A 93704-nucleotide genomic window follows, 5' to 3' on the forward strand; every position below is an offset into this window, starting at 1 on the left:
GATGCTCTCCCGGAACGCACGCCGCTCGGCTGTCAGTCCACCGCCTTGCGGATACCTCATTGGCCAGGCATACCGCTAGGACCGTCACCTGTCAGCCCTGGACGACATCACGCCTTCAAGCTCGTTAGTTATGCGTGAATCACCGCCAGGACGGAGCAGCAGGGGATGGCGGCCGGCGCTTCAGAGTGCCGGCCGCGTCCGGCGCGGCTGTCACGTTCTTAGGTCGGGGCTGAAGCGGCGCAGCAGGTGCATGTCCTCTCTGCGCAGCCCTAACGCCTCACCGATCCTCATGCCGGTCTCGGCCAGCAGCTGGATCAGGAAGGCGTCGCGGGCGTGCCGGGCCAGGCGAGCAGCACCTCGATCTCCTCATTCGACAGCCACTCATAACCCTGGACGGCGACCCGGAACTTGATTGTGCGGGCCATCGCCGTCCGGTTCTGACCGTCCTCGCCCGCGTCGAACCCGACGGCTGAGCGCGTTGACCAGCGTCGGCGGCCACCGCCCGCCGGCAGAGTTCGGACGGTCAGGCGTCGAGGCTCCGCGGCCCGGGACCGACCTCGCGGACGACGGTGTAGGTGGGCACTCCGGTCATACGTGGTTCGGCCTTGCCGGACAGGCCCTCCAGCGCCTTGCCGATGGCGGCCATTCGGCCGTCGGTGTCGGAGTTCTCCACGAAGTGGCGGTAGTCCGCCTCGCTCGCCCAGTGCACGATGTTGTACACCCGGGTCCCGTCAGTGCTCACATGGAAACGGGCCGAGCGGTAGCCGGGATAGAAACGCACCCACTGCTCCTGGATCTCCGCGAACGCCTCCACAAGCTCGCGCTGCGTGTCAAAGCCGTCAACGGTGTAGTCGATGATCGAGTAGGAACACCGCGCCGCCCGCACGTCATCACCAGCCTCGGTGAGGCGTGCGGCATCAATGACGATCCCAGCGAACCCTTCGGTCCGCACGTATTGCGCCACACCTTCGCCAACCCAGCTCATCCGCGATGGCAAAGACCCCATCCTGGTCGCCGAACTCCTCGGCCACGGCTTCCTCGACACCACCCGCCGCTACGCCCCTGCCCACCGAAGCCGACAAGGCCGCCGCCCTGGACGCCCTCATCACGGACCACCAACAGGCGAAGAAGTTGCAGGTCGCTACCGCTATTTTCTGCACTCAGCCTCCTCGAAGGCCTACATGAGCCTCGTTCGAACTTACGGGCGTACCAGGACCTTCAAACGGCTGCGCTCGTCCGGGAGGGCCGCGGCGGTCCGGTACGCCGCCTCGGTGGCTTCCCCACGGGCAGCGCACGGTGCGCGTCGGACATGATCTCCACTCCCCAGGGGCCGGACCAGCCGGCCGTACGGAGCACCGAGATGATCCCCGGCAGATCGAAGGAGCCCTCTCCGCACAGGCGGCGGTGCCGCATTCGGGTGCGGGCGGCCAGGGCCGAAGCGTCCCGCTTCGGCCCTGGCCGCCCGCCATCATGGCTGTGGACTCACCGCAGGGAGCGGAAGAATTCCCTGATGTCGCGGGCCAGGAGGTCGGGGGCTTCCAGGGCCGCGAAGTGGCCGCCGCGGTCGAACTCGCTCCAGCGGACAATGGTGTTGGCTTCCTCGGCCCAGTGCCGGATCGCCATGTCGCCGGCGAAGTTCGCCACCGCGGTGGGCACCTCGGAACGCGTGAGGGGAAACCACCCACTCTGGGCGTACATGCGCCCCTCGTAGTACACCCGCGCCGCCGATCCGGCCGTCGCGGTCAGCCAGTACAGCATCACGTTGGTGAGCAGGGTGTCCCGGTCGACCGCGTCGTCGGGCAGCTCGGCGGAGGGGGTGGACCACTCCTTGAACTTCTCGATGATCCAGGCGAGCTGGCCGACGGGGGAATCGGTCAGGCCGTAGGCGAGGGTCTGCGGGCGGGTCGACTGGATCGCCATGTAGCCGGAGCCCTCGGCGGCGAACATGCCGATGGCCGCGAGGTACTGCCGCTCCTGGTCCGTGAGCTCGGCCAGCACGTCCTCGGTCACGGGGCCGAGCGGCTGGAAGCCGAGGGTGGCGGCGTTCACATGGAGGCCGATGACCGCCTCTGGCGCGACCCGGCCGAGCTCCGGCGTGATCAACGCGCCCATGTCGCCGCCCTGGGCGGCGTAGCGCTGGTAGCCGAGGCGGCGCATCAGCTCGGCCCACGCCCGGGCCACCGGTTGACATGCCAGCCCTTCTCGCGGGTGGGCCCGGAGAAGCCGAAGCCCGGGACGGACGGGATGACCAGGTGGAATGCGTCGGCAGGGTCGCCGCCGTGGGCGCGCGGGTCGCTCAGCGGGCCGATCAGGCCGAGGAATTCCACGATCGAGCCGGGCCAGCCGTGGGTGAGGATCAGCGGCACCGCGTCCGGCTCGGGTGAGCGGATGTGCAGGAAGTGCACTCGCGCGCCGTCGATCTCCGTCACGAACTGCGGGAGCTCATTCAGGGCGGCCTCCTGCTCGCGCCAGTCGTAGACGTTGCGCCAGTAGCCGGTCAGGTCGCGCAGGTACGGCAGTGAGGTGCCGTACGCCCAGCCCGCGCCCGGCAGTTCGTCAGGCCAGCGGGTCAGGTCCAGCCGGGTGTGCAGGTCGTCCAGCTGCGCCTGCGGGATGTCGATATGGAAAGGGCGAATCTGTTCATTGCTCACATCCAGCACGCTACGACCAGTGGAGGACAGATCATGTCCGCCATATCCGCTCTTTGAGGCATTATTGAACTCGTGCTGAGTGAAGCCGCTCGCCTGCTCCGCCTGCTGACCCTGCTCCAGGCCCGCCCCGAGTGGTCGGGCGCCGAGCTCGCCGACCGGCTCGGCGTCAGTACGCGGACGGTCCGCCGTGACATCGACAAGCTACGACAGCTGGAATACCCGGTGCACGCGGGCAGCGGCCCGGGAGCGGGGTATCGGCTCAAGGCGGGTACGGCGTTGCCACCGATGCAGCTCGACGACGACGAGGCGGTCGCCGTCGCGGTGGCGCTGCGGACCGCGGCCGGCGGCGGGGTGAGCGGGATCGACGAGGCGGCGCTGCGCGCGCTGGTGAAGCTTGAACAGGTGATGCCATCGAGGCTCCGGCACCGCGTCGCCGCCCTGCAGATCGCCACCGTCCCGGTCGCCGGCGCTCCGAGCGTCGACGCCGACGTGCTGACCATCGTCGCCACCGCCTGCCGCGACCATCGACAGCTGCATTTCGACTACCGCCGACACGACGGCGGCGAATCCTCGCGCCGCACCGAGCCGCACCGCCTGGTGTCCTGGGGGCGGCGCTGGTATCTGGTCGCCTGGGATCTCGACAGGGCCGACTGGCGCAGCTTCCGGGTCGACCGGATATCCCCTCGCACTCCCACCGGCCCGCGGTTCACCCCGCGCGAGTTGCCCGGCGGTGACGCCGCGCAGTTCGTCGCGCGGGCAGTGTCCGACGTCTGGCCGGTGCAGGCCACCATCCGCCTCCACGCCTCGGCAGAGTCGGCACGGCAGCGGATGTGGCCCTTGAACGGGCGGCTGGAAGCCGTGGACGAGCACAGCTGTCTCCTGCACCTCGGCGCGGAGACCCCGCGGATGCTCGCCTCCCTGCTGACCATGCTCGACGTGGACTTCACCATCGAGTCGCCCGCCGGGTTCGCCGAACACCTCCACACCATCGCGGCACGATACGAACGCGCGGCGATCACCTCTGCGCAGGCAGAGCGATCGGTGTGATGTGCCAGCTGGGTGTCCGCCAGGGATGTGTGGCGCTAGCAGGACCTGCCGGGGCCACGCATGCGCGGGATCCTCGTTCAGCCGCTGGCAGCATCGCGGCGTCGGCGTAGTTGCAGAGTGTCCGGTTCGTGATGACTGCGAGCTCGTGCCACCTGCCGTGGGTGGCCGTCACCGGTCATCTGGTCAGGGAAATGGCGGTATCCTCGCGCACCGTGCCGCCGCGGCGCGGACCTGTTCGGGCCGACCAGGTTCATCGCCTCCAACTGGTCGTCCGGCCCTCACAGCCCCGTTGGCCCGCCCTCTGTATCCTCTCGATCAGGTCAATCTGGAGTCGCCCTCACCTGCCGCATCAATGGGGGAACCGGACTCGGTGCTTGGAGAGGGAAGCCGCCAGCCGCGAGCGCGGGCTGCCGGTCGCTGAGCCCATGCAGCGCTCGCTGGTCGCGGTGTTGGCCGCGCGGTGCGTCCGGCGCTGGACGGTCCACACGACCGCCGACCAGGTGTTCGACCACATTCACGAGGTTCGCGCAGTTCCTGGCGTCGCTGGAGGAGCCGCCTGGCGACTTCAACGAGCTGACCGTCGCGATCGTGAAGTGATGGCGGCTCAGCCGCACCGGCCGTCCCGGCGGCTACCAAGACCTGGCGACGATCGGGAGCCTGCTGCGGGACACGAGCGTCTGGCGGCCGGCCCGGTCGCCGACGAATTGGCGCGACGGCAGCGCCCACCTGCCAGCCGCCGGGCTCAATCCTATGGAGGGGAGACTATCGTCGCGGCCGCCCGGCGGATGTTTCGCGCCGCGCTGCTGCGCATCGAGGCCAACGCCGAGCACCTGGAGCGGTGGCGCCGCTGCCGCGTTGGCGTCGTGTTCGCGCAGCATCCGCAGCAGTGGCCGGGAACGGGTGCCGGCCCTTCTTCTTGCCCTTGGTGATGACGAGCCGGGCGGCGATGCCGCGCAGGCACGACCGCATCCGCCCCCCGGCGTCGTCACCTTGCGCGTGGGCGGCCGGCCGCACCACATCGGCGACGGACGGACCCACGCCCGAACCCACGTCATCCTGCTGGTCGACGACCTGCACGTCCGTGTCGTCGATGCCGTCACCGGAGAGCTCCTGCGCGAGCTGATCGTCGATCCCACCCGCGACTACCAGCCCCGGAACAAGAGAAAACCCCCGAACCTGTAGGTTCGAGGGTTTCCGATGTCCTGAGACATCACACTGTGGGGTGTTCACGAATAGGTGTCTGGCCTGGGACACCAGAGGGTTGAGAAGATCACTTCCCGCCGACACAATGATCGTTTCCCGCTGTTCCTGTTAGTTAGATGAGTGGCGAGGTCACCCTCAGGGACCACTCAGGTTCACGCAGGCTCGGTCTCGCGTCGATCCAGGCGATCACCGGCCGGCCGGTCTGGTCGAGGGACATGGCCAGCCGCCCAGGGGAATACCTGGCCTTGGCGATCCTCGCGGCTCGGCAGGCAGTGCCCTGGCAGGAATAGACGACCAGGTGCTTGCCGACGAACGTCGCCACCAACGCCTGGTCGGCGGAGAGCCCCAGGCCTGGGGGGACGTTGTAATGATCCGAGCCGGCGAGCGTGGTGCTCTGCGCCCCGGAACAGGCACGGTCCTGGCAGTCGAGCAGCTTGATGGCGCCGGCTCTCGGGTCCCCGTAGGCGATCACCGGTCGCCCGTCCCGCCGTACGGCGAGGGATAGGCCGCGCATCCCGGCTTCGGCCACCTCGTCTGCCGGGACCGGTGGCCCCGGCCTGGTCACTGTCGCTGATGCGCAGTCCGCTGTCTCGCAGGTCACCAGGGAGACCGCGCCGGTGTCACCGTCGCGGACGGCGGCGACAGGTCGGCCGTCCGGGCCGAAGGCGAGTTTCAGCGAGTGCTTGTCGCTGTCCCCCTTGATATCGCGCTTCAGCCGTACCGGGGTATGCCGCACCGGATCGGCGCACCCGAGGTCCCGGCAGGAGGTGAAGGTCAGCGTCTTGTCGTCGTCGCGTTCGTCGGCCTGAACCAGGACCACGCCGCCCGGGCGAGCTGCCACTGCCAGCTTCGTCGATAGGATTTGCCCGTCGTCCCGAGACCACCAGGCGATCGGCTTTCCGGGAGCAGAGCAGCGGGCCTGGTCGCAGGCCACCAAGCGGAGCCGGTGGTTTCGCTCTGCCCGGTCCCAGTCCCAGGAGGCGACCACCGTCCTCCCGTCGGGTAGAGCCGCGGCGGCGGCGATCCGGTCGAATATGTCGTCGCCCGCGTAGAAGATGTCCAGGTCGGCGCAGGTGAGATCCGGGCAGGTCAGCATCTTGGGCGGGTCGTCGAAAGCCTGCATGTACATCGCGAGCTTCGGCCCAGGAGAGACGTACAGCGCCGTGAGGTCCTGCGACCTCACGGAAGGGCCGTGGTCGTGGCTGTCGTCGCCCGCCTCATCCACCGGGGACAACCCGGCCACGTGGTCGGAGACCTCCACCCAACCCAGCGGGTTCACCGCGGCGAAGGCGCCGGTCAGCAGGCCGGGGAGCACGAGCACGGCGAGCACCGCTGCCATCCGGGTACGGGGTCCGTCCTGCTCCGGTAACCGGTCGACGATGGCGCGCAGTTCGGGACGGCTCACCCCGTGCCACTGCTCCGCGATGCGGTTCAGGAAGATCACAGCGAGGACGGCGGCCTGGAGGGCGGCCAGCAGGACCGCGGTGACCGAGTTCATCGAGATGTCCACCGGATAAGGCAGTCGGTCGGCGACCCAGCCGAGGCCGCGGCTGGCCAGGCCGGGCAGGATGATCATGCTGATCGCCAGCAGGATCGGCGAGGTGAACCTCATCGTCGCGACGAGGCGGTACCCCCGGCTCAGCGCCCCGAATGGCCCGAGCCCCTCCAGGACGAAGGCGGGCATTGCCAGCAGGGTGGGCATCAGGACCAGCCCGATGACCACCGTCGCCGCGATTCCCACCCACGGGTTGAGGAACACGATCAGCGCCGCCCCGACAGCCAGTGTCAATGCCAGCAACGCCAACTGGATGAAGGCGAGCGCGGTGAGCCCTCGCACCCGCCGTACTGCCGCCTGGAGCGCGGACCGCCAGTGCACCGGTCGGCCCAGCGCCCGGCCCGCGGCTATGACCATGGTCGCGGCCCCGGCGACCGCGGCGGCGGGCACGCTGACCAACAACAGCCCACCGAGCCAGGCGAACAGCGGCATACTCGCATCCCCGACCAACTCGATCCGCCCGTTGACCACCAGGAGGTGATCGGCGGCCACGATCGGCAACATCGCCGCCGCCAGCAGGCCGATCGGGGTCAACATCACCGTCGCGGGCACCATCAGCGTGAACAGGTGGCGTAGGGCGAGCGTGCATACGATTCTCAACGCTGACGTTCCGACCAGCGCGGTCTTCATCCGTTCCGCCCAGGCGTCCTCCCCAGAGTCGCCGTCCGCCACCGCGCCCCCGTCATCGGCCAACTCGGAACCCTCCGCTGCAAGGCAATTTTCTGTCATGCGGGAAATCCAACATGTCCGCTTTTAGTCACTGAAAAAGGAAATGAGGTCGCATCCCCCCGCGTACGCCGGTCCAGGCCCCTGTGCGAGACCAGACGTTGGCGCACCACCCACCAGCCCCCAGACGAGCCCGACACATCCGCCGACATCCCCGAGATCCCAGCAGAGCACATCGACCGCACGCCACTCACGGGACGGAGCACGCCACCACCCGCCCTACGGGCCCCGGAACCAGGACGAGCCCGATTCGGAAACCCCTGAAACGACGAAATCTCGCCCGATCGCGATGATCAGACGGGATCCTGTCAACTTCAGCCCAGCCGTCTCATGAACGGTCCTGGGTGGAGATGAAGGGATCCGAGCTGGAAGGGCATCGCGGCCGGCGAGCACACCGAGCGCTCCCTCATCCTGGACGTGGCCCTGGCCCTGTCGGGGGACCGGCGCCGCGACATCGTGCGCAAGACCAAGGACGGCTTGGAGGCGGCACGCCGCCGCGGCCGGGTTGGCGGCCGCCGACCGGTGATCGACGACGACAAGCGTCCGCCATCCTTGTCGCGGCGGTAGCGCGGCGAGTCAATCCGCACCATCGCTGCCGAGGTGAAGGTGTCAGTCGGCGTGGTGCGAAGACCCTGACCCAGGCCGGCCAGGTGGTCCCTGATCAACAGTCCAGGGCATGACCGCTTGAGGCGCAGAGAGTGGCTCCCCCGGCCACCGCCGAGGGCGTGAATGAGGGGCATGCTGATGCCGTGCCCTGCAAACGTCCTAACGAGATCGGGATCAGCAAGTGATCTTCCTGCTGCTGTTGGTGAAGCCACCAGCTTTTTCTGCGTAGACCCAGACACGCCAGTCGTAGGTGCCGTCACCACATCTCGCTAGAACCCCGACCTTCTTGTCGGGGTCCTTGGTCCACGTGTCCGAATTCACGGTCTGCCAGCCGTACCATCGCTTGCGCTGCACCTTCAGAGTCATCTGCCCGCAGTCGCCGACCCACGTGACCGTACCTCTGACGTGAGCGCCATCCTTGTAAGGAATGCCTGGGTGCACGCTGCACGCTGCTGCTTGCGTCGTGGCGGCGCCCGCTGGCTGGACTCCCGCGAGCAGTCCGGCGCAGACTGTTAGGGCGGTAATTCCGACCGATATCCGCATGATCCTCATGTCCCTTTCGTTCCTTGGGCCGACGTGGAGGAACGATACGGACGAGCGGTATGTCCGCGGTATGTCAGACGTGCTCGATTCAACGACCTCCGGCGCCGACACTGTCGCGCGCTCATTGAAGATCACTACCTTCAAAGGCGTCAGTGTCGGAGCCCCCACGTTCCGGCGGCGATGACCGGCCCCGCCCGGTGGATGTGCGAGGCGATCAGCCACCAGGCCGACCGCGATGGGTCGCCGTTCGTCGGGCACCGCACCGAGGCGGACGTGGCCCTGATGGAGCGGAACGGCCCTGAGGAGATCGTGGTGCACAAAGTCTGGGCCGAGGTTGGTTGATGGCGAGCGGCAGTGGTGCTGGCGTGTGGTGGGTGAGGGTTTCGTCAGGGCGGACCGGGCCGCTGCCCCTTTCTCTCGTGCTTGGGTTCTGGCCCCTTCAGTGCTTTTGATCGTTCTCAGAGCCAACGGCTGTCCGCCGGTTCCTCACCCCCGGATCAGCTACGTGGCGGCTGGGGACACTTTCAGGAGCGGAGGGCTGACTCGAGCTCGGGGTTCACCCGGCGGCGTACAGCTTGGCGATGCGCGCACCGAGGTCGGCGCCGTAGTTCTCGTGGTAGACCTGGGCGGAGCAGTAGACCGCGCCGCCCTGGCGGGCCAGAGCGGGCGTCCAGACGCGGCGTTCTCCACGCCGGGGTCGCTCATCTCCAGACCTGTGAGCGCGATGTCGTCCACGCTGACGTCGATGAAGTAGTCGCTCACGCCCTTGCGCTCGTACAGGCGCCATTGCAGCGTCGCGCTCGTCGCCCCGCTCAGCTTGGCCGTGAGGTCGATCGTCGCCTTCACCCAGGTGCCCGCAGCGTCGGCGGCGACGTCCCGCTCCCATACCACCTTGCCGTTGAGCAGGAGCTGCTTGATGTGATGACCAGCCGGATGCCCCGGTCCGCGGGCGTCGTGGTGCCAGAAGGTCACCACCCGCTTGGCCGCCCCCGACGTCAGGACGGTCTTCCGTGTCGCGCCGCACGACATGCCGGCCTTGGTGGCTGTCTGCTTCTGGACGACGAAGCTCAATCGCCCGTCGCCCGTGCGGGCCAGGTTGTCAGCCACAGGGCGCGTCCATGCCTGGTCGCGGGAGACGAACGGGAGCTTGTACTGCAGGACCCCGGCGAGTTCACCGCTACGGACGTGCTCGACTCCCTTCTTGGTGACCGCTTCGACGTAGGACACCGTCGGCTTCTGGGCGGCGTGGCTCAGCGGGTGGGCGTACGGCATCAGGTAGACCTCGGTGCCGGGCAGCCGCTTGGCGAGCTGCTGCACCTGGTACGACAGGCTCCACGACCAGGAGGTGTCCCGGTACGGTTCGTCACGGAAAGGGAAGATCACGCCGTCCATCAGCGGGATCTGCTCGGCGATGAATGCGTCAGTGAACTGGCCGTAGTAGACGGTCGGGACGAACTTGAGCGCGGGGCTGATCGCCTTGGCCACCGACCGCATCTGCCCGACGTAGGCGGGGGTGAACGTCTTGAGGTCGTAGGCGTAGTCGTCCACCGTCCAGCCGACAAGGTTCGGGTGGCTCTTGGCGAGGGTGGCGATCTCGCGAGACCATGCACCGTAGTCGTGCTTGAACGGCCGGGACACGCAGCAGGTTTCCTGGCTCGGCGAGTACACCAGCACCCAGACGTCGATCCCGGCGGCGGCCGCCGCGGGCAGGAACTCATCCCGCAGGTCGGTCCAGTGCACGTTGTCACCGGCCATCGGATAGACGTAGGTGTTCGCGTTGAGTGCTTTCAGCCCTGCGATGATCGCCTTGGTGTCCACGTGCCTGATCCCGTCGGCGCGCGGCTGCTCTTCACGCATGAGGTTGCCCGCCGTGCCCAGCGCGCCCGGAACCCTGGCGTGAGACACGCCGGGGATCATCGACAGCAGCACGGCGAAGACGGTCACGAGCGCGAGACGGATCACGAGAGTTCCTTCGGGCATGATCAAGTACGGGGCCGTCAGCGTAGCGAGCACCGGTATGTCGCCGGTGAGGCCGATCAGGTCGGGGTAGCCGTCGTTGTACAGGTCCTCCAGCCCCGTCGGGCAGCAGCGCCTGGTCGGGCTGCAGCCGTCCATGATCTCCGAGTCGTGCGTGGACGTCCACGATCACCGACGGATACGGCTTCCGCTCCCGCAGCGGCATCCACGACCTCATCGACATCGAGACCGCCCGCGCCGTCGCCGACACGGTCATCGGCCTCAACGACCACCTGGCCGACGGCGGCGGGGTGTCCGGACCCGCCGCCCGCCGCGCCATCAAGGCCGCAGCGAAGGCACCCCGCTTCGCAGGCACCGTCATCACCGCGGCCACGGCCAAACGCCTGATCGCCAATGAAACGCCATGATCTACAACAACCCGCGGGCGTTCGTGCTGTGTCACTGCAAGCGCGCTCTGGCCCTATGCCATCGCGACGGCGTCCGGGACACCCCCACCCTCGACCGCTGTGTCCCCGGCTGCGGCAACATCATCCGCACCGATGAGCACGTCGCCCAACTCCGCGAACGCGCCGAGTTCCTCGACAGGCGTGCTGCCTCCGCCGCACGACCGATCGGCGATCGGCTCCGTGCCAACGCCGGCCGCCTCCTCAACGACCAGGCCGAACACTCCGACGGCGCCCTGACCATCGTCGCGCTCGCCCAGGTAGCGCAGGTCCCGCGCAACGCTCTCACCCAGCGCCACACCGACCTGAAGAACGAATTTTACGAACGCGTCAAGGCACGCGGGGCGCCCCTGGACGTCGAGGTCCGACTCCGCGCCGAGATCACGAGGCTGAAGAAGACGATCGCGAGCAAGAACGAGGAGTTGGCCGGCTGAGTGCGGACGTTCCCGCGCTGCTCCGTGCCGTCGGCCTGCTCACCACCGAGCACGCCGGGCTGCGTGAATTCCTGGAGATGCCTGCGGCCAACGTCGTTCCCCTGCGGCCTGATGAGCACTAGCGACAGTGTCGTAACGGGTGGCGAAGCTCCTGGCGTCCGATGGTTTCGGGCGACACAAACGCTTCACCGTGTGCGATCGTCCGCCAGAATGGCGGGATGCCCCGACCAGTCCCCGCCGACCTCCTGGAAATCGCTGAAGCCCTTGTCCCCGACGCTCCTCTTGGCTCCGCACGTCTTGCCTAGCAGGGGAATATGCACCACGTCGTGCTGTTCCCCGGCGTCGCCGCCGTGCGTATCAGCAAGCGCCCCAGTGCCGCCGCCGAGTTGCCGCGCCGGGTCGAGATTCTCCGAGTCGTTGCGGCGGCCGGCCTGCCTTTCGCCGTGCCGGAGCCGCTGACTGCGGTGGCCACGTTCGGGGAACGCGCGGCCGTTGCGATTTCGTGGATCGACGGCGAGGGGTTACCGGAGGGCATCGGGGACCCGGCGGCGTTCGGCCTGCTCTTGGAGGCACTGCGCGAGGTTGAAATCTCGCCGGAGCTCGAGGCCGTTCTCCACGAGCCGCGCCGGTATGCCGATGGCTTGGGATGGGGCGACATCCTGAACGACGAGATCATTCCGCGCCTGCCGACGAAGTGGCGTGACGGAGTTCGGCAGCGGCTGAACACGCTGCTGGCGCTCGAGGAGGTCCCGGCCAGGCTCGTCCACGGCGACCTCGGCGGCAGCAACGTCCACTTCGGCGAGGACGGCAAGCTGACCGGCGTCTTCGACTGGGACATGGCGGTCCTGTCCGACCCGGCGATCGACGCGGCACTCGTCGCGACCTGGCACGGCTGGGACGTCCTCCGCGCCACCGACGAGGAGACCTACCGACGTGCCTGGGCCTGGAACGACGCGGTCGGGGTCGGGCACCTCCATGCGGTGTTCGCCGGCAAACCCTTGTCGCACGTCGACGGTTTCGTCCGTTCCGTCGTCGCTTGGTTGGAGGAGCGCGGCTAAGTTAATGCCCCCCGTGCTCGGCCCAGAAGACGGCTTCTCGCACTCCCCGCAGTGGCCGACTAAGGAAGCAACGCCGTGGACCACCATGCGGGCCGCCCAACAAGGCCTAGACGCGGCGGGCGAGGACAGTATCGCCGGCCGGCGCCTGCACGAGATGAAAGGCTTCTACGCGTACATGACCGAGCAGTTGATTCCTCTCATCGACAACTGGCGTGAACGATATGCCGCAAGGCATGCTGACACGCCCCGGTAGCCACACCAGACTGCAGGCCCATGAAGGTCCCGCTTTCGCGCTATCCCGCCTGAGAAACGGCAGGTTCAGAGGCTTGGCGCAGCAAACGGACCCCCACGGCGATGATCCAGCAGAAGGCGGTCAGCAGGGAGAGGTGTTCGAGCAGGCCGGCGGGCGCCGGTCGCCAGACGCCCAGGGTGTCGAGGCGGTAGGCGATCCCGGCGGCGAACGCGAAGACGATGACCAGTGCGCCGGACAGGCGGGAGTACAGGGCCCAGCCCCGGCTCGCTTCTCCCAGACGTCGGGCCAGGACGAATGCGGCGGCGCTGAGCCCGGCGAACAGCGCGAAGCCGGCCACCTGGTGGATGAGTCCGCTCGTGGTGACGCCGGTCGGCTGCCCGGGCGGATAGCCCAGCGCGGGATCGGTCGGCACGAGCCCGGCCACGACCAGTCCCGCCGCGGCGGTCGTGAGCAGGATCGGCCCCCAGGTGGCGCCGCGGCCGCCGCGCAACGCCCGGCGCAGCCCGGCCGCGAAGGCCAGTAAGAGCAATCCGCCGAGCACGAAGTTCACCGTCTGCAGCCAGGCGCGCTCGCCGGTGCCGAGTTGGCTGGCGCCGTGGTGCCACAGACTGTAGCCGGGCCGGGTGGCCCCGTCGGCCCACAACAGCACCGGCACCAGAACACCGGCGGCGACGCCGCTGGCGAGCAGCGCCTTGAGAGTACGGGTGGCCACGGGAAGTCCTCCTGTTTCTCCGTGACCGCGAGGGGGCTCACGGGCCGACCAGACTTCCCGGCTCTCCAACAGCACGCCCTCGACAGGGCGCATCCTTGATCGATACATGGATTTTAGCTCATACTGAAATGACTGCAAGAGGAGGGGAGTCGGTCGTGGCCGAACAGGAGCAACTGCTGGAATGGGTGGAGCGCGTCGCCATGTACCTGGCTCGTGACGGCGTGCCGCCCATCGCCGGGCGGGTGCTGGGCTGGCTGATGATCTGTGATCCGCCTGAGCAGTCTGCCGGACAGATCAGCACGGCGATCGGCGCCAGCCGCGCCTCGCTGACCTCGAACCTGCGGCTGCTGACCAGCATGGGGTTCCTCACCTGGCGGACCCGGCGGGGCGAGCGGACCGTCTACTACCGGATGGCCGAGGACGCCTGGGCGGTCGTGGTGCGCCGGCAGATCGCCTCCATCGCCTCGTTCATGGACATCACCCGCGACGGCGTGGAGCTGGTCGGCCCGGACGACGAGCGGGCCTCGCGCGTGCGCCAGGCGCACACCACCTTCGAGTGGATGGCCAAGGTCTTCGACAACGCGCCACCCCTGCAGGCTGACGACCCGGAGAACCACGAGGGTGAGGAGACATCATGAGCGGACACGCCATCGTGGTCGGCGGCGGCATCGGCGGGCTTGCCGCAGCCCTGGCCTTACACCGGGTCGGCTGGCAGGCCACCGTGCTGGAGCGGGCGGCCGAGCTGCGCGAGATCGGCGCCGGCATGTCTCAAGCGCCGAATGCGATGCGGGCGCTGGCCGAGCTCGGCGTCGCCGAGCAGGCCCGCGCGGTGGGAGTGCCCACCCACGCTTCCGGCAACCTGCGCACCCCGGATGGCCGCTACCTGCAACAAGCCCGGCCCGGGGATTCGACCGCGCTGCTCGCCTTTCACCGTGCCGACCTGCACCGGGTGCTGCTGGACGCGGTGCCCACCGGCTGGATACGCACCGACGCGGAAGTCACCGCGATCCGGCAGAACGCCGGCAGCGTGGGCATCGGATTCGTCGGCGGCGAGCTGAGTGCCGACCTGGTCATCGCCGCCGACGGCATCCGCAGCACAATCCGCCGCCTGCTGTGGCCGGATGCACCGCCGCCGCGCTTCCTGGGCCGCACCGCCTGGCTGGGCATCGCCCAGGTACCCGATCTCCCTGGCAGTATCACGCTCGGCCCGGGCGGATACTTCCTCATCCACCCCGTCGCGCGCGGCCGCGCGTACTGGGCCTACGTCACCACCGCCGACGCGCCCGGCATCCGCTACGACCAGGAGAAAGCGGAGGTCGTCCGCCGCATCGGGAGCTGGCACGACCCGATCCCCTCCCTCGTCGAGGCCACGGGGGAGCAGGAGGTCATCCGCATCGACATCTGTGACCTGGACCCGCTGCCGACCTACGTCCGCGAGGGTGGCGCTGCTCGGAGACGCCGCGCACGCGATGAGTCCCGACCGCGGCCAAGGCGCCGGGCAATCCTTTGAGGACGCCGTCGTCCTTGCCGCCGCCCTGGCCGGCGAGCCGGCGGTCGAGGCCGCGCTGCGCCGCTACGACGCCGAGCGTCGTCCGCGCACCCAGGCCACCGCCAAGGGCGCCCGCGCCGATGGGGCGCGCACCACCTCCAGGGCCGCATACCGGGCGATGCTGGCCATGATCCGCCTGATGCCCGGAGCCTTGTGGCGCAAGGGCATCGCCGCCGACGGCAACGCCACCTGGCGCTGGCGGCCGCCCCGCCAGCCGTCGCCGACCGCAGGCCCGTGAGGCGCATGGACTCATGATGCCGCCAGGACGGGAGCACGTGGTGCCGTGCTTGGCGCCAGCCCGGTGATGCCGGAGACCACCTCGAGCAGCACGCAGGCCCCCAAGGACAGGTCAGGGGCTCTGGTAGAGGTCGGGGATTCCGTCCCGGTCGGAGTCGGCGGTCTCGGCCTCGTGGATGCGCCGGTAGATGCGCCCGCGCAGCCGAAGGATCACCGTGGCCAGCACAGCGGCGGCCAGCGAGCCGGCCAGAACGGCGACCTTGACCTGCTCACCACCGGCCGCGCCGAACGCCAGCTCCCCGATCAGCAACGACACGGTGAACCCGATGCCGGCCAGGATCCCCAGCCCGACCATGTCGATCCAGGCCAGCCCCTCGTCCAGGCTGGCGCGGGTGAAGCGGGCCACCAGCCAGGTCGCGGCCAGGACGCCGATCGGCTTGCCGACCAGCAACCCGGCCACGATACCCGCGGCGACCGGCTCGCTGAGCGTGTCGAACAGGCCGCCCAGCCCGCCGAGGGTGACCCCGGAGGAGAAGAAGGCGAAGACGGGAACGGCGACGCCTGCGGAGATCGGCCGGAACCTGTGCTCGAAGTGCTCAGCCAGCCCCGCTCCGTCCGCGGCTCCGTCCGGCGACCCGTCCGGCGACCCGTCCGCCCGTGTCCCCCGCAGGACGGGGACGGTCAGAGCCAGCAGCACCCCCGCCACGGTGGCGTGCACCCCCGAGGCGTGCACCAACGCCCAGGTGCCAAAGGCCAGCGGCAGCAGCAGCCACCACGACCGCACCTGCCGCCGCACCAGCACAGCGAAGACCGCCAATGGCACCAAGGCCCCCAGCAGCGGCAACACCGCCAGGTGCGAGGTGTAGAAGACGGCGATGATGACGATGGCGATCAGATCGTCCACCACCGCCAAGGTCAGCAGGAAGGTCCGCAGCGCATCCGGCAGGAATCGGCCGATCACCGCCAGCACCGCCAGGGCGAAGGCGATGTCGGTGGCGGTGGGGATCGCCCACCCCCTGGCAGCCCCCGCCCCGCCGGCGATCGCCAGGTACACCAGGGCAGGCACCACGACCCCGCCGACCGCGGCGGCCACCGGCACCGCCGCCCGCCGCAGATCACGCAGGTCACCGGCGACGAACTCCCGCTTGAGCTCCAGCCCCGCCACGAAGAAGAAGACGGCCAGCAGTCCGTCCGCGGCCCAGGTGGCCAGGTCGAGGTTCAGATGCAGCGAGGCGGGCCCAACCTCCATGGCGCGCAGGTCCTGATAGATCTGTGCCCACGGGGAGTTGGCCCAGATCAGCGCGGCGACGGCGGCGGCCAGCAGCAACGCCCCGCCGATGGTCTCCTTGCGCAGGATGTCGGCGATACGGCGAGCCTCGGGCCAGGTGCTCCTGTCGAGCAGGCGCGGCGGACGTCGGAGGATGGGGCCGGGCATGAAACTCCACTCGTTGCAGGGGTCGGGTCGATCATCTGCCGACCAGACTTCCCGGCGCACCTGCCCATAACGTATCAAGACTCGCAATGAGCCACATATCAGACGGCCCTGCCGTCCCTGTGTCCCGCGTCAGAGGGAGCGCACATGCCGCGAGCAGGCCTCGATCTCACGACGCTCGCGAGACCCAGGCGAGCCGGACCTCCGCACACTTCCGCGTGCGGCAGGCGGGCTCGGCGGGCGATGCGCATGACAGCGACTCCAGGATCTCCACCGCGCGGCCCCCGTCCTCGGCACGGATACGCCGCCCGAGGTCGGCGGCGGTGCGTGACCGCCGGCATGGCATCGGTGGCAGCCAAGTGGATGGCCGCGGCCGGCCCGTCGGGGGTTAGGCGCCGCTGGGACTGGGGCGGCACGGCGACGCCGGCGGCGTGCGCGAGATGCCCAAAACGGCTGGTCGGCGACAAACGGCAGATGACCTGTGGCCGTCCGGCGGCCAGTGCGGCGCCGGTGGTGCCGATGCCGACGTGGTCGCACGATCGCGGCCATGCCGGGGGAACAGCCATCGTGCGGGGCCTGGTCGAGCTGGTGGCTGGTGTCTGGCAGGTCGGCGGCCTGGATGCCGCCCCAGGCCGGAGGCCGGCACGGCGCGTACCCCGGCCAGCCGGACCGCCTGGGCCACGATGCGGCCGAGGCGCTGCGGATCGCTGCCGGCCGTGTTGCCGAACCCGATGTACACCGGCGCGTCACCGGCCTCCAGAAACGCGGCCAGCTCCGGGGATGGCGCCCAATCAGGCGCGGCGGGCGCGGCACCCACTGTCCGGCACGGCCCGATAGGGATAGGGTGGCCATCAGGTGAGCCGGGAAGTCTGGTCGGCACGTCCACTCCCGCATCGAGTGAAGGATCTGCGCGTGCGTCCCCGAGACTTGCGTGCCCAAGACCTGCTTGCCGTTTCTGCCCGCCCGCGTTTGCGGTGACGGCCACAATGCCGGTCAGAAGGGATCGTCCCGGTTTCATCGCTCCGGCCACGTCGCATCTGAGTGTGCGCCACCTGCCACGACCGCGCATCCCCTCCGTAGCCCGGTGCCGGTCATCGCCACCGCTCACCTAAGCGAGCGCTATCGCGATGTGCCAGCCGTCGATGGCGGGACAGATCCATGCCGTGCTGGGCCTCGCTGAAGCACCACACCGCGCGCTCCTCGTAACACAGATGATCGGCACACCCCACGAGTCGACGACATGGACCATCACACGGCCATGATCATGGGTCGTGCCGCCCTCCGACCGCAAGGGACCTGTCTGTGGCCTTTCGACCCATTTACACCTCGCCTGCCGGTGAGCGGCATGTACGCCGATGGTGCCAAGACCGCCTCAGCGCGTGGGCCACCCCGCACGAGGTGAGCACGCTGGAGACGTCTCTGGGGATGAGCACGGCGGTCACCGCTGGCCAGGGCCCCGCGGTCGTGCTGCTGGCGGGCACCAACTTCTGCCCGGCGACCTTGCTCCAGGTGGCCGACGCTCTGACGCCGACCCGGCAGGTGATCATGGTCGACCTGCCCGGGCAGCCGGGGCTGAGCAGTTCACAGCGGCTTCGCCGGGAGCGCGTGATGGCGTACGGGCGGTGGGTCGGGGAAGTAATGGAGCAGCTCGTTTCCGGGCCGGCCGTGTTGGTGGGACATTCCCTGGGCGCGGCCGTGGCGCTGTCGACCACACCCGGGCCGCATCTGGCCGGTCTGCTGCTGGTGTCCCCGGCAGGACTGAGCAGAGCTCGTCTGACCCCGGCACTGCTCCGAGCGACCCTGCCCTGGCTCGCGGCTCCCTCCCGGCGCGCAGCCGGGCCCTGCTCGACCTGATGAGCGGCCCGGCCTCCCATGCCGCGGGCACGGAGCAGGACCTAGTGGAGTGGATGACCCTTGTCGCCCGGCATACGCGTACCAGCCTGGCCCCGCCGCCGCTGCCCGGACCGTTGCTGCGTCGCTGGGCCGACACACCGGTGCTCGTGGCCACCGGCACCCACGATCGCTTCTACCCGCCTGCCGGCATCGCCGGGCCCGCCCGCGCCTTGCTGGGAACCGAGATCATCGCCCTGCCAGGAGTGGGACATCTGGGACCTCACGAAGATCCCGCGCTGCTGCCCGCCCTCCTCGATCAACTCGACACCCACCGGCGATGACGACCCGATCCTTCACTGTGCGTTCGGCGGCGAAGAGGCTGGTCGGTCCCGGCCGTAGAAGCCATATCGACCTCCGGTCGGTTGAACGGGTAGAGCCCGTGGAATCCTGGGGCCCAGCGCGCCGACCTGGTCCTCCATGCCGCGTTCATGGCCGCGTACCGGCCGGCCGGAGGTTGCCGAAGAACACCCGGCGGGCCAGGGTGTGGCGCGATTCGCCGACGTTCAGCTGCGCGCCCGGTCAGGCGGCCGTCGGCGGTCATCATCTTGATCAGGTCGTAGGCGCGGACTTGGTTGGTGGACGGCGACCCCGCCACGAGCACCATGTAGTCCCAGTGCTGCACGATGGCGGGTATCGAGACGCGGCGCAGGCCCACCGCCGCGCCGTAGGCATCCTCGACCGTCGGTCAGCTGGGCAGCGTGAGAGGGTTGACGAGGTCGGCGTAGACGAGCAGACCGGCCATGACGATCATGACGATGGCGATCGCGTACGTCAGCGGCAGCACCTTGGCGATGTCCACGTACTGCGGCTCCGGCCGACGCATGATCTTGGCGTAGGCCCGCTTGATGCCCTCCCACAGGCCGCCGGCGATGTGGCCGCCGTCGAGCGGGAGCAGCGGGATCAGGTTGAACATGCCGATCGCCAGGTTGAAGCCCGCCAGCAGACTGACGAAGGTGGCGATCTTCTTCTCGTTGGACAGGTCGGAGGCGAGGATCTCGCCGCCCATGCGGCCCGCGCCCACCACGCCGACCGGGCCCTCGGGGTCGCGTTCCTCGCCGGAGAAGGCCGCGTGCCAGACGCCGACCATCTTCTCCGGCAGGTTGAGCAGGGAGCCCGCCACGCGGGCCGTGAGCGCGCCCATATAGCCGACGACCTCGCCCATGCTCTGCCGCTCCATGACCTCCGTCGGCCGCACGCCCAAGACGCCGACGTTCTTGTCGATCTTTTGGGGGTCCTCGAGACTGGGGCGGTCCTCGGCGATCAGCGTGACGTCGAGCGTCATCGGCCTGCCGTCGCGGACGATGCCGATCTGGACCGCGCCGGCGCCGTGGCCGCGGACCAGGCGGATGGCGTCTGCCCAGGAGTTGATCTTCTGGCCGTCGAAGGACACGATGCGGTCGCCGGGCTTCATGCCCGCCTGGACGGCGGGGGTCGGCTTGTCGGTGGCCTTGCAGGTGTCGCGCTGCTCGGAGATCGGGATCACGCACGTGTCGGTCTCGGGCGAGACGATCGGGGCCCAGGTGGGCAGGCCGATGCCGACCAGCAGGATGCTGAAGAACACGAACGCGAGCACGAAGTTCATCAGCGGGCCGCCGGACATGATGATGACCTTCTGCCACCACTTCTTGCGGTAGAAGACACGGTCCTCGTCGCCGGGCCGCACCTCCTCCTGCGCGGCCTCGCGGGCCGACTCGATGAGCCCCTGGAACGGCCCCGTGGCGGTGCTGCGCACCTTGCCCGGGTCGTCGCCGGGACGCGGCGGCAGCATGCCGATCATGCGGATGTAGCCGCCGAACGGGATCCACTTGATGCCGTATTCGGTCTCACCCTTGCGCCGCGACCACGCGGTCGGGCCGAAGCCCACCATGTATTGGGTCACCCTGACGCCGAAGATCTTGGCGGGCACGAGGTGGCCGAGCTCGTGCAGGGCGAGGGAGATCATCAACCCGAGCAGGAAGAGGATGATCCCTATCAGGTAGAGCCAGTCCATGTGCGGCGCTCCGGAAATAGGGGGACGGACGGTCCGACACACCCCAGGGCAGTCGACGATCACCTTGGGAGACGACGGAGGGGGCGTCTTGATCAGGATACTGATCGCGGAGCACCTGCTTTGGTATGCCGAGGGCTGATCGCCGTCCTCGGTGCCGAGCCGGCCGGCAGGTGGGCCGGCGGAAGCCCGCTGCGATGGTCTGGCCCGCCTTCGTACGGCAGAACCAGCGCCGGACCGTCCAGGACGGCGGCGTGCAGGGGACAACCGTCGCCGCCGACCCCTCTGCCCGGCCCCCGCGCGGATTGGTGAGCGACTCAGTTCCGACGCGTGGGCAGTCCTGGGCGTTCGTCGGTCCCGCCCTGCCCTGGGCGGGCGCGCCGGGATCGGCGGCGTCAGCCGCACCGGCGACGTCATCTCCACCGACCTGCTCATGTACGGCGACGCCAGAGGTTCGCTCGGCTACTCCTCCCGGGCGACGCAGCGGACCGCCCTCTATCGTGACGGCACCCTCGTGGGCGAGCAGCCGGAGATCGCGAGGAGACGAACCCGTCCACGTCGATCCCTCCATCGCTCTCGTGCCGCGAGGCCCCGGGGAGGAACCGCGCTTCATGGCCCCGTGCCGGCGTGGCGGAATCCCGGTGGAGCGCTGGAGGCGGCGTGGAAGCAGATGGCCGCTCGACTGGAGGAGGCCGGCGAGGATGCCCGCGTCCGCGTAGGCGGGTCGACTGGCGTACCAACATGGGCACCACCACGCTCGATGAGGAGGACTGTCACGGAGAGAGCACCGCGGCCGACGACGACTGCTGTCGCAAGGTCGTCACGAACGTGGCCACCCGCCCGCTGGAGATCGTCGCCCGCGGCTGGATCGGCGACCGCACCTCCGGCGACGAGAGCGGGACAGGCGCGAACGTCACCGTCGACTGTCCGAGAGCGGCCTGTCTGTCCCGTTCGTGCCGGGCACGCCGCTGGCCGACGTACCCAAGGACACGGCCAGGGTCCGTGGACCGGAGCGGGTCGACCTGCCGCTGCCGGAGCAGGGGTTCGAGTTGCTGTGAACCGGTAGGCCGATGGGGCCCGGGTTCTCCGCCAGAGCTCGGGCGCCAACCGCGATCTCGTGCTGTCCGACACCCACGACAGGGATCGGATCGGCTGGGTGTACCTCTCCTACGCTGGGATCTCGTCGGTGTTGTTGCAAATGCGCGACAGGAGCTCCTCGCAGAGGGTCAGGTGTCTGAGTACCGCGGGGCCAGCCCGTGCTCGTAGGCATAGATGACGGCGCGCACCCTGGTGGTCAGCCCGAGCTTACGCAGGAGGCTGGCGACGTGGGTCTTGACCGTCCCTTCCTCAATGGTCAGGGCTTGGGCTATCTCGGCATTGCTCAGCCCTCGGGCCAGGTGGCGGAGCACCTCGAGCTCACGAGTGGTGAGCCGCTGGTGCGCGCCTGTGGCGGGCACGGGCGACAGTCTCGCGAAGCGGTGGATCAGCCGGGTGGTGACCTGCGGGTCCACCAGCCCGTGCCCGCGATGTAGCGCCCGCACCGCCGCCAGCAGCAGCTCAGGGTCGCTGTCCTTGAGCAGGAACCCTGCAGCGCCCGACTGGAGCGCGCCGAACAGGTACTCGTCGGTGTCGAACGTCGTCAGCGCGAGCACCCTCGATGGTGTCTCCACGTCGGTGAGTTGCCGGATCGCGGCGATCCCGTCGACGTACGGCATGCGCAGGTCCATCACCACCACGTCGGGGCGCCGCCACAGCGCTTGGTGCACGGCCTCGGCACCGTCGGCCGCCTCACCGACCACCTCGATGTCGGGCTCGCCGTCCTGGCCGGCCAGCCGGCGGCCGTCGGCGGCAGGGCTGTTGTCGTCGTAGTCGCCGTTGGCGATGAGTACGGGCCGCAGGCCCGGCGCCTTGATGGGGTGCGGCGGATACGTCCTGGTCGGCGGCAGGCCCGCGCAGTGGTTGGCCATCGGCCACACCATCCGCCAGCCGATGCGGGGCGTTTCGCGGCGCAGCGCGGTCTCCAGCTTCTTGAGCTTGTCGTATCCGGGGTAGGGCATGTCCGCGCAGAGGATGACGCGCGACAGGTTGGGGTCAGGCGCCCCTTCCACCTTGGCGAAGAACGAGGCGTCACCGGCCTGCGCCCGCGCGAGCCCGGCGGCCAGGCGTTCCCAGGTGGCTTCCCAGGTGAAGTTGACGCGGGAGGCGATCTGGGTGTCGCTGATGCGCACGTCGGGACCGGCCTCGGGTGCGGGGATGGGCTCGCGGCGGGCCGTGGCCATCACCGCGTCCCAGACGGCCAGGGGATCCTTGCCGTGTAGTGCGCACGTCGTGGTGCTCTGGCACCAGGCGGCGTAGCGTTCGGCGTTGGCCTCCAGGACATGGGCGCGCCGCCGGAGCCACTCGCGCAGGTCGGGTGTGGTGTGGTTCCACACGCTGTCGAGGTACATCCGGCCGACCTTGCGGGGGAACAACTCGGCGTAGGCCTGCCCGAGCGTGGTGCCGTGCGAGTTGCCTACGAAGGTCAGCCTGGCCTGGCCGAGGGCCTTTCTGATCGCCTCCATGTCGTGTGCGATCTGCCAGGAGTTGAGGTTTCCCGACAGCGTGCCGGCCTCTTTGGCGCAGGCTTGTCCGAACGTGCGGTTCTTCGCAGCGTAGGCGTCGTAGGCTGGCTTGCTCGGAAACACCCACTCGGTGGCGAACGGTGCGGGGATAGGGCAGTTGATGGCAGTGGACTTGCCGAACCCCCGCGGGTCGAAAATCACCACGTCAAACCATTTGGTCAGATCTGCGAAGTATTTCTTCCCCTGGCGGAGAATCGTGATCTGCTCGCCAGGCCCACCGGTGTTGACCAGCACCACGCCCTTCTTGCCTGCCTGATCCTGGGCGGGCAGCTTGGCGAGAGCGATCGTGACCTTCGGCCCTGATCCACGGGCCCAGTCGACCGGCACCTGGATCTGCGCGCACTGCAGACCGTCTCCGCAGTCCTGCCATGACACCGGCGCGGTCGTTACCGGGGCGACGGCGGTGACCGCGCCGATGAGGAGCGATGCAACGATGTTCATGTCGGAAGGATCGCCGGGACCGCATCGCCCGCGCGTCCCTCTTTCTGCATATCTTTTGCCTGGGAGCGACGGGGGATGTACGCGAGCTCCCCTTCCCGAAGCAGACGACTGATCTGCAGGAGGTGCCGGCCGCGTTCGCCGCGGTGCACGACGACTACACCGCGGCGCTCGAGCGCGCGCCGCTGGACGACGACGCCTGCCGCGCCTACGCCTCCCGCATCCGCGCCTTCCTGGCCTGGCTCGATGCTGCCGACCTCGACAACGCCGACCCACTGAGCGACGCGCACGGCCGTGACTTCACCGTCGCCTACAAGATCCTCTACTCCCGCCCGGGGGGCGGTCAATTCTCGCGAGCCGTGCGTGACCCGCTGCGCCACTTGACGGCATACGGGAGCACGAACAGGTACAGACCGGTGAACAGCTGCAAGACCAGCGGGAACAGCGGCAGGTAGAACACCCAGGCGGCAGGCTCCTCCTGCAGCAAGGCGGCCACACAGATGAGCACGGTCACCGTGAAAGCGATGGACAGCCAGCGGTGGGTCTGCCGAACCCACTTGTTCCCGTTCAATGAAACCTCCTCTGAACACGGCCAGCCCCCGGGCCGCCGTGAGTCGATGATCGATGTCGCGCCGACGCTGAGCACGCGAAAGCAAGGGCAGGTCAGCGTCGTTCCTCGATGCGGATCAGGTTGCCCGCGGGATCGCGGACGGCGCAGTCGCGGACTCCGTACGGCTGTTCGGCCGGCTCCTGGACGATCTCGGCGCCGCTGTCCTGCAGCCGCTTGAAGACGCCGTCGAGGTCGGGGGTGGCCAGGACGATGCCGGCGAAGGTGCCCTTGGCCATCATCTCGGCGATGGTGCGGCGCTCGTCCTCGGTGATGCCGGGGTCGGCGGCCGGTGGCTGCAGGACGATGGAGGTGCCCGGCTGGCCGGCGGGGCCGACCCTGATCCAGCGCATGCCCTCGTATCCGACGTCGTCGCGGACCTCGAAGCCGAGCGCGTCGCGGTAGAAGGCCAGGCAGGCGTCCGGGTCGTCGTGCGGGAGGAAGCTGGCGTGGATGGTGATGTCCATGACGGTCACGCTAGCTGCGGCTCGCTGACCGGCGCTTCTTGATTCCTGACCGGTCCAGAGCCCCATGCGCTTTCGCCCGTCCGCGCGGCTGACGGCGCGCGGACGGGCTCAGTGCTTGGCCGGCGGGCCCCCTCGGCACCATCGCTTGGTGCGCGGCGGGGCTTCGCCGTCAGGCGACGTCACACCGTACGGCTCGCACACGGTTCGTCCAGCCCCCGAGGGTCCGCGACGAACGCCACCGTCCTGCCCTGCTGGACGTTCCGGAACTACTTCGACCTGCCGAGCGGCCCCCGCCGATGACGATCGTGCCGGTGCCGGCGTCGACGAAGAAGTCGGTCGGGTTGTTCTGCACCTGCCCGTCGGGCGAGACCGTGGCCAGCCGCCCGACGGGCTGCGTGGCCAAGTAGTCGAGCTCTGCCTGGGTGAGACCTTGGTCCTTCGGTTCGTTTCGCGGCGGGCCCTCGGCTCAGTCGAGGTAGTCCCGCAGCGACATGGCGCGGCCGGGGTGACGCAGCTTGCTCATCGTCTTGGCCTCGATCTGCCGGATGCGCTCCCTGGTGACGCCGTAGACCTTGCCGATCTCGTCAAGGGTCTTCGGCTCGCCGTCCGCCAGGCCGTACCGCAGTGCGATCACGCCCGCCTCCCGCTCGGTGAGGCCGCCCAGGATCTCCCTGAGCTGGTCACGCAGCAGATCGTGGCCGATGACGTCGGTGGGGTCGCCGGCCTCGACGTCCTCGATGAGGTCGCCGAGCTCGAGGTCGCCCTCATCGCCGATCTGGATGCTCAGCGAGATCGGTTCACGCGCGTAGCCACGGATCTCCTTGACCTTCTCCGGGGCCAGCTCCACGCGCTCGGCGATCTCCTCGTCGGAGGGCTCCCGCCCGAGCGACTGGAACAGCTCGCGCTGCGCCCGGGACACCTTGTTGATCAGCTCGGTCATGTGAACCGGAATGCGGATCGTGCGTGACTGGTCGGCCAGCGCCCGGCCGATGGCCTGCTTGATCCACCAGGTGGCGTAGGTGGAGAACTTCAGCCCGAGCTTGTGGTCGAACTTCTCCACGGCCCGCATCAGCCCCATGTTGCCCTCTTGGATCAGATCCAGGAGGGGCAGGCCGCGTCCGGTCTGGCGCTTGGCGATGGAGACGACCAGACGCAGGTTGGCCTCGATCATCTGGTCCTTGGCCAGGCGGCCGTCCGCGGCGATCCACTCCAGGTCGGCGCGGACCTGCGGGGACAGGGCGTCGCGCTCACGGTCGAGGCGTTCCTGGGCGAACAGCCCGGCCTCGATGCGCTCGCCGAGCGCCACCTCCTGCTGGGCATCGAGCAGCCGGATCTTGCCGATCTGCTTCAGGTAGTCCTTGACAGGATCAGTGGTCGCGGCGGCGGCTGCCATGGGGACCTCCCGGGGGTGAGCGGACGAGCGGCGGGGAGCGGTGGTGCTGGTGGTGCGAGTGAAGGTCAGTTCAAGCTCCTGACAGGCGATGTGATCGGTGGCTCTGGGGGTCAGTACGCGGCGCGCCGGGGGGCGCTGGGGCGGCGCGTGAGGTACGGCTGCGCCGTGGGCTTCAGGTCTCGAGCCCGTGCGGCGGAGCGGCGCGGCGACGGATTGCGAAGAGGAGCGGTGGTGACGGCGATGGAAGCGGGCAGCTTGATCTCAAACGACTCTCGCATGCGAACCCTTCAGAGGTGCAAAACTTAGATCGGTGGTAAGATTACGACTGACACATCAAGTCGTCAAGAGGAACTTTATGTCCGACGTAAAAATGCTCGGTCTGCGAGAGCTGAAGAAGCGGGAGACCCGTCAGGAGATCTCCGACAAGGCCACCCGCCTGTTCATCGAGCGGGGCTTCGAGGAGACGACGATCGCGGAGATCGCCGAGGCCGCACGCGTGGCCAAGAAGACCGTCACGAACTACTTCCCGCGCAAGGAGGATCTGGCCTTCGACCACCACGAGCAGTTCGTCGCCACGCTGGCCGAGATCGTGGCCGGCAGATCGCCGGGCGAGTCCGCCCTCGCCGCGCTCAGGAGGGTCTTCATGGAAGCGGCCGAACGGCAGGATCCGATGCTCGGGTTCACCCGCGACGGATTCGGGCGGATGATCATGGAGTCGCCGACGCTGGTGGCGCGCCTGCGCGAGCTGCTGGAGCAGCGGGAGGAGGCGCTGGCTCGGGTGCTGGCCGCGGAGACGGGCGATCGGGGACCGGCGCCCCGGGTGGTGGCGGCGCAGCTCGCCGCCCCCTACCGGGTGCTGCTCGGGCAGATCATGGAGCTCACCTTGGAAGGGCTGGACAACGCGCGGATCGCCGAGATCGTGGCCGAGTCCGCGCGCGAGGTGTTCGACCTCATGGAGCCGTCGCTCGGGAGCTATGCGGTGCGCTGAGCCCCCTGCTCGACCCGCTGTCCCTCCACCAGGCGGACGAGGGATTCTGGGGCCGGCTCCAGACCGTCAACCGATCGGCCGTCATCTCGCACGCGGTCGAATGGATGGAGCGCCTCGGGCGGGTGGCCAACTTCGACCACACCGCGAGCGGCACCCGGCACGAGCACCGCGGGCGCGAGTTCGCCGACTCGGAGATCTACAAGATCATCGAGTCCATCTCCTCGGAGCACGCCCGCTCGGGCCCCAGCGCGCTCGACCAGATCGCCGAGGACGTCATCCGGCGGGGTCGCGGCGGCGCAGGAGCCCGACGGCTACCTGCACACGCTCTTCGGCCGCCCCTGGCAGGCTCCCCGCGTGTCGACTTGGCGGGTGGCGGGAGATCGGGGTGCGGCGGTCGGTGGACCTCGATCAGCCGGTCGACGACGCTGGCCCGCTGGCGGATCTGGGCCTGCAGTTCGCGACGGCGGGCGTTGCGGGCCGCGGTGATGTCCTTCAGGCTGATCGTGCGATTGGCCGGCTCCGGGCAGATCGCCCGGCACAGGAAGCGGTCGTGGTGGAAGACGCGGATCTCGGCCATGTCGCGGGGGTCGTAGCGGATGACGACGTCCTCGCCGACGTAGGCGGCCGGCACGGGGTCGAGGTAGCGCAGGGTCTGGAAGTGGATGCCGTCAGGGTGGATCTTGCGGGGTTTGGCCACGGTGAGCAGCAGCAGGTCCAGTTGGTCGAGGGAGTCGGGCATGCGGGGGATGAACTCACCGTCCTCCCAGCGTTGCTGCGGTGGCGTGCCGGTCTCGCTGTGCGGGGTGACGTTGTAGATCTCGCGGATGAAGGCGTTGATGGCGCTATCGAGTTCGGCCAGGCTGAGCCGGGCCTGACCGGCGCGGTCGTGGGTGCCGCGGGGTGCGTGGCCGGGCAGGGTCGGCAGGCACATCCGGTTGGAGGTGGAGAAGATCCGCTCCACTTCGCCGCGGCCACGGGGCTGGCCGTGAAGGGAGAAGTAGGCGCGGATGCGCAGGTCGGCCATGACCTGTTCCAGATGGGCCGAGGTGAAGTCGGAGCCGTGGTCGACGTGGAAGGCGTCCGGGATGCCGCACACGTGCCAGCCAGGCTCGCTCTTGCGCCAGATCGCCTGGCGGAAGGCCGGCGCGGTGGTCAGCGCTGAGGGTGCACCGAGGTTGACCGCGTACCTCAACACTGCTGGCCTACTCCGGCCACACCGCGGTCGCCTCGCTGGCCTGCTACGCCCCGAGTCTCCCGGATGCGCTGGCCCGCTGGCAGCAAGGTCGCGACCCCGCTGCGCGCCGCCGCTGAACCGGCGACGTCGTCTTCGGCCGTCGGGGCTCGGCCCCTAACGCCGCCGTGGACTCGATGCGCGCCACCGGGCGGTGCGTTGACGATGAGGTGCTGGCCCACATACCCTCGGCGCACAGCGAGAACATCAACTTCTTCGGGTCCATTGACGTCGACATCGAAGGCGAGCTGGCCCAGCTTGCCCCACTGGCTACCGGCCGCTGCGGGTGCGCGACACCCTCTTCTGACCTGCCGAGTCGGCAAGGGCGCTGTCGTTCGGGTATCTGCTTGAAGGAAGAGTCGGGCAGTTTGATCAGGACGGGCAAGTCCGCAGCGGGCGGACCACGCCACACAGAACTCGTTGCTCTCGGTCCTGCATGATCCACTGCTCGCCCTCTACTGGACGCCTCGCAGGAGGCGGTGACGGTCCTGCGCCAGGCACTCCCGTCACCGTGATGAGGCGATAACTGGTTTCAGATGCGGGGCCGAAGGGTGCGCCGGACGGCGAGGCCGCCCAACGAGAGAGCGGGGATGAGCAGGATTCCCGCCTCGGTCCATTGGAACTGCCAGAACCTGTCCGCGGGGTGAAACTCGGCCACCTGTCGATAGCCGTGGCTGAAGGCGCATCTGGCGTACTTCTTGGTCGTCTCGTCCGTCCCGCAGGGGCCGGCGAGCGCGAGCTCTCTCTCCTGAGCGGTGTACTTCACGCCGCTTCCGTCGATCCAGTAGCTCGTCACGTGCAGGGAGTCATCCGGTTCGGGCTCGTCCATGACCGCGGCCTGCACGACTCGCTCCGGTGTCGCGTAGAAGGATGGCGCCCTGAGGAGTCCGAAGAATGCTAACGCGCACACCGCCAGGGTCACCGCCATCGCCGGCAGGGTCCGCCGGAACAGTGCGCCCGTGGCCAGGCCGAGCACGAACGCGGCCAGCCACCACGCCGCCGGCATGATGCCGACAACGCGGAACCAACTCATGTCGAAGCGGTCAACGTTGTAGGGGGGGACGTCGAAGGCGGCCAGCCACGGCTCCACGATGCCGGCCAGCACCAGCCCGCCGAGCGTGACCGCGGCACCGAGCCCGACGATCTTGGCCGCCAACCAGCGCCGCCGCGTCACCGACTGGGTCCAGGTCAGCTGGTGCGTGCCCTGCTCGAACTCCCGGGCCAGCAGCGGAGCACCCCAGAAAGCGCCGATCATCGCCGGGGCCAGCAGCGGAAGCCAGCCGAGGAGTTCACCCACCGACCGTATGCGCTCGTTCATCTCCACGAGGTAAGCGCTGCACGCGGGCGTGTCCGCCACGCAGTCGGCGGCCGGAGCGTTCTGGGCGGCGAAGTCGGCCGCGCCCAGAGCGCTGATGAGCAGAACCGCGCCGAGGACGGCCAGCAGCGCCGTGGTGAGGAGCACCTGCATGCGGTGCTGCCGCCAGGTAAGCCACAACACTTCCATGTCTCCTTAGCGATCAGGTAGTGGTCAGGGTCGGACGAGGCAGCGCCGTGGTGTCGGGGCGGCGCAGGTAGGCCAGCACCAGCTCCTCCAGGCTCACGCCGGATGCTCTCCATCGCGGGTCGTGCAACGGCGTTCCCGGACCGGTGCGGACCAGCAGGTCCGCCTGCCGTTCCCTGCGACTGTCGCTGATCACCGGCATCCGGGCCGCCATCCCGTCGGCGAGCTCAGCCGGACCGGACACCATCCGGTGGGCGGCGAGCAGCTCGTCGACCTCGCCGCTGATCTGGACCTGGCCGCGGTTGAGCACCACCAGCCAGTCGCAGGCGTTGGTCAGGTCGGACACCACGTGGGAGGACAACACAACGGTCATCTGCGTCTCGGCCACCGCCGCCATCAGGGAGCGCATGACATCGTGCCGAGCCACTGGGTCGAGGTTGGCGAGCGGCTCGTCCATGACCAGCAGATCCGGTCGCTTGGCCACGGCGATGGTCAGCGCGACCTGTGCCTGCTGACCTCCGGAAAGCTTGCCGACCTTGCGGTTCAGCGGGATGTCCAGTTCCGCCAGTCGTTGCCTGGCTAGGGTGTCGTCCCAGCCCGGATTGAGATGGTGTCCGAAGCGGAGCATCTCAGCGACGGTGAAGCCGTCGTAGAGGGGTTTGTCCTGGGCCAGGAACGCCACTCGCGCGAGGGCTGCCGCCCTTTGCCCGACCGGTTCGCCGAAGACACGCACGCTGCCACGGGTTGGGGCGATCAGGCCGGCGACCAGATGCAGGAACGTGGATTTGCCCGCGCCATTTGGTCCGACGAGCGCGACGACCCGGCCGGCGGGGACGGACATCGTGCAGTCACGCAACGCCCATGTGCCCCGATACCGCTTGGCGAGCCTCATGGCCTCCAGAGCGGTGGGGCTCTTTGCGGGGGCGGTGAGCTCACCGGCTCCGCCGCCGAACATCCTCACTGTCCGATCCGCTGTCATGCGATTCCCTCCTGGACGGAGTCGGCGAGCACCGAGGCAAACAGCGCCTCCATATCTCCTTGGTCGAGCCCCGCTTCACGGCAGCCGCGCACCCACTGGGCGAGATCGCGGCGGAGCCGGCTGTGATCGGCCGTGGATCCGCCACCCAGGGACCGCCGCACGAACGTGCCCAACCCGGGCCGGCCGACGACGAGGCCCTCGTGTTCCAGTTCGCGGTAGGCCTTGGCCACGGTGTTCGGGTTGATCGCGAGGTCGCTGACGACCTCTTTGATCGTCGGCAGCCGATCGCCCGGCATGAGCACACCGAGCCGCAAGGCGTGTTTGACCTGATGCACCAGTTGCAGATATGTCGCCACACCAGAGCTTGGGTCGAGGCGAAGCTTGATCACCGCAGTCCCCTTTTCCTATTAGCTTAGTAAAAGGGTATTAGCGCCCACGATCTTCGTCAACTTGCCCTCCTGGCCTCTCGCGCGGGTCGTCGTCGCCAATTCCCAAGAGCCCCAAGATCGAGGTTTCCAGCGGTTTTCCCCAACCAACCGGACGAGCGCGCCACCGGAACGACACGCTCGCCCGGCCTCCAAGGTCCGTGATGAGGGAGACGTCGCGCTGTGAGGGCAGCGATCCGCGCCATCGGCTCGCTGGCACTGGCACTGATCATGACTCCCGCAGCCCCGGCCGAAGCCGCCGGTATCGCGAACGTCCAGGTCACGGTCGCGATCAGGTCACGGTCGCGATGCGGGTGTTCCCGCTGGAGATCGTCGTTCTGAACTCGGCCAGCCTCGGGACCACAGCCGCAGCGACAGGCTCAGCGCCTCCTGGGCACGATCACCCTCAATGACACCCGGGCCGGCAACCGGTCCTGATCAGCGACGGTGTCGGCCACCGACTTCAAAATCGGCGCCGGCACGGCGCTGGAGACCATCGGCAAAGCTCACATTGCCTACTGGTCCGGCCCGGTCACCGCCCAATCCGACGCGAGCACCCGAACCCCCGGCCAAGCCACCGCCGCGCGGAAGGTCGCACGACCGTGCCGGTGACCGCGTTTCGGACATCCAAGACCTCCCTCATCACCAGCACCTCCACCAGTTGGCAGCCCACCTTGGTCATCACCGTCCCGGCCTCGGCCGTCTCCGGCACCTACACCGGCAGCCATTCGGTGGCCTGAATTCTCCTGCCACGCCCAACCAGCCGCCCTGGGGGTTAGGCGCCTGGATCGGCCTGGTGGAAGGGCCGCAAGGCGCCGCCAACCTCTGCGCGGGTGAAGGCGTAGCGGCCCAGGAAGTTGATGTGGTCATAAGCGATGGGCGACAGCCGGGCGCACATCTCCTCGGTCGCCGGAAAGCCCTGGGCAGGCAGCTGCTTGACGGCGGCGTCGAGGTAGAGGCTGTTCCACCACACCACGGCGTTCAGCGCCAGGCCGAGAGCGCCGAGCGTGGAGCGGATCGTGGCCGCCGCGGTCGCGATCGCCGACGGCGAGGGTCTGTCCGCGCTGTCCATGCGCCGCGTCGCGGCCGACCTCGAGTCCGGCACGGCCTCGCTCTACCGGTACGTGACCAGCCGCGACGACCTGATCGACCTGATGATCCACACGGTGCAGGGGCAGCCGCCGCCGCTGTCCGGCGACTGGCGCGCCGACCTGGCAGCGGTGGCCCGCGACCTGGGCGCCACGCTGCTGCGGCACCCGTGGCTGGGCTCTGAGCTCGCCGGCCGCCCCGCTCTGGGCGCCAACTCGCTGCGCCGGCAGGACGTCGCGCTCGCCGCCGCCAGTGCGCTCATCCCCGACATCGCCCTGGCCGCCCATGCAGTGGGCGCGGTCCTGGCGTACGTGTTCGGCGCCGTCGCGGGAGAGGTGGCCGAAGAGCAGGCGCAGCGGCGCATCGGGCTCAGCAAGGACCAATGGCGGGAGAGCGTCGCCCCCTACATCCGCGACGTCATCTCGAGCGGCGACTACCCGCACTTCGCCCGCCGGGTCGTGGAGGCCGAGGACGTCGGGCCGGAGGAGAGCTTCGAGTTCGGCTTGGCGTGCGTGCTCGACGGGGTCGCGGCGGCCGTCGCCAGAGCTGGGACGGCAGGCGAAGCCCCAGGTTGAGCGGGATCGACACGGCCATGTGACCAGCCCGGCCGCTGACCGGCCGCTGTCGGCCGGTCAGGCTGTTTCGGCGCTGAGGGTCTGTGCCACCGGTCGGCGGGCCGCCAGGCGGGCGGGCAGGGCGGTGAGTGCCGCCGTCGCCAGGAGAGTCGCGAGTACGGCGCCGAGCAGCCAGGAGGAGGGGGGATCCACCGCATTCCTGGCGGCGAAGAGCGAGAGCAGGCCGATGCCCAAGGGGACGCCGATGACGGCGCCGGGCAGGCTGGGCAGGAGCTGGGCGGTGGACAGTCCCGCGGAGATCTGTCCGGGGGTGGCGCCGAGCGTGCGGGCGATGGCCATGTTCGCCCGGGCCTCCATGGCGGTGGTCCAGGTGAAGGTGAGGGTGTTCACGACGGCGAGGGCGATCAGGAGGATGGTGACGGCGAGCATCAACTGGCGGTCGTGCTCGCCGCGCAGGTTGGGCAGGGCGGAGGAACCGTCCAGGCCGTAGCCCCTCTCCGGCTGGGCGTAGAGGGTCAGCAGGGCGACGATCGCGATCACCGTGGTGGCGGTGGAGCACGCCTGCAGCACGGCGCGGCCCGGCCGGCGGGCGGTCAGCCGCAGCCCGAGCAGCAGCGGCGTGGGCAGCAGCGCGGACAGCGCGGTGAGCCGGGGTCGGTGACGGGGCTGGTGCGCGGTGGCGGTCAGCGCCGTGACGGTCGCCGTCCGCAGGGCGCGCAGCGTGGGACCCAGGGTGGACAGCACCGCCACCGCCACGGCGAGGACGGTCGCCGCGGCGATGGCCAGGCCGGTCGGCCCGGCGGCGTCGCCGATCCGGCTGGCGGTGGGGCTGGCGATGGCGGGCGCGGTCAGGCGGGCGAGCGCCAGCCCCAGCGCGTCGCCGGCCAGAGCCAGCGCCAGGTACTCGGTGAGCAGGACGGTGGCGATCAGGCCGGGGGTGGCGCCGACGGCCTTGAGCAGCCCGGCCCGGCGTGTCTGCTCGACGGCGCGTCCCGAGGCCAGCGACGCCACTCCGGTGATGGCCAGGAAGCCGAGCAGCCAGCTGCCGACGAGCAGGATCGGCTGGCTGACCCTGAGGATGGCCATGTCCCGCTCGGCTCTGAACTGCCAGGAGTGGAAGGTGATCCTGACGGTGGGGTCGCTGTGAGCGTCGATGAAGGGCTCGGTCGCGGCGGGGTCGCGCAGCTTCAGGTCCACGGCCAAGGTCACCGGGAGATCGTGGGACGAGGCCAGCGTCCGGGCATCCGATCGGGTCATCCAGGCCAGGCCGCTGTAGTCGCTGGGGCCGCCGCCGGGGCCGATCTGGGCCGCCCCGGGGTAGACGGAGGTGGCCGCGGTGACGGCGATCCCGACGACGGGGTACGACCGGCCGGCGATGGTGACGTGGTCGCCGACGCCGACGCCCAGCGCGGTGGCGAAGCCGCGTTCGAGGACCGTGCCGCCGGAGCGGACCCAACGCCCCGAGGTCACCAGCGGCCGGTTGACCGCGCCGGGCGTCTCGGCGAAGCCGTGTACCACCACGGGGGACGAGAGGGAATCGCGCGTGGTGAGGTCGGCGTAGACGATGCGATAGGGGCCATGGTGGGCCATGACTCCGGGCTCGTTCGTCAGCGAGGCCAAGGCCGAGGTCACGGCGGGGCCCGTGTCTCCGGAGAGCGCCACCACGTCGGGCCCGGCGGTGGCCGCGCGGGTCTGTTCGTACAGCGCGTCGCTCACGTCGCGCAGGGACAGGCCCAGGGCCATCGTGGCGGTGGCCACGGTGACCGCGAGCATGAGCATCGCGGCCTGGACCTTGTGCCGGCGCATGTCAGCCAGCGCCAGGCGCACGACGAGCACGATGGAGCCCACGACGTTCAGCCCTCCAGCCCGATCAGCCCGCCGAGCCCGCGCGTGTGGGAGCCGGCCAGCCGGGTGTCGTCGACGAACATCCCGTCGCGCATCGAGATCAGCCGGTCCGCGGTGGCCGCGACCCTTTCGTCGTGCGTGACGATCACGAGGGTCTGCCCCGCGGAACGCAGGGCCTCGAAGATGCGCAGCACGTCGAGCGTCGCCGCGGTGTCGAGGTTGCCGGTCGGCTCGTCGGCCAGGACGACCAGCGGGTCGTTGGCCAGCGCGCGGGCGATGGCGATGCGCTGACGCTGCCCACCGGACAGTTGCGACGGCAGATGCCGGGCACGGTCGGCGAGCCCGACCCGTTCCAGCAGCAGGCTCGCGCGGCACCCGGCCTCGCGCCGCGAGCGCCCGGCCAGCAGCACGGGCAGCTCCACGTTCTCGGCCGCAGACAACTCCTCCACCAGATGGAAGGCCTGGAAGACGAACCCCACCGACCGGCGCCGCAGCCGCGCCAAGGCCCGCTCGCTCAGGGTGTCGATGCGCCGCCCGGCCAGCCACGCCTCCCCATCGGTGGGCCGCTCCAAGCCACCCAGCAGGTGCAGCAGGGTAGATTTCCCGCAGCCGCTGGGCCCCATCACCGCCAGCATCTGCCCCTGCGGCACCTCCAGGTCGACGGCGTCGACAGCGCGGACCCGGCTCTGCCCCTGACCATGATCCTTCACCAGGCCGCGGACCCGGACCACAGCACTCGACACGTTCATCCACCCTCAGCTCTGTCATCGCCCTTGGACCAGGCCCGCTCACAGGCCTCCAGCCAGCGCAGGTCCGCCTGCAACCGCAGCACGACGCCCTCCAGCAGCAGGCCGGCGCCCGATCCCGCCGGCTCGGCCAGCGCCGCCCGCTGCGCCTCACGCAAGCGGCGCAGCAACTCACGACGCTGTGCCGCCACCAGCTCGACCGGGTCGGCGAGCCGGGCCGCGGCGGCGGCCACGAGCTTGAGATGAAACTCCGCCAGGTCCGGTTTCGGCCAGCCCACCTCGGCCAGCCAGGCGGCCACCCGCTGCTGTCCGGCCGGTGTCAGCGCATAGACCTTGCGGTCGGGCCGCTCGGGAAGGCCGTCGGCCCGTTCGCAGACCACGAGCCCCGCCTTTTCCAGCCGGGCCAAGGTCACATAGATCTGACCGGGGTTCATCGACTCGCCCAGCGGGCCAAGACTCTGGCGCAGCCGAACGCGCAGGTTGTACCCGTGCGACGGCTCTTTGGCGAGCATCGCCAGCACTGCGTCCTGCACTCCAACCCCCTAACGGTTAGCCAATAGATAGCGGTTACCCATATGGAGTGTCAAAACGCTACATCTGGCGATCTCCTGAACTGATCCTCGCTGGGATCGTCGTTGCCGAACGGGTCGTCGTCCTCGCCGAGCGGGTCCCCGGTCGGCTTGGGCGCCGGCTTCTGCGCCAGGTCGTGCGCCTGACCGGCGAAGGCGGGCGCCGGGAACGGCTCGACCGGCTTGCCGGCCATGGCGATCGCCATGAAGTCGCGCCAGATCTCGGTGGGCGTATCGGCACCCTGAATGTTGCCGAGAGAGACCTCCTTGCGCAGGGGATGGCCGTTGGCGTCCTTGATGACCTTCTTGGTCTTGGGATCGGTCTGCGGGATCTCCTTGTACATCCCGACGGCCGCGGAGAGCTGCGGTGTGTAGCCGACGAACCAGGCTTCCTTGTTCTCGTTGTTGGTGCCGGTCTTGCCGGCGATCGGACGCCCGCCGGGCAGCGAGGTGCCCGCGGCCGTGCCGTACTTGACCACCTGCTGCATCGCGTCGGTGGCATCGGCGGCGGTGTCCGGGCTGATGACCGTTCTGGGCAGGTCGACCTCCTCCAGGGCGGTCATCCCCTTGAACGTCTTGACCGAGACGACCACGTGCGCGTCGTGGTGGACGCCGTGTTCACCGACTCGGCGGTGGCCCGGTCGATCTGCACGGCCGCGCCCACATCGTGCGAGTTGCCGATCGGCTTGGTGCCCGGCAGCGTGATCGGTCCATTGCCGGACACGTAGCTCCTCAGGCTGTGGCCCTCCACCGCCTTCTTCGCGGCCCGCATGAGCTTCTTGTCGAACGTGGTCGTGACGCGGAAACCGCCGCTGCGCAGGCGCTCCTTCGCGATCCCCCGCCGCTCCAGCTCACGCTGGACGATGTCGACCATGTAGCCGTTGATGCCCTTGAGTGTCTCTTTCTTGTCTAGCTTGGCGAGTTTGGGGAACTTCGCCGTTTTGGGCAGTTGTCCGTACTTGGCTGGGTCGACGATCGCCATGCCGTCGATGGCGTAGGCGAACCGCTCCCGGGTCGGTGCCCAGTTCTTCTCCGCCTCCGCCTTGTCGAACGCGTCCGGGCTCTGGATCCGGCCTGCCAGGTAGGCGCCCTCGGCGGGGGTCAGCTTGTCGACGTCCTTGTCGAAGAACGCCTGGGCGGCGGCCTGGAGCCGCCCTGGACCTGCCTGCCGGTCACCGTGCTCCATGCCGCTCGCATGATGCCGGAGATCGAGATGCCGGGGTCGGTGCGGAACGTACGGTTCTCCGCGGCGATGAAGGCGTCCTGAACATGCAGCGGAATCCTGGAGATCGGGACGATCTGCCGCTTGGTGCCGAGCCGGGCGATCTCGGATTTGCTGTCGCGGTAGTAGATGATGCTGCCCTGCTCGAGGGCGTGGTTTTGGATCTCCACGGGTAGCGGGGTGTTCGCGTAGGCCACCATGATCATACCGAAGAGGCCCGCCACCAGCACCGTGAAGCGAGGACCACGACATTCCAGCTGGGGATGAACCGCTTCCAGCCGGTACGGTGCGGGCGCCCGCCGTCTCCTCCCGGCCGCTCCTGCCGGTCCCCGGGACCGTCGCCACCCGGTCCGCCGGGCCCTCCGAAGCCTCTGCGGCCGCCCCGTCTCCGGTCGCCGGATCTCCGTAACCTGTCGCGACCTGGTGGATTTTCCCGGGCAGTGCGGCCACGCCCGTGCGCGTCTCTTCGGCGGACCTCACCAGCACTCTGCACCCCCTAACGGTTAGCCAATAGATAGCGGTTAGCCATATCGGGTGTCAAAACGCTAGGGCTGGCGATCTCCAGCCGGGCACGGCGCACGGCATCCCGCGACAGGATCTTCGTCGCCGAGGGCCGCATCCACGGCATGGGCTGATCGGCGGTACGGTGGCTTCCTTCGTAGCTCGGAGTCAGCCAGTGGACCAGAGAAGGCGCAGGACGGTCACGCCACGGCCCCCGGGCGTCCCTGCTGATGAGGGGAGTGAGGCGATGACGTCGTCCGGACCTCGGCTGCGGCTGTGGACCTCGGAGAGCGCCCGCGTTCGGGTGACGCCGATGGAGCTCTTCTTCGACCTGGTGTTCGTCTTCGTGGTCACTCAGGTGACGCACGAGGTGGAGGCCCAGCGGATGAGTGGTGCGCTCCGCTGCGGCCACACGGCTCTCCGCCTCGGCGGGCAACTGCCGCCCGCGTTCCGCGGCGACGATGAGGCCGCTGCGGCTCGCCCCGTACGACGGCCAGCAGCACCTGATTCCCCCGGTTGCTTTCCCGGCAGGCCATGGAGCACCTCATCGACCTCCTCCCGCCAGGCGCGCAGGACCATGCCGAGAGAGCATCCCAGGGTCCCGGCCGACTGCTCGGCCACGAGGTGCCCGTCACGCGGCCCGGGAGTCCTCATCCGTCGGTGACGCCGGAGTGATGTTGAAGTTGCGGTCGAAGACGTCGTCAGGGTCCCACTCGGCCTTGAGCCGGCGGAGGCGGGTCAAAACCGGCTCGGGGAAGGCGTCGAGCAGGCGCTGGGGGTCGGTGCCGGTCTCGAAGCTGGAGTACATGCCGTTCAGCAACGGATACAGGTGGGCCCAGTGCTTGTCCATGCGGGCGACGTGGCTCGGCGCCGTCGCGGCGATGACGGCGAAATTCTGGGTGCGGTGCGACCAGGCCATGGCTTCCTTGGGGACGTCGCCCACCGCGCCGCCCATCGAACGGAACTGCATGATCATGATGTCGCCGGACTTCATCATCTCTTCGACGACTTCGGCGGCCTGCCGCGTGATGTGGTCGAGCAGCCCGCTTCGGGTGTCCTCCAGGCCCTGGCCGCGGTGCTCGTTCTCGGGCGGGGCGACGATCAGGTGATAGGGCGCGAGCTGCGCCTGCTGGTCGATGACGGGGCCGGCGCCGAGGAAGGGGGTGAGGGCGTCCTGTGCGGCCTCGACGTCGTCGCCCGCGTAGACGAGGGTGATCTGAGCGGTCACCGGCGCTCCTCGACGGGCGGGGAACAGTGACAGAAAGCTCGTGATCTCGCGGGGCGCGGCCTCGACCAGCCGCCCCCAGGAGATCAGGAAGTCGGCCGTGTCGCTCGCGTCGACGATGACGGTCGCGATGACGACGTTCCCGACCTCGTAGGCGTCGAGTTCGAACGCGGTCACGATGCCGAAGTTGCCGCCCGCCCCGCGGATCGCCCAGAACAGGTCGGGATGGTGCTCCGCGTCCACGCGGAGCCTGCGGCCGTCCGCGACCACGATCTCGGCGGCCGTGACGTGGTCGACCGTGAGGCCGCGCTTGCGGGCGAGGTAGCCGAGCCCGCCGTCGTTGGTCGACCGGCCGCTGATGCCGTGCCCGCCGCTGCGCACCGAGATCGGTACGTGCTGGCGGCGTGCGTAGGCGAGGGCCGCGACGACGTCGTCGGCGTCCTCGGCCTGGATCGCCAGCGCAGGTGACCCGGTGCGGGTGTAGGTGTGGCGGACCCTGTCGTAGGCCCGGTCGCCCGGCTCGACGGCTTTCCTCGCGAGCGACGGCGGTAGGGCGTCGTAGTCGATGGAGGCGTGCCGCATGCTGAGCGCGACCGGCGAGCGCCTGGGCCCGGTGTCCGTGCCGGCCCGGGACCGCTCACGCGCGACCGCCTCGCGGAGGGCGGGCGCCACCTCTTCACCGAAGGTCCGGATGATCCGCGGGTCGTCCTGACCGATGAAGAAGGCCGAGAAACCGTTCTCCAGCACGAGCGGAAGCAACTCCTCCACCCACTGCTCGGGCGGTCCCTGGAGGTGTCCCCGCCGCGTCCGGGAGAAACTCACCTGCAAGAGGTTGAGCAGACGCCGGATCTCGCTCGGGTCGCGCCCCGCTGCGAGGGCGGCTTCGTCGATGATCTTGTTCGACTCCTCCATCCCCGGAGTCCGGAGATATTCGAGCGTGGGGAGCCAGCCGTCGGCCTTGCGTCCCGTAAGGCGCAGCATCTGGGGTTTGTAGGCGCCCAGCCAGACGCTGATGTCGTGGGCGGGGCGGGGCCCACGCTGCATCTGAGGGATCGCGTAGTGCTTTCCCTGGTGGCGCAGGGGCTCGGGCTCGCGATCGTTCCAGACTCCCCGGATGATGTCGATCGCCTCGTCAAGAGCCTCGACGCTCTCGCCGGGCGTCATCCGCCGGCCGCTCATGCCGTGCACGGCGTCGGGGAAGGCGCCCGCTCCGAGCCCGAGCTCGAACCGTCCCTCCGACAGCAGGTCGAGGCTCGCTGCCGCGCGGCCCAGCATCGCGGGCGGGCGTAGCGGGAGGTTCATGACGTCGGCCGAGACGTGGACGCGCCGAGTCTTGGCCGCGACCCAGGTCAGCAGGGTGTAGGTGTCGAGGAGGTCGGCGTTGTAGGGGTGGTCCTGGAACGTCACGACATCCAGACCGGCCGCTTCGGTGAGTTCGGCCAAGGACACCGCCTGGTGCGGCTCGTGCGCGATAGGGGTGATGAACGTGCCGAGCAGGAGCTCGTGTCCATAGTCAGGCATGGAGGGTCCTAGATCTGGTTGTCCAGCAGCCCATCTGTGGATCAACTTGTATGCTCTACAACCCATCTGTCAGCCAACGTATTTCCGGGACCGTCCATCTATGGTTGACCGATTCATGACAGCCCGGCCGACCTGCGGTGGTCCAGACCCACGAACGCCGCCCATGTTCAGGAGGTAGTTCCGTGGTGATGTCGAGACGGCCAGGCCGGCTCCGACTATTTCATGACGGCGCCGGACGGCGCCGCCGATGGAGCGGAGGAGGCTCGCGATGAGCAAGATCGTGCTGGATGTGTCGATGTCCCTGGACGGGTTCACGACCGGACCGAACGTCAGAGAAGAAGAGCCCATGGGGGACGGCGGCGAACGCCTCCACGAATGGCATGCGGGGAAGGGCCCGGGCGGGGAGGTCGACCTCGGCGTCCTGCGGAAGCTCGACGGGACGGTGGGGGCCGCCCTCATCGGACGGCGTACCTTCGACCTCGGTGTGGGCCCGTGGGGCGGCACGCCGTGGCCCGGCGTCCCGACCTTCGTGGTCACCCACCGGACCAGGGAGGACCTCCTCGGCGACAACGGCGGGACGTTCGCCTTCGATGGCCTGGAGGCCGCGACCCGGCGTGCCAAGGAGGCCGCGGGCGACAAGGACGTCTGGGTGATGGGCGCGGACATCGCCCGGCAGCTGCTCAGGGCGGGCCTGCTCGACGAGGTGCGCATCCAGCTGGTCCCCCTGCTGATGGGGGAGGGTACGCCACTGTTCGCCGGGGAGCGGGCCGAGCTGATCCCGGAAGGGAAGCCCGTCGCGGGCTCCGTGACTCACCTGCGCTACCGCGTTCGCCGCGATGCGTGAGTTGGAAGAGGCGGTTCACAGAGGAGGATGGACACGATGAGAACGGACACCTTGGCCACCTTCATCGAAGACGTGGCGTCCCTGGTCAGCACCATCGACGACGAGTATGAGATCACGAGTCAGGTCGCGGCTCGGTTGTCCGGTCTGTTGGCTAGCGACTACCGGCTTCCCCCGGAGTTCACCCGGCCGTCGGACGAGCGCCATGTCACCTACCCGCTCTACATCGCTCCCGACAACAGCTGGTCACTGGCGTCGGTGGTCTGGAAGGTAGGTCAACGCACTCCTGTGCACGGACACGACACGTGGGGTGTCGTCGGAATCTACTCGGGAGCCGAACGCGAGTTCCGCTACGTCAAGCCCGTGGCGTCTGAGCCGGTTACAGCCCTGACGCCGGCCGGTGAGCATGTGTGGGAACGCGGGCAAGTCACCGTGTGCTGTACGACCGACGACGACGTCCACGCCGTCGCAGCCGTCGGCGACGAGCCCACCGTTGGGATCCACGTCTACGGAGGCAACATCGGCATCATCAACCGGCGGTTGTACGATCCGGCCACTGGAGCAGTCCGATGGTTCGTCTCCGGCTGGGACAGCCCGGCAGGCGAATGAGGGAACCCGCCCCGCCTGTGCCGTCGTGGTCGAGCCAGGCGGTGCGGCGGGTGAGGCGATGATGCAGCCGACCCCATGCCTTCGCCGTGGCGGTGCTAGGTCTGGCCGGCGCTGCGGCGTGGTGTCGTTGCCCAGGACGGGAGCCACGTCGTCTCGGGGAGCGGTGTCAGGCTTGCGAAGTGGCTGATGACCGCCCGGAGTCCCGGATGCGGATTCGTTCTGGGGAGCATGAGGGAGATCGGGTAGGCGAGCGTCGGGTTCACGATCGGGATGCGGCGTAGGTCGTGGTTCGTCGGCCAGATGTACCGGTCGCGCGCACCGACGAGGGTGGCCACGTCGGCGGAGTCCGCGAGGGCGTCGAGGAGTACCTCGTTGCCGAAGTTCGGGCCTGCCGCGTCGATGCGGAGGTCGAAGGCGGTGGCGAGCTGATCGTAGAACTCTGACCATTCGCTCCGGGGCACGATGCCCGGCACCCAGATCCGAAGCTTGCGCAGCTGGGGTGGTGTCAGTGTTCGTGCGGAGGCAAGCGGATGCCGGGGGCCGACGAGGAGTTCCAGCGGGGAGTCGAAGGCGTGGATCATTTGCACGTCGCGCGGCAGCGTGGCCGGATCGGTGACGGTGCGGAACGAGGCGTCGATATCGCCTGCCTGGACGGCGGCGGCCGCCACATGAGGGTCGTCGACCTTGAGGGTCACCACGTCGAGGTCGGTTTCCGGGTGCGACCGCCAATAGTCGTGCAGAACGACGGCCTGCGCGCTTCGCAGCCCTAGAACGTCGATCCGAAGGGCCCGCGAGCCCGGCCTGACCGCGGTGACGGCGCGATCAACCCCCGCGACGATACTCCGTGCGTGCGGGAGGAACGCCTGGCCGTCGAGCGTCAGTTCGACCCCTCGGGCGGTACGGGTGAACAGGCGGACCTCCAGCTCGCGCTCCAGGGCGGCGATCCGCTTCGAGACCGCCTGCTGCGTCACGCCCAGCTCGTCGGCCGCGTGTTGAAACTGTCCGAGCTCGGCCGCCCGGACGAACGATCGCACGGCCTCGGTATCCATTGGCCCACCTTATGCCTGCCCAACCGATCGTTGTGGCTCGCCGAAAGGCGGTTGTTGGTCCGCCAGCACCTGATCGACGCCTTCGTCGCCGCGATGTGCGACCGCTGAGTCCGGGTGGCCGGGCGCACCGCTTCAGTGCGGCCCCGCAGCCACACACCCCGGTCCGGCTGCAGAGAGCACCGGTCACCATCGCCATCGCCTCGGCCGGGACAGCATCGAGGACGGGTGCTGTCACCGGCTGGAGTCGGCCTGGCCATGACGAACGGGCCCTCTCCAGCCAGTCGGCGGTACCCGCCCCGACTACGCGCGGGCTGATCAGTCGAGGCAGAACTCGTTGCCCTCGGGGTCGGCCATCATGATGTGACCGGCGTCGAGCGGGGGAGCGGGCTCGTAGCGGCGGAGGCGGGTGGCGCCGTGGGAGACGAGCCGCTCGGCCTCCGCCTCCAGGGCCGCCATCCGCGCCTCGCCCTCGAGCCCGGGGGCGGCCCGCACATCGAGGTGCACGCGGTTCTTGGCCTGCTTGCCCTCCGGCACCCGCTGGAAGAACAGCCGAGGCCCGGAGCCCTCGGGGTCGACCACCGCCGAGGCGTCGTTGCGGCGCTCGGGCGGCACACCCATCGCGTCCAGGGCCTGCTCCCACGACTCGAAGCCCTTGGGCGGGTCATCCAGCCGGTAGCCGAGGGCCTCGCCCCAGAACGCCGCCAACGCGGCCGGGTCGGCGCAGTCAAAGGTGATCTGGACGTCGCGGGCCATTTCAGCTCGCCTCCTGTCGGGTCCGGTGGTGGGTGTGCAGGTAGAGGTCGCGGAGCAGGCACACCTCGGCGAGATGGTGGATCAGCTCGCGGTTGATGTGCAGCACCAGCGCTGCCAGAGGACGCTCGGCGTACGGTCCCTCCGCCTCCCCGCATGGGCGGGCGAGGCCGGCTTCGCCGAGGGATTCCACCCCGGCCAGCCACGTGGCGTACTCCGCGTCGAGCTGGGCCAGCGCCTCGGCCGCGGTCGCGGCGTACTCGAAGGAGTGGTAGTCGGTGGGCGGGCGGCCGAAGTGGGAGGCGTTGCGCATCGCGAGCACGCCGACGACCACGTGCCCGAGTCGCCAGGCGATCGTCGTGAACGGTGGCGGGTCGGGCACCGGCATCGCGAAGTCGATGGTCATCGCGCCGGACCCGGCCTGCACCGGTGCGGTGCCGGTGCCGCGCGGACGCACGCTCCAGCAGCCGGGCGCCGGCTCCCAGAAGTACTCGTCATCGGTGAGTCCGTCGAGGCGATCGCGCAGCTGCTCGGTCCAGTGCCAGTCGATCTGCTCTCGGAGCAGGGGATTCCAGGTCTGGTCGGTCATGGTGCTCACTCTTCCGCATATAGCGGACAGGATCGTTCCGTGATCTGTGGAACGATGAGCAGGTGAGTGTCGAGGGGACGACCGAGCGGGTGCTGCGGTTGCTGGCGCTGCTGCAGCGCCGGCCGTCCTGGACCGCGGCCGAGCTCGCCGCCGAACTGGGGGTCACCGACCGCTCGGTGCGCCGCGACGTGGAGCGGCTGCGCGCGCTCGGCTACCCCGTGCACGCGACGGCGGGGGTCGGCGGCGGCTACCAGCTCGGCGCGGGCACCCGGCTGCCGCCGCTACTCCTCGACGACGAGGAGGCGATCGCGACGGCGGTGTCCCTGCGGCTGGCGGCGGGGGGCACGGTCGCCGGGGCGGGGGAGGCGGCGCTGCGGGCGCTCGCCAAGCTCGACCAGGTGATGCCGCCCCGGCTGCGCGCCGAGGTGCGGGCGGTGCACGGCGCCACGGAGACCCTGGTCGGCCCCGGGGTCGAGATCGACCCCGAGCTGCTGGTGACCCTCGCGCGAGCGTGTCGCGACGCCGTGCGGGTGCGCTTCCGGTACGCCGGTCGCGACGGCGGGGAGCGCGAGCGCACGGTCGAGCCGGTGCGGATGGTCGCCACCGGCCGCCGCTGGTACCTGATGGCCTGGGACGTCGACCGCGACGACTGGCGCACCTTCCGGCTGGACCGGATGCGCGAGGCGGGGGCGACGACCTGGCGCTTCCGGGCAAGAGAGCATCCGGACCCGGTCGCCTACGTGCAGCGGGGAGTGACGGAAGCGCCGTACCGGTATCTCGCCCGCGTGCGGGTGCACGCCCGGCCCGACCAGGTGCGGGAGCTGGTGCCACCCCAGGTCGGGCGCGTCGAGGACGATCGCGACGGGTGGTGCGTGCTCGCCGTCGGCGGGGATGACCTGGGCTGGCTCGCCATGCACGTGGCCCGGCTGGGCTTCGAGGCCGAGGTGCTGGAGCCTCCGGAGCTGCGGGAGGCCGCGGCCCTGCTCGCCCGCCGCCTCGCGGCGATGGCGGAGGACGTCCACCGGCGTGAGCTGCCCGCTGCCGCAGGCCAGGCGGGCGGGGCCGATCCGCCGGTCAGCTGACGCGGGCGGCGATGGTCCGCGCACACACCAGGGACTCGGTGTGCGTCGTGTCCACCTCCAGGTCGTAGATCACCCCCTCGTGAACCACATGGGCCTGGGACGCGGCCATTCCCCGGACGCGGTCTCCTCGTGCGATCTCACGGCCCGCGGCGACCGCACTTTCACATCTGACGCCGACCCACAGCACGTCCAGCCCGCCAAGAGCCTTCTGCCATCGCTGCTGGGATGCCGCTCCGCCGAGGAAGACCTCATCGATGATGACCCTTGCGCCGGCACGGGCCATCGCCACGACGCCCTCCGTCCACGCCGCGTACAGGGCCATGAAATCCGCCCCGACGCTCACCCCGCCGTCGGGCGCGAACGTGATGCCCTCGCCCGACGCCTGCATCTTCGCGGGCATGGCGGCGATGAACGAGTCGACCCCGAACGCCAGCCACGGATCGGGCAGTATGGCCTGCAGGCACCGTACGATCCCGGACTTCCCCGAGCTCGAACCGCCGTTGAGAATGATCATCTGGGTGGTCACCGCGCCACAGTAGTCCACTCTCCACACGGCACGAATCGAATTTCGGCAGGCACCGCCGCCACACCCCGGCTCATTCACCCGCCACCGGTGTCATGGAAACATTCCAGAAGTCGGCGTAGCGGCCACCGCGGCGCAGCAGCTCGTCGTGGCCACCTTCCTCCACGATCCGGCCGCCGTCCAGGAAGACGATGCGATCGGCGCGCCGGACGGTCCGCAGCCGATGCGCCACCATCACCACCGTCCGGCCCGCCATCAGGCGTTCGATGCCCTCGTGGACGGCCGCCTCGTTCACCGGGTCCAGTGCGGAGGTCACCTCGTCCAGCAGCACGATGGGCGCGTTCTTCAGCAGCGCTCGCGCGATCGAGACACGCTGGCGCTCGCCACCCGACAGCAGGGCGCCGCCCTCGCCGACGTTCGCGGCCCATCCTCCGGGCAGTCGCTCGATCACCTCGTCCAGCCGCGCCGCGGTCGCCGCCGCCCGCACCTCGGCCTCGTCGGCGTCGGGACGGCCGAGACGCACGTTCTCCTCGATCGTGCCGTCGAAGAGATAGACGTTTTGGAAGACGATGGCGATCTGCGCCATCAGCAGCTCAGCGCCGGCCGCGCGCACGTCCACGCCGCCCACGCGCACCACGCCCGCGTCCACGTCGTAGAACCGCGCGATCAACTGCAGCAACGTGCTCTTGCCCGCACCCGACGGTCCCACCACGGCGAGCCGCTGTCCCTCCGGCACGGACAACGACACGTCGTCGATCACCGTGCGGTCGCCATGCCGGAAGGTGACGGACTCGAACTCCAGGTCATGGCGTACTGGCCGGATCGGTTCGGGAGCCTCCGGCAGCGGCTCGGTACGCAACACCGTGTCGATTCTGGCCAGCTCGGAACGCGCGCCGCGTAGTTTGCCGCCGATGTCCGCCAGCGACAGCAGCGGATCGGCGCATCGGGCGGCCAGCACCAGGATCGTCAAGAGCTCTGCCGCGCCGATGTTCCCGCCGAGCGCGAGGTAGGCGCCCAGGGCCAACAGCACCGTGAACATCGCCTGCACCGTGAGGGTCAGGCCCAGGACGCCCGGCAGTGCCGACAGCACGGTACGGCGGGACGTGCGCTGGACCTCCCGCAGCGAGTCGTCGAGCAACCGGAAGCGTTCGACGGTCCGGCCGCCGGCCCGCAGCACCGGCTGGGCCTGGAGATATTCGATGACCCGCCCCGTGGCCTCGTGGTCGCGTTCGTGGCGCTCGGCATCAGTCGCGGCCATCGAGCGTCCCGTCCAGATCTGGGTCGCCGCCACGATCGGGACGGCGGCCAACGCGGCCAGCCCCATGCGCCAATCAAAAGCGAGCATCACGACGACGATCGTCAGGGGAGTCACGCAGGCGGAGACGAACGGCGCCAGCAGATGCGCGATCACGCCCATCGCCTGGAGGACGCCGCGGCTGGCCAGGACGGACACCTCGCCGACGCGGCCCGCGTTGTACCAGCCGAGGGGCAACCGGGCCAGATGATCGCCGAGCCGGTGGTACATGCCACGCAGCATCGTGGTCCCGACGCGGAAACCGGACAGATCGCTCCCGTAGCGCAGCACCGCGTAGACCGCGACCGCGGCCCCGAACGCGATCAGCCAGGGCACGGCAGCTCCGGGCGTGCTCCCGAACAGTGCCCGCAGCACCGGAACCAGCAGCGCGTAGGACAGACCTTCCGCTACCGCGGTCGTCGTCATCAGGGCCACGGTGCGACGCACCGGCTGGGCGTACTCGTGTCCCAGCACGCGCAGCAACATTCGAATCATCGGGATTCGTCTCCTTGGGTGATGGCCGATCGGTGGGACCGCCAGAACGCGGCGAACTTTCCGTCCTGTGCCAGCAGCTCGGCGGGCCTGCCTCGCTCGACGATGGCCCCGTTCTCCAGCACGACGACGTTGTCGGCGTCGGCGACCGTCTCCAGGCGATGGGCGATGACCAGAATCGTCCGATCGCCACCCAGTGTCGCCAGGGCCCGGCGCGCCGCCTGTTCGGTCTGCGGGTCGGCGAAGGAGGTCGCCTCGTCGAGCACCAGGACCGGTGTGGCGGCGAGCAGCGCGCGTGCGAGCGAGATCCGCTGTGCCTCGCCGCCCGACAGCCCGGCGTCTTCGCCGATCACCGTGTCGTATCCGCGCGGCAGCTCGAGAATCCGATCATGGATGTTCGCCAGCCGTGCGGCGCGGACCACGTCGTCACGGTCGGCATGCGGTACCGCGAGCGCGATGTTGTCCGCGACCGACGCGCGCAGCAGGCGAACGTCCTGGAAGACGAAGGAGACCGTCCGGTAGAGCTCCCGGCTGCCGACCTCGCGCAGATCCACACCGCCCAGGACGACCGAACCGTGCGTCGGATCGAAGAACCGCGGCAACAGCTGAACCAACGTCGACTTCCCGCTGCCCGACGGCCCGACGATCGCGGTGACCGTCCCAGGCTCGAGCACCAGGTCGATCCCGCGCAGGACCTCATGATCGGCCTCATAGCCGAAACGAACGTCACGCAGCTCCACCCGGTGGCCCTGGGGCGCGACCGGGTGCGCGGGCTCCGGCAGCGGCTGTACGCCGAGCACGTCCCGGATCCGGCCGACCGCACGCCGGGCGGCCTGCATGTCGTCGAAGCCGTGGCCCAGGGCCGCCACCGGAGCGGTCAGGCCCAGTCCGAGCAGCAGGAAGGGCAGCAGGTCGGCCGCGGCCAGAGAACCGTTCGTGATCAGGGTCGCGCCGCCGATCAGCACGACCAGCAGCACGAACGGCGGCGACAGCGCCAGCTGCATCCCGGCGGCGATGGGGGAGATACCGCGCACCCAGCGGAGAAAGGTGCCGGCGAAATCGTCCACGGCCGTGCGGAATCGACGGTGGGCGCGCTCGGACCCGCCGAACGCCTTGACCACCGAGATCCCCTGGACGAACTCCACCACGGAATTCGCGATCCGTCCCATGGCCGCGTCGAACTCCTCCTGCTCGCGCAGCCGGGCCGGGGTCATCATCAGAGGGACCAGCGCCACTGCCAGCACCACCGGTATCAGCGTGATCAGCGTGAGCCGCCAGTCGACGGTGAACAAGTAGATCAGCGACACCAGCGGCACCACGAACGCGGCGACGAGCTCGCCGGGGGTGTGGGCGATGAACGGGTGCACGGCGCTGACGTCTTCCCCCACCACCTTGGCCAGCTCGCCGGTCCGGCGCCGGGAGAACCAGCCGATCGGTACGCGCCCCAGCCGCGCGGCGAGCTGCCGGCGGAAGGTCAGTTGCACCTGGCCGTCGAGAACATGGCCGATTCCCGATGACGCGGCCGTGAACAGCAGCCGGACGAAAAAGCCGGCCGCACCGGCGATGACGACGGTCCAGACATGACCGTGATCGATCGGACCGGGCGACAACAGCGTACGACCCAGTTCGACGACCGCCAGCAGCGGCGCCAGACCCGCGACAGCGCCGACGACCTGCAGGATCATAACGGCGGCGAAACTCCGCAGATGAGGGCGCAGCAGCCGCGTCATGCTTTGTCCCGGTGCGAAGCCGTCATCCGGAGGTGGTGTGGACCGCTCCCTCGCCTGCGCAAGCTCGGTGGTGGTCATCGCTCTCCCGTCTTCGTCGATCTCGGGGTGACCCAGGCCCGTGCCTAGGCTTCGGTCCGCTTCTCCAGCCGGCTGCCACGCGGCAGAGTGACGGCCATGATGTTGCTGGGGATGTCCAACTCGATGCGGTGCCACCGCCCGCGTGGGACGATCGCCGCCGTTCCGGCCGTCAGCCTGATCTCTTCCTCCTCCTGTCCCGGCTGCTCCGGACGGAGGTAGAGGCGTATCTTGCCGACGAGGCAGGACACGACCTTCTCGGCCTCGGGATGGACCTCCCAGTGGTCGGCGTGGACGTCGGCGTCGGTCCTCGCATAGAAGGCCGTCAGCTGCCACCCGTCCTGGTCGAGGTCCATCGGTCTTTTCTCGGCGTGGATCTCGCCGCTTCGGTCGAGGCGGACGAAGGAGGCGAAGAGATCGATCGGGGTGACGGTCATGCCGAGGCGTCCTTCCTACGACGATCTTCAACTGCGGGCGCGGAGCAGATCGCGGTCGTCGCTCTGCTCGGCCCGTGATGGCGGGCTGGTCCGGCGCAGGACGGTGAGGGCGATGAGGACGGCGGCGACCAGGAGTGCGGCGCCGAGGGTCAGGCCGAGCGCGTATCCGTCGTTCAGCGCTTCGGGGGTGGCGGTCTGCCCGGTGCGGTGGTGGGCCGCGCTGCCGAGGGTGGCCAGTCCGAGCGAGGCGCCGATCTGGCGTGAGCTGGCGAGCAGGCCTGAGGCGGTGCCGCTCTCGTGGGGCGCGACGCCGGTGGTGGCGGTGGAGACGACCGGTCCGAGGCAGAGCCCGAAGCCGACGCCGGCGACGAGCGAGGGACCCAGGACGTCGGCGGTGAAGGTGCCATCTGGGCTGATCAGGCCGAACCAGGCGAGCCCGGTCGCGGTCAGCAGCCCGCCGATGACCAGGAGGATCCGCGGCGCGAGACGGTAGCCGAGTTTGACGGCGAGCACGGAGCCGGCGACCACGCCGAGGGCGATCGGCAGGAACGCCGCCCCGGCCAGGGCCGGCCCGATCCCGAGCACTCGTTGCAGGTAGAGGGAGACGAAATAGAAGGCCGCGGCCATGGCCGCGCCGACCAGCAGGTTGTAGGCGTTCGCGCCGGCGACCGAGCGGTTGGCGAACAGGCCGAGCCGGATCAGCGGTTCGCGGGCGGTGGTTCGCTCGACGTAGAGGAACGCGGCCAGCAGCGCGGCGGCGACCGCCAGGGTCGTCACGGTCGTCGGCGAGGTCCACGCGTACTCGTCGGTGCGGACGAGGCCGAACACCAGCAGGGTCATGCCCGCCGTGGCCAGGACGGCACCGAGGACATCCGGACGGCCGCCGCGAACCGGGGGCGGGCCGGCGGCGACACCCCGCCAGGCCAGGGCCAGCGCGCACGCGGCCATCGGCACGTTCACGAACATCACCCAGCGCCAGCCGGCGTACTCGGTGAGCAGGCCGCCGATCAGGACGCCGAGTGCGCCCCCGGCGGCGTTCATCGCACTCCATATCCCGAAGGCGCGGATGCGGGCCCTGCCCGTGGGGAACGTCGCGGTCAGCAGCGCCAGCGCGGCCGGTGCCAGTGCGGCCGCTCCGATGCCTTGGACGGCACGGGCGGCGACAAGGTGGCCGGGTTCCTGCGCGAAGCCGCCGACGAGCGAGGCGAGGCCGAACACGCCGAGCCCGAGCAGCAGGACCCGCTTGTGATTGTACCGGTCGGCCGCCTTGCCGCCCAGCAAGAGCAGCCCGCCGAAAGTGAGCGCGTAGGCGTGGATCACCCAGGTCAGGCCCACTGCGCTGAAGCCGAGGCCGGCAGCGATCTGCGGCAGTCCGACGTTCACGACCGACAGGTCAAGCGACACCATGAACTGCACGACGGCCACCGCGGCGAGGGCGATGCCCGGCCGAGCGCCCGGCTCGACGGCCACGCTTGCGGCTGCTGAATCCCTACTTGCCAACGTGACTCAGTCCTCTGCGCAGGGCTGCGCCGAGTTCGGCGACCTGCCGCTGCGACACCTCGGCGGACAGGATCGCCTGCGACCCGTGGAAGGTGCCGGGCCACTGGTGCAGCTCGACCGACACGCCTGCCTGCAGCAGGCGCAGCGCGTACAGGATGTCTTCGTCGCGGTTCGGGCAGAACTCCGCGGTGGCGATGTAGGCGGGGGGCAGGCCGGACAGGTCGTCGGCCCGCGCGGGGGCGGCGTACGGCGAGGGGGGCGCGGAACCCAGGTAGTGCCGCCACGCTGCGACGACTTTGTCGCGATTCATCCAGGGGGTATCGGTGAAGTGCCGCGCCGACCAGGTCTCCATCCGGTCGTCGAGCGCGGGCTGGTTGAGCAGCTGGAAGCAGATCGGCGGCCCCTGCTCGTCGCGCGCCCGCAACGCCACCCCGGCCGCAAGGTTGGAGCCGGCGCTGTGACCTCCGACGGCGATCCGCTCCGGGTCGATGCCGAGCTCGGCCGCGTGCTCGGCCGTCCAGGTCAGCACGGCGTAGACGTCGTCCAGAGCGGCCGGGAACGGCTGCTCGGGGGCCAGGCGGTAGCCCACCGAGATCACCACCGCGCCGGAGACGTCCGCCAGCCGGGCGGCCCACGGGTGCTCGGTGTCCAGGTCGCCCATGACCCATCCGCCGCCGTGCAGCCAGATGATGGCGCCCTGCGCGAGGTGCGGGCGATAGATCCGCACCGGCACCTGCGGATCGGCGGGCACTGTGCGCTCCTCGATCTCCATGTTCGAGGTGTCCGGCGGCGGGGCCGCGGCGGCGATCTCGGCGAAGCTCTTGCGCTCGGCGACCGGGTCGGTCAGGTTGACGCGGGGGAACAACGGGATGAACGCTTCCAGTTCGGGATCCATACCGGCATCCTCACCGCTGACGGCCCCGAGATCATCCGCCATCCGTCGGACATCCCGCCCCGGCCGCGCACCGATCGGCGCATACGCTGGTGCCATGGAGGCACTGGCCCAACGGCTGTCGCAACTGGATCCCCAAGCCGGAGGCGCGATCCGGGTCGTCATGTTCTACGACACGCTGATGCGCCGGCGGGTGGATCTGCCGGCGCTGGCCCGGGCCTCGGCGGGCCTGGCCGAGTGCGCGGCCGGGATCCGGCTCCACGGCAGGGGACAGACGATCCGCGTCTCGCCCGACGGCAGGCAGGCCTCCCTCCCACCGTCACCCGCGTCCACCACGGCGCCGATCACGCTCGACGAGGAGGAGATCGGCACGGTGTGGCTGGAACGCCCCGGCCCGCCGGGCCCGCTCGACGAACTGGTGCTGGACCGGCTCGCCATCGCCGCCGCGGCGGTCGTCGAACGGTACGGCCCGGCCCGCACCACCATGGCCGACCCCGCGCTCGTCGAACTGGTGATCAGCTCCGACAGCGACGAGGCGGCCAGAGCCCGGGCGTTACGGCTCCTGGGTTTCGCCGCCGACCTGCCGGTCCGCGTCGTCGCCGTACGGTCGCACCTCCCGCTCGACAAGGTCGGCGGCCTGATCTGCCCGGCCAGCCCGGTGAAGGCGGCACCACTCGCCGACGTGGGCGTCCTGCTGGCCACCGCCGTCAACGCGGCCCGGTTTCCCGCGGGTATACGGGCGGGCATCGGCGCCGCCGATAGTCCCGACCGATCCTGGCAGGAGGCCCGCACCGCCCTCCGCTTCGCCACCCCCCGCCAGCCGGTCGTCCACTACGACGACCTGGGCTCGCTGGCACTCCTGGCGCAGATACCCCAGGACGCCTCGCGCGACAACGCCGACGTGGCCGCGATCGCCCGCATGGCCGACAACCCGGAAGACCTGGAGACCCTGGACGCCTACTGCGCCACCGGCTCCCTCCGCCGGGCCGCCGACCTGCTCCACCTGCACCACAGCAGCGTCGCCCGCCGGCTCGAACAGCTCGGGAAGACCCTGGGCGTCGAGCTCACCGAGCCCACCGGACTGATACGGGCCAGGCTCGCCCTCACCGCGTGGCGGCTGCTCAACGACTGAGGAAGATCCCCCATTCGTTCGGTGGCATGGCCCCTTCCGGCGGGGCCCGTCACCGCTCAGGTCGATCTCTGCCCGTCCAGCGTCTCCCGGAGGATGTCGGCGTGCCCGGCATGCTGGGCGGTCTCGGCGATGACGTGCATCAGCACCCCGCGCACGCTCCGCACCGCTCCCGGCTCGTTCCAGGGCGCCTCCGGCAACGAGTGCGTCGCCGACAGATCGGGGAGGGCGGCGACGATCTCCTCGCTGCGGGCGGCGACCTGCTACCTCGATGGACGCGACATGCTTGATCAGTCCGCCGAGGCACAGTGCGCTGACCGTCGGGCGTTCGCCGAGTTGCTCGTCGCTCAGCGAAGCGGCCAGGAAGTGGCCGCTTCTCCGGGCAATATGAGGATCATGCCGAAGACCTCAGCGCGACTGCTCGCGTTGCTCTCGCTGCTCCAGGCGCGCCGGGACTGGCCGGCGGCGCTGCTGGCCGAGCGGCTGGACATCAGCCCGCGCACCGTGCGCCGCGATGTCAACCGCCTGCGCGAGCTCGGCTATCCCATCGTGGCCTTCAAGGGGCCCGACGGCGGATACCGGCTCGACGCCGGCACGGAGCTGCCTCCGTTGCTGTTCGACGACGAGCAGGCCGTCGCCCTGGCCATCGCACTCCAGATCGCCGCCACCAGCGGCGCCGGCATCGAGGAAGCCGCGGCACGCGCGCTGACCACCGTCCGGCAGGTCATGCCCACACGGCTGCGCCGCCGCATCGACACCTTCCACGTCACCGCCGTCGAGCCGCCCGCGACCCGACCGGACCCGCAGGTCGACAGCAGCGTGCTGATGGCGCTCAGCGCCGCCGTCCACGCCCGCGAGGTGCTGCGCTTCGACTACCCGGACGAGACCGGCGGGCAGAGTCCGCCGCGCCGGGTGCAGCCCCATCACCTCGTCACCTGGGGCGGACGCTGGTACCTCATCGCCTGGGACCTCGACCGCGAGGACTGGCGCACCTTCCGCGCCGACCGGATCACCCCCCGCATCCCCACGGGACCCCGCTTCACCCCGCGCGAGCTGCCCGGAGGTGAGGTGGCCGCCTTCGTGACCGGCAGGTTCCGGGGCTCCGACGGCTCCGGCTCCGGCGACTGGCCCTGCCGTGGCGAGGTGATCCTCGACCTGCCCGCCGCCGTCGTGTCCCGCCACACCCGTGACGGCGTCGTCGAGGAACTCGGCCCTGACCGCTGCCGGCTCGTCCTGGGCTCGTGGTCGTGGCCTGGCCTGGCCAGCGCCATCGGCAGGTTCGACGCCGACATCGAGGTCGTCGGCCCGGCCGAGCTCAAGGACGCCTTCGCGCGCCTGGCCCGCCGCTACGCCCACGCCGCCAGCGGCACCCCATAGACCCCTTGATCTCAACTGCGGTTGAGGTTGCAGGATGAGCCACCAGAGCCTGCCCGGCCTCTGACAAGGAGCGTGTACGTGACCGCGGAACTCGATCATCGACAACCCGCCGTCCGCGAGGCCGGTCCCGGCCACAGCTCCTCGCCTCTGATCGGATCGCGAATCACCTAGGACGTTCATGAAGGTCGAAATTTATGCCGATGTCCTGTGCCCGTGGTGCTACATCGGCAAGAGACGGCTGAGTGCGGCACTGGAGCAGGTCACCGACCGGGACAAGGTGCACACCATTTGGCGCAGTTTCGAGCTCGCCCCGGACGAAGGCCGGATCCCCGGTCCGACGGCCGCCGAGGCCATGGCCGGCTGGTGGGGCGATCAGGCGCCGGCCCGCACCGCCAGGATTCGGGCGCTGGGCGCTGCTGAGGGACTGGAGCTCAACCTGCATCTGGCCCGGCCGGTCAACACCTTCGACGCGCACCGGCTGTGCCATCTGGCCGCTGCCCGGGGCCTGGCCGGCCAGGCGATGGAGCGGCTGCTGCGCGCGTACCACACCGAAGGGCTGAACGTGGCCGACCCGCAGGTGCTTCGGCGCCTGGGCGGCGAGGCCGGGCTGGCTGACGCCGAGGTACAGGCTCTGCTCGCCGGCGACGACTACGCCGAACAGGTCCGCGCCGACCGGCGCCGCGCGGCCGAGCACGGGATCACCGGCGTCCCCTCCCTCGTGATCGACGGCGGACCCCCGGTGTCGGGCGTCCAGCCTCCCGCCGAGCTGCGCCGCCTGCTGGAGCATGGCCTGACCATGCTGAGGGATGTACCGCGCCAGTCCTGAAAGCGGCCTCGGTCATGGTGCGACGCCCACTTCGTCAGGGGCCATGCGCCCCGGCCGCCAGCCCCGGCTCGCGTAGTGCGGGATCTGCGGCGAGCCGGTCCTTGGGCTCCTCCTCAAGGACCAGACTCCGCATCGCCTGACATGGCGCGCCCCGGCCGGTGAGCGTGGTGGCTGCGGCGAGTACGACCAGCCCCCCCGCATGTGGTAACCGGTCGGCGTCACGTGGGGGAGGATCACGTACGGGGCAGCAGGAGACACCTCACGGCCTCACGCCGTCGGGGAACCCGGTCCAGCGCAGGTCGGCGGGGAGGTGGCTCATGTCGTTGAACATCACGATCGTGGGCGGCAGACCGGTACGGTACTCGATGACCGTCAGCGCGGTGTTGGCGCTGTTCAGTCCGAGCCACCGGGACGGCGGCGCATCCAGCGCGTGCCGCACCAGCCACGCGATCGGGTAGGCGTGCGTCACCAGGACCTCGTGTGTGTCGGGCCGGGTCCCATTCGTGGTCGCGTCGGGGACCTTCGCGAACCGGGCGACCAGGGCCTCGGCCAGCCTTTGCCCCGAGGCCGCCTCGATGTCGTCGTAGCCGTCGAAGAAGCCGGCCCAGGACGGGGGTGTTTCGGCCGCGCTGGGGACGTAGGGCACGTGGTCGACGAGTTCGGCGGCCTCGGTCACGGGCACGTTCGGCAGATGCCGGGCGAGTTCGTGCGCGCTTGCCACGGCGCGTGGCAGCGGAGAGTGCCACACGGCGTCGACCGGTACGCCGGCGAGCCGTTCGCCCAGCAGGCCCACCTGCCGGCGCCCGATGCCGGTGAGCTCCCCGAACGCGTCGGCTGCGCCGTGGCGTGCCAGGTAGAGGTGTCGCGTAGTCATCAGCAGTTGGGGGGTGCGGTGCCCGTGCGGGCCCGCTTCCCCTCTCCTTTCGCTCCGTAGGCATGGGTTCGGCGGCGTGCGGCTTTTGGGTGATCACTCCCGGCCAGGGACGGAAGTGATCGGTCACGCGTCGGTCGCCGTGACGGTGCCGGTGGTGCCGTCGATGGTGATGAGCGTGTCGTCGTGGAGCATGCTCGTTGCGTTCGGGATGCCGAGGACGGCGGGGATGGCGTGCTCGCGGGCGACGATCGCGGCGTGGGACAGCACGCCTCCGGTTTCGGTGACGACGCCGGCGGCGATGCGCAGCAGCGGTGTCCAAGCGGGGTCGGTGAAGGGGCAGACGAGGATGTCGCCCGGGTTCACGCGCGCGAAGTCGCCGGGACCGCGGACGATCCGGGCGGTTCCGGTCACGGTCCCGTGGCTGCCCGGTGTCCCGGTGAGTGTGGCGGCCGGGACGTCCGAGGAGCCGGAAGGAAGAGGCCGCCGTGGGAGCGCGGCGGTGATCGGCCGAGCTTGCAGAACCCAGGTACGGCCGTCGACGATCGCCCACTCGACGTCCTGCGGTCCGCCGAGTACGGCAGCGATCTCCTTGCCCAGCTCGGCGAGCTGCGCGGCGGTCGCGTCATCGATCGTCGGTTGGTGCCGGGCACGGGTGGGCACGTCGCGAACGACGAGCCGCGTGCCACGCCGGTCCAGGCGGGTCCGTTTGTCTGCGACGGTGCGGGTGACCATCCCGTCCTCGGCGACTCGGTAGGCGTCCGGGGTGACAGCGCCTCCGACGATGCTGGGGCCCAGGCCCCAGGACGCCTCGATCTCGGTCGCGCTGTCCGGACCTGCGGGTGTGAACATGACCCCGGATACCTCGGCATCCAGATGGCGCTGGACGACGACGGCCATCACAGGATCGGCGGACGGCTGGTCGTCGCGCCCGGAGGCACCCCGGTAGGCGACGGCACGTGGCGATGACAGCGAGGCCCAGCAGGCGCGTACGGCATCGGCGACGTCGCTGACTCCGTGCACGGCGAGAAAGCTCTCGTGCTGACCGGCCGCCGACGCCTGACCGGTGTCCTCGTTCGCTGCCGATGATCTTACCGCCACTGGCGGGTCGCCGAGCTCGTCGAGCGCGCGTCCCAGTGCGTCCATGACGGTGGCGTGGAGTGGGCGGGCCACGATCGCCTGCCGTGCCACGGTGAGATCGTCCGGCTCGTCGGCGAACCGTCCGAGGCCCAGATCGCCGACAGCGGCGCGGTAAGCGGCGAACGGGACGACGAAGCCGTCAGGAACCGGCAGACCCGCGCGGAGCAACGCGCCAAGTGTGCCGCCCTTGCCTCCGCAGGTATCGGCGACAGCCTCCACGAGAGGTACGATCATCCACCCACGCCTTTCAACAGATAGTTGACAACATTTTGTTGATTGTGCATCATGAGTCGCATGGCACGCAAGCAGGACATCGCTCACAGCGCGCACGCCGACCACGCCCAGGCCCGACGTGAGCAGGAGGCGCGTGAGCGTCTACTGAGCCTGGGCGCCGACGCGCTCGACGCCCGCCCGTGGCGACCCCCGCCAGCCCCGCCGTCGGCGGTCGACCTCGTGCAATTCGCCGTCTGGCGCAACGCCGACCTGAGCCCGGAGGACATCCTGAGTGCGCTCACCCTCCTGCCCGCCGCACGCGCCGAGGTCGAAGGACTCGAATCCGCCCTGCTGTTCATGGCCCGGAGCGCCGGACTGACCTGGGCGCAGATGGCGCACGCGATGGGGTTCAACTCACCGCAGGCGTGCCAGCAGCACTACACCCGCCTGACAGCACGACAGGACGCCGACTCGTGACGCGTGACTCTCCGCCCGCCCTCCTTGTCCTGCACGCCGTGCGCCTCACCGGGTTCGCGGACACCCCGGTGATCGCTCAGCGGTCCGGCCTCGACACGGCCGAGACGAAAGAAGTGTTGCTCGACGCCGAGGCGTGCGGCTGGGTCGAGCACACCGCCTTCGCCGGCACCGGAGGCTGGTCGCTGACCGAACGGGGCCGGGCCGAGAACGAGCGCCAGCTCGCGGCCGAGCTCGCACGCGTCGGCGGAGCCGACGAGGTTCGCGACGTCTACCGCGAGTTCCTCCCGCTGAACGCCCTCCTGCTACGAGCCTGCACCGACTGGCAACTCCGGCCCACCGCCGGCGATCGGCTCGCCGTCAACGACCACTCCGATCCCACCTGGGACGCCCGGGTCCTCCACGAACTCGCCGCCATCGACCGCGCACTCACGCCACTCGCAGACCGGCTCGAGAGCGTCCTCACACGGTTCCGCGGCTACGACGCACGATTCACCACAGCCCTGGCGCGCGCCCGAGCCGGGGAGGGCGCCTGGGTCGACCGCACCGACGTCGACTCCTGCCACCGTGTCTGGTTCGAGCTCCACGAAGACCTCATCGCCACACTCGGCCTCGATCGGCGCACCGAACCCTGACCCCCCGCTTGTTGCCCCGAGGGCATGCATGCTCAGCGGCAGCATCCTCACCCGCCAACCGGCTCATCGTCGCGCGCCGGCCGATGCCCAAAACGAGCGGCATCGCCGGCGTCCGATTCTTCTAAAGTGCGGACTTCCGCTTATTTCTTGATCTCGTAGCGCAGAAGTACCACGCCGTTTTCGAAGCCGGTGGCCTCGATCAGTTTCAGGTCTTGCCGATCCTCGAAAATGCGCGTTCCCTTGCCGCGTGACGCCGGGCAGACGAGCAGGGTGATCTTGTCGATGACGTCGGCGTCCAGCAGGGAGTGCATGAGCGTCAAGCTCCCCCACAGCCAGATGTCCTTGCCGCTCTGCTCCTTGAGCTCCCGGATGGTGGCGACCGGATCGCGCGTCACGGTCGCGGCGGGAAAGTCGCCCCAGGGGGCGTCATCCAGCTTCGACGAGGCGACGAACTTGGTGAGGTTGTTGAGCTTCTCGCCGTACTCGCCCTGCTCCTCGGCGTACGCCCAGCCCGTGGACTGGGCGTAGGTATTCGCGCCGAGAATCAGCGTGTCGACCTCGTCGATGAGCCCCATCACGCTTGCCTTGAACGCAGGGTCGGTGGTCTCGGAAAAGGGCTCCCCTGACACGAAGCTGAGCCCGCCGTCCTCCTCCGCGGCGATGTTGTCGACGGTAACCCACTGCTGAACGATGAGCTTTCGCATCACTGACTGTGCCTCTCGAATATCTGTCGGCTGAACAGGTCCACCGGTACGGAGCCTTCGTGACGGATCCGACACCGGAGGAACTGGAACGGTTCTTCTTCCCAGGGACGAAACCGCGCGCGGGTTCTCGACCCCCTACCTCGACATTTCCTGGCGAACTTCAACGAGTCCGCGCACTCCGCGGCGGCCACAAACGGGCACGGGGACGGCCACTCGCGTCCCAGGCGCGCCAAGGACATGGTGGTGCCCCACACGTGGGCGATCCACCCGACGCGGACGACCGGGCGGGGCTCAGGCGCGCTGACGCTCCTCCCGCTGCCGGATCAGTTCCTCGACCGGGCTCGGCAGGGTCGTCTCGAAGTCGATCAGCTTCGCCCAGGTCGGGGTCACGACGATCCGGACCATGCCGTCGTGGTAGAGGGAACGCACCTCGGCCTCCCACACGACCCGTTGCTCGGGGGTCATCTGGTAGGTGGTGGTCGTCTGGAGGTACTCGTCCGGGATGCCGTCGACGAAGTCCAGCTCGGCCCGGCCCCGGATGAGCAAGATCTTGGGCGGGTGCGACTCGGTGTCGATCGTCAGGGCGACCATCGGGTTCTCGCTCAAGGCGTGGAGCTTCGGAGCGTTCTTCGGAGTGCTCATGACGATCTCCGTGCCGTTCCAGGCAAAGATGATCGGGATGTTGCGGGGTGTGCCGTCCTTGGCGACGTAGGCCAGGCGGGTCACGTCGCGGGCCAGCAGTTCCCGGCTGAGCGGCCGGTTCAGAACCTCGGTGACCTCGTACGATTCCACAGTAATTCCTCTCGTTGTTGTTTCTCAGCGTCGGTTCAGGGGCGTTCGGCCACTGCTTGCGCGGTGGTCGGTTGTGGTCTGGGCGGCGGGGTCCCGTTCGACAGGCGCAGGGCCGGGTTGAGCGTCGCGGTGACAGCGAGCGACGCCACCGCCATCACGGCCATCGCCGCACCCGCGGGCAGAAACTGCGCAAGCAGCCCGGCCAGCGTGGCGCCGGCCGCCTGCATCGCCTTCATGCCGGTGACGTGCAGGCCCAGCGCCTGACCGCGGACGTCTTCGCCGATCAGGGCGATCAGCCGTTCCTGCAGCAGCAGCGTGGATGCGAAGCCGATCGACGCCACCGCGACGACGCCTGCCGCGACCGGCGTGCTGAGCGGCAGCACGAACAGCAGGTACGGCAGCGCGAGCAAGAATCGCAGCGGGGTGACCCACCGCCGCCGCCCCTGTGGCGACATGAACCGCCCGGCGACCAGATCGCCGAACAGCATGCCCAGCGCCGCCGCGACGAACAGCACGGCGGCGGACCGCGGCGCGTAGGGCACGAACAGCGCCTCGCAGCCCACCACCAGGCCGTTGGGCACCCACGTCGCCAGGTAGACGGCCCGGCGGGCCGGCGTGGACAGCAGATGCCGGTTGACCTGCCAGGTGGCCGCGAGGGACGGGCGGCCGGACGCCCGCGGCGGCCGGGCGCTGAGTCCCCACCGCAGCACCAGAGCCGCGACGAAGGCCAGCGCCGCGCTGATGGCCAGCGTCGCACGCGGCGACACCACCGCCAGCAGGATGCCACCGAGCGCGAAGCCGGCGATCTGCATCGCGCCGACCGAGATGTTGAGCACCGAACGGCCGAGCACGTACCCGTTCGGCGGCACGATCTCGTTGAGCAGGCCGTACCGGACACCGCCGCCGATCGAGCTGACCAGGCCCAGAGCCAAGATCACCGTGAACATCGCCCACAGCGGCATGCCCGGCATGGCCAGCGCCAAGCCGGCCAGGCCGCCGGCCAGCGCGGTCAGCGTCAGCGCCGCACGCGGCTGCACCCGGTCGGCCACCGACAGCAGCGTGGTGGCGCCGACCAATTCGGCGAACGACGGCCCGAACATGCTCAACGCGGCCAGCAGCGGGGAGTCCGTGCGGGCATACACCAGCGTGGCGAGCGCCAGCCCGTTCAGCGTGGTCGAGGCGACCTGCGCGCACGAAGCCGCGAACAGCGGGGTGAACTCAGGTGTTCGAAACAGTTCCCGGTACGTACGCATCGCTGGGGATTCCCTTACTCTCGTCCGCCGTCGGGCCTTCACAGCATCCGGCGGCCGGCACTGGCTCGGGCCGTTGTGGTTGACCCGGTCATCCAGCCCATCTCGGCTCACCGACGAGCCTCCACCCAAGAGGGCTTATGCGTCTAATGCCACCTTTAGCGAAAATTCATCGATAGGGTTGATGAATGCTCGATATCGTCCGGCTTCGCGTCCTGGCGGCGGTCGCCGCCCACGGCTCGGTCACCGAAGCGGCCAAGGCCTTGCACTACTCGCAGCCCTCGATCAGCCATCATCTGGCCCGGCTGGAGGCGGCGACCGGAGCCAAGCTGATCCAGCGCGTGGGGCGTGGCATCCGGCTCACCCCTGAAGGGGAGCTGCTCGCCCGCCGCGCGGCGGAGATCGTCGGCCGGGTCGACGCGGCCGGCGCCGAACTGGCCGCCCAACTCGGGCTGCAGACCGGACGGGTCCGCCTCGCGGCCTTCAGCTCGGCCCTGAGCGTCCTGGTCCCGCCCGCGGCCATGGCGCTGTCGCAGTCGTACCCGAACATCGAGCTGCACCTGGCCGACGCCCACCCCACCGTGGCCCAGCGGCGGCTGCGCGACGGCTCGGCCGACCTGGCCATCGTGCACCGCTACGACGACACCGTGCCGGACGACGGCATCCGCTACTCCTACCTCCTCGACGACCCGATGTACCTGCTCAGCCGGCACCCTGGCCAGACGCTCGCCGACCACCGGGACTCGGCGTGGATCGCGGGCTGCGAGAACTGCCGTGGTGAACTGCTCCAGTTCTGCGAAGCCGCCGGGTTCAGCCCGCGCATCACCTACAGCAGCGACGACATCGTCGTCGAGCAGGCGTTCGTCGCCGCCGGGCTCGGGGTCACCACCATGCCCGGCCTCGCGCTGCGCTCGCACCACGCGGACGGGGTCGTCGCCAGCGAACTGACCGAGTTCCGGCGCCGCATCTACCTCGCCACGTTCGGCGAACCACCGGACCCGCCCGCCACGACCGCCTTCATCACCGCCCTGCGCACCACCACCGACGCCCTCCAGTTGGGGGAGACGCCCTCTCCAAAGACGGGTCAGTCGTGGGAGCCGGGGGTGAAGAGGCCGGATTCGTAGGTCTTCCAGCACGATCACCACGGTGCCGATCAGGGGGGCGGCGGTCTCCGCCTCCTCCGCCGCCTGGTTCCCGACCAGCACGGCGTGCCCTCACCGACCATGACCGCGTTCCAGGTGCGGGCCGGGTCCTTCATGGCGCCGCACCCCCTCGTGAACCGCGGTCAGAATGTGGCGATCGGGTTGACTGGGCTGCCGGACGTACCGGCGAAGCGGACCGGCGCGACTGCGAGGTGGAAGTCCCACTGGCCGAGCTCGGCAGCCGTCGTCGCGCACGCCTCCAGGTCGCAGTTGTCGAGCATCCACAGACCCATGGCGACGAGGCTCACGGCGTGAACCGGCATCAACACGTCTTCGTACCCCGATGGCTGAACGTCCTGGGGGGTGTCAGCGCCGATCAGCGCGACCTCCCGTTCATGCAGCCACGGCAGGCAGGACGCGTGCCAGCCGGCCTGCGTGAAACCGCTGGCCTCACCGGTCTCGTGCCGGACGCGCCCATAGCCGGTCCGCAGGAGTACCGCATCGCCGGATCGCACCCGCACACCCTGGCGACGCTCGGCCTCCTCGAGATCGTCGGGGAACACACCCTGCCCCGGTTCCAGCCACGGCACACCGCGGACCCTCGCAATGTCCAGCAGGACACCACGCGTGATGATCCCGTTCGCCGCCGCCGTGACGGATGCCCACGCCGATCCCGTTGCGGCGTCGACCAGCGAGTGCGACCGCCCGTTGTACATCGTGCCGTCCCAGAAGATGTGGCACGGCGAGTCGACGTGGGTGAGGGTGTTGCCGTGGAACGTGATGCCGAGCCGCTCGGACGAAAAGCCCCAGCGCCGGTCGTTGCGGAATCCGGGCACCGGCATGTTCTCGGCACCCGGCATGTCGGCGGCGCACGGGCACGTCGTCGTCGACCGCTCCATGTCTTCCGGTACGGCAACCTCCCATGCGCACGACACGCTCCTGCCGTGGCGCACGGCCCGCGCCGCCGCCAGCCGGACGTCGTCGGTGATGTGGTTCAGAGTGCCGAGCTCGTCGTCGTCGCCCCACCGTCCCCAGTTCGACAGCGTGTCGAAGTACCCGAGCACGTCGTCCTGTGTGGGCATCGGTCGCCCTGCCGTCATCCCAGCATCGACTCCTCCGGTCACGCGGTTCGAGGCACCGAAGGCAGGGTATCCCGCCCTCTCCTTCGACATGCCAAGGTCCGCTGAGCTGGCACGGTACTAGATCAGCGGGCCGGTTGCGTCCACGGAGGTGGTGCATGAGTTGGGCAACGTGGATGTGAAGAAGCATCGCGCGGTACGCCTCACGCTGCTCAGTTTTGACGTTTCGTCTGGTCAGTGGTCTCGCGGGTGTCCGCCATCCACTCAGCGTGCGCGCGGCCTTGAGTGCCTGCCAGCCACGTGAAGACGACCCCGATGCCGCCGGACACTGCTGCCGCTGAGGGCGCCGCCATTCCCAAGCCACATCGGCATGGCGGTGCCTGGACTGATCGCTTTCTAGGGCCATTCAGCGCGGGTGACGGTGTCCCTCGCCTCCGGTGAATTCGAACGGATTACGGCGCGGGCCGCGTCCGGCAGAGGGGAGAGCGGCGGCCCGCTGATCAGCGGGAACCTCGTACTTCGGCTTCTACGGCGCCACCTACGAGCGCCGCTGCTGCGCCGTGTACGACTTTGCGACCCGCGCGCCAGCACGGAGCCCGAGCGCGCCCGCTGCGCCGGCGGCAGCGAGCCCACCTGCTGTCTTCAGGAAGCCGCGACGGTTCGTCCTTTCCAAGTTCATGGACATGCGGAATTACTCCCTCGGTGCTTCAGGGGTTCTAGGAACCAGCGAGATACGAAACGATGGCGGGATGGTCAGCGACCGTGGACTCGCACCTCCTTGATCTCGGCCGGGGCCTCTGGGAACACGAGCTTCACCGCGCGCAGGGCGCGGCCTCGCAGGTCGAACGACATCCGGCGGTCGGTGGTGCCGGTGGCCACCTCCTCGGCGGCCTGGCCGTCGGAGACCTCCAGCCGGTACGGCACGGCGTCCGGCTCGCCGAGAAGCACTGTGACGGTGTCCACCCGCCACAGGCCCTCGAGGTCGACGCGGATCCAGGCGCCCGGCTGGTTCGTGGCGCTGACCCAGCCCTCGCCGGTGGAGTAGTCGGTGACCAGGTGCGCTGGACGGTCGGCGGTCGAGCCGCTGCTGAAGACGGGCCGCTTGGCCGACAGCAGGCGCGGGGCGTCGGAGGAGGGGAGGTACGAGAGCGAGGGCGGACCGGGGGACAGGCGGCGAGGCCGGCCACGCCATCGTTCCCCGCCGACGGCCTCGATGGTCAGCTCCGCCGGTGCCAGGCCGTCCGCGCTGGCCCGCAGCGTGTTCGGGCCGGCGAAGTAGGAGCGGAACTCGATCGCGCCGACCCCGTCGAACAGGCCGCGGTTGCCGGGGGACAGCGTGATCGACGTTCCGGTGGGAAAGATACCGCCACCCCGACGACCTCGATGCGGACCGGGCGCTCGTCGGCGACGACGTGGCCCGACTCGTCGACCAGTTCCACCATGACCTGGGTGTCGTCGGTGCCGTCGGTGGCGATCGTCATGCGATCCGCGCTCAACCGCAGGGCGGTCGCGGTGCCCGGCAGCGGCCACGGGGGCGGTTCGACGCCCCGAAGCTCGCGGCGGTACCAGTACCAGGACCGCAGCGGAAGGCGGAAGTAGTCGATGAACCCCATGCGGCCCATGTCGGGCACGATGCTGCCGTGGTGGATGCCGCACCAGAGGGCGATGCCCGACCGCCAGGCGTGCGGAGTGTCGACGCCGTGGGCGTACCGCGGGCCGTACGTGCCGGGGCGGCCCTCGATGACGCTGCCGTACTCGGAGACCAGGCTGGGCCACGGCGGCTTGTGATAGAGCGACGCCCCGTCGCCGTTGTAGCCGGCCACATCGCCGAGCTCGTCGAAACCGCGACGCTGCGCGCCGCCCACCGCGGCCGGCCGGGTGGGGTCGAGGTCGTGGACGAGCTCGACCAGGCGCCGGGTCAGCTCCTTGGCCTGCGGGATCACCTCGTCGTCGCTGAAGAACACCTCGTTGCCGGTGCTCCACGCGACGATGCTGGGGTGATTGCGGTTGACGCGGATCATCTCCGTCATCGCGCGAAGGCAGCTGTCCTCGAACTCCGCGCGGTCGGCCTCGTGCGGCGGGTAGGCGCTGGCGTTCCAGAACCCTTCGGCGTTCTGCCCGCCGATGCCCCAGAAGCACAGCTCTGACCAGAACAGCACGCCCTGGCGGTCGCACTCGGCGGCGAACTGATCGTGGTGGGGGTAGTGCGCGCCGCGGACGAAGTTCATGCCACTCTCGCGGATCAGGGCCACGTCGCGGCGGATGCCGCTGTGGGTCGTCGCGTCGCACCACCCGGCGCGGTCCTGGTGCACGTTGGCGCCGTGGATCGGCAGGTGCTCACCGTTGAGGAAGAAGCCCTTGTCGGCGGTGAACTCGACGGTGCGCACCCCGAAGGTGGTGACGGCCTCGTCCAGGTAGCGCTCCTCCTGGACCAGGCGCTGCTCCAGCGTGTAGAGGCGCGGCGTGTCGGGATGCCACAGCCGCGCCCGGGGCAGGGTGAACTCCTTGCGGCACGTGCTCGTGGCTCCGGCCCGCACCGACACGCTCCGGCTCAAGCGCAGGACCGGCTCCACGGCCAGGCGGATCTCGGCGGTCAGGTCGATACCGGGATGCTCAGGAGCGAGGGGGAATCCGTCGAGCTCCGCATAGGGTTCCGAACGGTTCGCGTCGTGGACGGGCTCATCACCGTCAACGGTGCGCCGGTGCGCTTCCGCGGCGTCAACCGGCATGAGTGGCATCCGGAGACAGGCCGCACTCTGGACCTCGACACCATGCGGGCCGATGTGCTCCTGATGAAGCAGCACAACATCAACGCGGTGCGGACCAGTCACTACCCGCCGGACAGCCGCTTCCTCGACCTGTGTGACGAGTACGGCCTGTGGGTGATCGACGAATGCGATCTCGAGACCCATGGATTCGGTCAGGTCGGCTGGGATCGCAACCCGTCCGCCGACCCACGGTGGCGGTCTGCCTTCCTGGACCGGGTCGAGCGCATGGTCGAGCGTGACAACAACCACCCATCCGTGATCATGTGGTCGATGGGCAACGAGTGCGGCGTCGGCGACAACCTGCGGGCGATGGCCGAATGGGCCCGCCACCGCGACGCCAGCCGGCTCATTCACTACGAAGGCGACTACGACAGCTCCTACGTCGACGTCTACAGCCGGATGTATGTGGACCTGGACGAGCTCGCACTCATCGGCATGGGCGCCGACGAGCGCACGGTGGACCCCGGGGCCGACGCCCACCGCCGTGCTCTGCCCGTGATCCTCTGCGAGTACGCCCACGCCATGGGCAACCGCCCCGGCGGTCTGGCGGAGTACGAGGAGCTGTTCGACCGGTACCCGAGACTGCACGGTGGATTCGTCTGGGAGTGGATCGACCACGGCATCCTGCAGCGCGCGGCCGAGGGGCCCAACGCCGGGCAGTCGTTCTACGCCTACGGGGGCGACTTCGGCGAGGTCGTTCACGACGGCAACTTCATCGCCGACGGCCTCGTCTTCCCCGACCGGGCCCCGTCCCCCGGATTGCTGGAGTACAAGGCCGCGATCGCGCCGGTGATCCTGTCCATCGACGACGGCGACGGGATCACGCTGACCGTCCGGAGCAGGTTCGATCACATCGACACCTCCGGCCTGGCCTTCGAGTGGCTGCTCGAAGAGGACGGCACCGAGCTGGGCGGCGGTACCGTCGAAGTCCCTCCCGTCCCGCCGCGCCGCACGGCCCGGGTGCGGCTCGACGATGCCCTCGCCGGACTGGCAGGCCGTGCCTCGGGCGAGGTCGTCCTCACCGTCCGCGCCCTGCAGGCCAAGGACCGCGATGGCGTGGCCGCCGGCCACGAGATCGCCTTCGCCCAGCGGGTGCTGGCCGAAGCCCGGCGGCAGGAGAACGGCCGCGCTGAGACCGTTCGGGTCGCAGTGTCCCCGAACGGATACCGCCTCGGGGACGCCGTGTTCGACGTCAACGGGCGACTCGCCAGGCTCGGCGGCCTTCCCGTGGTGGTCCCCACACCCGATCTATGGCGGGCGCCCACCGACAACGACCTGGGGTGGCCAGGACAGGCGAAGGCCTGGCGCGAGCTCGGCCTGGACCGGCTGGAGCATCGTACCGTGCAGGTGCGGTCAATCGATGACGAGCTCGTCGTCGAGACGGTGAGCATGGCCGCCGGGCGGGAAGCCGGGATTCGGAGGCGGATGATCTGGTCCGCGTGCCCGGACGGCGAGATCGAGCTGCGCGTTCACCTGCATCCGGTCGGCCGGTTCGACACCGATCTCGCCGCCCTCCTCCACGACTCCAGCCGCGTGAAGCGGGGCACCGTGCCGCGCCTGGGTGTCCGCATCGGGTTGCCGGGCGGTGACGCAACGCTCGACTGGTACGGCCTCGGCCCGGGCGAGAACTATCGCGACAGCCGGCTGGCGGCCCGTCTCGGCCGTCACCGCGCCACGGTGGCCGAGCTGCAGACCCCCTACGTCTGCCCGCAGGAGAACGGCAACCGCAGCGCCGTCCGATTCGCGGAGATCTCCTGGCAGACGGGCGAGCGGCTGCGCATCACCGCACCCTCCGGCGTCAACGTGACCTTGCGACCCTGGACCAGCGAAGCGCTGGATGCCGCCCGGCACACCACCGACCTGGTGCCGGACGGAAGACTCTGGCTCAACCTCGACATCGCCCACTACGGGCTCGGCTCGGCGTCATGCGGCCCCGACGCATGGCCGGCCCACCGCCTGTACCCCCACGTCTGCTCACTCCTGGTCCGCCTCGCCCAGGTGGGTGGCAGACCAAGTACGGGAGAAAGGGATAGTGGGGTGTTGAGGTGCTGCTCAGAGGGTTCGTTTGTCGGGTGATGTGACCCTCCGCTTGGGTTTGGTTGCGGCTTGATGAACACGGCCGTTCGGCAGGGTTGATCATCGCTACGGTTTCCGGGGTCTGGACGCCGGGATCGAGGCGAGGGACGGCCTGGGATGACGTGGATCGAGCGGACCGCCTATCCGCAGTTCAAGTGGCTGACTTCGGCGCGGGTGCTGCATGTGTTCTTCACGCCGTCGTCGGAGGAGGTGGCCTGGGCCGAACAGCGCACCGGCAGCCCGGAGTCGTGTTTCGCGCTGGTGCTGGCGTTGAAGTGTTTTCAGAAGATGGCGCGTTTCCCGTCCCCGGATGAGATTCCCGAGGTGGTGATCGACCACGTTCGGCGCTGTCTGGAGTTGGCCGAGGACGTCTGGCCGAACCATGGGTCGTCCCCGAGCGCGAAGGCGCATCGCAAGCTGGTGCGCCAGCGTCAGGGCGTGAAGTACGACGCGGGCCGGGCCCGGGGGATCGCCGCGGTGGCGATCCGGAAGGCGGCGCAGGCCAAGAACAATCCGGCGGACCTGATCAACGTGGCGATCGAGGAGTTGCTCCGGCGTCGGCTGGAGCTGCTCGGGTACACGACGCTGGAGGACCTGGCCACCAGCATCCGCGCCGAGGTGAACGCCGCCATTATCGCCACGATCCTGCAAGTTCAACACGCTGCTGGCCAACCTGGTCGTCTTCCACAACGCCCTGGACATCTCCGACATCGTGCGGCAGCTGGTTGCCGAGGGCTGGCAGATGACCGCCGACCAGCTCGGCCAGATCGCGCCCTACCTGCGGGCCCACATCAGCCGCTTCGGCGCGTACGCCACCGACGAGCTGCGCCATCGGCCGGATCCGTTCGACCCCCTGCTGAAAGAGGTCGACTTCACCGACGTCGAACTGGCCGCGTGATCTCCGAGGCGCTGGTGGGGCGTCTGCGCGGAGCCGGTTCAGCAGTCCCGGTAGCGTGCGGTCATGACCGACATGCTGACGCTAACGCCCGATGATGCCTTGGCGATGCTGCTGGAGGGCAACCAGCGGTTCGTCGCCGGCGCGCCGGAGCATCCCAACCAGGACGCCGCCCGCCGCGCCGGACCGCGCCGGAATTTCCTGGCCATTGACCACCGGGACTCACAGCCTGGCTGCTGCCGGCGCGCTCCAGGTTCGGCATGGCCGGGAAGGTGTCCGCCGAGCCGCATGCGGTGCGCGAGCTCATCCGGCCTCGTGCTCGTGAGGCCGGATGAGCCGGTGCTATTGAGCGGTCACCGTGATCTCGGCGGGCACATCTCGGCTTCCATTTCCTTGGTGAGGATGCTGATCGGGTTGCCCCAGTCGCCGTTGATGTTGGTGACGACCATGTGCCTGCCGTCTCGGGTGCCCATCGCATAGGTCCAGGAGCCGTGGAGCCTGCCACCGTTGCCCCAGACCGTCACGCCGCAGGACAGCTTCTGGGAGAAGATTCCGAGCCCGTAGGCGGTGTTGTCGATCCACTGCGCGCCCTTGGTGGAGACGGTGGTGAACATCTCCTTTTGCAGCGCGGGCGGCAGCAAACGGCCGTTCAGCACTGCCCGATAGAAGGTGTGCAGGTCATTCATGGTCGAGACGATGCTGCCGGCTGACCCGGCCCAGGAGGGGTTCATGTCAGTGAGGTCGTAGGGGGTTGTGGTGTCCTCGCCGACCAGGAACTTGACGTAGTGCCGTGCGTGCGGCTTGCGCAGCTTCGTGTCTTCGCCCGGCAGGTACGTCTTCCGCAGGCCGAGCGGGCGGATGATGCGCCGGTTGATCTCTTCGGCGTAGGACCTGCCGGTGACCTTCTCGGTGATCATTCCGGCGAGCGTGAAGTTGGTGTTGGAGTAACCCCACCCCTTGCCAGGCGCGAAGGAGGGCGGGTTACGCATGGCTGTCTTCACCAGTTGCTCGGGACGGTAGCTGTTGAAACGGGCCTTGAGGAAGGCGGTGCTCCACTGTTCGGACGCCAGGTCCGCATCCGAGGTGTAGGAGAAGATGCCGCTGGTCTGGTTGAGCAGTTGCCTGATGGTGATCTTGCTGCCGTCGTGGCCGTTGCCCTTCACCACGCCAGGCAACCACTTGTCCACGGTGTCGTCCAGGCTCAGCCGGCCCTCGGCCACCAGCTTCAACACCACGACCGCGACGAACGTCTTGGTGGTGCTGCCGGCCCGGAAGTACTCCTGCCGGCGGCGCTTGAGGCCGGTGTCGGTGTCGGCCACGCCTGCCGTACCGAACCATGACCTGCGGCCGTCACGGACTTCAGCCATGGCGCCAGGCATGCCGTCGGCCACGGCTCGGTCAAGCACCCGCTGGAGCCGGGCGTGGTCGTCGGTGCGGCGGTCGGCGTGGTCGCCGGCCGCCGCCGACGACGCGCTTACGGTCACGGCGACTGCGGCGGCGAGCAGGCAGGCGGTGGTGGTGCGGAGGATCTTGGTCATGGGTCGATCGCCATTCATACAGATGGAGTGTTGGTGTAGCGGAATACGTAAGCCAGCTGGTGACACGGTGGAGCAGGATGTCGCCCTGGGTGACGTGGGCGACGTCCAGATCGGCGCGCCCGCGCGCCATCGCGCCGACCTTGACGGCGCCTTGCTCGACGGTCACGCGCAGGCCGTCTTCTGCCCGGTCCACCGTGACGTTCCCGGCGCCGTTGCCGATCACGGTGGCGCCGATACTCTCGCCGACCTTGATTTGGCCGTGGGCGGTGGTGAGGGCAGCCGGGCCCCCGGACGTGGCCACGGTGATGTCGCCGTCGTCGGTGCTCAGGCGCGACTCGCCGGTGCGGGCGAGGTGGATGTGGCCACGGGAGACGTGGGCCCGTACCTCGCCCAGGCGGCCCTGGCCGTTCAGGAGCCCGTCGCGGAGGCTGATGTCGAGCGCCGAGCCGCTGGGCAGCTCGACCGTCACAGCGACGCGTCCGGGAAGGGATCGGATGCTCGAGCGGTCCTTGACCGTCAGGCGGCCGCCTGCGTAGGTGACGCGGGCGCGTTCGGCGGCTGCGACGTCGGTGGCGTCGGCCGGGTCGGCCGGCCGTACCTCGACGGTGGTGTCGGTGCGCTGGGTCGCGCTGATGCGGATGTCGGCCGCGGTGAATGACAAGGCGGCGACGATCGGCTCCGGTGTGTCAAAGGTATCCATTGGTGGTTTACTTTCAGCGGGGGTCGGTGGCGGGCGGCGTGCTTACGCACCGATGGAAACGCCGAACTCCGCTTCGATGACTTTGAACATGGGGTCCCAGGACCTCCACTCGGTGTTGGTGTGCACGGCGACGGTGTGCCGGCCATCGGGAGTGCCGACCGCGAAGAAATAGGAGCCCCAGAAGCTGCCGCCGACGCCGCGCAGCGTCCGGCCGCCGGTCGCCTGCTCGTCGAACTCGAACATGCCCAGGCCGTAGCGGGCGTGCGGCATCCAGTAGCCGCCCTCGGTGGAGACCGTGGTCCACATCTGCCGGTGCTGTGCGGGCGGCAGCAGGCTGCCGGTGGTCATCGCGTTGAAGAAGCGGATCATGTCCGTCGTAGTGGAGACGACGTTGCCGGCCGCGTAGCCCAGGGAGGAGTTGAGCTCGGTGACGTCCAGCGGCGGCAGGCCGGGCTCCTCCATCAGCGATTCCCAGTTCTCCGGGGTGACCGCGGCCGGGTCGGCGCCGTCCTTGAGGAACTGGTGGGAGTAGCCTCGCGGGTGCGGACTGGGGTAACCGGTCTCGGTGGTGGGGCGCACGCGGGTGTGGGTCAGGCCGAGCGGCTGGACGACCCGGCGGTCGACCTCGTCGGCGTAGCTGTTGCCGGTGACCTTCTCGATGATCGCGCCGGCGATGTAGAAGCCGCCGTTGGCGTACTCGAAGCGTTCGCCGGGCGCACCGACCGGCGGCTGGGACACCGCCACCCGCAGCAGTTCCTCGGTGCTGAAGGTGTCGAAGCGATGCCGGTCGAACCCGGAGCGGGTGGCGTAGCGGTGGCTGACCTCCGGGGCCAAGCCGGTGGCGAACAAGCCGCTGGTGTTGCTGAGCAGGTGCCTGATGGTGATCTTGTCGCCGTCGTAGCCGCCTGCGTCCAGCACGCCGGGCAGGTGGGCGTTGACCGTGTCGTCGAGGCTGAGGCTGGCCTCGGCCTCCAGGGCCAGAAGCGTCGCGGACGTGAAAGCCTTGCCGCTGCTGCCGGCGTGAAAGTACTCGCCCGGCACGCGCGGGGAGCCGGTCTTGATGTCGGCCACGCCAGCGGTGCCGAACCAGGTGCGGTCGCCCTCCTTGACCTCGGCGACGATGCCGGGAATGCCGACCTCGGCCACCGACCAGTCGAGCACCTGCTGCACGTTCTCGTGGGCTGCCATTGCACTGCCTTTCGGACGTTTCCTTCCGTACGTCCTCCACGGTGTCCACCGGCGCTTACATGCGTCTTAGAACGCTCTTTTAGCCGGTATGGCGCCACTTTCAAACGGCACGTGCGCGTCTTTGTGCTCATAGCCTTTGTGCATGCGGATGGAGTTGCTGGGACCGGTCCGGGCCTGTGCCGACGATGGCACACCGATCGAGGTCGGCGGCGTCATGGTCCGAGCGCTGCTGGCCCGGCTGGCTCTGGCCGAGGGCGAGATGGTGCCGGTCGACGCACTCGTTGACGGCCTGTGGGGCGAGCATCCGCGCGGGGGCACCGTCAACGCACTGCATGGGCTGGTGCATCGGCTGCGCAAAGCTCTGGGCGAGGCCATCGATGACAAGGAGGTCGTGGAGAGGGCGGCCGGCGGGTACCGCCTGCACGTACGCGCCGAGGACGTCGACGCCTGTCGGTTCGAGGAGAAGGCGAAGCGGGGCGGTCGCGAACTGGCCGCGGGTGACGTGCGGCGAGCGGCCTCGCTGCTGGACGAGGCGCTGGCGCTGTGGAGGGGAGACGCGCTGGCCGACGTGCGTGACACCCCCTTCGCCGCCACGGCCGGCGCGCGGCTGAACGAGCTACGGGTCGCGGCCATGGAAGACCGTTTCGAGGCGGAGCTGCGACTGGGCCACCACGACGAGATCCTGGCCGATATGGCGGCGATGGCCGCCGGTCACCCGCTGCGCGAACGGCTGGCCGGATTACGCATGCGAGCGTTGCATGCGGCAGGCCGCCAGTCCGACGCGCTGGCCGTGTTCGACCAGGTCCGCGGCACCCTCGCCGAGGAACTGGGCGTCGACCCCTCCGAGGACCTCCGCGAGACGTACCTCGCCGTACTGCGGGGTGAGCGGGAGTACCCCCAGGCGCGACAGGCTCGGCCGCACGCAGTGCCAGGACATCTGCCCGCCCAGCTGACCAGCTTCGTCGGCAGGCAGGAGGAGCTGAGGTTGCTGGCCGGGTTGCTGGAGTCCTCCCGGCTGGTCACCGTCGTGGGCCCCGGAGGAGTGGGCAAGACCCGGCTGGCGGTGGAGGCCGTGAGCCGGCATCGGGTCCATCAGCGAGGCCGGGCCTGGCTGGTCTCCCTGACCGCGGTGAACACGGCCGACGGGCTGGTGGAGGCGGTACTGAGCACGATCAGCCTCGCCGGAGCCCAGCCGGCCGGCACGCTACTGGAGCGGGTGGTCAACCTGCTCGCCGGTGGTGAAGGCGTGCTGGTTCTGGACAACTGCGAACAGATCTCCGGAGCCGTCGCGGAGTTCGCCGGGCAGTTGCTGGAGCGCCAGCCGGGCCTGACCATCCTGGCCACGAGCCGGGAACCGCTGGACGTCATTGGTGAGGCGCTGTGCCGCCTGGGACCCCTCGGCCTCCCCCCGGCGCACGCGGATCGCGATCGTGCCTCCGCATCGGCCGCGGTGCGGCTGTTCCTCGACCGGGCGGGAGCCGTACACCCCGGCTTCGCACTGGACGCGTCGACCGCGCGGCCGGTCGTGGACATCGTGCGCCGGCTGGACGGGCTGCCGCTCGCCCTGGAACTGGCCGCGGCACGCCTGCGGACCATGAGCGCCGAGCAGATCGCCCGGCGGCTGGATGACCGCTTCCGGCTGCTCAGCACCGGTAACCGGACCGCCCAGCCCCGCCAGCAGACGCTGCATGCGGTCATTGAGTGGAGCTGGGATCTCCTCACCTCACAAGAGCGCACACTGGCCGCCCGGATATCGATATTCCCGGCGCGGACGGGTATCGCTGTGATCGAAGCGGTCTGCGCAGATGAGACGGTTCCCGCGGACGAGGTCGTCTACCTCCTGGACTCCCTGGTCGACAAATCCATCGTGGAGCGGGCCGGCGACGGCTACCGGATGCTGGAAACCATCCGGGCACACGCGGCGGACAAGCTCCGACTCGCAGAAGAGACCGACGCCGTCCTGCGCGGGCTCACCCGGTACTTCGCGGACCTGGCCGACGAACACGAGCCGCTGCTGCGCTCGGACAAGCAGGCGGAGTCGCTGCGGCTGTTCCAGGCCGAGTACGACAACCTGATGTACGCCCTGCAAACGGCCATCGACGGAGACGACGCCGAGACCGCGGCCCGGATGCTCGGACCGCTGTACTGGTACTGGGTCATGCTCCGCTACGACGCCCGGGCCGAGACCTACATCGCCAAGGTCACCGAGTTCGGCGACGCGCTGCCCGCGGACGCCCGCGCCGCGTTCACCGCGATCCACCTGGTGGGCGTCGAGGGCGGGCCGATCACTGACCACGAGCGGCTCCGCGCGCTCATCGGCGACTGCGCGCGCACGGGCGCGCTGCGCCGCTATCCGATGCTCCTGACGATAGTGCTGGTGATGGCGGCGATACTCGGGCTGGACGAGCTGCTCGATCAAGAGATCGCCCGGGTGCGCAGCGGCCCGGACCGCTGGGCGATCGCCTGCACCTTCATGATCGAAGCCATGCGCCATCGCGAACAGGGCGACCGGGAGAGCTCCGCGACCGCGATGACCACGGCACTGCGCCTGTTCGAGGAGACGGGCGATCGGTGGTGGACGGCGAAGGCGCTGTACGGCCTGGCCCAGATCCACGCCATCGCCGGAGACCACGACCAGGCGATCACCGCCTACGAGCACAGCCTCGCGATCGCCACCGACCTCGGCTCGCAGGACGAGGTCTCCACCCGGCTCGGGCTCGCCACGGAACGCATGCGCGCCGGTGACCTGGCCGGCGCGAAGCGCGACATCGACACCGCCGAAGGAGCGGCCCGGCGGCGTGGCCAGCCGGCGCTGGAGATCGAGGTGCTCGGCGTCCAGGCAGAACTGCACCGCCGCTCCGGAGAGGTCGAACGCGCCGATCAAGCGCTCGACAGGATGCAGGCGCTCCTGCGCAAGCTGCCCCAGTCGGCGGAGGCCATCGACCCTCGGCTGCTCCTCGCTCGGGTAGCCAACCTCCTCACCGCTGGCGACGCCGTACGCGCCCGCGAACTGATGCCCCGCGCTGTCGAGGCGGCGCAGGCGATCATGGATGCCCCCTTGGCTGCTCAACTCCTGGCCAGGCTACTGTGGCTGGAGGGCGATCCGGCAGGCGCGGCCACCGCGCTCGGCCTGAGTCAGGCCATCCGCGGCGCCTTCGACCACGGCGACACCGAACTGCGCTGCCTCTCGGAGATGCTCGCGGAGTCGCTCGGCCGTACCGACTACGACAGCGCCTATGAACGGGGCGCCGACCTGACCCCACACGAGGCCACCGACCGTCTGACGAAGCTACGTGTATAAGTCCAGGGTGGCAGGGGGGCAGGCCAAGTACGAGGAAAGAGCAATGTGTCGCACAGGTCGGCGAAGTTCGGCAGCACCCAGTGGGTCTCCGTCTGCTCGTCCATCGCCTGTCTCCGTGCGATCACACAGCTCACCAGGAGCGGGAACTCACGTGGGTTCGGCATCTCAACGCCTGTTCGCCACGTGCGTTCAGCACGCTGAATGTCGCGAGGGAGTGTCAGCGGAGGGCGGCTTCGAGCGCGTCCGGCAGGGCGGTGTCGGTGATGACCAGTTCGTCGCCCAGGTTGAGGATGCGCACCTCGCCGTGATCGAGTTCGAGCCGGAGGCCGATCTCCGTCTCGATCCGGTGGTCGACGATGACCTGGCCGTACTCGTCCATGTCATAGGAGTCGTGTGGTTGATCGAGCGTCAGCTCGAGCGAGGCGTCGGGGGCGGTGTGGAAGCGGACCGGGCCGAGATCGCTCAGGTGCAACCACATGTGCACCAGTGAGGCTTGGTCGCCGCTAGGGTGGGTGTGCCAGGACACCGTTACCTGGAGCAGCCTTCGGCTGACGAACTCATCCGCGGAGATCACGACGCCTATGGTGTCACGGTGGTTCGGGCGCTTCCGCGGCGGTCTGCCCAGGTGGCGGGCGGCGTTGGCGTAGCGGATGGCGGTCTTGTCATCGATGCCGAACACGGTGGCCAGATGCAGGGGATCGGGGCCGCGAGTCAGAGCCTCTTCGAGTTGGCGGTCGATGCGAAGGCGCCCCAGGGTGGCGGTCAGACCCCTGACGGCGCTTGACGGGTGAGCTCGTCGAGAGGGCGAGGGTGACCGCCGATGGAAGTTTTCGACGCCTTCACCGAAGGAAGCCGGTGACCAGCAAGGAGGGATGGCGAGCGTTCGTTCGCCGAGCAAGCGAGGCAACCGTCCCCACGCTCGCGCTGAACAACGGCAAGGTCCAGTTCCAGCCCATGCAGGAAAAATGGCGTGAGGGACTGCGCTACGTCGCCTCGCTGTACAAGGAAGGGCTCATCGACCCGGGCGCCTTCATTCAGAACCGGGACGCGCTGAAGGCCAAGGGCGACAACGCCGACGCGGTGATCGTCGGAGCGGCGACCATGCTGCACCCGGCGATCCTGGTCACCCTGGGCCAGAAGGACAAGCGAGACGAGGACTACGACGCGGTGCCGCCGCTGACCGGTCCCGACGGGGTCGCCTACACCTCCTACCGCCCGGCCAGTACTCCCGGCGCCACGTTCGTCCTGACGAACAAGGCCACCGAGCAGGACCAGATCGCGGCCATCAAGATGCTCGACTACATCTTCACCGACGGGGGGCATCTGCAGGGAGAGTTCGGGAAGGAGGGCGTGAACTGGAAGAAGCCGGACTCCGGCGACGTGGCGCTCAACAAGGACCTGAAGCCGCTGTTCAAGGTGATCCCCGCCGACCCGGATGCGCCGCCGTCCAATACTGGAACCTCTGGCTCGGCACCGACGTGGCCGGCGAGGCGGCGACCCTGCAGACCAACATCCAGAACTACGTGACCCAGTCCAATTTGGAGTTCGTGACCGGCAAGAAGAACATCGACAGCGACCAGGACTGGGCCGCCTACCTGGAGGGCCTCAACGGTCTCGGCCTGCAGCGGTACCTGCAGATCCAGCAGCAGGCCTACGACGCCCAGTAATCACGACGCCCAGCAATACGACGCACTTCCAAGGAAACGACATGGACGAACGCCACCGCATCCGGCTGGCCGCGCCCGCCGCCGTCTTTCACGACGCCTTCCTGCTGGGGAACGGCAGCTTGGGGGCGACGGTGTACGGGCGAGCCGGGGTCGAGCGCGTCGACCTCAACCTCGACACCGTCTGGTCAGGCGGTCCGTCGGCCTCGGAGACGAGCGCTCCCGCCGGGAGCCTGCTTCCCGAGTTGCGGCGGGCGATCCGCGAGCGCGATCACCTGCGAGCGGACGAGCTCGCCCGTTCCCTGCAGGGATCCGGCTACACCCAGTCCTATCAGCCGCTCGGGTGGCTGGAGTGGGAGTACGCCCCTGACAGGCAGCTCGACGGCTACATCCGCGAGCTCGATCTGGCCGAGGCGATCGCGAGCACGGCCTACGGGCCGGTCCGGGTGGAGAGCTTCGTCTCGGCACCCGATGGGGTCCTCGTGATGTCGGTCACGGGCGGCGACGAGGTCACGCTGCCCGCGTTCGTCTCCGAGCATCCGACCGTGGAGGTCGCGCAGCGGGAGGCGCATGGCGTCCGGTGGCTGGTGGCCACCGGACGGGCGCCCGCGCACGTGCTGCCGAACTATGTGGACCGGGAGCCCGCCGTCGTCTATGCGGCCGACGAATCCGGCGGAACGGAAACAGTTCCGGCCGGTATGGGATTCGCCGTCGTCGTGGCGGTGCATCGGGCCGCTCCCGGCGAGGTCCGGCTCATCGCGGCCGCGGCGAGCGGGTTCCGAGGCTTCGACCGGCGCCCCAGCGCGGAACCTCGATCGATCGCCGCCGAGGCTGAGCAACGGGTCGCGCGAGCTCTGTCCATCGAGACGTCGAAGCTGCGGGCGCGGCATCGCGAGGATTACCGCGGTTACTTCGATCGGGTCGATCTGGACTTGTCGGCCTCAGGGCCCGAGACGGCCGGGGCCGAGCTCTTCTTCCACCTCGGCCGGTATTTGCTGATCTCGAGCTCCCGGCCGGGCACGCAGGCGGCCAACCTTCAGGGCATCTGGAACCTCGACGTCCGTCCTGGTTGGAGCTGCAACTACACCACCAACATCAATCTTCAGATGAACTACTGGGCGGCGGAGTCGACCGGCCTGCAGGAGCTGCACGAGCCGCTGTTCCGGCTGACGCGTGAGCTCGTCGAGAGCGGGGCGCCGACTGCCACCCGGTGCTACGCGGCCCGCGGCTCGGTGGTCCACCACAACACCGACATCTGGCGGTTCTCGACGCCGGTGCACGGCGATCCCCAGTGGGCCAACTGGCCCTCAGGGCTCCTGTGGCTGTCGGCCCACCTCTGGGACCACCTCGACTACGGGGCCGACGACGCGTTCGCCGTGGAGATCGCCCTGCCCGTCTTCCGATCGGTGGCGCGATTCGCGCTGGACATGCTGGTTCCGGACGAGCGGGGCGAGCTCGTGATGAGCCCCTCGACCTCGCCCGAGCACCACTTCCTCGTCGGTGCGTCGGCCTACGCGGCCGTGTCCGAGGGTTCGGCGATGGACCAGGAGCTGGTGCGGGAGACGCTGTCGCGGTATGTCAGCCTGGCCCAGCGCTTCGCCTCGGAGGACGACGACGCCGAGCTGGCCGTGCGGGCGCGGGCAGCGCTGGCGAACCTACGCGACGTCGCCATCGGTTCGACCGGCGAGCTGCTCGAATGGTACGACGAACGTCCCCCGCGCGAACCCGGCCACCGCCACCTGTCCCACCTGTACGGCCTGTATCCGGGCACCCGCATCACCGAAGCCGCCACGCCCGCTCACTTCGCGGCGGCACGCCGGGCACTGCGTCACCGGTTGGAGCACGGCAGCGGCTATACCGGGTGGAGCCAGGCGTGGATCCTCTGCCTGGCCGCCCGCCTGCGTGACGCCGAACTCGCCGAGCAGGCGATCGCGGTCCTGCTCGGCGAGCTGAGCTCGCAGTCGCTGCTCGATCTGCACCCGCACGACGACTGGCCCGGCGGCAACATCTTCCAGATCGACGGCAACCTGGGCGCGGTCGCCGGCATGACCGAGCTCCTCGTGCAGAGCCACGAGGGCGCCATCAGCCTGCTCAAAGCTTTGCCCACGAGCTGGCCCGCCGGATCCGTGCGAGGCGTGCGCTGCCGCGGCGGACACCAGATCGACCTCGCCTGGCGAGCGGGAACACTGGTGAGCGCGGACATCACGGTCGGCCGGCCCGGCGAAGTGGTCATCGACATACCCGGCGACACCCCGCCCCTGAACGTCGTCGACGAAAACGGCACCAGAGTGCCTCATGTCGAGGTCGGCGGAGCGATTCCCGGACGCCTCCGCCTGTCCTGGAACGGCGTGGCCAAACGTCGTTACACGGCCCGCGCCTGAGCGGATCGACAGCCCGATCGGCACGCTCCACCCCCCGAAGGAGACTTTCCATGACCGACCCGCAAGGCACCGGGCTGAGCCGGCGCACGTTACTCCAGGCCGCGGGCACCACCGCCGCCGCGTACTCGTTGATCGGCACGATGACCGGCAGCGCGAGAGCGGATGACCGGCCCGAGGCCGCCGACCGGCTGGTGGTCTACCCCATCCCGGCCGGTGTCCCGACCAACGCGAGCTTCTCCGTCAAGGCCCGCACGCCGAACGGCCAGTGGACGCCGGTACCCGTCTACCGCGCCCAGGTGAAGATCATCAACGAGAAGACGGGTGGTGGAATCGTCAAGAATTCCTCGGTCGCCACCTTCGACTTCAGCGGCACCGTGGAGGTCGCGGTCACCTCGTCCAAGGGCGCCATCGGCAACGCGCGGATCCGTCCTCTGTCGTACGCCACCCAGTACGCGGTGGACGGCGACACGGTGAGCTTCACCCTCACCGACCCGCGCAACCTCTCCATCGAGATCGACGGAGAGATCTTCGACAACCTGCAGCTGCACGCCAACCCGATCGAATCGCAGCGGCCCGAGCCCGACGACCCCGACGTCATCTACTTCGGCCCCGGTCTCCACACGGTCAGCGGCGGCGTGGTGACGGTGCCCAGCGGCAAGACGGTCTACCTGGCCGGTGGCGCCGTGGTGAAGGCCCGGGTGGAGTTCAACGGGGTCGAGAACGCCCGGCTGCTCGGCCGGGGCGTGCTGTGGAACTCGGAGTACGCCGGCGCCCTCGTGGCCTTCTCCCACAACATCGAGATCGACGGCATCATGGTGCTCAATCCGCGCGCCGGCTACTCCGTCACGGTCGGCCAGTCCAAGCAGGTCGCCATCCGCAACCTCCACCACTACAGCGCCGGCCAGTGGGGCGACGGCATCGACGTGTTCTGCAGCGAGGACGTGCTGATCGAGGGCGTCTACCTGCGAACGTCCGACGACTGCATCGCCATCTACGGCCACCGCTCCAACTACTACGGCGACGTGCGGAACGTCGTCGTCCGCAACTCCACACTCTGGGCCGACGTCGCACACCCGGTGAACATCGCCACGCACGGCAACACCGACAAGCCGGAGATCATCGAGAACCTGGTCTTCAGCGACATCGACGTTCTCGACCACCGGGAGCCACAGATCGGTTACCAGGGCTGCTTCTCGCTCAACCCGGGCGACAGCAACCTGCTCCGCAACGTCCGCATCCAGGACGTCCGGGTGGAGGACTTCCGCTGGGGCCAGCTCATCAACATGAAGGTGATGTACAACGCCAAGTACAACACGTCCGTCGGCCGGGGCATCGACGGAGTGTACGTCCGGAACCTGAAGTACGACGGCACCCGCGCCAATATGTCGATCATCGTCGGCTACGACGCCGACCATGCCGTCAAAACGTCACCTTCCAGAACCTGGCGATCAACGGCACGGTCATCGCCAACACGATGAGGAAGCCTGGCTGGTACCTGGAATCGGACACGGTCCCGATGTTCGTCAACGAGCACGTGCATAATCTGAGGTTCCTGGACGCCGCCACGCCCGCGGCCGCCGTCGCGCCGCAGATCACCAGCCCGGGCGAGGCCACGGCCACCGCCCGGCAGGTCTTCAACCACCTGATCACCGCGACCGCGCTGCCGACGTCGTTCAACGCCGAGGGCCTGCCGAAGGGCCTCACGGTGGACATGAACACCGGTCTGGTCTCCGGAGCTCCGCAGGTCCCCGGCACCTACACGATCACCGTCTCGGCTACGAACAACGTGGGCACGGCGACCAAGTCTCTCACCGTCACCGTCGGACACCCCGCCTGAGTACCGCGGCGAAGCGTTCGATGCGCATCGGCTGGAGCGCCCCCACCGCTCGGGTTGACGTCACCAGAGGAAAAGTAACTCTCAGTAATCGGTAGGCCTTGCGCCCGGCCGATGTGGAGCCCTCCCCGGGTGAGAGCGGCTCACTGCTCCAGCATGGCAGGTGCTCGGCGAGCCGGCCGGGGATATCGATGGTCACCGGCTGATCGGCGGCCACCCGCTCCTGGTCCTCGATGTGGGCGGGATCCTCCAGGAACTGCTTGACGTCGTCGGGCAGTTCGCGGGCACCGGCGGCATCGAGGACCCGGCGGATCGTTCGGGGGCAACGCCGTGCTCACGAGCGAGCGCCTTCACAGCGGCCCTTTCGCGGTACGCGGTGACGGCTGCTTGCGCCTTGCGCGGGTCAAGGGCGGCCGGGCGCCGAGCACCTTGCCGGCGGCGGCCGCGGCTGCCGCGCCTTCGCGCGTGTTCTCCGAAATCATGTCCCGCTAGGCGAAATTGGGCATGGCGTGCGGGATCAGCAGGGTAGGCAGAGAACCGGAACTTTGGCGACCTTGACAGATGAGTGCCGGTCGGCGGTCATTCGTCGGTGATGATGTTGTGGGCGGCGGTCGCCGAGAGTCGTCCTCCTTTCCGGTCGAGGAACAGGGCTGGGCTGTCAGCGCCGGGCCAATCGGCCCGATCGTCCAGCCACTCCTGTAAGGCATGTCGCAGCGGGGGATGGGCACCTGGCGGACCTTCTCGCCCTTGCCGAGGATTCGCAGGGCGCCCTTGCGGGCGGACAGGCGCACGTCATCGACGTCTAGGGTGACGAGTTCGCTGATGCGGGTGCCTGCGTAGTAGGGCACCAGTGCTACGGCCCGGTCGCGGTTGCAAGCCAGCCTCGAACCGCTCGCAGGAAGCGTCGAGCGATCCGCTCGGTCAGCACCCGGGGTGCGGTGGTGGGGAGTTCGGCGCGTTTGGCCACGGCCAGCAAGTGCGCGCGATAGTCGCGGACCGCCCAGTCGCGGGCGGTCGCGTCGGTCAACGGCTCGCCGTCGGTGTCGGCGTCTGCCCGACCGGCTCCTTGACTCTGTCGGGAATCTTGAAACATCCGGCATGTCCCGAGGGGCGACTGATCAGTAACTGTGAGGCTTCTGGGGTCGGCGAAGTCGGCCATTCCCCCGAGGTGATGAGGTGTCTCTACCGGTTCGTCCCCGGTCCGCGCTGGAGGTCCCGGAGCTCACCGCCCAGCGCACCGATTCCACCCATGTCCTGGCCACCGTGCGCGACCTGACCCGCCTGGAGCTGGTCACCGAGGCCATGCGCGCAGCTCTGGAGGAACTGGCCCGCACTGCCGCTCACGCGCTGAACGGTTTGGTCGATGAGGATTGGGGACGCCGCTACGGCCGGCAGGTCCGCCTGGGCAAGAACCCCACCCGGCCCAAGACTAGGATCAACACCACCGGGGCAGATGCCCGTCGCCTGCTGGAACACCTGAGCCGAAACCATCCCGGCCTGCTGGGCGGCCCCCAGGTGCAGGCCCTGCGACAGATCCTGGTGCAGACCTACTACTGCGACTCCACCGGGCGGCTGCGCTGGCGTGACGATGACGACGATAGCGGTCTGCCGCCCTCGGCCAAGCGGATCATCTCGCCCTACGACCTGACGGCCCGCTATGCGCGTCGGGGGCAGGTCACCCGTTGGCAGGGGTTCCTCGCGCACGTGACCGAGACCTGCTCCGGCGACGGCCCCAATGTGATCACGGACGTGGTCACCATGCCCGCGACCAGCGCTGACACCGAGGTCCTGCCCGGCATCCACACCCGGCTGGAACGCCGGGGCCTACAGCCCGAGCAGCACCTGGTCGACGGTGGCTACACCTCCCTGGTCCACCTCGAACAGGCCGAACGTGAACACCAGATCACCGTGGTCGGACCGCTTCCAGGCAACCCCACCCACCAAAACCGCCAGGGTGAGGGTTTCGCCCCCGACGACTTTCGCATCGACTTCGACCGCCAGGAAGTCACCTGCCCGCAGGGCCAGGTCAGCAAGGGCTGGCACGGCCCTTATCCGACATCCTCGCTGACCGCCGCCCCGTTGATCGTGGCCCGCTTCACCAAGAGCCAGTGCCAACCCTGCCCGGTCCGAGCCAAGTGCACCACCTCCCGCGACGGTGCGCGCAACGTGGGCTTTCCTCCACGAAAACTACACGAACTGCAGCTGCGCAACCGCGCGGAGCAGCGAGAACCGGACTGGCACAAGCGCTACGCGGTGCGTTCCGGCATCGAGGGCACCATCTGCGAGTTCGCCCACGGCCATGGCATGCGCCGCTGCCGCTACCGCGGGCAAGCCAAGGCCCACCTGCAACACGTGCTCACCGCCATCGCCGTCAACGTCGAACGCCTCAGCCGGCACCCTCCTGGAGAAAGCGCGCCGCCACGACCGCCGACAGCCTTCCAGGACTACCTCGACCAGCAAGGCATCCCGCGCTTGCGTTCCTGGCGAGCCGCCAGCTGACCCGACAGCGAACAAGATCCCCGACAGAGTCAAGTTGGCGGAGCGGTGCGGCGGAGCCGTACCAGCACAAAGGCGAGCAGCCCGAGGGCGGCCAACGCGAAGACCGCGTTGCCGATGAGGTCCACATGCGCGGGCGCGGGGAAACTCGGCGGCTGCGGGAAGCCGTGCCAGGCGTAGGTGACCAGGCCGGCAGCGCTCAGGGCGAACCTGTGCCAGGGTCCCCAGCCCATGCGTCGGGACCAGCGCAGGATGAGCAGCGTCATCGTGGCGTAGAGCGCGAGGTAGAAGCCGACCGTGATCCATGCGGGCACAATGGACTGCAGCTTGCCCGCCATGGTGGGGAGCCAGAACGCCAGCCCGGCCACGATGGTGGTCGCGAAGACGGTCCACGGGCTGGCCGGCGTGGCCGGGAGGAGGGGGCGGCGGAATCGAACGGACAGGAACGCGGCGATGATCAGGGCGACCGCCGTGATCAGCGTCCAGGTGATCTGAGCGGCCGACAACGGGTAGATGGCCGGACTTGCGAGGGCGATGGGCACCGCGCCGCCCAGCAGGAACAGGACGGCTGACACGATGAGGCCCACCTTGCCGAGCCAGGGCGTGTCCGGCCGGCGTGAGCCCGCCTCTACCATCGAGATCGGCACCGCGATGCTCCATACCCCATGGATGGCCAGGACGAACACGGTCCAGTAGGCGCCGATGCCCAGTGCCGGGATGAACCCGTAGTCGAGCAACCGCAGCCCGACATAGTCGGGATCGAACAGTGACCGGGTGAGCAGGCCCTCCTCGATCACGGCGTAGGCGAGCCCGAGCAGGATGATCCCCGGCCATCCCAGCCGCCATCGGCGGGCGACCTCGCGGATCAGCAGCGCGCCACCGCCGTAGAGCGGAATCAGCCCGATGATCATCGGTAGGGCGTCGATGGCGATGTTGCCGAGCAGATACTCGCCGACCAGCGGCGCGAGAACCAGCAGGCCAAGTGCTGGAAGAAGGCGTTTGAACACGTCTATCCTCACCGGTTGTAGAGCTTGCGTGCCCACAGGTATCCGCCCAGCGCGATGGCCGCGCTCCAGAGTGCCGCCGCCGCGAAGCTGGATCCCGCGGGCTGCCCGGCCAGTAGCGCGCGCAGGGTTTCGATGACCGGTGTGAACGGCTGGTGTTCGGCGAACCAGCGCAGCGGGCCGGGCATCGACTCCGGCGGGACTACGCCGCTGCCCAGGAACGGCAGCAGCATCAGCGGCATCGGCAGGTTGCTGGCCGTGGCCACGTTCTTGGTGACCATGCCCAGCGCGGCCGACAGCCAGGTGATGGCGAAGGTGAACATCGCCAGCACGCCGATCACCCCGAGCCAGCCCAGCGCGGAGGCGGCGGGGCGGAAGCCGATCAGCAGGGCCGTCAGCGTCACCGCCGTGATCGCGATGAAGTTCTGGACCAGCGCGCCGAGCACGTGCCCGGTCAGGACCGAGACGCGGGCGATGGCCATGGTCTTGAATCTGGCGACGATGCCCTCGGTCATGTCCACGGCCACCGAGATCGCTGTCCCCTGCGCGGCGCTTGCGATCGTCATGATCATGATGCCGGGGGTGATGTAAGCGGCGTAGGCGGCGCGGTCGCCGCCGATCCCGGTGCCCATGATGCCGCCGAGGACGTAGACGAACAGCAGCAGGAGCACCACTGGGACGCCCGCGTAGGTGAGGATCAGTGTGGGGTAGCGCCACATGTGCCTGATCTGGCGGCGCAGCATGGTCGCGGAGTCGGTGATCGCTCTCATCGGGAGGACTCCTCGGTCAGGGCGAGGAAGACGTCGTCCAGGTCGGGTGTGTGCACCGACAGTTCAGCGACGTCGATGGCCTGTGCGTCGAGCCATTCCAGGAGTTTGCGCAGCGTGCTGACGCCGGTGTCGGGGATCTGCACCGTGAGGGACTCCTCGTCGCGTGAGGTGGCCCTCAGGTGGGAGGCCGCCCTGAGGTAACCGTCGGGGTCGGCGAAGCGCACGACGATGTGGCCGCCGGGGACCATGCGCTTGAGCTTCTCGGGGGTGCCTTCGGCCACCAGCCGGCCCTGGCTGAGCAGGGCGATGCGGTCGGCGAGTTCGTCGGCCTCCTCCAGGTATTGGGTGGTCAGGAAGACGGTGACGCCGTCCTGCTGGACGAGGTCTCGGACGATCTGCCACATGGTGCGGCGGCTGCGCGGGTCCAGGCCGGTGGTCGGTTCGTCGAGGAAGATGAGCTTGGGAGTGCCGACGAGGGTCATGGCGAGGTCGAGGCGGCGGCGCATGCCGCCCGAGTAGGTGACTGCGGGCTTGCGCGCGGCGTCGGTGAGGTCGAAGCGTTCCAGCAGTTCGCGGGCGCGCTCGCGTCCGCGGGAGCGGCCGAGGTGGAGCAGGTCGGCCATGAGTCGTAGGTTCTCCTCGCCGGTGAGGAAGCTGTCGATGGCGGAGAACTGGCCGGTGACGCCGATCGCCGCACGCACCTTGTCGGGTTCTGTGGCCAGGTCGTGCCCGGCCACCCGGATCTCGCCGGCGTCGGCCTTGACCAGGGTGGACAGGATCTGCACTGTGGTGGTCTTGCCCGCGCCGTTCGGGCCGAGCAGCGAGAAGACGGTGCCCTGCGGGATGGACAGGTCGATGCCGTCCAGGACGCGGTGGGCGCCGTAGGACTTACGCAGCCCCGTCACCGAGACGAAGGTCCGCATCGCGTTCACCCCCGATCCCAGGTGACGGGCAGGCTGTGCACGCCGTACACCTGGGAGGGGTCGGTGCGCAGCGACAGGTCTTCAGCCGGTACGGCGATCCGCAGCGTCGGGAAGCGGATGAGCAGCGAGGGAAACGCGACGCGCATCTCGATGCGGGCGAGCTGCTGGCCGAGGCACTGATGGACGCCGTGGCCGAAGGCCAGATGCCCGGCGGCCGAGCGGCGCAGATCGAGCACGTCGGGGTCGGAGAACCTGGCCGGGTCCCGGTTGGCGGCGTTGATCGCGATGATGACCGTGTCGCCCGCCTTGAGCTGCCTGCCGCCGAGCTCCACGTCCTCCAGCACGCCGCGCATACCGGTGGCGGCGACGGACAGGTAACGCAGCAGTTCCTCCACGGCGCCGACGGCCAGGTCGGGGTCGCCGCGCAGGGCGGTGAGCTGGGCCGGGTTGCGCAGCAGGGCGAAGGTGCCGAGCGCGAGCATGTTGGCGGTGGTGTCGAGCCCGGCGCCGAGCAGGAACGCGGCCACGCCGCCGAGCTCCTCATCGGTCAGGTCGCCGCCGGTGGCCAGGTCGCTGAGCAGGTCGTCGGTCGGCTTGGCCCGCTTGGCGAGCGCGAGCTCCCGCAGGTACGTGCCGAGCTCGACGAAGGCGGCGTACTGCGCCTCAGCGGTCGCGGCGTCCGACAGGGCCCGGGTGGAGCTCTGGAACTGGTCGCGGTCCTGGTACGGCACGCCGAGCAGCTCACAGATCATCAGCGCCGGCACCGGCTGCGCGAAGACCTCGACGAGGTCGGCGGGCGGCCCCTGCCGCTCCATCGCGTCGAGCCGCTCACGGGTGATCTCGGTGACCCGCTCGGTGAGCAGGTTCATCCTGCGGACGGTGAACTTGCCCGCCAGCAGCCTGCGGAAGCGGGTGTGCTGGGGTGCGTCCATCCCGGTCAGGTCGCCGACGGGGGCGGGCGGCAGGTGCCCACCCGCCAGGGGGTGATAGTGGGTCTCGTAGCGGGAGCTGAACCGCGGGTCGGCGAGGATCTGGCGGACCAGATCGTAGCCGATGATCATCCAGACGCCGGGGGCGCCCTCGTGCACGGCCAGGCGGGCGATCGGCTGCTCTGCGCGCAGGGCGGTGAGCGAAGGCGCGGGATCGAAGGGGAAGGCGGGTGCGCGGTCCAGGGACAAAGTGACCGGCTCCACGCGATAGTTCGCGTTCGACATGATTGAAAGCTACGTTGCTTTCAGAAATTCCGTCAATCAATCGATACACATAAATGCAGGTCAAAGCCGAAATATTGATGCGTTGGCGCTGAAGCTGAATGCAATGATACGTTGCATTGTGTGGAGCCGAACGCAATACTGGCGCCATGCCAGAAGGAAGGTTGACCCGGCAGGACCGCCAGCGCATCGCGGCCGGCCTCGCCGAAGGACGTTCGTACGCCGAGATCGCCAGGCGACTGGACCGGCCGACCTCGACGATCAGCCGCGAGGTCGGCCGCAACGGCGGCCCCCGCGACTACCGCCCCGAGCGGGCGCACCAGGCGGCAGCGCGGCGGGCACGGCGCGACACCCCGGCACGTTCGCCCGAACCCCAGGACCGCACGGCCTTGAAAGTGGAAGAGGGAGCCGTCGAGCTGGCGGTCGGGATGGGCCTGCCGAAAATGGTGGCGCGCGTGCTCATCGGCCTGTGGCTGAGCGAGGACGGCCGGCTCACCGCGGCCGAGCTGTCGCGCGGACTGAACGTCAGTCCCGCCTCGATCTCCATGGCAGTGGGCTACCTGACCCAGCAGGGGCTGATTAGGCGCGAACGTGATCCGCAGCGGCGCCGCGACATCTACGTGGTCGACGACGACGCCTGGTACCACTCGACCGTGATCAGCGCCCGGCAGACGCTCGCGGCGGCGGAGATCACGAAGGCGGCGGGACAGACGCTCGGGCTCGACACGCCAGTGGGACGCCGCCTGGCCAAGGGCGGTGCGTACCTGGAGCGGATCAGCCTGGACGCTCTGACGTCGGCCGAACGCTGGCGCGACCTCCCTCCGTGATCAGGCCGCTGGGATCGTTTCCCGGATTTCACGTGCTGTGGTCAAATCGCCCCCTCAACGCCCACGAGGCCCTGTTCGACCCCGCAACGAAACTCCCGCACGCAGCGCCACGCCAGCGGCACCACGCAACAAAACTCCGTGCGAAGCTCCGAATGCGGGCTGACCATCATCCAGCCTGCGACGGGACGTCGCCGCCGCTACTGCTCAACCGCCTGCCGAATTCGCGCGCATCGCACTACGACGCGATGGTGACCTACTCCGGGCTGCCGGGCTGCACGACATCCCCGCTCAGCGCCAGCCGCTTGGCGACGTCCAGCCGTACCTCGCCGTAGGGCTGGACGTGCTGCCAGAACAGCGGCGTCAGCCCACGCCGGTCGGCGGGCTTCAGCAACGCGGCCCACTCCGGATCGGCTAGGACGTACCCACCCCGCGCTGAGGCCTAACTACGCTTATCGGCCCGACGCTCGGATAGATGCGATGGGCCCCAAAGTGAAGCGTTGGTGCAGCACGGTTCAAGCGGGCTACATCTCCGGGAAGGATGCGATCACCGAATAGTGGACCACGGTGAACTCATCAAAACTCCCGCGGGCGAGTGATCGTTCTGCCGCTCGTGCGGCGTCGGCGATGGCTCGCTCGCCTTCAGCCGCCTTGTGGAAGTCCATGATCGACGTGGTTCCGTCCCGGCCGTCGAAGCGCAGGACGATGAGCTCCTTCATGTGGCCGATCATGAGCATCGTGCACCACGACCTGGGGAAACCTGTCAGTGATCGTTATCGTCCCGGACTTATCCCGCCCTGTTCGAGCCGTAACCCCGCCCCTCAGCGGGGGTTGAGCAGCTCGGTGATCCGCAGCAGCCCATCGGCGCCATGACCGGCGCCGATGACGCGGCGCGCCAGCCCCTCGGCCGCCCGCATCACGCTCGCGTCGATGCCGTGCGCCTCCGAATGGTGCACGATGTGCGCCATGGTCGAGGCCGCCGAGGTGATCGGGTTGATCTCATCGGTGTAGTCGCCCTTGTCCACCAGCGCCGCGCTCTCCTCGAACAACGGCGGCATGATGGCCGCGATCCCGCCCGCGAACGGGGCCAGCTCCTGCGCGGTGATGCCTTCGGCCCGCGCCACGGCCAGCGCGTGCGCGTACCCCGCCATGGCGGTCCAGAAGATGTCGAGCAGCGCGATGTCGTACGCGGCCGCCCGGCCGATCTCCTCACCCAGGTACGTCTGGCCGCCGCCCAGCGCCTCCAGCGTCTCCCGATGCGCCCGGTAGAGCCCTTCGGGGCCGCTGTGCAGCAGCACCGCGTCGGCGGTGCCGATGGTCGGGGTCGGCGTCATGATGGCGCCGTCCAGGTAGCCGATGCCGTGCCCGGCCGCCCACGTCGCGCTCTCACGCGCCCGATCAGGGGTGTCGGCGCTCAGATTGACCACCGTGCGCCCCTCGAGCGCCGCGGCGACGGGGCCGCGCCGCAGCACGGCGTCGGCGGCGTCGTAGTTGACCACGCAGACGACCGTCAACGGGCTCGCCGCCACCGCCTCCTCGGGGCTGCCGGCGCGGACGGCGCCCCGCGCCACCAGGGCCTCGTCCTTGCCAGGGGTACGGTTCCACACCGTGGTCGGATGACCGGCCGCCAGCAAGGCGGATGCCAGGGCCCGGCCCATCGGGCCCAGGCCGATCACGGTCACCGCGTTGCGCTCGGACATGAATGCTCCTTTCGTCATGGCATCCACGATCGCGCAGCCCGCTACGGAACCACCATGGGTCCACTACGGGCATGCTGCGGGCTCGCTACCTGCGGGCCACGGTGAGGAGGTGCCCGCTCACCCCAGCAGCGACGGCTCCGACTCCATCGCCCGCAACTCCTCCAGCAGCAGGGCGCGCCGCCGGGGGTCGTCGAGCCAGTCGTCGAGGCCCTCGTACAACCAGAACGCGCCCTCCAGCCCGTAGTGCCGCACCTCGGCCAGCCCCGCCTCGGCGAACTCCGCCGGGATCTCCGCCACCTCGTGGAAGTACGCGGTGAACCCCGACCTCGGCGAGCGCATCATCCCGCCGGCGGCCGCAGCCCGCGCCGCCGCACGGAAGGCGTCGTCCAGCACGACCCCCTGCCGTACGCCGTCGTGCACGGCCGAGAACCGGCTGATCGTGGCCGCCTCAGGGCGATCGACTGCGAGGCGTAATCGCAGTTACTCATCGCTACTTTGGGGCTCATCGCAGCTATCCGAGCGTCGGGCCTTCGGGCAGGCACGGCGTCCGCCGCCCGACGGCCGGCATGAGCGCCGCGCCGAAGATCTCCGCTCTGCGCGGCGGGCACATCACGCTCGCCGCGGCTGCCGACGCCTTCCTCGTCACTCCGCGCACCGCCAACCCCAACACCCACCGCGCCTACATCGACCGCGTCACCACCCTCCTTGGCCGCGACCGGCCGCTCGCCGAGGTCGCCGACGCCGAGATCGGCACCGCGCTTAACCGAACTGTGGGGCGGCTGTGCGCCGGCGACCTGGAACCGCAACCGCGCCGCCATCACCTCCTGGCTCGCCTGGTGCCAGACCAAGAAGCACTGGGCCGCGCCCTCCATCCCGGCTGAGGCCGAACGCCGCAAGGAGAGCGCCGACGAGACCCGCGCGGTCGCCAAGACCACCATCCACCGCAGCCCCGATCCGATGATCCGCCGTAGCCGATCCCGGGTGGGCGGCTCGATCCGCTCATTCTTCAAATGCGCCAGCAGCTGCTCGCGCACGCGGTCGACCTGCCGCTCCTTCTCACACACCTCGACGGCCAGCCACTGTGCGGCCTTCTCGGCATCGGCGACAGTGCAATCGCGGAAGCCGAAGTACTTGCGGATGTCGGCGCGGTGCGCCTTGATCGTGCGGCCGTCCCATTCATACAACCGCAGCTCGGACGCGGGCACGTCCACCAGGCGTGCGACGTAGGTGACCGCCTGGTCGGGGATCTCACTGGGGCCGGTCGGGAACCGGCCATGCACGGCATAAAACCGAAGCAGCAGCGCGAACCCCAGCTTGGTCGCGCCCCGGCGCCAGGACGACTGGTCCAGCTCGTCGCCTACCAGCGTCCAGTTCCCAATCAGATCGTCCTCGTCCAGCACACGCGCCACGAGACATCCGGCTCTCTCGCCAGCGGGCAGCCTCCCGCCCGCAGATCCACGATGCCGGTGTCCATACTGACCGTGCTTGATCGTACACGTCCAGGATCGGCGAAAGAATCGCTGTCGCCCAGGAAAGACCCTCGTTGAGCTGCACTAACGCAATCGCGTGTACCGGGTGACAGCAGTCTTACCGGCACCCCAACTCAGGCGTCACCGCCGTCGGCTTCAGTCACCCACGTCACCTCCGTCACTTCGAACGCAGCTCCGCCGCGACCGCTCGTTCCCGCAGCTGAGCCGCCTCCGCCCGTGCCGCCTCCAGCTCGGCTCGCAGGTCCTCCAGCCGTACCCGCTCCAGCCGCAACTCCGCCCGCGCCTGATCGCGTTCCTTGACCGCCGCATCGGCACGCGCCTTCTCCCGCGTCACCAGCTTGCGCTCCCGGGCCAGCGCCGCCGCCCCCTCCTCCTCGAGCGCGGCCGCCTTCGCCGTCAACCGCTCCACCTCGGTCGCCGCCCTCTCGGCCTCCTGAATCGCCACCGCCCGGTCGCGTCCCGCCTCGGCCGCTGTTCGTTCGGCCGCGACAGCCCGCTCCATGGCGCGCTCGCGCTCCTGCGCCGCCGCCTCCTCCCGGGCCCTGGCCGCGATCACGTCACGTTCCGCCTGCTCACGCGCCCGCAGCGCCGCCGCCGTCTCCTCCCGGGCGCGATCCCTTTCCTCCCGTGCCCGACCGGCCTCCTCCTCAGCCTGTACGGCCTGCGCCCGCGCCTCCGCGGCGCGCTTGTCCGCCAACTCCACACGCTCGGCCAGTTCCTGCACGGCCTGATCCCTGGCCCGTTCGGTCAGCTCGACCTGGCGTGCCGCCTCCTTGGCCCGCTGCTCGGCCTGATCCGCGCGCCGCTTCGCCTCCTCGGCGGTCTGAAGGGCCTGCCGTTCGGTGCTGGCGGCTTCCCGCAGCGCGGCCAGCGCCTGCTCGCGCGCTCTCTCGGCATCGTTGAGCGCGGTCTCCCGCTCGTGTTCCGCCTCCTCGAGGCGGGCCCGCATCTCGGCCGTCTGCCTGCGGGCGTGTTCGGCGGCCTCGCGAGCGAGCCGTACCTGCTCGAACGCCTGCTCCCGCTCGGTACGCGCGATCGCCACCCGCGTGTGCGCCTCCGCCTGCACGGCGAGCTCCGACAGGTGCGCCGAGCGCAGCAGCGGGGTGTTGCCCTCGTTCAGCGAGACGGCCGGGGTGTCGTCGGTGACCGGCAGCCAGCGCCGGTAGCCGCTGTTGATCAAGCCATGCCAGATAGTCA

97 protein-coding genes and 1 pseudogene are annotated in these 93704 nt (G+C 69.5%); 37 read left to right on the top strand and 61 right to left on the bottom strand.

The genetic code is table 11. The features are described 5' to 3' along the window. Positions 1 to 523 precede the first annotated feature (523 nt). The 3 genes from ID574_RS53605 to ID574_RS62590 form a co-directional block, all read right to left on the bottom strand. Positions 524 to 952, bottom strand: coding sequence for an antibiotic biosynthesis monooxygenase family protein (locus ID574_RS53605; protein WP_223168036.1), 429 nt, complete (start codon positions 950 to 952; stop codon positions 524 to 526). Positions 953 to 1482: 530 nt separating this feature from the next. After that, complete coding sequence (locus ID574_RS62585; protein ID WP_336245651.1) at positions 1483 to 2181, bottom strand: alpha/beta fold hydrolase; 699 nt, start codon at positions 2179 to 2181, stop codon at positions 1483 to 1485. Then, positions 2157 to 2651 (bottom strand): epoxide hydrolase family protein, encoded by a 495-nt coding sequence (locus ID574_RS62590; RefSeq protein WP_336245652.1) that lies wholly within the window; start codon positions 2649 to 2651, stop codon positions 2157 to 2159. The genes ID574_RS62585 and ID574_RS62590 overlap by 25 nt, the downstream gene beginning before the upstream one ends. 72 nt (positions 2652 to 2723) lie before the next feature. On the opposite strand from ID574_RS62590, the gene ID574_RS53615 reads away from it, so the two are divergent. Then, positions 2724 to 3698 carry a helix-turn-helix transcriptional regulator gene (locus tag ID574_RS53615; RefSeq protein ID WP_188196822.1) on the top strand — a complete coding sequence of 325 codons (975 nt, stop codon included), beginning with the start codon at positions 2724 to 2726 and terminating at the stop codon, positions 3696 to 3698. Between the two features lie 900 nt (positions 3699 to 4598). After that, positions 4599 to 4880 carry a hypothetical protein gene (locus tag ID574_RS53620; RefSeq protein WP_223168037.1) on the top strand — a complete coding sequence of 94 codons (282 nt, stop codon included), beginning with the start codon at positions 4599 to 4601 and terminating at the stop codon, positions 4878 to 4880. A 133-nt stretch (positions 4881 to 5013) separates the two neighbouring features. Here the strand turns inward: ID574_RS53620 and ID574_RS53625 are convergent, their stop codons facing one another. Continuing rightward, complete coding sequence (locus ID574_RS53625) at positions 5014 to 7149, bottom strand: hypothetical protein (RefSeq protein ID WP_188196823.1); 2136 nt, start codon at positions 7147 to 7149, stop codon at positions 5014 to 5016. A gap of 450 nt (positions 7150 to 7599) precedes the next feature. Here ID574_RS53625 and ID574_RS53630 point away from each other — a divergent pair, with 450 nt between their 5' ends. Next, entirely contained in the window at positions 7600 to 7749 is a 150-nt protein-coding gene (locus tag ID574_RS53630; protein ID WP_223168038.1) for a hypothetical protein, read from the top strand. Between the two features lie 213 nt (positions 7750 to 7962). Here the strand turns inward: ID574_RS53630 and ID574_RS53635 are convergent, their stop codons facing one another. Further along, positions 7963 to 8340 carry a hypothetical protein gene (locus ID574_RS53635; RefSeq protein WP_188196824.1) on the bottom strand — a complete coding sequence of 126 codons (378 nt, stop codon included), beginning with the start codon at positions 8338 to 8340 and terminating at the stop codon, positions 7963 to 7965. A gap of 171 nt (positions 8341 to 8511) precedes the next feature. Between ID574_RS53635 and ID574_RS53640 the strand changes: the two genes are divergently transcribed. Further along, the gene (locus ID574_RS53640) at positions 8512 to 8673 is read left to right on the top strand and encodes a hypothetical protein (RefSeq protein ID WP_188196825.1); all 162 of its coding nucleotides are present in this window, start codon (positions 8512 to 8514) and stop codon (positions 8671 to 8673) included. A 159-nt stretch (positions 8674 to 8832) separates the two neighbouring features. Here the strand turns inward: ID574_RS53640 and ID574_RS53645 are convergent, their stop codons facing one another. After that, positions 8833 to 10446 carry a hypothetical protein gene (locus ID574_RS53645; RefSeq protein WP_188196826.1) on the bottom strand — a complete coding sequence of 538 codons (1614 nt, stop codon included), beginning with the start codon at positions 10444 to 10446 and terminating at the stop codon, positions 8833 to 8835. A gap of 265 nt (positions 10447 to 10711) precedes the next feature. Here ID574_RS53645 and ID574_RS61170 point away from each other — a divergent pair, with 265 nt between their 5' ends. The 3 genes from ID574_RS61170 (at position 10712) to ID574_RS53660 (ending at position 12496) form a co-directional block, all read left to right on the top strand. Further along, a complete protein-coding gene (locus ID574_RS61170) occupies positions 10712 to 11185 on the top strand; it encodes a hypothetical protein (protein WP_223168039.1) in 474 nt (157 codons plus the stop codon). A gap of 314 nt (positions 11186 to 11499) precedes the next feature. Then, complete coding sequence (locus tag ID574_RS53655) at positions 11500 to 12243, top strand: aminoglycoside phosphotransferase family protein (protein WP_223168040.1); 744 nt, start codon at positions 11500 to 11502, stop codon at positions 12241 to 12243. Between the two features lie 4 nt (positions 12244 to 12247). After that, positions 12248 to 12496 (top strand): hypothetical protein, encoded by a 249-nt coding sequence (locus tag ID574_RS53660; protein ID WP_188196827.1) that lies wholly within the window; start codon positions 12248 to 12250, stop codon positions 12494 to 12496. Between the two features lie 40 nt (positions 12497 to 12536). Here ID574_RS53660 and ID574_RS53665 read toward each other — a convergent pair whose 3' ends face one another. Further along, a complete protein-coding gene (locus tag ID574_RS53665) occupies positions 12537 to 13208 on the bottom strand; it encodes a DUF998 domain-containing protein (protein ID WP_188196828.1) in 672 nt (223 codons plus the stop codon). A 128-nt stretch (positions 13209 to 13336) separates the two neighbouring features. Between ID574_RS53665 and ID574_RS53670 the strand changes: the two genes are divergently transcribed. Genes ID574_RS53670 through ID574_RS62150 form a run of 3 tightly spaced genes read left to right on the top strand, consistent with a single transcriptional unit; the run spans position 13337 to position 14995 of the window. Further along, positions 13337 to 13846, top strand: a complete 510-nt coding sequence (locus ID574_RS53670; RefSeq protein WP_223168041.1) for a GbsR/MarR family transcriptional regulator — start codon at positions 13337 to 13339, stop codon at positions 13844 to 13846. After that, complete coding sequence (locus tag ID574_RS53675) at positions 13843 to 14718, top strand: FAD-dependent monooxygenase (protein ID WP_262496171.1); 876 nt, start codon at positions 13843 to 13845, stop codon at positions 14716 to 14718. The genes ID574_RS53670 and ID574_RS53675 overlap by 4 nt, the downstream gene beginning before the upstream one ends. Beyond that, complete coding sequence (locus ID574_RS62150; protein ID WP_262496172.1) at positions 14678 to 14995, top strand: FAD-dependent monooxygenase family protein; 318 nt, start codon at positions 14678 to 14680, stop codon at positions 14993 to 14995. Before ID574_RS53675 ends, ID574_RS62150 begins: the two co-directional genes overlap by 41 nt. Before the next feature lie 111 nt (positions 14996 to 15106). Here the strand turns inward: ID574_RS62150 and nhaA are convergent, their stop codons facing one another. Beyond that, entirely contained in the window at positions 15107 to 16429 is a 1323-nt protein-coding gene (nhaA, locus tag ID574_RS53680) for a Na+/H+ antiporter NhaA (protein WP_188196829.1), read from the bottom strand. A gap of 1395 nt (positions 16430 to 17824) precedes the next feature. On the opposite strand from nhaA, the gene ID574_RS53685 reads away from it, so the two are divergent. Together ID574_RS53685 and ID574_RS53690 are read left to right on the top strand one after the other, a co-directional pair. Beyond that, positions 17825 to 18280, top strand: a complete 456-nt coding sequence (locus tag ID574_RS53685; protein ID WP_188196830.1) for an alpha/beta fold hydrolase — start codon at positions 17825 to 17827, stop codon at positions 18278 to 18280. Then, a complete protein-coding gene (locus tag ID574_RS53690) occupies positions 18280 to 18600 on the top strand; it encodes an alpha/beta fold hydrolase (protein WP_188196831.1) in 321 nt (106 codons plus the stop codon). The genes ID574_RS53685 and ID574_RS53690 overlap by 1 nt, the downstream gene beginning before the upstream one ends. A gap of 404 nt (positions 18601 to 19004) precedes the next feature. Here ID574_RS53690 and ID574_RS53695 read toward each other — a convergent pair whose 3' ends face one another. The 3 genes from ID574_RS53695 to ID574_RS53705 form a co-directional block, all read right to left on the bottom strand. Next, entirely contained in the window at positions 19005 to 20309 is a 1305-nt protein-coding gene (locus tag ID574_RS53695) for a M50 family metallopeptidase (protein ID WP_188196832.1), read from the bottom strand. 770 nt (positions 20310 to 21079) lie between these two features. After that, positions 21080 to 21223, bottom strand: coding sequence for a hypothetical protein (locus ID574_RS53700; protein ID WP_188196833.1), 144 nt, complete (start codon positions 21221 to 21223; stop codon positions 21080 to 21082). A 309-nt stretch (positions 21224 to 21532) separates the two neighbouring features. Then, positions 21533 to 23368 carry an alpha/beta fold hydrolase gene (locus tag ID574_RS53705; protein ID WP_188196834.1) on the bottom strand — a complete coding sequence of 612 codons (1836 nt, stop codon included), beginning with the start codon at positions 23366 to 23368 and terminating at the stop codon, positions 21533 to 21535. Between the two features lie 122 nt (positions 23369 to 23490). Between ID574_RS53705 and ID574_RS53710 the strand changes: the two genes are divergently transcribed. Continuing rightward, on the top strand, positions 23491 to 23820 hold the full coding sequence (locus ID574_RS53710; RefSeq protein WP_188196835.1) for a hypothetical protein: 330 nt from the start codon (positions 23491 to 23493) through the stop codon (positions 23818 to 23820). 208 nt (positions 23821 to 24028) lie between these two features. Here ID574_RS53710 and ID574_RS53715 read toward each other — a convergent pair whose 3' ends face one another. The 3 genes from ID574_RS53715 to ID574_RS53730 all read right to left on the bottom strand — a co-directional run bounded on the left by ID574_RS53715 (position 24029) and on the right by ID574_RS53730 (position 26110). Then, a complete protein-coding gene (locus tag ID574_RS53715) occupies positions 24029 to 24439 on the bottom strand; it encodes a VOC family protein (RefSeq protein WP_188196836.1) in 411 nt (136 codons plus the stop codon). 466 nt (positions 24440 to 24905) lie between these two features. Next, complete coding sequence (locus ID574_RS53725) at positions 24906 to 25832, bottom strand: sigma-70 family RNA polymerase sigma factor (protein ID WP_188196837.1); 927 nt, start codon at positions 25830 to 25832, stop codon at positions 24906 to 24908. Between the two features lie 110 nt (positions 25833 to 25942). Beyond that, positions 25943 to 26110: a hypothetical protein gene (locus ID574_RS53730; RefSeq protein WP_188196838.1), complete on the bottom strand. Its 168-nt coding sequence runs from the start codon at positions 26108 to 26110 to the stop codon at positions 25943 to 25945. A 77-nt stretch (positions 26111 to 26187) separates the two neighbouring features. On the opposite strand from ID574_RS53730, the gene ID574_RS53735 reads away from it, so the two are divergent. Further along, positions 26188 to 26820: a TetR/AcrR family transcriptional regulator gene (locus ID574_RS53735; RefSeq protein ID WP_188196839.1), complete on the top strand. Its 633-nt coding sequence runs from the start codon at positions 26188 to 26190 to the stop codon at positions 26818 to 26820. A 196-nt stretch (positions 26821 to 27016) separates the two neighbouring features. Here the strand turns inward: ID574_RS53735 and ID574_RS53740 are convergent, their stop codons facing one another. The 4 genes from ID574_RS53740 to ID574_RS53755 all read right to left on the bottom strand — a co-directional run bounded on the left by ID574_RS53740 (position 27017) and on the right by ID574_RS53755 (position 30920). Continuing rightward, positions 27017 to 28015, bottom strand: coding sequence for a Mu transposase C-terminal domain-containing protein (locus ID574_RS53740; protein WP_188196840.1), 999 nt, complete (start codon positions 28013 to 28015; stop codon positions 27017 to 27019). Positions 28016 to 28583: 568 nt separating this feature from the next. After that, a complete protein-coding gene (locus ID574_RS53745) occupies positions 28584 to 29555 on the bottom strand; it encodes an ABC transporter permease (protein WP_188196841.1) in 972 nt (323 codons plus the stop codon). Positions 29556 to 29568: 13 nt separating this feature from the next. Then, the gene (locus tag ID574_RS53750; protein WP_223168043.1) at positions 29569 to 30531 is read right to left on the bottom strand and encodes an ABC transporter ATP-binding protein; all 963 of its coding nucleotides are present in this window, start codon (positions 30529 to 30531) and stop codon (positions 29569 to 29571) included. Then, positions 30528 to 30920 (bottom strand): GntR family transcriptional regulator, encoded by a 393-nt coding sequence (locus tag ID574_RS53755; RefSeq protein WP_188196842.1) that lies wholly within the window; start codon positions 30918 to 30920, stop codon positions 30528 to 30530. Before ID574_RS53755 ends, ID574_RS53750 begins: the two co-directional genes overlap by 4 nt. Before the next feature lie 644 nt (positions 30921 to 31564). Here ID574_RS53755 and ID574_RS62155 point away from each other — a divergent pair. Next, a complete protein-coding gene (locus ID574_RS62155; RefSeq protein ID WP_262496173.1) occupies positions 31565 to 31696 on the top strand; it encodes a hypothetical protein in 132 nt (43 codons plus the stop codon). Positions 31697 to 31731: 35 nt separating this feature from the next. On the opposite strand, the gene ID574_RS53760 is transcribed toward ID574_RS62155, so the two are convergent. After that, the gene (locus tag ID574_RS53760; RefSeq protein ID WP_188196843.1) at positions 31732 to 32028 is read right to left on the bottom strand and encodes a Tn3 family transposase; all 297 of its coding nucleotides are present in this window, start codon (positions 32026 to 32028) and stop codon (positions 31732 to 31734) included. Here ID574_RS53760 and ID574_RS53765 point away from each other — a divergent pair. Next, complete coding sequence (locus tag ID574_RS53765; protein WP_262496174.1) at positions 32027 to 32620, top strand: TetR/AcrR family transcriptional regulator C-terminal domain-containing protein; 594 nt, start codon at positions 32027 to 32029, stop codon at positions 32618 to 32620. The two genes, ID574_RS53760 and ID574_RS53765, sit on opposite strands and share 2 nt — an antisense overlap. 57 nt (positions 32621 to 32677) lie before the next feature. On the opposite strand, the gene ID574_RS53770 is transcribed toward ID574_RS53765, so the two are convergent. From ID574_RS53770 to ID574_RS53795, 6 genes are read right to left on the bottom strand one after another with little or no spacing between them, the layout of a single operon-like run. Continuing rightward, complete coding sequence (locus ID574_RS53770; protein WP_188196845.1) at positions 32678 to 34468, bottom strand: ABC transporter permease; 1791 nt, start codon at positions 34466 to 34468, stop codon at positions 32678 to 32680. Positions 34469 to 34473: 5 nt separating this feature from the next. Beyond that, on the bottom strand, positions 34474 to 35214 hold the full coding sequence (locus ID574_RS53775; protein ID WP_188196846.1) for an ABC transporter ATP-binding protein: 741 nt from the start codon (positions 35212 to 35214) through the stop codon (positions 34474 to 34476). Further along, positions 35211 to 35744, bottom strand: coding sequence for a PadR family transcriptional regulator (locus ID574_RS53780; RefSeq protein ID WP_188196847.1), 534 nt, complete (start codon positions 35742 to 35744; stop codon positions 35211 to 35213). Before ID574_RS53780 ends, ID574_RS53775 begins: the two co-directional genes overlap by 4 nt. Positions 35745 to 35794: 50 nt before the next feature. Then, the gene (locus ID574_RS53785; RefSeq protein WP_262496175.1) at positions 35795 to 36343 is read right to left on the bottom strand and encodes a penicillin-binding transpeptidase domain-containing protein; all 549 of its coding nucleotides are present in this window, start codon (positions 36341 to 36343) and stop codon (positions 35795 to 35797) included. Continuing rightward, positions 36340 to 36966: a transglycosylase domain-containing protein gene (locus ID574_RS53790; RefSeq protein WP_188196849.1), complete on the bottom strand. Its 627-nt coding sequence runs from the start codon at positions 36964 to 36966 to the stop codon at positions 36340 to 36342. Before ID574_RS53790 ends, ID574_RS53785 begins: the two co-directional genes overlap by 4 nt. After that, the gene (locus ID574_RS53795; protein ID WP_188196850.1) at positions 36882 to 37232 is read right to left on the bottom strand and encodes a transglycosylase domain-containing protein; all 351 of its coding nucleotides are present in this window, start codon (positions 37230 to 37232) and stop codon (positions 36882 to 36884) included. The genes ID574_RS53790 and ID574_RS53795 overlap by 85 nt, the downstream gene beginning before the upstream one ends. A 584-nt stretch (positions 37233 to 37816) precedes the next feature. Between ID574_RS53795 and ID574_RS63260 the strand changes: the two genes are divergently transcribed. Next, positions 37817 to 38167: a hypothetical protein gene (locus tag ID574_RS63260; protein ID WP_223168059.1), complete on the top strand. Its 351-nt coding sequence runs from the start codon at positions 37817 to 37819 to the stop codon at positions 38165 to 38167. On the opposite strand, the gene ID574_RS53805 is transcribed toward ID574_RS63260, so the two are convergent. Continuing rightward, on the bottom strand, positions 38135 to 40249 hold the full coding sequence (locus ID574_RS53805) for an LLM class flavin-dependent oxidoreductase (protein ID WP_188196852.1): 2115 nt from the start codon (positions 40247 to 40249) through the stop codon (positions 38135 to 38137). The genes ID574_RS63260 and ID574_RS53805 overlap by 33 nt on opposite strands. A gap of 268 nt (positions 40250 to 40517) precedes the next feature. Between ID574_RS53805 and ID574_RS53810 the strand changes: the two genes are divergently transcribed. Together ID574_RS53810 and ID574_RS53815 are read left to right on the top strand one after the other, a co-directional pair. Further along, positions 40518 to 41093, top strand: coding sequence for a dihydrofolate reductase family protein (locus ID574_RS53810; RefSeq protein ID WP_188196853.1), 576 nt, complete (start codon positions 40518 to 40520; stop codon positions 41091 to 41093). Between the two features lie 36 nt (positions 41094 to 41129). Continuing rightward, positions 41130 to 41699: a cysteine dioxygenase family protein gene (locus ID574_RS53815; protein ID WP_188196854.1), complete on the top strand. Its 570-nt coding sequence runs from the start codon at positions 41130 to 41132 to the stop codon at positions 41697 to 41699. Between the two features lie 95 nt (positions 41700 to 41794). On the opposite strand, the gene ID574_RS53820 is transcribed toward ID574_RS53815, so the two are convergent. The 3 genes from ID574_RS53820 to ID574_RS53830 all read right to left on the bottom strand — a co-directional run bounded on the left by ID574_RS53820 (position 41795) and on the right by ID574_RS53830 (position 44087). Continuing rightward, positions 41795 to 42748, bottom strand: a complete 954-nt coding sequence (locus ID574_RS53820) for a LysR family transcriptional regulator (protein ID WP_188196855.1) — start codon at positions 42746 to 42748, stop codon at positions 41795 to 41797. A 315-nt stretch (positions 42749 to 43063) separates the two neighbouring features. After that, a complete protein-coding gene (locus tag ID574_RS53825) occupies positions 43064 to 43501 on the bottom strand; it encodes a VOC family protein (protein ID WP_188196856.1) in 438 nt (145 codons plus the stop codon). Between the two features lies 1 nt (position 43502). Next, positions 43503 to 44087, bottom strand: coding sequence for a DinB family protein (locus ID574_RS53830; RefSeq protein ID WP_188196857.1), 585 nt, complete (start codon positions 44085 to 44087; stop codon positions 43503 to 43505). Between the two features lie 62 nt (positions 44088 to 44149). Between ID574_RS53830 and ID574_RS53835 the strand changes: the two genes are divergently transcribed. Continuing rightward, on the top strand, positions 44150 to 45169 hold the full coding sequence (locus ID574_RS53835) for a helix-turn-helix transcriptional regulator (protein WP_188196858.1): 1020 nt from the start codon (positions 44150 to 44152) through the stop codon (positions 45167 to 45169). On the opposite strand, the gene cpt is transcribed toward ID574_RS53835, so the two are convergent. From cpt to ID574_RS53865, 6 genes are all read right to left on the bottom strand, one after another. Further along, positions 45162 to 45695, bottom strand: a complete 534-nt coding sequence (gene cpt / locus ID574_RS53840; RefSeq protein WP_188196859.1) for a chloramphenicol phosphotransferase CPT — start codon at positions 45693 to 45695, stop codon at positions 45162 to 45164. The two genes, ID574_RS53835 and cpt, sit on opposite strands and share 8 nt — an antisense overlap. 70 nt (positions 45696 to 45765) lie before the next feature. After that, a complete protein-coding gene (locus ID574_RS53845) occupies positions 45766 to 47481 on the bottom strand; it encodes an ABC transporter ATP-binding protein (RefSeq protein ID WP_188196860.1) in 1716 nt (571 codons plus the stop codon). Beyond that, complete coding sequence (locus ID574_RS53850; RefSeq protein WP_223168045.1) at positions 47478 to 49421, bottom strand: ABC transporter ATP-binding protein; 1944 nt, start codon at positions 49419 to 49421, stop codon at positions 47478 to 47480. Before ID574_RS53850 ends, ID574_RS53845 begins: the two co-directional genes overlap by 4 nt. Then, a complete protein-coding gene (locus ID574_RS53855) occupies positions 49331 to 49720 on the bottom strand; it encodes a cupin (protein WP_188196861.1) in 390 nt (129 codons plus the stop codon). Before ID574_RS53855 ends, ID574_RS53850 begins: the two co-directional genes overlap by 91 nt. 27 nt (positions 49721 to 49747) lie before the next feature. Then, complete coding sequence (locus tag ID574_RS53860; RefSeq protein WP_223168046.1) at positions 49748 to 51190, bottom strand: MFS transporter; 1443 nt, start codon at positions 51188 to 51190, stop codon at positions 49748 to 49750. Positions 51191 to 51209: 19 nt separating this feature from the next. Further along, entirely contained in the window at positions 51210 to 52115 is a 906-nt protein-coding gene (locus ID574_RS53865) for an alpha/beta hydrolase (RefSeq protein ID WP_188196862.1), read from the bottom strand. 94 nt (positions 52116 to 52209) lie between these two features. Here ID574_RS53865 and ID574_RS53870 point away from each other — a divergent pair, with 94 nt between their 5' ends. Then, the gene (locus tag ID574_RS53870) at positions 52210 to 53244 is read left to right on the top strand and encodes a PucR family transcriptional regulator (RefSeq protein ID WP_188196863.1); all 1035 of its coding nucleotides are present in this window, start codon (positions 52210 to 52212) and stop codon (positions 53242 to 53244) included. Positions 53245 to 53300: 56 nt separating this feature from the next. Here ID574_RS53870 and ID574_RS62595 read toward each other — a convergent pair whose 3' ends face one another. Further along, positions 53301 to 53441, bottom strand: coding sequence for a mycothiol transferase (locus ID574_RS62595; RefSeq protein WP_336245654.1), 141 nt, complete (start codon positions 53439 to 53441; stop codon positions 53301 to 53303). Positions 53442 to 53637: 196 nt separating this feature from the next. On the opposite strand from ID574_RS62595, the gene ID574_RS53880 reads away from it, so the two are divergent. Together ID574_RS53880 and ID574_RS53885 are read left to right on the top strand one after the other, a co-directional pair. Next, entirely contained in the window at positions 53638 to 54618 is a 981-nt protein-coding gene (locus ID574_RS53880; protein ID WP_188196864.1) for a helix-turn-helix transcriptional regulator, read from the top strand. A gap of 178 nt (positions 54619 to 54796) precedes the next feature. Then, entirely contained in the window at positions 54797 to 55444 is a 648-nt protein-coding gene (locus tag ID574_RS53885; RefSeq protein ID WP_188196865.1) for a DsbA family oxidoreductase, read from the top strand. A 259-nt stretch (positions 55445 to 55703) separates the two neighbouring features. On the opposite strand, the gene ID574_RS53890 is transcribed toward ID574_RS53885, so the two are convergent. Both ID574_RS53890 and ID574_RS53895 read right to left on the bottom strand, forming a co-directional pair. Continuing rightward, positions 55704 to 56318, bottom strand: coding sequence for a histidine phosphatase family protein (locus ID574_RS53890; RefSeq protein WP_188196866.1), 615 nt, complete (start codon positions 56316 to 56318; stop codon positions 55704 to 55706). Positions 56319 to 56441: 123 nt separating this feature from the next. Next, positions 56442 to 57689: a PEP/pyruvate-binding domain-containing protein gene (locus tag ID574_RS53895; RefSeq protein ID WP_188196867.1), complete on the bottom strand. Its 1248-nt coding sequence runs from the start codon at positions 57687 to 57689 to the stop codon at positions 56442 to 56444. 60 nt (positions 57690 to 57749) lie between these two features. On the opposite strand from ID574_RS53895, the gene ID574_RS53900 reads away from it, so the two are divergent. Next, positions 57750 to 58145 (top strand): DNA-binding protein, encoded by a 396-nt coding sequence (locus ID574_RS53900; RefSeq protein WP_188196868.1) that lies wholly within the window; start codon positions 57750 to 57752, stop codon positions 58143 to 58145. Further along, a complete protein-coding gene (locus tag ID574_RS53905) occupies positions 58142 to 58777 on the top strand; it encodes a transcriptional regulator (protein WP_188196869.1) in 636 nt (211 codons plus the stop codon). The genes ID574_RS53900 and ID574_RS53905 overlap by 4 nt, the downstream gene beginning before the upstream one ends. A gap of 140 nt (positions 58778 to 58917) precedes the next feature. Here the strand turns inward: ID574_RS53905 and ID574_RS53910 are convergent, their stop codons facing one another. The 3 genes from ID574_RS53910 to ID574_RS53920 form a co-directional block, all read right to left on the bottom strand. Continuing rightward, positions 58918 to 59481: a dihydrofolate reductase family protein gene (locus ID574_RS53910; protein WP_188196870.1), complete on the bottom strand. Its 564-nt coding sequence runs from the start codon at positions 59479 to 59481 to the stop codon at positions 58918 to 58920. Positions 59482 to 59772: 291 nt separating this feature from the next. Next, a complete protein-coding gene (locus ID574_RS53915) occupies positions 59773 to 60273 on the bottom strand; it encodes a pyridoxamine 5'-phosphate oxidase family protein (protein ID WP_188196871.1) in 501 nt (166 codons plus the stop codon). Positions 60274 to 60308: 35 nt separating this feature from the next. Then, positions 60309 to 61526 (bottom strand): MFS transporter, encoded by a 1218-nt coding sequence (locus ID574_RS53920; protein WP_188196872.1) that lies wholly within the window; start codon positions 61524 to 61526, stop codon positions 60309 to 60311. Between the two features lie 185 nt (positions 61527 to 61711). On the opposite strand from ID574_RS53920, the gene ID574_RS53925 reads away from it, so the two are divergent. Further along, positions 61712 to 62647, top strand: a complete 936-nt coding sequence (locus ID574_RS53925) for a LysR family transcriptional regulator (RefSeq protein ID WP_188196873.1) — start codon at positions 61712 to 61714, stop codon at positions 62645 to 62647. A 161-nt stretch (positions 62648 to 62808) separates the two neighbouring features. Here ID574_RS53925 and ID574_RS53930 read toward each other — a convergent pair whose 3' ends face one another. The 4 genes from ID574_RS53930 to ID574_RS53945 all read right to left on the bottom strand — a co-directional run bounded on the left by ID574_RS53930 (position 62809) and on the right by ID574_RS53945 (position 66473). Next, complete coding sequence (locus ID574_RS53930; RefSeq protein ID WP_223168047.1) at positions 62809 to 63729, bottom strand: cyclase family protein; 921 nt, start codon at positions 63727 to 63729, stop codon at positions 62809 to 62811. Positions 63730 to 64282: 553 nt separating this feature from the next. Further along, positions 64283 to 64429 (bottom strand): twin-arginine translocation signal domain-containing protein, encoded by a 147-nt coding sequence (locus tag ID574_RS63265; RefSeq protein WP_188196874.1) that lies wholly within the window; start codon positions 64427 to 64429, stop codon positions 64283 to 64285. Positions 64430 to 64497: 68 nt separating this feature from the next. Further along, complete coding sequence (locus ID574_RS53940) at positions 64498 to 64707, bottom strand: hypothetical protein (protein WP_188196875.1); 210 nt, start codon at positions 64705 to 64707, stop codon at positions 64498 to 64500. 254 nt (positions 64708 to 64961) lie between these two features. Continuing rightward, positions 64962 to 66473 (bottom strand): glycoside hydrolase family 2 protein, encoded by a 1512-nt coding sequence (locus ID574_RS53945; RefSeq protein WP_223168048.1) that lies wholly within the window; start codon positions 66471 to 66473, stop codon positions 64962 to 64964. Between ID574_RS53945 and ID574_RS53950 the strand changes: the two genes are divergently transcribed. The 3 genes and pseudogenes from ID574_RS53950 to ID574_RS53960 all read left to right on the top strand — a co-directional run bounded on the left by ID574_RS53950 (position 66414) and on the right by ID574_RS53960 (position 69486). Then, a complete protein-coding gene (locus ID574_RS53950) occupies positions 66414 to 68588 on the top strand; it encodes a glycoside hydrolase family 2 TIM barrel-domain containing protein (RefSeq protein WP_262496176.1) in 2175 nt (724 codons plus the stop codon). The two genes, ID574_RS53945 and ID574_RS53950, sit on opposite strands and share 60 nt — an antisense overlap. 117 nt (positions 68589 to 68705) lie before the next feature. Then, positions 68706 to 69134, top strand: a pseudogene (locus ID574_RS61190) (DUF4158 domain-containing protein); the annotation flags it as partial. Between the two features lie 154 nt (positions 69135 to 69288). Continuing rightward, the gene (locus tag ID574_RS53960; protein WP_442939452.1) at positions 69289 to 69486 is read left to right on the top strand and encodes a hypothetical protein; all 198 of its coding nucleotides are present in this window, start codon (positions 69289 to 69291) and stop codon (positions 69484 to 69486) included. 350 nt (positions 69487 to 69836) lie between these two features. Here ID574_RS53960 and ID574_RS53965 read toward each other — a convergent pair whose 3' ends face one another. From ID574_RS53965 to ID574_RS53970, 3 genes are all read right to left on the bottom strand, one after another. Next, positions 69837 to 70967 (bottom strand): serine hydrolase domain-containing protein, encoded by a 1131-nt coding sequence (locus ID574_RS53965; protein ID WP_223168062.1) that lies wholly within the window; start codon positions 70965 to 70967, stop codon positions 69837 to 69839. Further along, on the bottom strand, positions 70882 to 71682 hold the full coding sequence (locus tag ID574_RS61195; protein WP_223168050.1) for a DUF4097 family beta strand repeat-containing protein: 801 nt from the start codon (positions 71680 to 71682) through the stop codon (positions 70882 to 70884). The genes ID574_RS53965 and ID574_RS61195 overlap by 86 nt, the downstream gene beginning before the upstream one ends. Before the next feature lie 81 nt (positions 71683 to 71763). Beyond that, entirely contained in the window at positions 71764 to 72909 is a 1146-nt protein-coding gene (locus tag ID574_RS53970; protein ID WP_188196879.1) for a serine hydrolase domain-containing protein, read from the bottom strand. Between the two features lie 142 nt (positions 72910 to 73051). Here ID574_RS53970 and ID574_RS53975 point away from each other — a divergent pair, with 142 nt between their 5' ends. Beyond that, positions 73052 to 76210: an ATP-binding protein gene (locus ID574_RS53975; protein WP_188196880.1), complete on the top strand. Its 3159-nt coding sequence runs from the start codon at positions 73052 to 73054 to the stop codon at positions 76208 to 76210. Between the two features lie 217 nt (positions 76211 to 76427). On the opposite strand, the gene ID574_RS53980 is transcribed toward ID574_RS53975, so the two are convergent. Continuing rightward, positions 76428 to 76889 (bottom strand): hypothetical protein, encoded by a 462-nt coding sequence (locus tag ID574_RS53980; protein ID WP_188196904.1) that lies wholly within the window; start codon positions 76887 to 76889, stop codon positions 76428 to 76430. Positions 76890 to 77065: 176 nt separating this feature from the next. On the opposite strand from ID574_RS53980, the gene ID574_RS53985 reads away from it, so the two are divergent. The 5 genes from ID574_RS53985 to ID574_RS61200 are packed head-to-tail and all read left to right on the top strand — an operon-like array spanning position 77066 to position 82092. Next, positions 77066 to 77737 carry a type 2 periplasmic-binding domain-containing protein gene (locus ID574_RS53985; protein ID WP_188196881.1) on the top strand — a complete coding sequence of 224 codons (672 nt, stop codon included), beginning with the start codon at positions 77066 to 77068 and terminating at the stop codon, positions 77735 to 77737. Next, positions 77734 to 77877, top strand: coding sequence for a hypothetical protein (locus ID574_RS53990; RefSeq protein ID WP_188196882.1), 144 nt, complete (start codon positions 77734 to 77736; stop codon positions 77875 to 77877). Before ID574_RS53985 ends, ID574_RS53990 begins: the two co-directional genes overlap by 4 nt. Before the next feature lie 41 nt (positions 77878 to 77918). Then, positions 77919 to 80255: a glycoside hydrolase family 95 protein gene (locus ID574_RS53995; protein WP_188196883.1), complete on the top strand. Its 2337-nt coding sequence runs from the start codon at positions 77919 to 77921 to the stop codon at positions 80253 to 80255. A 50-nt stretch (positions 80256 to 80305) separates the two neighbouring features. After that, positions 80306 to 81733 carry a glycosyl hydrolase family 28 protein gene (locus ID574_RS54000; protein WP_223168051.1) on the top strand — a complete coding sequence of 476 codons (1428 nt, stop codon included), beginning with the start codon at positions 80306 to 80308 and terminating at the stop codon, positions 81731 to 81733. Continuing rightward, entirely contained in the window at positions 81730 to 82092 is a 363-nt protein-coding gene (locus ID574_RS61200; RefSeq protein WP_223168052.1) for an Ig domain-containing protein, read from the top strand. Before ID574_RS54000 ends, ID574_RS61200 begins: the two co-directional genes overlap by 4 nt. Positions 82093 to 82577: 485 nt before the next feature. Here the strand turns inward: ID574_RS61200 and ID574_RS63270 are convergent, their stop codons facing one another. Next, positions 82578 to 82937 (bottom strand): hypothetical protein, encoded by a 360-nt coding sequence (locus ID574_RS63270; protein WP_442939451.1) that lies wholly within the window; start codon positions 82935 to 82937, stop codon positions 82578 to 82580. 5 nt (positions 82938 to 82942) lie between these two features. After that, positions 82943 to 83116, bottom strand: coding sequence for a hypothetical protein (locus ID574_RS54005; protein WP_188196884.1), 174 nt, complete (start codon positions 83114 to 83116; stop codon positions 82943 to 82945). 236 nt (positions 83117 to 83352) lie between these two features. On the opposite strand from ID574_RS54005, the gene ID574_RS54010 reads away from it, so the two are divergent. After that, positions 83353 to 84588, top strand: a complete 1236-nt coding sequence (locus tag ID574_RS54010) for a transposase (protein WP_223168053.1) — start codon at positions 83353 to 83355, stop codon at positions 84586 to 84588. Between the two features lie 29 nt (positions 84589 to 84617). Here the strand turns inward: ID574_RS54010 and ID574_RS54015 are convergent, their stop codons facing one another. The 4 genes from ID574_RS54015 to ID574_RS54030 are packed head-to-tail and all read right to left on the bottom strand — an operon-like array spanning position 84618 to position 88496. Further along, on the bottom strand, positions 84618 to 85592 hold the full coding sequence (locus ID574_RS54015; protein WP_223168054.1) for a hypothetical protein: 975 nt from the start codon (positions 85590 to 85592) through the stop codon (positions 84618 to 84620). Between the two features lie 8 nt (positions 85593 to 85600). Then, a complete protein-coding gene (locus ID574_RS54020) occupies positions 85601 to 86359 on the bottom strand; it encodes an ABC transporter permease (protein ID WP_188196885.1) in 759 nt (252 codons plus the stop codon). Further along, positions 86356 to 87282: an ATP-binding cassette domain-containing protein gene (locus ID574_RS54025; RefSeq protein ID WP_188196886.1), complete on the bottom strand. Its 927-nt coding sequence runs from the start codon at positions 87280 to 87282 to the stop codon at positions 86356 to 86358. The genes ID574_RS54020 and ID574_RS54025 overlap by 4 nt, the downstream gene beginning before the upstream one ends. 5 nt (positions 87283 to 87287) lie before the next feature. Continuing rightward, on the bottom strand, positions 87288 to 88496 hold the full coding sequence (locus ID574_RS54030) for a cytochrome P450 (RefSeq protein ID WP_188196887.1): 1209 nt from the start codon (positions 88494 to 88496) through the stop codon (positions 87288 to 87290). Between the two features lie 146 nt (positions 88497 to 88642). On the opposite strand from ID574_RS54030, the gene ID574_RS54035 reads away from it, so the two are divergent. Continuing rightward, positions 88643 to 89320, top strand: a complete 678-nt coding sequence (locus ID574_RS54035) for a helix-turn-helix domain-containing protein (RefSeq protein ID WP_188196888.1) — start codon at positions 88643 to 88645, stop codon at positions 89318 to 89320. Positions 89321 to 89573: 253 nt separating this feature from the next. Here ID574_RS54035 and ID574_RS54040 read toward each other — a convergent pair whose 3' ends face one another. The 6 genes from ID574_RS54040 to ID574_RS54065 form a co-directional block, all read right to left on the bottom strand. Further along, on the bottom strand, positions 89574 to 89711 hold the full coding sequence (locus ID574_RS54040) for a hypothetical protein (RefSeq protein WP_188196889.1): 138 nt from the start codon (positions 89709 to 89711) through the stop codon (positions 89574 to 89576). Positions 89712 to 89841: 130 nt separating this feature from the next. After that, a complete protein-coding gene (locus tag ID574_RS54045) occupies positions 89842 to 90036 on the bottom strand; it encodes a hypothetical protein (RefSeq protein ID WP_188196890.1) in 195 nt (64 codons plus the stop codon). A gap of 102 nt (positions 90037 to 90138) precedes the next feature. Then, the gene (locus tag ID574_RS54050) at positions 90139 to 91017 is read right to left on the bottom strand and encodes an NAD(P)-dependent oxidoreductase (protein ID WP_188196891.1); all 879 of its coding nucleotides are present in this window, start codon (positions 91015 to 91017) and stop codon (positions 90139 to 90141) included. Between the two features lie 117 nt (positions 91018 to 91134). Further along, the gene (locus tag ID574_RS54055; RefSeq protein ID WP_188196892.1) at positions 91135 to 91410 is read right to left on the bottom strand and encodes a hypothetical protein; all 276 of its coding nucleotides are present in this window, start codon (positions 91408 to 91410) and stop codon (positions 91135 to 91137) included. Further along, the gene (locus ID574_RS62160) at positions 91356 to 92507 is read right to left on the bottom strand and encodes a DUF4158 domain-containing protein (protein WP_336245656.1); all 1152 of its coding nucleotides are present in this window, start codon (positions 92505 to 92507) and stop codon (positions 91356 to 91358) included. The genes ID574_RS54055 and ID574_RS62160 overlap by 55 nt, the downstream gene beginning before the upstream one ends. Positions 92508 to 92664: 157 nt before the next feature. Further along, positions 92665 to 93704 (bottom strand): coiled-coil domain-containing protein (locus tag ID574_RS54065; protein ID WP_188196893.1); only part of this gene is annotated, 1040 nt, incomplete at its 5' end.

The sequence above is a fragment of the Nonomuraea sp. SYSU D8015 genome (assembly GCF_008065375.1).
Lineage (GTDB): Bacteria > Actinomycetota > Actinomycetes > Streptosporangiales > Streptosporangiaceae > Nonomuraea.

Bases quoted from the DNA above. Each gene is read 5' to 3' on its own strand.
- ID574_RS53635 (WP_188196824.1), bottom strand. From the start codon at position 8,340: ATGAGGATCATGCGGATATCGGTCGGAATTACCGCCCTAACAGTCTGC.
- ID574_RS53640 (WP_188196825.1), top strand. From the start codon at position 8,512: ATGACCGGCCCCGCCCGGTGGATGTGCGAGGCGATCAGCCACCAGGCC.
- ID574_RS53645 (WP_188196826.1), bottom strand. From the start codon at position 10,446: ATGGACGGCTGCAGCCCGACCAGGCGCTGCTGCCCGACGGGGCTGGAG.
- ID574_RS61170 (WP_223168039.1), top strand. From the start codon at position 10,712: ATGATCTACAACAACCCGCGGGCGTTCGTGCTGTGTCACTGCAAGCGC.
- ID574_RS53655 (WP_223168040.1), top strand. From the start codon at position 11,500: ATGCACCACGTCGTGCTGTTCCCCGGCGTCGCCGCCGTGCGTATCAGC.
- ID574_RS53660 (WP_188196827.1), top strand. From the start codon at position 12,248: ATGCCCCCCGTGCTCGGCCCAGAAGACGGCTTCTCGCACTCCCCGCAG.
- ID574_RS53670 (WP_223168041.1), top strand. From the start codon at position 13,337: ATGACTGCAAGAGGAGGGGAGTCGGTCGTGGCCGAACAGGAGCAACTG.
- ID574_RS53675 (WP_262496171.1), top strand. From the start codon at position 13,843: ATGAGCGGACACGCCATCGTGGTCGGCGGCGGCATCGGCGGGCTTGCC.
- ID574_RS62150 (WP_262496172.1), top strand. From the start codon at position 14,678: ATGAGTCCCGACCGCGGCCAAGGCGCCGGGCAATCCTTTGAGGACGCC.
- nhaA (WP_188196829.1), bottom strand. From the start codon at position 16,429: ATGCCCGGCCCCATCCTCCGACGTCCGCCGCGCCTGCTCGACAGGAGC.
- ID574_RS53690 (WP_188196831.1), top strand. From the start codon at position 18,280: ATGAGCGGCCCGGCCTCCCATGCCGCGGGCACGGAGCAGGACCTAGTG.
- ID574_RS53695 (WP_188196832.1), bottom strand. From the start codon at position 20,309: ATGGACTGGCTCTACCTGATAGGGATCATCCTCTTCCTGCTCGGGTTG.
- ID574_RS53705 (WP_188196834.1), bottom strand. From the start codon at position 23,368: ATGAACATCGTTGCATCGCTCCTCATCGGCGCGGTCACCGCCGTCGCC.
- ID574_RS53715 (WP_188196836.1), bottom strand. From the start codon at position 24,439: ATGGACATCACCATCCACGCCAGCTTCCTCCCGCACGACGACCCGGAC.
- ID574_RS53725 (WP_188196837.1), bottom strand. From the start codon at position 25,832: ATGGCAGCCGCCGCCGCGACCACTGATCCTGTCAAGGACTACCTGAAG.
- ID574_RS53730 (WP_188196838.1), bottom strand. From the start codon at position 26,110: ATGCGAGAGTCGTTTGAGATCAAGCTGCCCGCTTCCATCGCCGTCACC.
- ID574_RS53735 (WP_188196839.1), top strand. From the start codon at position 26,188: ATGTCCGACGTAAAAATGCTCGGTCTGCGAGAGCTGAAGAAGCGGGAG.
- ID574_RS53745 (WP_188196841.1), bottom strand. From the start codon at position 29,555: ATGGAAGTGTTGTGGCTTACCTGGCGGCAGCACCGCATGCAGGTGCTC.
- ID574_RS53750 (WP_223168043.1), bottom strand. From the start codon at position 30,531: ATGACAGCGGATCGGACAGTGAGGATGTTCGGCGGCGGAGCCGGTGAG.
- ID574_RS53765 (WP_262496174.1), top strand. From the start codon at position 32,027: ATGCGCCGCGTCGCGGCCGACCTCGAGTCCGGCACGGCCTCGCTCTAC.
- ID574_RS53760 (WP_188196843.1), bottom strand. From the start codon at position 32,028: ATGGACAGCGCGGACAGACCCTCGCCGTCGGCGATCGCGACCGCGGCG.
- ID574_RS53775 (WP_188196846.1), bottom strand. From the start codon at position 35,214: ATGAACGTGTCGAGTGCTGTGGTCCGGGTCCGCGGCCTGGTGAAGGAT.
- ID574_RS53785 (WP_262496175.1), bottom strand. From the start codon at position 36,343: ATGACCGCCCTGGAGGAGGTCGACCTGCCCAGAACGGTCATCAGCCCG.
- ID574_RS53790 (WP_188196849.1), bottom strand. From the start codon at position 36,966: ATGGAGCACGGTGACCGGCAGGCAGGTCCAGGGCGGCTCCAGGCCGCC.
- ID574_RS63260 (WP_223168059.1), top strand. From the start codon at position 37,817: ATGGAGCTCTTCTTCGACCTGGTGTTCGTCTTCGTGGTCACTCAGGTG.
- ID574_RS53805 (WP_188196852.1), bottom strand. From the start codon at position 40,249: ATGCCTGACTATGGACACGAGCTCCTGCTCGGCACGTTCATCACCCCT.
- ID574_RS53810 (WP_188196853.1), top strand. From the start codon at position 40,518: ATGAGCAAGATCGTGCTGGATGTGTCGATGTCCCTGGACGGGTTCACG.
- ID574_RS53815 (WP_188196854.1), top strand. From the start codon at position 41,130: ATGAGAACGGACACCTTGGCCACCTTCATCGAAGACGTGGCGTCCCTG.
- ID574_RS53820 (WP_188196855.1), bottom strand. From the start codon at position 42,748: ATGGATACCGAGGCCGTGCGATCGTTCGTCCGGGCGGCCGAGCTCGGA.
- ID574_RS53825 (WP_188196856.1), bottom strand. From the start codon at position 43,501: ATGGCCCGCGACGTCCAGATCACCTTTGACTGCGCCGACCCGGCCGCG.
- ID574_RS53830 (WP_188196857.1), bottom strand. From the start codon at position 44,087: ATGACCGACCAGACCTGGAATCCCCTGCTCCGAGAGCAGATCGACTGG.
- ID574_RS53845 (WP_188196860.1), bottom strand. From the start codon at position 47,481: ATGATTCGAATGTTGCTGCGCGTGCTGGGACACGAGTACGCCCAGCCG.
- ID574_RS53855 (WP_188196861.1), bottom strand. From the start codon at position 49,720: ATGACCGTCACCCCGATCGATCTCTTCGCCTCCTTCGTCCGCCTCGAC.
- ID574_RS53865 (WP_188196862.1), bottom strand. From the start codon at position 52,115: ATGGATCCCGAACTGGAAGCGTTCATCCCGTTGTTCCCCCGCGTCAAC.
- ID574_RS53870 (WP_188196863.1), top strand. From the start codon at position 52,210: ATGGAGGCACTGGCCCAACGGCTGTCGCAACTGGATCCCCAAGCCGGA.
- ID574_RS53880 (WP_188196864.1), top strand. From the start codon at position 53,638: ATGCCGAAGACCTCAGCGCGACTGCTCGCGTTGCTCTCGCTGCTCCAG.
- ID574_RS53885 (WP_188196865.1), top strand. From the start codon at position 54,797: ATGAAGGTCGAAATTTATGCCGATGTCCTGTGCCCGTGGTGCTACATC.
- ID574_RS53890 (WP_188196866.1), bottom strand. From the start codon at position 56,318: ATGACTACGCGACACCTCTACCTGGCACGCCACGGCGCAGCCGACGCG.
- ID574_RS53895 (WP_188196867.1), bottom strand. From the start codon at position 57,689: ATGATCGTACCTCTCGTGGAGGCTGTCGCCGATACCTGCGGAGGCAAG.
- ID574_RS53900 (WP_188196868.1), top strand. From the start codon at position 57,750: ATGGCACGCAAGCAGGACATCGCTCACAGCGCGCACGCCGACCACGCC.
- ID574_RS53910 (WP_188196870.1), bottom strand. From the start codon at position 59,481: ATGCGAAAGCTCATCGTTCAGCAGTGGGTTACCGTCGACAACATCGCC.
- ID574_RS53920 (WP_188196872.1), bottom strand. From the start codon at position 61,526: ATGCGTACGTACCGGGAACTGTTTCGAACACCTGAGTTCACCCCGCTG.
- ID574_RS53925 (WP_188196873.1), top strand. From the start codon at position 61,712: ATGCTCGATATCGTCCGGCTTCGCGTCCTGGCGGCGGTCGCCGCCCAC.
- ID574_RS63265 (WP_188196874.1), bottom strand. From the start codon at position 64,429: ATGTCCATGAACTTGGAAAGGACGAACCGTCGCGGCTTCCTGAAGACA.
- ID574_RS53945 (WP_223168048.1), bottom strand. From the start codon at position 66,473: ATGCCGGTTGACGCCGCGGAAGCGCACCGGCGCACCGTTGACGGTGAT.
- ID574_RS53970 (WP_188196879.1), bottom strand. From the start codon at position 72,909: ATGGCAGCCCACGAGAACGTGCAGCAGGTGCTCGACTGGTCGGTGGCC.
- ID574_RS53975 (WP_188196880.1), top strand. From the start codon at position 73,052: ATGCGGATGGAGTTGCTGGGACCGGTCCGGGCCTGTGCCGACGATGGC.
- ID574_RS53995 (WP_188196883.1), top strand. From the start codon at position 77,919: ATGGACGAACGCCACCGCATCCGGCTGGCCGCGCCCGCCGCCGTCTTT.
- ID574_RS54000 (WP_223168051.1), top strand. From the start codon at position 80,306: ATGACCGACCCGCAAGGCACCGGGCTGAGCCGGCGCACGTTACTCCAG.
- ID574_RS61200 (WP_223168052.1), top strand. From the start codon at position 81,730: ATGAGGAAGCCTGGCTGGTACCTGGAATCGGACACGGTCCCGATGTTC.
- ID574_RS54020 (WP_188196885.1), bottom strand. From the start codon at position 86,359: ATGAGAGCGATCACCGACTCCGCGACCATGCTGCGCCGCCAGATCAGG.
- ID574_RS54025 (WP_188196886.1), bottom strand. From the start codon at position 87,282: ATGCGGACCTTCGTCTCGGTGACGGGGCTGCGTAAGTCCTACGGCGCC.
- ID574_RS54030 (WP_188196887.1), bottom strand. From the start codon at position 88,496: ATGTCGAACGCGAACTATCGCGTGGAGCCGGTCACTTTGTCCCTGGAC.
- ID574_RS54035 (WP_188196888.1), top strand. From the start codon at position 88,643: ATGCCAGAAGGAAGGTTGACCCGGCAGGACCGCCAGCGCATCGCGGCC.
- ID574_RS54045 (WP_188196890.1), bottom strand. From the start codon at position 90,036: ATGAAGGAGCTCATCGTCCTGCGCTTCGACGGCCGGGACGGAACCACG.
- ID574_RS54050 (WP_188196891.1), bottom strand. From the start codon at position 91,017: ATGTCCGAGCGCAACGCGGTGACCGTGATCGGCCTGGGCCCGATGGGC.